We start from the raw sequence: 111,953 nt of genomic DNA, 5'->3' as shown, positions 1-111,953 counted from the left end.
CGAGCAGGCGCTGCCGGGCGAAGCGCCGGGCGCACTGGCCAGCCGCCTGGCTGCCGAAAAGGCCGCCGCAGTGGCCGCGCAGGCGCCCGAGGCCTGGGTCATCGGCTCGGACCAGGTTGCCGACCTGGACGGCCGGGCCCTGGGCAAACCGGGAACCCTGGACCAGGCGCGCGCGCAGCTGAGCGCCATGTCCGGGCGCGCGGTGCGCTTCCACACCGCCGTCAGCCTGGTCGGCCCCGACCGCCACCTGCATGCGCTGGATGTGACCGAGGTGCAGCTGCGCCCGCTGACACGGCTAGAAATCGAACGCTACCTGGCCGCCGAACCCGCGCTGGATTGCGCCGGCAGCTTCAAGTGCGAGGGTCTGGGCATCGGCTTGTTCGATGCGATCCGCTCGGAAGATCCGACCGCCCTGGTCGGCCTGCCGCTGATCGCGCTGGCGCGGCTGTTGCGGCAGGCCGGGTTTGCGATTCCGTAAGACCAACTCGACGGCCACAGAGCCGCTCAAGCGAATCTTGTCGCCAGTCGCCATGACGTTGCAGGCCCACCGTCACGACGGCGCGGCTTACAGCCAGTGAGGCATGGCGCCACCGCTCACCGTTGCACGAGCACTGGCCGGTTGCGCTACTCCGGCCGAGCGAGTTCGCAGAATTGATATGGGTACTGGGCTTGTCCGACATGCGAGGACAAGGTGCGGCAACGTGACGGATCCAGGGTCAGCCCATACGCAGCCAGACGCTGCTGCGCAGACTCGCGCACCGCACGATCTGCAGCGGCGATATCCAGCGCCTTGCCCTTGGGCACCTGCAGCACACAGCGCCCTGGGGTCACTGCTTCAAGCTCCGCACGCAGGCCGCGGGCGATCAGCCAGCGCAACCGCGTGCACCGAGGCTGCGTGTCCCAGCCAAACTGCTGCGCCCAGCCATTCATGCGATCGATCCGCAATTGCTGCTTGTCGCGCGTGGCGCCCAACATCGCGTACAGCTGCGCCCGCTCGGCGATCAAGGCCCTGACCCGCTCGCGGTACCGATCGGTCTCGGAAAGATTGGTCGCCACGCCGATGTAACGCGCCTGCTGCGGCAACAGCGGCACTCGCCAGGACTGCGGCTCGTCGCCGACCAGCAGCACCGTGGATGCAGCAGGATCGGCAAGCGCCGGTTGCTCGACCTGGAAACTGTCGCGCGCCCATGCCTCATGCCCCCAGTCCTTCCATCCAACCAACGCAACCAGCGCGCACACACCGATCAACCACGCAGCCTTGCGATCCGCATTGACCGCAAAGGCATGCCGGCACACGACCCACAGCACCAATGGCGCAAGCAGCTCCAGTACCAGCAGATAGCGGTGGATACTGAAGACCGCTTGCCACAGCGCGTAGGCAATGCCGAAGAACACCAGCAGGACCACCGCTGCGCGATCGCGACTTGTCGAAGGCACGCGACGGCGCAGCACGATGCGTCCCGCTGCCATCAGCGCGACCGCATACAACACCGCCCATCCCGCCTGCACCAGACCAAGATCGCCGACGCGTTGCGGCTTGAACGTAAACAGCAGCGGCCAGATCAGGTGTTCGCCGATGTTGCGCGGCAACCAGCGGATATCGGCAATCGACACCGGCTGAGCCAGCGGCGACTTGAACACGCCGTTGAATTGCGGAAACAGCGGGTTGCCAAAGTGTTGCCAGACCTGCCAATACCAGTGCCCTGCCAGCAACAGCAACACCAGCACCGCGACACCGGCAAGAACGCTCAACCCCAGAATCCGCGACCGCATGCGCCCACCGTCGCACAACACCGCCGGCGCCAGCGCCAGCGCGTACAGCGCATTGGTCAGCTTGAGCGCGATCGCCAGACCGATCAGTGCGCCGGCGATGGCCCACCCCCACGCAACGCCTCGTCCTTGCCGCGCGTTGGCCTGCGCCAGCAGCACGATCGCCAGCGACGCCAGTACCGGGATCGCGCTGGCGGTATCGCCCATGGTGTTGCCCAGTTCGGACAGGAACACCGCACTGCACATACCGGCCACCGCGAACAGCGGGGTCCACTGCGCACGTCGCGATTCGTTGGACAGGACACACCACGCCACGACGGCCACCGGCATGAACACCACTGCATGCAGCGCACCCAATAACGCCCCGACCAATGGCCCGGGCAGATGCAGCATCAACCAGGCATGCAGGACATCGAGCAGGGGACTGAAGTAACTCTGCATCTGCGCCGGCGCCAGGTCCACGCCCAGACGATCGTCGGCCCACGCGCCACCGATGTAGAGATGGTAATTGCGTAAATCCCAATTGGCGTCCTGCCCCAGACCGAGCGAGAGCAGCGCGCCGAGCAGCAGCACGGCCATCGCCGCAGCGATGACCTGGCGCGACGAATGAAAGCCGAAACGGCCATCCGCCCAGCGCGACAAACGCTGCAGGCGCGTCGCCGATGTCGCCTTGGTCACCGATGCCATCACTGCGCTCCCTTGTCGTGCGAGGCGGCCACACGGTTGCCTACGCCCGGCTCGGCCAGATACGCCAGATGCTTGGCCTCGACGCGTCCACGCGTGACCGTGTCCAGAATCAGTCCGCAGGCAAGCAACAGAAAACCGAGCAGCATCAGCGCAACGCACAGGATCGCGGTCGGAAAGCGCGGTACCAGGCCGGTTTGCAGGTAAGTCTCGAACAACGGGATCGCCAGCACGATCGACAACGCGGCGCTGAGCGCAAAACCGATCGAGAAGAACAACAGCGGCCGCTCGGCCTTGAACAGTTTTGCAATCGTGGTGAGGATGCGCCAGCCGTCGCGCCAGGTGTTCAACTTGCTTTGCGAACCTTCCGGACGCACGCCATATGCGGTCTCGACCTCGGCTACCGGCATGCGCAGCTGCAAGGCATGCACGGCCAGCTCGGTTTCGGTCTCGAATCCATGCGCATGCGCCGCGAAGGATTTGACGTAGCGCCGCGAAAACACCCGGTACCCGGACAACATGTCGTCGAAACTGCGCCCGAACAGCAGCCCCGCGCAGCGCGTCAGCAGGACATTGCCGAGGCGGTGCCCTGGCCGGTAGGCGGCCTGTTGTTGATCGCGACGTGCGCCGACCACCATGTCCAGCCGTTCGTCGATGAGCTTGCGCACCAACGCCGGTGCGGCGGCTGCGTCGTACGTCGCATCGCCATCCACCAGCACGTAGATGTCGGCTTCGACATCGGCAAATCCACGCCGCACCACATTGCCCTTGCCCTGCAGCGCAACGCGGCGCACCTGCGCGCCAGCCGCCACGGCGTTGGACGCGGTGGCGTCGCTGGAGTTGTTGTCCAGCACATGGATCACCGCACCGGGCAATGCCGCAGCGAAATCGCCGACCACGGCGGCGACTGTCGCCGCCTCGTTATGGCATGGCACCAGCACGGCGATTCGAAACCCGGACAGATATGCGGGATGGGCAACGGGCAAGGCGTCAGTCATTGCGTGATCTAAGGTGCGGAAACGGTGACAGGCTGCTCCCACCAGTCCTCGACGCTGCCGTCGCGGCCGTGCAGGCGCAGGCCCAACCAATGCGTGCCGGATGGCAGCGCGCGCGTATCGAGCGTGGCGGAGAAGCCGACGCGGGGATGCTGCGGGTCGGTGGAGATCTTCCAGTACGGACGGACATCCATCGGGCTGCCATAGTCGGCTCGCGCGACCGCACGGCCATCGAGGAGCAGCTCCACATCGGCCAGGCCGATACCGTCCTTGAACGCCCAACCACGCACCTGGATCTGGCCGGACACGCGCACATCCGGCAGCGGCGTGTCGATCCAGGCCATCGCCGGGGCGATGCACGGCCCGGGAGCGCGTTGCGCCGGCAGTGCGAACAGCAGAAAACGTTGATATCCGTGATCGGCGGACACCACCGTGGGCGGTGGCAACGGGCCGACCATGTCGCAGATGGCGTGATAGCGCTTGAGCAGGTCGCGGTAACGCTGATCGCTGGGCGACAGCACCAGCAGGCGCGGGCCATCGCGGCGTCCGTCGCTGAGCAGGCCCCATTGCAGCAACTGCGCGCTGCGCCCGTGCTTGTCGTTCAAGTCCGCACGCAATACCTCGATCTGCGCATCGTGCAACTGAAAACCAAGCTCGGCGCCCACCTTGAAGTTCTCTGCCAGCACCCGCGTGCCCGGCGGCATCTGCGCCAGCTGACGTTTGACCGCGCGCGCCAGATCGTTCCAGCCGGCAAAGTTGCGCGGGTAGTATTTTTCGCCGGCCGCATGCGCGCGGATCGACGGCACCGACACCGCCAGGTAGTAGCCGTAAGCCCCCAGCGTGCCGAGCAGCGCAAGCAGCCATGCGGCACGGCGCACCGGAAGCGGCCAACGCAACAGGATCACCGGCACCGCCACCAGCAACGCCAGATAGCCAGGCAGCGGCCAGTGGAAACTGATCCGCTCGGCATCGCTGAAGAAGCCGAGCACGAAAATCGCCACGGTCGAGATGCCGCCCAGCAATCCGAAATACCGCCATTGCGCGCGCGACCCGCCGCCGGAACGCGTGCCGGCCTGGGCCACCTTGAGCATGGCCCAGGCCAACAACGGCGTCACCGCCACCGCCTGGATCAGCAGGAACCACAGTCCGCCGATCTGGAACCGCCACGGATGCCGGTCGACCAGTTGAAAGCGCAGCCCTGCCTCGTCGTGGTCGGTATTCCAAAACAGCAGCGGCAGCCAGCTCACCGCTCCGACCGTCAGCGCCAGCCAGATGCGCGGGTCGCGCAGCACCGCACGCCCCTGCGGGATGCACAGCAGCGCGATGCAGCCCACGCCGATCACGCCGACGAAGCGGTAATGGCTGAGCGCGCCGATCACCAGACCGATCGCCAGCTCCAGTGCGCTGGTGGCATCGACCTCGCGCAGCAGGCGTGCGCCAGCGTCCATGCACAGCACCGCTGCCAGGGCCATCGGCACGTCGGGCACGGCCAGGATGCCCAGCGTGGCCGACAGCGGCATCAGCAGCGTCAGGCTGCCGGCCTGCCAGCCCAGGGTGGAGCCGAACCAGCGCGTGGCGATGTGCGCAACCAGCCACGGCAGCAGCGCGGCGATGGCCAGAAACGGCAGGCGCATTGCCATCAGGTGGTGGCCGCCGGCCTCCACACCCAGCCGCGCCAGCCAGGCGGTCATACCCGGCAGATCCGAATACGCCGCAGCCAGGTGCTGGCCTTCCTGCCAGTAAAACGCCTCGTCGACGAACAGCGGCAACCGCGCGGCGATCAACAGCTTGACGGCCGTCGCCAGTGTCCACAGGATCACGAAGGTGCGATGTGCGCGTTGGTCCCCCTGCATTGCCCTGTGCACTCTTCTTTCACCTACGGAATTGTGATGTCGACACCGCTGCGTTCCACGGAAATGCTAACCGATGCGCTGCGTCAATCGCTGCGGCGCGCGCAAGACCAGGTCAATTCGCTGCTGCTGGGCAAGGCGCAGGAGGTGCGGCTGGCGTTCGTGGCGCTGCTGTCCGGCGGACATCTGCTGATCGAAGACCTGCCCGGCCTGGGCAAGACCACCCTCGCCCACGCGATGGCCTCCAGCCTGGGCTTGGGCTTCCAGCGCGTACAGTTCACCTCGGACCTGTTGCCGGCCGATGTGCTGGGCGTGTCGGTCTACGATGCCGCCTCGCGCCAGTTCCAGTTCCATCCCGGCCCGGTGTTCACCAACGTGCTGCTGGCCGACGAAATCAATCGCGCCCCGCCGCGCACGCAGAGTTCGCTGCTGGAGGCGATGGCCGAACAGCAGGTCACCCTGGATGGTGTGACCCACGCCTTGCCGGAACCGTTCTTCGTGATTGCCACGCAGAATCCGGTCGACCTGTCGGGCACGTTTCCGTTGCCGGACTCGCAACTGGATCGCTTCCTGCTGCGGCTGAGCCTGGGCTACCCCAGCGCCGATGCCGAGCGCGCGTTGCTCTCCGGGGTGGACCGCCGCGAGCTGATCGCCCAGGCCGCACCGCAGCTCAGCGATACCGACGTGGTCGCGCTGCGTGCGGTGGTCAACCAGATCCATACCAGCGACGCCTTGATCGGCTATGTACAGGCGCTGCTGTTGCGCAGCCGCCAGCATGCCGGGGTGCGCGTGGGCCTGTCACCGCGTGCCGGCATCGCGCTGCTGCGTGCCGCCAAGGCGTATGCGCTGCTGCTCGGGCGCGAGCACGTGCTGCCGGAAGACGTGCAGGCGCTGTTCGTGGCCGTGGCCGGTCATCGGCTGGTGCCGGAGGCAGAATCGTCCTCCGGGCCGGCGCTGGCAAAGGCGCTCCTGCACAGCGTGCCGGTGGACTGACACAGGTGCGTGCACCCTTGCGCGGCATCGGCCGCCGGCTCAGCCTGCTGGCCCGTCCGCGGGGAGCGGAAGCGTTGCCGATCGTGCTGGATCGGCGGCGCATCTATGTGTTGCCGACCCGCTTCGGGTTGTTCGTCACCGCCCTGCTGCTGGCGATGCTGCTGGGCGCGTTGAACTACAACAACAACCCGGCATTGCTGCTGGCCCTGCTGCTGGCCACCGCGGGAATCGCCAGCAGCATCATGGCGCACCTGCAGTTGTCGGCGCTGCGCATAGAAGCGGTCTCGGCCGAACCTGTGGTGGCCGGCGAGCCGCTGCGGATGCGGGTGTCGTTGGCACGTCGCGATACCCGCGTGCGACGCGGGCTGCGACTGGACCATCTGCAAAGCAGCGGTTTCTGCTCGCTGGTCGAGCACGATATGGCCGAGATCGACCTGCTGGTACCCACCGAGCGGCGCGGCTGGCAGGACATCGAACGCATCCGGTTGTCGAGCACCCAGCCGCTGGGCCTGGTACGGGCCTGGTCGTGGGTGTGGCCGGAAACGCCACTGCTGTCCTATCCCAAGCCCGAAGAACAGGGCCCGGCATTGCCTGAGGGCGCCGGTTCGCCCAACCAGACCCGCCTGCATGCGCAAGGCGAAGAACTGCATCAGCTGCGTCCGTACCGCGCCGGCGATGCGCCACGCACGATTTCCTGGAAGCACTCGGCGCGCCGCGACAGCCTGCTGGTGCGCGAATACGAACAGCCGCTGGGCATCGAAGTCACGCTGGACTGGCGTGCGCTGCACGCACTGCCGTACGAACGCCGCATCGCGCGGCTTGCCCGCTGGGTGAATCTGGCCGAACGCGACGGGCGGCGTTACCGCCTGCTGCTGCCGGGCCAGCCGCCACTGGGGCCTGCACAAGGTCCGTCCCACCACCACCTGTGCCTGCGCGCCCTGGCGCTGCTTCCCCATGACTGAGCCGCCCCTTCCGATCAATCAGGCCAGCCGCCGCTGGGCGCTGGCCACCAGCTGGCTGGCCCTGGCGCCGCTGCTGTTGCAGTTGCCTGGCCTGCTTGCCACCACCATCGCGGTGGCCGCGGTCCTGGTCGGCGTGCTGAGCTGGCGCGGCACCGTGATGGCGCCGCTGCGGGTGTTGCTGGTGATCGCGATGCTGGCGGCGGTGTACTGGCAGATCGGCATGCGCTTCGGCCGCGATACCGGCTGCGCGGTGCTTGCTGCGATGCTGGCGATCAAGGCCTCCGAACTGCGCAGTCTGCGCGATGCGCGCAGCCTGCTCGGCTTTGCGTTGTTCGCCCCGTTTGCAGCATTCCTGCTCGACCAGGGGCCGGCAACGATGGGGCTGGCGTTGCTGGCGGTGGTCAGCGCCCTGCTCAGCATGCAGCGGCTGGCCGACGAAGAACATCGCACCAGCACGCCTGGGCTGCGCCTGCAGTTGCGCGGGATCGGCAAGCTGGTGGCCATCGGCGTGCCGCTGGCCATGGCCACGTTCTGGTTGCTGCCGCGCCTGAGTTCGCCGTTGTGGGGCGTGCCCGAGCGCGCGCTGTCGCGGCCCGGCCTGTCGGACAACATGTCGCCCGGCGAATGGATCGACCTGATGGCCGACGAAAGCCCGGCGCTGCGCGTGCAATTCACCGGCAAGGCACCACCACCACAGCAGCGCTACTGGCGTGGGCCGGTGATGTGGGATTTCGACGGCCGCACCTGGCAGCGCGCACGCTGGACCGGTCGCGGACAACCCGCATCGGTCACACCCGGCCCGCAGACCTATCGGTACCGACTGGATTACGAGCCCACCGACCGTCGCCAGCTGGTGTCGCTGGACCTGCCGACCCAGGGTGTCGCCAGCGCCGAGCTGTCGCCCGATTACGAACTGTTCGCGCAGCGGCCATTGAGCGCACTGACCCGCTGGGAGCTGCAATCGGCGCCACCGGCACGTTTCGATACCGACCTGCCCGAGCAGTTGCGCAAGCGCGCACTCGCCCTGCCACCGGGCTTCAATCCGCGCACCGTCGCGCTCGCCAGGCAATGGCGGGCCGACGCCGGCAACAACGACGATGCCGTCGTGCAGCGCGCACTGGGGTGGATCACCCGCGAATTCGCCTACACCCTGGATACGCCACTGCTTGGCCGCAACAGCGTGGATGAGTTCCTGTTCCAGCAGAAGGCCGGGTTTTGCGAGCACTTCAGCTCCTCGTTCGTGGTGCTGATGCGCGCCGCCGGCATCCCCGCACGCGTGGTCACCGGCTATGCCGGCGGCACCTACAACGGGCTGGGCAACTACTGGGTGGTGCGCCGCATGGATGCGCATGCATGGACCGAGGTGTGGCTGGCCGGTCGCGGCTGGGTACGGGTGGACCCGACTGCCGCCGTGGCGCCCGAACGCATCTACGACACGCTGGAAGATCGCCTGCAGACCAATGGCAACAACTTCGCCCAGCTCGGCACCTGGGCCGGCCTGAGCCAGGTCGGCGACTGGCTGCGCCGCGGCTGGAACGATCTGGTGCTGTCCTTCAATGCCGACCGCCAACAACGGCTGCTGCAGCCGCTGGGCATCGAGCGCCTGGAGCCCACCCAGCTGGCCGCCATCTTCGGGGTGTTCGCAGTCGGTGCACTGGCGTGGATGAGCTGGTTGCTGGCGCGCGGCGAACGCGAGCGTGATCCGCTGCTGCGTGCCTGGCATCGTCTGGGCCGGCGTTACGGCAAGCTGGGCCTTGCCCGCGAACCGCACGAACCGGCCATTGCCTGGGCGCAACGCGTCGCCCGCACCCACCCCGACACCACACTGTTGGCACTCAGCCAACGTTTCGCTGCCGCGCGCTACGCTGGCGCCGATTCGGACAGCGCCTCACTCCTTAAAGATCTGCAGCAGCATCGCCCGCGAACCGGAGTTTCCTCATGAGCACCCGCTTTCTTTTTCCCATTGTCGCTGTGCTCGGGCTCGCAGCCTGCGCCACCGCGCCCAAGCCGCTGCAGGGCCAGTTCCCCACGGTCAGCCCGAGCGACTCCACTGCCAGCGCGCAGCTTGGCACCTCTGTGCGCTGGGGCGGCAAGATCATCCAGACCAAGCCCGGGCAGGGCCAGACCTGCTTCGAGCTGATCTCGCGTCCGCTCAATGCCAGCGGCCGCCCGGACCGCAATGCGGTGGACGCCAGCGATGGCCGCTTCCTGGCGTGCCGTGCAGGCTTCTACGACCCGGCCGTGTTCGAACCCGGCCGCGAAGTCACTTTCATCGGCAAGATCGAGGGCTACGAGACCACCAAGATCGGCGAGTACGACTACAAGCTGCCCAAGGTGGCGGCAGACGTGGTCTATCTGTGGCCGGAAGTGCGCGACGTGGACGTGATTCCGGCCTACCCGTACGGCCCATGGGGCGACCCCTGGGGTCCGCGCTGGGGCGGCGGCTGGGGCTGGGGCCGCGGCTGGTGGTAAGCAATCGCTGAGTCAGCTGTGATGCAAAACGCCGCTCCTGAAGGAGCGGCGTTTTTGTTTCTGTGGCTAGGCCGTCGACATCAACGCGCTCGTGCTGAATCTGTACCCGCCGGTCCCGCGCTGCGCGCAACACGCTCTGCTGTGACCGCGGCTGCGCTGGCGAGAGTGCTTGCGGATGCGCATCGTCGTGTGGCGCAGCGGATGGGCGATCGAGCATGCTCGACCCCGGCCTATCCTTGCCACTCAACGACCGGTCCGCTCACATCGATGGCAATGCCCAGCGATGCCGTCAGGGCGTGCCGAAGCGGCCCAGCGGGGCACCGGCCAGCAGATGCAGATGGATATGGAACACCGTCTGCCCGGCATGCTCGCGGCAATTCATCACGATGCGGTAGCCGTCCTGCGCCAGGCCCTGCTCACGCGCGTATGCAGCAGCGGCGAGCGCCAACTTGCCGACCAGCAACGCCTGCTCCGGCGGCACATCGTCCAGGGTGGGAATGGCGTGCTGCTTGGGAATGAAGAGCACGTGCACCGGCGCCTGCGGCGCGATGTCTTCAAAGCCCAGAACCTCGTCGTCTTCATAGACGATGGTGGCCGGGATTTCGCGACGGATGATCTTGCTGAAGATGGTGTCGGTCATGGCGGAAATCGGGAATCGGGATTGGGGAATCGCAAGAGCTTACAGCCCTTGCTTCTGACGTTGCTTCTCCGATTCACCATTCCCGACTCCCGATTCCCAGCCCTCAAAGCACCTCACCGCGGGTGCCGAAGGCGTGCGACAGGGTGCCGCGATCCACGTATTCCAGCTCGCCGCCCAGCGGCATGCCTTGCGCGAGCCGGCTGGGGCGCACGCCATGCTGGCGCGCCAGCTGCGCCAGGTAATGCGCGGTGGCCTCGCCCTCCACGGTGGCGTTGGTGGCGATGATCATTTCGGTGATTTCGCCGGCAGCCAGGCGTTCGCCGAGTTGATCCAGCCCCAGCTCGCGCGGGCCGATGCCATCCAGCGGCGACAGGCGCCCCTGCAGGATGAAGTACACGCCGCGGTAGCCGGTGGCGTGCTCGATCGCCAGGCGATCGGCCGGCGATTCCACCACGCACAATTGCTGACGGTCGCGACTGCTGTTGGCACAGATCGCGCAGATCTCGGACTCGGTGAAGTCGCGGCACTGCACGCAATGCCCGACCTTTTCCACCGCATTGCCCAGCGCTGCGGCCAAACGACGCCCACCCTCGCGCTCGCGCTCGAGCACGTGGTAGGCCATGCGCTGCGCCGATTTCTGGCCCACACCCGGCAATACCCGGAAGGCCTCGATCAGTTGTTCGAGAAGAGAGGACATTGAGTGGCCGGGATTGGGCATTGGAGATTCGGGATTCGCAAATGCAGAAGCAAACCCCGCTTCTGGCGAATCCCTAATCCCGACTCCCGAATCCCCTCGTTCAGAACGGCAACTTCATGCCCGGCGGCAGCTGCATGCCGGCAGTAGCCGAACCCATGCGGTCCTTGGACTCGGCGTCGATCTTGTTGGAGGCGTCGTTGAAGGCGGCGGCGATCAGGTCCTCGGCCATTTCCTGGTCGGAGAGGATGCTGGGATCGATGCGCACCTTGCGGCACTCCTTGGCCCCGGTCAGCGTCACGCTGACCATGCCGCCGCCGGCGGTGCCGGTGACTTCCAGCTTGGCCAGTTCTTCCTGGGCGCGCTGCAGGTTTTCCTGCATCTTCTGTGCCTGCTGCATCAATTGGGCAATGTTTCCACGCATGGGTCGTTACTCGTCGTAAGGGCGGATGGAATCGGGAACCACCCGCGCGCCCTGCTGCTGGATCAGCTGCTGCACATTCGGGTCGTTCATGAAGGCGGTTTCGGCTGCGCTCTGGCGCTCGCCTTTCTGCCGGTTGGCACGCTCGTGCAAGGTCTCGGCATCGGCGCTGCCGGTTTCGATCACGATGCGCGGCGTGTTTCCGAGAACCGGCGCAAGTGCCTGCGCAAGGTTGGCGATGGAGCGCTCGGAGTTGAGATATTCGAAGCCTGGCGCCAACGCCAGCCGCAGCACGCCATCGCGATGGCCGATGAAGGCGGCATTGGCCGCGAGCTGGCGCGACGGGCCGTTCAATCCGCTACGGGTGACCAGCTCTAGCCATTGTTCTGCGTCGGCAATGCGGCCGTCGTCGATCAGCGTCCCAGACTCGTTGCCGGGTGCAGACACGGATGACGGTGCTGAAGCTGGCGACGCCTCGGCGGGCGCAGCCACAGAGGGCGCATCTGCAGCCATCTCTGCCGGTACGGGAGCAGCGGCGCCTGCAATCGTAGGCACGAGTTCGGGTATCGCCGTGATCGGCACCGCGGCAGCGGCTTCCGGCGGCGGCGCCATTGCAGACTCGGGCGCAAGCACGACTGCCGTGTCGGCCACCGGCGCAGCATGCGTACGCACCGGCGCATCGTCCACTGCCCACGGCGGCGCATCGTCGGTGCGCGCAGCGGCGGACGAGCGACCATCAGCCAACGCATCCGGCGCGGGAAGCACCACAACCGGTGCCGGTGCCGCGGCGACTGCTGCTGCCGTTGGTGTTGGTGCGGATGTTGGGATTGGTGCCGATGTCGAAGCGGACGTTGCCGTAGCCACCGGTGCCGCAGCAGTCCCTGCACCCGGTAATGCTTCAACCACTTCGACCGGCTTGGCAGGCACTGCCGCCGCAGCCGTCGCCGGTGCCGCCGCCTGCACGCCCGCAGCGGCCGTGCGTGCGCCGCCGCCTGCGCTGGCGCCGCGTCCATCGTCGTTGCTTCCTGCCGGCACTGCCGCAGCGGGGCGGAACGCCAGCATGCGCAGCACTGCCATCTCGAAACCGGCGCGCGGGCTCGGTGCCAGATACAGATCGCGGCGCCCGTTGAGTGCCATCTGGTACCACAGCTGCACCACTTCAGGTCGCAGCTGTGCCGCGAACGGCGTCGGGTCGATACCGTCGCCGACGAACGCCACCGACGGCACCAATTGCTGCACCTGCACGCGGTGCAGGGCCTCGGCAAGGGCTTCCAGCACCCCGCTCCAGTCGGGCGAAAATTCCGCTAGTGCTGCAACCACGTGCAGCAGGCGCGCGCCATCGCCGTCGGCCAGCGACTGCAGCATCGCCCCGACCTGGGTGCGATCCACCGTACCCAGCATCGTGCGCACGACATCCTCGCGCAGCGCACCGCCGGCATAGGCGATCGCCTGATCCAGCAGCGACAAGCCGTCGCGCAGGGAGCCATCGGCCGCCTTGGACAGCTGCACGATCGCCGACGGGTCCGACTCGATTTCCTCGGCGGTCAGGATGCGGGTCATCTGGCCCTGGATCTGGTCCTCGTCCAGGCGCTTGAGGTTGAACTGCAGGCAGCGCGACAACACCGTCACCGGCAGCTTTTGCGGGTCGGTGGTGGCGAGCAGGAACTTCACATGTTCCGGCGGCTCTTCCAGGGTTTTGAGCAGCGCGTTGAACGCCGCCTTGGAGAGCATGTGCACTTCGTCGATCAGGTAGACCTTGAACTTGCCGCGCGAGGGCATGTATTGCGCGTTCTCGATCACCTCGCGCACATCGTCTACGCCGGTGTTGGACGCGGCGTCGATTTCCAGCAGATCGATATAGCGGCCGGCATCGATGTCCAGGCAGGCCGGACAGATGCCGCACGGGTCGGCGCTGGTACCGGTCTCGCAGTTCAGCGACTTGGCGAAAATGCGCGCGATGGTGGTCTTGCCCACGCCGCGGGTGCCGGTGAACAAGAACGCGTGGTGCACGCGCCCGCTGTCGAGCGCGTTGGTGAGCGCGCGGACCACGTGTTCCTGGCCCACGAGTTCGGCAAAACGCTTCGGGCGCCACTTGCGGGCGAGAACGAGATAAGACATCGGGCAACCAGCTTGTTCTGAGCCGATATTGTGCCACGGTGCGTCTCACCGGCCGCGCCGGGAAGATTCAGCTTGTGGTACGGGCCGGCGACCGCTAGAATCTGCGGCCCTGTTAGACCCCGGTCGTGCAGGTACGGAGAGGTGTCCGAGTGGTTGAAGGAGCACGCCTGGAAAGTGTGTAAGCGTCTAAACCGCGCTTCGGGGGTTCGAATCCCCCTCTCTCCGCCAGTTTCATGATTTGCGCAATGACACCAATGCCGCAAATCGCAGGGCCACGCCAGTGGCCCACGTCTTATGGTGGCCCCGTCGGTCCCTCGCGACGCTAGATCGAAAATCCCGCCAGGGCCGGAAGGCAGCAACGGTATCGATTGATGCGGGCGCCGAGGTCAACCGGCGGGGACACCACCCTACTTGGCTGTGCACGCGCTGGATCGACCCGGTCGATGCTCCAGCCACGTGTCGCTGCCTGCAGCGGCAGCATCACGGATGCGCCTGCGCCATGCCCAAGATCTTCGTCCGTTATGGCTGACAGCCTTAAATGGATCAGCCATTTCCACGGTGGACGATGGTTCGCCCGGCGGGTGTCGATCGATGCAGCGCCGATGTCAACCGATGGGGTACTCCCACCCTTCAAGCAGATCTCGGCTCGCAGACCATCTGCCATCCGCGTTTCAATGTAGCTGCGGAAACTTCATGAATCACGCAGACCGGCTTTGACGCGGCGGGGTCGAAGACGCGGCGCGATCGAACGCGATGGCGCCGGTCAAACCTGCAGCGCAGCGCGCCAGTGCAGACACGTTGTTGCACACGTCATTGCGACCGAGAACCTCACTACGCCTCGGGATGCAGCCAACCCGCGTCGCCCTCCAGGTAGTGCTCGTGCTTCCAGATCGGCACGCGCGCCTTGACCTCGTCGATGATGTAGCGGCACGCGTCGAACGCAGCGCCACGATGCGCTGCACTGACGCCCACCCAGACCGCCATGTCGCCGATCTGCAGCTCGCCCACCCGATGCACGCAGTGCGCATGCACGATGGCGAACCGGCGCGTCGCTTCGTCGAGCACGCGCTGGCCTTCGGCCTGCGCCAGCGCGGCATAGGCTTCATAGCGCAACCCGGCCACGCCACGGCCTTCGTTGTGATTGCGCACCCAGCCTTCGAAACTGGCGAACGCACCGGCCTGCGGATGCGCTGCGCCGGAGCGCAACTGCTCCACCGGCAATGGCACATCGCAAAGCGCAAAGAGGGCTACGACATCATCGCTCACGCTCAACCTCCCGACACTGGCGGAATAAACACCACTTCGCTGCCATCGCGCAGTGCATCGTCCCAGCGCGCGAATGCGCCATCGACGGCAACACGCAACTGCGCAGGCGTCCAGCGCAGACCGTGCCGCGCATCGAGTTCGGCATACAGGCCACGCAGGTCAGGCGCGCCGGATTGCACGCGCTCGTCGGCGATCCCGGCTGCTTCGCGCAGACTGGCGAAATACAACACCGTTACCGTTGCCGTCATTGCGCCGCTCCGATATCGCGCTTACCGCCCCGCTTGGACAGCAATTTTGTCGGCCCGATCGTCATGGCATGCGATAACGCCTTGCACATGTCGTAGACCGTCAGCGCTGCCACGCTGGCACCGGTCAGCGCTTCCATCTCCACGCCAGTGCGATGCACGCAGCGCACGGTGCAGTGAATCTCCAGCACCTGCTCGCCTGCCCAGTCGATCTCGAAACGGCAGGCATCGATCGGCAATGGATGGCAGAACGGAATCAGCTCATGCGTGCGCTTGACGGCCATGGTGCCGGCGATCACCGCCGTCTCGACGATGCCACCCTTGGCGCTGCGCAAGCCATTGGTGCGCAATTGCGCCGCCACCGCGGCAGGAAACCGCACCCGGCTGCTTGCCGTGGCGCTACGTGCGGTGACCTGCTTGCCCGAGACGTCCACCATGGTGGGCAGCCCGGCATCATCCAGGTGGGTGAGGCGTGCGGAAGTGGTCTTTGCTGGCATGGGAGGCGGCACGAAAACAGGATGTCAGGATGCGGGATTGTCGGTGAACGGGGTGGCTTGATGGAACAGCATCCGCCAGCACGCGCCGTCCAGGCGCCATAACGAACTGCGCAAGGCACACCGCACGACGCCGTCGGCGTGCGCACGGCTGCGATAGTGCAGCTGCGCCAGCTGCGGGGCCAGCAGCACGCAGACGAAGCCGTCGGCCACGTAATCGGCAGCCGCCGCACTGGTGGTCAATGCAGCGATGACCTCTTCACGTGCATAGCGCCGGCCCGAGGCACCAAACTCGATGAACGCCGGCTCCAGCAGTGCCTCCAGCTCCGGCACCGAGCGACGCACCTGTGCGGATCGAGCAGACGCAGCTCCAAGCCACGCAACTGCGTCAGCAGCGCACAGGCGCTCACCCGCCGATCAGAAACATCTCGACCGGCTTGCCACGCCGCGGTGCGGCGGATGCACGCACCTCGCTGTAGCGGTCGCCGCGCATGCTCCAGCGTTGACGCAAGTGCGTGGACAGGCCTTGCTCACCGCTGGCCAAGGCCGGCTTGAGATCGTGGCCCTGGCTGGCGAACAGGCAGGTGTACAGATGCCCGTCGGCCGACACGCGGGCGCGCTGGCAATCGCCGCAGAACGGCACGCTGACCGAACTGACGAAACCCACCTCGCCCGCGCCGTCGACAAACGCATGGCGTTGCGCAACTTCGCCGGTGTAATTGGCATCCAGCGCCATCAGCGGCCAGCGCGCGTGGATGCGCGCGTGCAACTGCGCCGAGCTCACGACCGCATCCGGGGTCCAGCCGTTGCAGCTGCCCACGTCCATGAATTCGATGAAGCGCAACACATGCCCGGTGCCACGGAAGTGCTCCACCAGTGGCAACACCTGATCCTCATTGACGCCACGCTGCACCACGCAATTGATCTTCAGCCGCGTGAAGCCGGCCTGCTCGGCGGCAGCGATGCCTGCCAGGACCTGCGCGATGTCGCCGCGATCGCCGCTCATGCGCTTGAACAGCGCCGGCTCCAATGCATCCATGCTCACCGTGATGCGCCGCAGCCCGGCCTGGCGCAGCGCCTCGGCCTGGCGCGCGAGCAAGGCGCCATTGGTGGTAAGCGCCAGGTCCTCGATCCCTTCGATGGCGGTGAGCCGCGCAATCAAGGTCGGCAGATCGCGACGCAGCAGCGGCTCGCCGCCGGTCAGGCGCACCTTGGTGACGCCCACCGACACGAACGCCCGCACCAGCGTTTCCAACTGATCGAAGCTCAGGCGCTGTTGCGCATCGAAGCCATAATCGTCGGGCACGCGGTCGGCCGGCATGCAATAGCCACAGCGGAAATTGCAGGCTTCGATCACCGACAGGCGCAGATCGCGCAGCGGGCGGCCGTAACGGTCCTGCATCGGGGCGCCGGTCAGGGCAGGCAGCGACAAGGCGCCCATCAGTGCACCGTGTCGGCGGTCGGGTCCGCCAGCGCCAGGTGTTGCCCGGGCACGGCGACGCGATGGCCGCGTGCGCGCAGCACGTCGCCGTCGGCGTCGCTGGCGTAGTGGTACAGCAGCATGCGGCTCAACAGGTCCTGCGGATATTCCCGCTCCAGATCATCCACGCCAGTATGCGACGGGTTGCCGTGAACGCCGCAGTCATGCGCGATCAGCTCGTTGTCGTCGGCGTAACGCTTCAGCATTTCCGGAATCGGCCGGGTGTCGCCGGTCCACACCAGCGCGCCTTTCAGACGCAGCCCGTAGGCGGTCTCCGGCCAGTGGTGGCGCACCGGGAACACCTCCAGCCGAATCCCGTCGTGCCAGAACGCATCGCCGACCGGCACCAGCTGGAACGCATCCCAGAAGTTCGCCCCGCCCTCGGCCAGCACATTCGGGTAGTCGGCAATACGCCGCTGCAGCAGCGGCACCACCGGCGCCGGCACGTACAGGCGCGTGCGCCCGCGCCGCTCGGAGAAATAGCTGTCGACGAACACCCGCTCCAGCCCGCCGACATGATCCAGATGCACATGGGTGATGAAGATGGCCTGCGGCAGCTGGCCGTAGTGCGCCTGATAGGCGGTGAGCCCTTCGCTGCCGCAGTCGATGGTCAGCCACGGCGCGCCAGCGCGCTCGAGCGTGGCCATCGGCGAACCAAGCGCCACTGCCGACGCATTGCCGACTCCCTGCACGCGCAACGCCCACTGCATCAGTAGCCCCGGCCCCAGGCCAGCTCGTAGGCGCGGTGCAGCCGCTCGTAATCCTTGTCGACCTCTTCGCGGCTGCGATTGCCGCGCAGCTTCAACAGCGACCGATGCAGCCGCTTGAGATTGCGCTCGCGCCAGCGCGTGGCCGGAATGCGCAGCACACCCCGGTCGAAATCGATCAGCCAGCCATGCCCGCCGGCATCGAACAGGATGTTGTGCGCATTGAGATCGGCGTGATCCAGGCCGGCGCGATGGAAACGCGCGATCAACTGCCCGGTGGCTTCCCATGGCGCACCGCGGCCGGCCACCTGCGCGTGGTCGGCCAGCGAGCGCACGTCTTCCAACCGTTCCATCAACAACGCCGCGCGATAGCCCAGGCCTTCGCGCAGATAGCAGGCCGCCAACGGACGCGGCACCGGCAATTTGCGCTTGATCAGTTCGCGCATCAAACGGAATTCGGCAAAACTGCGCGTGCGACCGGCACCTTTCCACAGATACCGGTCGCGGCTGACGCGTGCGGCCATGCCGCCGCGCAGGTACTGCCGCAACACGCTGCGGCCGAACGGCGCATCCACGAACCACGCACCGCCCCGCCCGCCTTCGTCGACCGGCCGCGCCCTGTCGCCCCAGCGTTGCGGCGAAAACAGCCCGGCATCGGCTTGCCGCAGCCGTTCGCGGTCGAACAGAATGGCGCCATAGCCGCGAGCTTCGCGGTACGGCGTCAGCGCTTCGGTGGCGTCGAAAGAAACCATCTATCGAGTCTAACAACACCATGGCTTCTACGCCCGCTTCGGTATGCCTGCTGCGCCTGTCCGCCCTGGGTGACGTCACCCACGTGGTGCCGCTGGTGCGCACCTTGCAGGCGGGATTTCCGGCAAGCCAGCTGCATTGGATCATCGACAAGGCCGGGCTGAAATTGCTCGACGGTCTGCCGGGCGTGCAGTTCCATGCGTACGACAAGCGCACCGGCGTGGCCGGCATGCGCGCACTACGCCGGTCGCTGGCGCCCCTGGGTCGCTTCGATGCCCTGCTGCAGATGCAGGTGGCATTGCGCGCGAATGTGCTGTCGGCCTTCGTGCCGACGCGCCGCCGCATCGGCTACGACCGCAGCCGCTCCAAGGACCTGCATGGCCTGTTCGTCAAAGAGCGCATTGCCGACCGCCCCGGCATCCATGTCCTCGACGCCATCGGCAGCTTCGCCGAGCCGCTGGGCCTGCGCCAGACCCAGGTGCGCTGGGACCTGCCGGTCCCCGACCAGGCGCATGCCTGGGCGCGCGCGCAGTGGGACGACGATGGCCGCCCGGTCCTGATGATTTCGCCCTGCTCCAGCCACGTGCGGCGCAACTGGTACCCCGACCGCCACGCCGCCCTTGCCGACCATGCAGCGGCCCAGGGCTGGCGCGTGGTGCTGTGCGGCGGACGTAGCGAACTGGAGCGCAGCACGGCTGACGCCATCGTGGCGACCACGCGCGCGCCGCTGCTGGACCTGGTCGGCAAGGACACGCTCAAGCAGCTTCCCGCGCTGCTCGCCCGCGCCGATCTGGTGGTCACCCCGGATTCGGGCCCGATGCATATCGCCAATGCGATGGGCAGCAAGGTGCTGGGGTTGCATGCGGCCAGCAATCCGCGACGCAGCGGCCCGTATTCGGACGTGCGCTATTGCGTGGACCGTTACGACGCGGCAGCGCGCAAGTTTCTGCGCACGCCGGCCGATCAGCTCAGCTGGGGCACCAAGATCGAGTTCGACGATGTGATGTCGCTGATTACCGTCGACGACGCAGTTGCTGCGTTCGAGCGCTATCGGGCCGATCATCCCCGCTAACTGCTGGCCAACGCCGGCGTCCACCTGATCGTCAGATCGGTTCGGCCCACGACGCGCGGCTTTTCGTTTGCACCAGGACTCAAGTCGCCTGGCATCGAGCCTTCAAGCCGATGTCACCGGCATCGCACCAGCCGTCTATCGCGATGACAGGCGGCTCGGCGCATCAGTGCGCAGGCTGGTGCCGGCACACTCGGCGCATCAATCCGCTCAGGCGCCGGTCGCGCGATAGTCCTGGTAGGACTTCTCTTCCACGTACGAAGAACCCAGCGCCAGGTTGATTTCCTTCTTGATCCGCGCGCGCTCGTCGTTTTCGATATAGACGCTGCGCGCCAGCTGCACGAAGCCGTCGTCGAAGCTCTGCGCCTGCTCCTTGAGCCGGATGTCGTCCTCGATCACCCATAGCCGCTCGTTGACGGCCTTGAGCGCGGCACGCAGACGCACGATGTCGTGGCCGGCGGCCGGATGCGCCATCCAGCTGGTCTCCAGCGCGGACAGCTCGCTGCGCACATTGGCCAGCTTGGCGGGGTCGCTCATGCGCTCGGACTTGATCTGCAGGATCGCGATCTTGTCGAGCAGCTCGCCAAAGGACACAGGTACCAGGATCTCGGACATGACAGGCCTCCAACGGATATCGAGCGGATTGTAGCCATCGCAGCAACGGGCGGTGGCGGCACATAAACAAAAGCCCCCTTGCGGGGGCTGATGCGAATCTGACGTCAGAAGGGGATTCGCCCGGCACTGTGTGCCTTTGCCCTGCGGGCGGCTTCGCCGTGCAGACAGCGATGCTGCCTGTCGAACCTGGGGCTTCTCACCCTCCCAATGACGCCGGCAACACTCACGCGCCACTGGCGCAACTGCTTGCCTCAATCTGGCGGAGAGGGGGGGATTCGAACCCCCGAGGCGCTATAAACGCCTGCCTGATTTCGAGTCAGGTACATTCAACCGCTCTGCCACCTCTCCAGATGGTCCCCAGTGTCCTGGGGCCGTGCATCATACGGGCACACGCGCCAGGCCACAAGCGGCCCGGGCCAGCGCTCCACCGCCCGGGTGTCGGCGCGGCGTGAACCGGCACTGCGACTGGCGCGAGCGCTCTGTTGCCGCTGGCCGGCCGGGCCGCGATGATGGGCACGCATCCTCTCCCTGGCGACCCGCCCTCATGCTCGAATTCGGACACCTTACCCATGTCGGCCTGCGCCGTGACCTCAATGAGGACACGTACTACGGCGACAGCGAGCTGGGGCTGTGGCTGGTGGCCGATGGCATGGGCGGACATGCCTGCGGCGAAGTCGCCAGCGCGCTGGCACGCGAAACCATCGTGCGCGAAGTCCGCGCCGGCACCCCGCTCGCGCAGGCCGTGCGCATCGCCGACGAAGAGATCATCAAGACCTCGCGCCGCTGCAACGACACCTTGCCGATGGGCACCACCGTGGTTGCCGCACGCGTGTTGGGCCAGCGTTTCGAGGTGGCCTGGGTCGGCGACAGCCGTGCGTACCTGTGGCGCGACGGGCGCCTGGCACAGCTGAGTCAGGACCATAGTTACGTGCAGGAACTCATCGCCCAAGGCACGCTCACCAGCGAGCAGGCGCGTGCGCATCCGCATCGCAACGTGGTGACCCAGGCACTGGGCGTCACCGATCCGGTCCATCTCAACGTTGCCACCATGCAGGGCGAGCTCAAATCCGGCATGCAACTGTTGCTCTGCAGCGATGGGCTGACCGAAGAAGTGGACGATGCGGCGATTGCGGCAACCCTGTCGCAAGCGGACTGCAGCGCACAGGAGTGCGTGGAATGCCTGGTCGCCGCGGCACTGGATGGCGGCGGTTCGGACAACATCACCGCGATCCTGGTGCGTAGCTACTGAGCACGGCAAGACAGCGTCGAGGCCGGCCCTCGAACGCGCGACAGAACCTCACGACGTCCTGATCATGCGCTGCACCCGTTGCCGGCGCGGCAAGGGTGCAGCGCCACTTCAGCCGGCGACAGCGCTCTCTTCGACAGGCGCGTCCCACAGCGCGCGTCCGGCCTTCTTGCGCAGCTGCGCCAACCGCGCCTCGTGCGCCTGCGATTCCGACGCAGTCACCATCACGCGCGGGCGCGGCAGCAGCAACGCAGGGTCGAACGCGATCATGCCGTTGTTCTCATTACTGTTCTGGCCGGCATCGGCGCTGGCAAAGCCGATCTCCTCCTGGCCCGAGGTCAGCGCGATGTACACATCGGCCAGGATCTGCGCATCGAGCAAGGCGCCGTGCAGCTGGCGATGCGCGTTGTCCACGCCCAGGCGTTTGCACAAGGCATCGAGCGAATTGCGCTGCCCCGGGTAACGCTCGCGCGCCATCATCAAGGTGTCGACCACGGTGGCGCGGTCCACGATGCGGCCGTAACCATTGCCCAGCAGCGACAACTCGTTATCCAGAAAGCCCAGATCGAACGCAGCGTTGTGGATGATCAGTTCCGCGCCGTCGATATAGGCGAGGAATTCCTCCACCACATCGCCGAACAAGGGTTTGTCGGCCAGGAATTCCAGGGTCAATCCGGTGACTTCCTGCGCGCCCGGCTCGAAGTCGCAATCGGGCTTCAGATAGCGATGAAAATTGTTGCCGCTCGGGCGCCGCTCCAGCAGCTCCACTGCACCGATTTCGACGACCCGGTTGCCCTTGCGCCATTCCAGGCCGGTGGTTTCTGTATCGAGAATGATCTGACGCATGAATCCTCTTACGCAGTTGCAGCGCCGCCGCGCTGGGCGATGGCCTGATTGCGGGCAAGCACGTCGACGCGCTCGTTGTCCGGGTCGCCATTGTGACCCTTCACCCAGCGCCAATCGATGCTGTGGCGCTGGGTGGCCGCATGCAGCCGCTCCCACAGTTCGCGGTTCTTGACCGGATCGCCGCCGGCGGTTTTCCAGCCACGCCGCACCCAACCGGACATCCACTCGGTGATGCCCTGGCGCACGTACTGCGAGTCGGTATGCAGCACGATCTGGCACGGCTCGGTCAGCGTCTCCAGCGCCATGATCGCGGCCATCAATTCCATGCGGTTGTTGGTGGATACCGCTTCACCGCCGGCCAGTTCCTTCTCGCGGCCGTTGTAACGCAGCAGGGCCGCCCAACCGCCCGGCCCCGGATTGCCGAGGCAGGAGCCGTCGGTATGCACTTCAATTGATTTCATCAGCTTCCAGAGTTGTCGCGTACTAAGGTCAGATCGTGGCCACCGGTTGCGGCCAGCGCGTGGGCCGCGCGATCGGCGTCGGCGCGATCGGTGCGGAGGCGCGTTTTTCCACTTCGAGTAAATACACCGCGCGCCATGGAGCGCGGCCAGGATCGGACGAACCGCGCCCGGTCCGCCAGATGGGCCCGAGGAAGCGCTCCGTTTCCACGCACTGCAGACCGGCCTGCTGTGCCAGCGATCGCCAGCGATCCGGGCGCAATGCCACCGGGCCTCGACGCGCCCAATGAAAGCGGTACGGGCTCAGCGGATTGAGCGTGAACAGCCACAGCCGGCCTCCCGGCATCAGCAGCCGCTCGCATTCGGCCAGAAATTCCGCCGCGCCGCCAACGACCGCATGCTGCACCACGATGGCCTGCAGGCTTTCGGTGGGCAACGGAAACGGCATCGCGCAGCGCGCATCGCCCGCGAAGCGTCCGGCGCTACGAAACAGGCGCAGGCCGCGGCCATCGAGCATCTCGCGCGGCGGCAATTCCTTGGTTGGGGCCACCCACAACCAGGGCTGGGATGGCCGCCGCTGCAGGGACTCCAGCGCCAGGCGACGCTCGGATTGGAGCAGGCTTCGCCCCGCCTCCGTATCAAACCAGGATGAGACGCCAGCTTGACGGGAGAATGGGACGGCAGGCATGGTCCCAATTCTATGCGACTCACCGCCCTGCCCGCATTCGACGACAACTACATCTGGGCGCTGGTCGCCGCAGATGGCCGCGCCGTCGTTGTCGACCCCGGCCAGGCCGAGCCGGTCATCGCCGCCGCGGAGCGCGATGGCTGGGCCCCCAGCGCGGTATTGCTCACCCATCACCATGACGACCACATCGGCGGCGTAGCCGCGCTGCAGCAGCGCTGGCCGGAACTCGAACTGTTCGGTCCCGATGACCAACGCATCCCTGCAGATGCCCGGCGCGTTGCCCAGGGCGAGCGCTTGCAGCTGCTGGAAACCAGCTTCGAGGTGATCGAGGTCCCCGGCCACACCCGCAGCCACATCGCCTTTGTGACAGATCGCCATCTGTTCAGTGGTGATACCCTGTTCAGCCTAGGCTGTGGGCGGATGTTCGAAGGTACCGCTCCTCAAATGTTCGACTCGTTGCAGCGCCTGGCATCTCTGCCCGGCGAAACGCTTGTGTGTTGCGGCCATGAATACACCCTGGCCAACGCAGCCTTCGCGCTGCACGTCGATCCAACCAACGCTGCCTTGCAGCGCCGTCAACAGGAAGCCCAGGCCATGCGTCAAGCAGCCCGTCCTACCCTGCCGATTTCGCTCAAGAGTGAACTGGCCACCAATCCGTTCTTACGTACCAGCCGTCCTGAAATCCGCGCCGCCGTGGCACCACGCGCAGCCGGCGCACTTTTCTCCGAAGTAGACGTTTTCGCCGAACTTAGGCGCTGGAAAGACGAATTTCGCGCATGAGGCGGGTAATCTTGGCAGCGTTGGCCGCGGTTGCGGCCATCGCGCCGGCAGCGGCCTGGTCCAACGACGCAAGTCGCTCCGTCGCCACCGCTGCTGCCGGGTCCGCTGCGCCCGATACGCGCAATGGCCGCGAGATCTTCTCGTCATTCCTGGAAGGCCGTGCCGATCCGGGTTGCGACAGCGAGCATAGCGATACCCGCTGGGAACAGCATTTCTCGCGGGCCCCCGCTCGCCTGGCCGACGACGGTCAGGACGTCCTGCCGTTGTTTGGTTACGTGGTCGACGAACTGCGAGCCGCGGACATGCCGACCGAATTTGCGCTGATTCCGTTCGTCGAGAGCGGATACCGCCCCGGCGCACGCAACGGCAGCGGCCCGGCAGGGCTGTGGCAGTTCATCGCCACCACCGCGCGCAATCACCATGTGCCGGTCGGCGCGCAGTACGACGGCCGTCTGTCGGCCGTGGATTCCACCACCGCCGCGGTGCGCTACCTCAAGACCCTGTACGGCATGTTCGGCGGCGACTGGCGCCTGGCACTGATGGCCTACAACGCCGGCGAGTACCGTGTCCTGCAGGCCATGCGCAGTGCCGGCATGAATGCGCAGAACGCGCGCCCGTCCGAGCTGCCCGGCATGTCCAAGGTCACCTACGACTATGTCGAAAAGCTGCATGCACTGGCCTGCGTGCTCGATCATGCGCAGCAGCAGGGCACCTTGCTGACCTCACTGGATCGCCAGGTGCCGGTACTGACCGAGCACGCACTGCCGGCCGGCACCAGCCTCAATACCTGGGCCGGGCAGCGCGCGATCGAGCCGCAGCTGTTGGCGCGCCTGAACCCTGCAGTGGCAAGCGCCCGTGCGGCACCCAAAGGCGTCCATGTACTGGCCCCTGCTGCGGCAGCGCAGCCCGGTTCCAGCGGTGCGGTGGTCGCATCCAGCCCTGCGGGCATGGATGCTGACACTGCAGGCCCCGCGACAGCGGTCGCCAGCACCACGACGGCCAGGACGTCCCGCCCTTCACCCGCCCGCACCCATACCGTGCGCAACGGCGAATCCGCGTGGGCCATCGCCCGTCGCTACGGCATTACCGTCGCCACCCTGCTCGCCAGCAATGGCCTGGACAAGCGGGCCGTCTTGAAGCCGGGCATGGTGTTGTCGTTCAACGACACGCCCTGAGCAGGCCGCCTGATCGGCCGCGCGCGACTGGCTGCCGCGTGCCTGGCTCTCCTGTCGCTGTCGCTCAAGAAGACCCCAGGCCTCCAAGCGCCCTGACTGACTGCTGCGCATGTATCGAGTGACATCGCGCATGTCTTGATCGCTTGCCGGCATCGGTCGACGCGGCAACGCGCCACCGGCGTTCCAGTCATCGGCCCTGCGCGCTTCCCGCCCGGATTTCAGCTGTCCGAATCAGAGGAAGATGTGCGGCGCGCTCCAAGAACGGTTGGCGCAGCGCTGGCCAGGCATCCGCGCTGCCAACATCCAAGCCGCACGCCCATGACGAGAGCAATGCGTCGCCGCACCGCTAGAAGCGACTGGACGTAGCGAGCGCGTCCTCAGCCGGGTATGGACGGCGCGCTCCGCATCCGAGTGCACGAGCGGCACATCCCGATTCCGAGCACCGGCTGCACCCGCCCGCAGCCACACGATTGCTCATCGGCGGCACCTACCGCGCAGCCCACGTGCACTCGCCAATCGCGTGAGCGATGACTTCGTCCCAGTTCGTATCAGCGGCTGCAACACATGCGCACCGTACCGACACCCAACGCCACCAGCGCACAAAGAAAAAGCCCGGTCGCCCTGGCCCTTTCCTTGTATCCATTGACACCCAGCCGTTACAGCTGCGCCTCTTCGATCTGGATCTTGTAGCGCTTGCGCATTTCCTTGACGTAGGCCTGCGCGGCATTGTTGCCATCGATCTGGCTCAGCTGCTCGCGCAGCATCGTCTGCTGCTCGGCCGGCATCTGCTTCAGGTCGCCCGGCGTCGCCTTGCTGATCACGAACACCGCAAAGCGGCCGCCATCCAGTTCCACCTTGCCCACCGAGGGCTTACCCTCAGTCGGACGGGGCGCACTGAAGATTGCGCGATTTGCTGCCGGCGTCGGAATCGGCGCCGTGCGCGGCAGCCCTGGGATCGGCTGCACCTGCAGCTTCTCGGTTGCCGCCAGCGCCTGCAGGGTTTCACCCTTCTGCACGCGTGCCAGCAGTGCATCGGCGGCGGCGGCGGCGGCTTTCTCGGTACGGTCGGCATGCACCGCGGCAATCACCTTGTCGCGCACCTTGTCCAACGGCAATGCCTGCTCGGCAGTGTGATTGGTCACGCGCAGCATCACGCTGTGGTTAGGGGCGATGGTGATCGGGTCGCTCACCGTGCCGTCCTGCACCAACGTTTCGGAGAACGCCGAACGCAGCACCGCCGGGTTGGCCGCAATGCCGCTGGCGTCGGTACGCGAGAACGGGCCCAGGGTCTGCACCGGCAAACCGACCTGCTTGGCCGCCGGCTCCAGGGCAGTCGGATTCTTGTAGACCTGATCCACCAACTTGCCGCTGACATCGGCGTACGCCTTGTCGGCGTCGGCCTTGAGCTGCTCGGCAGCAAGCTGGTCGCGCACCTGCTCGAACGACTTGCCCTGCCCGCCCTTGACCTCGCGCAACTGGATCACGTGATAGCCGAACTCGGTCTTGATCGGCCCGACCACGTCGCCGGCCTTCATCGAAAACAGCGCGTCTTCGAACGGCTTGACCATGGTGCCCTTCTCGACCCAACCCAGGTCGCCACCGGCATCCTTGGAGCCCGGATCCTGCGAATTGGCCTTGGCCAGCGCGGCGAAATCGGCACCCGGCTGCTTGGCTTCCGCAGCGAGCTTGGCCGCCTTGGCTTCGGCCGCCTTCTGCGCAGCGGCATCGCCACCTGCACTGATCAGGATGTGCGACGCCAAACGCTGGTCCGGCTCGACAAAGCGCGCCTTTTCCTCTTCGTAACGCTTGCGCAACGTCGCCTCGTCGGCAGCAGTCGCCGGCGGCATCGTGGCGGCATTGAGCTCGACGTACTCGATGCTCACGGTCTCCGGCTGGCGGAATTCCTGTGCATGGGTGTCGTACCACTGCTTGATCTGCGCATCGCTGACCGGTGCGGTATCGGCAGCCGGAGCCGGCAACATCGCCAACTCCACATCGCGCGTTTCACCCATCAGCTTGAGCAGGCGCTCGAATTCGGTCTTGGTCGCAAACCCCGATTCGGCAACGGCCTGCGGGATCACCGACTGCTGCAAGCTGTCGCGCACCAGCGCATCGAACTGCGCCGGCGTGCGCGGTGGCGTGCCCTGCGCCAATGCGGCGCGGTACTGGTCCGGGCTGAACTTTCCATCGACCTGGAACGCCTGAATATTGACGATGTAATCGCGTACCGTGGCATCGCCGATCATGATGCCGGCGTCTTCGGCGCCAAGCCGTACGACTTGCTCGTCCACCAGCTGGTCGAGCACCTGCAGCTTGTTTTCGCGGGATTCGAAGGTGCGCGGGTCGAAGTTCTCACCCTGCCGCTGGCGCTCCTGCATGCGCGCCTGTTCGAAGCGCGCACGGAAATCCTGCGTGCTGATCTCATGGTGCTGCCACAGCAGCGAGACCGGCCACCACGTGGGTGCCGATTTCCACCAGGTCGGTGGCGCCTGCACCTTGGCGACATTATTGGCGCCAATGCCGCCCAGGTAGCTGGAGTCGATGACGAACAGGAACGGAATCATCAGCAACCCCAGGATGGCGGTAGCGATCCAGCCTGATGTCTTGTCGCGAAGTTTCTGCAGCATTGGCAAATCACGGCCTGTGGGCGAGCCGCGCAGTGTAACCCGCCTGACGCCAAGCACCCAGCCCAACACCCGCCAGCCCCGGGTCAAGATGCAGCAAAGGTGAGGCACTGCATCGGCACAGACGGCAAGCGCACCGCGATGAGGTCGCCATGGGATCGGGTTACCGCCGCGCCCGACCCGAGCTCCCACCACCAAAGGCCAATGCGCCATCCACTCGCCGGACGACTTCAAACAGCCAACAAAAAAGCCCCCGGCACAAGGCCGAGGGCTTGGGTGTAACTGGCGGAGCGGACGGGACTCGAACCCGCGACCTCCGGCGTGACAGGCCAGCATTCTAACCAGCTGAACTACCGCTCCGCTTTAAACTTGGACATCTACCCCACTGCAGTCGCATCGCGAATGTCGTGGAGAAAACGAAGCCCCCAATTGCTCAGGGGCTTCGGTGTAACTGGCGGAGCGGACGGGACTCGAACCCGCGACCTCCGGCGTGACAGGCCAGCATTCTAACCAGCTGAACTACCGCTCCGCGCTTAAAACTTTGCTTGGTGCTTAGTGGTGGGTGCTGAGGGTTTCGAACCCCCGACCCTCTCCGTGTAAGGGAGACGCTCTACCGCTGAGCTAAGCACCCTAGCGAGTCGATTAGTTTACTGCATCCTTCAGGGCTTTGCCAGCCTTGAATGCAGGATTCTTCGAAGCAGCGATCTTGATGCTGTCGCCGGTCTTCGGATTGCGGCCGGTACGCTCAGCGCGCTCGCGGACCTGGAAGGTGCCGAAGCCAACGAGGGTGACAGCGTCGCCCTTCTTCAGCGCCTTGGTGATTTCGCTCACAACCGCGTCGACAGCACGGCCAGCTTCAGCCTTGGAGATGTCAGCGGCAGCGGCAACGCCATCGATCAATTCGGTTTTATTCATTCTTGAAACTCCCTTTGCGGCAGATGCCGCGGAATCGACAATCGGCGCTCTTGCCGTTAGCGAAGAACCCGACACAAGTGGTATCGCGTGACGCATCACATTTTGCCGCGCCCACGAGTCGTGCATTTATACCAGCGCCCCCAACAGCACGCAAGCCAAAACCCAATAACGACGCGGGTTTTGGCTTGTTTCGGGACGTCTTAGACAGCACACGTTAGTGCTTGACGCGGGTACCCGGGGTAGTGCGCGACTTGCCACGCACAGCAACGCGCGACGCAGTCTTGCGGGCTTTTTCCTTGCCCACCTTCTTGGGTGCCAGCGGACGCTCCAGGGCGAGATCCAGCACTTCGTCGATCCACTTGACCGGCACGATCTTCAAGTCGCGCGTGACGTTGGCCGGGATGTCCGCCAGGTCCTTGCGGTTCTCGTCGGGGATCAACACGGTGCGGATGCCACCACGCAGTGCCGCCAGCAATTTCTCCTTCAAGCCACCGATCGCCGACACGCGACCGCGCAACGTGATCTCGCCGGTCATCGCCACATCGGCGCGGATCGGCACCCGGGTCAACACCGACACCAGCGAGGTCACCATCGCAATACCTGCACTCGGGCCATCCTTCGGCGTCGCGCCATCAGGCACGTGCACGTGCACGTCCTGCTTCTGCAGGAAATCCACATCAATGCCAAGACGCTCGGCGCGCGAACGCACCACCGACAAGGCCGCCGATGCCGACTCCTTCATGACGTTGCCGAGCTGACCGGTGAGGATCAGATTGCCCTTGCCCGGCACCAGTGTGGATTCGACCTGCAACAGCTCGCCGCCGACTTCGGTCCAGGCCAGGCCGGTGACCAGACCGATTTCGTTTTCCTCTTCGGCGCGACCGAAGTCGAAGCGACGCACGCCCAGGTACTTGTCGAGATTCTTCGCGTTGACCGTCACCAGTGCCTTTGGCTTGCCCTTCTTGGCGACCGCCTTCTTGGCAACCGGTTGCGGACCGGCAAGCGCGATTTCCTTGACCACCTTGCGGCAGATCTTGGCCACTTCGCGCTCGAGATTACGCACGCCCGATTCGCGCGTGTAGTAACGCACGATGTCCTGGATCGCATCGCTGCCGATCTCGATCTCTTCTGGCTTCAGGCCATTGGCCTTGATCTGCTTGGGCACCAGGTAACGCATGGCGATGTTGAGTTTCTCATCCTCGGTGTAGCCGGGGATGCGGATCACTTCCATGCGGTCCAGCAACGGACCGGGAATATTGAGCGAGTTGGAGGTGGCGACGAACATCACCTCCGACAGGTCCAGATCCACTTCCAGGTAATGGTCGTTGAAGGAATTGTTCTGCTCCGGATCGAGCACCTCCAGCAACGCCGACGACGGGTCGCCGCGGAAGTCCATCGACATCTTGTCGATCTCGTCCAGCAGGAACAGCGGATTCTTGCTGCCGACCTTGTTGAGGTTCTGCACCAGGCGGCCCGGCATCGAGCCGACATAGGTCCGGCGATGGCCACGAATCTCGGCCTCGTCGCGGATACCGCCAAGGCTCATGCGCACGAACTTGCGGTTGGTCGCCTTGGCGATCGACTGCCCGAGCGAGGTCTTGCCCACGCCCGGCGGGCCGACCAGGCACAGGATCGGGCCTTTCATCTGCTTCACCCGCGACTGCACGGCGAGGTACTCGAGGATGCGCTCCTTGACCTTGTCCAGGCCGTAGTGATCGGCGTCCAGCGTGTCTTCGGCAACCTTGAGATCCTTGCGGACCTTGGTGCGCTTCTTCCACGGCACGCCCAGCAACCAATCCAGATAGTTGCGCACCACGGCAGCTTCCGCAGACATCGGCGACATCTGCTTGAGCTTGTTGAGCTCAGCCTTGGCCTTGGTCTCGACCGGCTTGGGCATGCCGGACTCGGCGATCTTGCGCGCCAGCTCTTCCAGCTCGCCCGGCGCGTCGTCCAGATCGCCCAGCTCCTTCTGGATCGCCTTCATCTGTTCGTTGAGGTAGTACTCGCGCTGGCTCTTTTCCATCTGCGACTTCACGCGGCCGCGGATGCGCTTTTCCAGCTGCTGCACGTCGATTTCGCCATCTACCAGCCCGACCAGCAGCTCCAGCCGCTCGCCGATCTCGGTGATCTCCAGCAGGCGCTGCTTGTCGGCCAGGCGCACGCCGATGTGCGCGGCGATGGTGTCGGCCAGGCGGCCCGGCTCGTCGATGCCGGCCAGGGTCTGCAACAGCTCCGGCGGCAACTTGCGATTGGTCTTGACGTACTGCTCGAACAGCGACATCAACGAGCGGGCGATCGCTTCCACTTCCCGCGCCTCACGGCCATCGCTGGCCTCGACTTCGATGCCCTGCCCCTGCAATGCGCCGTCCAGCTCGACGACCTTGTCGACGGTGACCCGCGACAGGCCTTCGACCAGCACTTTGATTGTGCCGTCTGGCAGCTTGAGCAGTTGCAGCACCTGGGCCAGGGTGCCGACGGTGTACAGATCGCCGGCAGCCGGGTCGTCGGTCTCGGCCGACTTCTGCGCCACCAGCAGGATGCGCTTGTCCGCCTCCATGGCCTTTTCCAGCGCGCGCATCGACTTGTCACGACCGACGAACAGCGGAATCACCATGTGCGGAAACACCACCACGTCGCGCAGCGGCAACACCGGCAGATCGAGAACTTCTGGTTGGGACTGGGCCATGGGGCGCTCCGCAGGAATGGGGATTTGAGGCGTAAAAAAAGCCGATGGCCCCGTTATGGGGCCATCGGCGAGGTGTTGCAAGTAGCGCTTGGATCCCCTTTAACCGCGAGCCGGGGCTGGGCCTGGCTCCACGGTCACAGGACTCAGTCGCCCGACGCGGCCTTGGCCGGAGCCGGTTGCGCCTGGTAGATCAGATACGGCTCGGATTTGTGCTCGATGACCGACTCGTCCACCACCACCTTGCTCACGTTTTCCTGCGATGGCAGCTCGTACATCGTGTCCAGCAGCACCGATTCGACGATGGTGCGCAGGCCACGCGCGCCGGTCTTGCGCTTGAGCGCCTTCTTGGCGATCGCAGACAGGGCGTCCGGGCGGAACTCCAGTTCCACGCCTTCCATGTCGAACAGCTTCTTGAACTGCTTGGTGATGGCGTTCTTCGGCTCGGTCAGGATCTTGATCAGGGCTGGCTCGTCCAGTTCCTCGAGCGTTGCGACCACCGGCAGGCGGCCGACGAACTCGGGGATCAGGCCGAACTTGATCAGATCTTCCGGCTCGACCTCGGCCAGGATCTTGCCGACTTCCTGCTTGCGCTCGCTGCTCTTGACCTTGGCACCGAAGCCGATGCCGCCGGCATCGTTGGAACGCGCCTGGATCACCTTGTCCAGGCCAGCGAAGGCGCCGCCGCAGATGAACAGGATGTTCTTGGTGTCCACTTGCAGGAACTCCTGCTGCGGATGCTTGCGCCCGCCCTGCGGCGGCACCGAGGCGACCGTGCCTTCGATCAGCTTCAGCAGCGCCTGCTGCACGCCTTCGCCGGACACGTCGCGGGTGATCGACGGGTTCTCGCTCTTGCGCGAGATCTTGTCGATTTCATCGATATAGACGATGCCCTGCTGCGCCTTCTCGACGTCGTAGTCGCACTTCTGCAGCAGCTTCTGGATGATGTTTTCCACGTCCTCGCCGACATAGCCGGCTTCAGTCAGCGTGGTCGCATCGGCGATCGTGAACGGCACATTGAGCAGGCGCGCCAGCGTTTCGGCCAGCAGCGTCTTGCCCGAGCCGGTCGGACCGACCAGCAGGATGTTGGATTTGGCGAGTTCGACGTCGTCGTTCTTGCTGCGGCTCTCGATCCGCTTGTAGTGGTTGTACACCGCCACTGCAAGCGTGCGCTTGGCACGCAACTGCCCGATCACGTACTGATCCAGCACTTCGAGGATCTCGCGCGGCTTGGGCAGGCTGGAACGGGCCGACTGCGCCTTCTCTTCGAGCTCTTCGCGAATAATGTCGTTGCACAGCTCAACGCACTCATCGCAGATGAATACGCTGGGACCGGCAATCAGCTTGCGGACTTCATGCTGACTCTTACCGCAGAACGAGCAGTAGAGAATCTTGTTGCTGTCGCCGGAACGACCTTGGCGGTCTTCGCTCATGCTTCTGTTACCCAGTTACCCCACCCGATGCACGGGGGTTCGATTTCGAGAATAGCACAGGGTCGGGAGGACATTCGCCCAGCCCGACCCTGCCGGTTTTTCCTGCAATTTCAGCAATCTGGCGATCAAGACGGCTGGATCGACTCTTCCGGACGACGTTCCAGCACCTGATCCACCAGGCCATAGGCCTGTGCGTCGACCGCGCTCTTGAAGTTGTCGCGCTCGGTGTCGCGCGCGATGGTTTCCAGCGACTGGCCGGTATGCTTGGCCAGGATCTCGTTCAGGCGCGAACGCAGGGTCAGGATCTCGCGCGCATGGATGTCGATATCGGTCGCCTGGCCCTGGAAGCCACCGAGCGGCTGATGGATCATCACGCGCGAATTCGGCAGCGCATAGCGCTTGCCGGCGGCACCGGAGGCCAGCAGCAGTGCGCCCATCGAGGCAGCCTGGCCGACGCAGATCGTGCTTACGTCCGGCTTGATGTACTGCATGGTGTCGTAGATCGCCATGCCGGCCGTGACCACGCCGCCGGGCGAGTTGATGTAGATGCTGATGTCCTTTTCCGGGTTATCCGCTTCCAGGAACAGCAGCTGGGCCACGATGACGTTGGCCATATGGTCGTCGATGGGACCGACCAGGAAGATCAGACGCTCCTTCAGCAGACGCGAGTAGATGTCGTACGCACGCTCGCCACGGCTGGTCTGTTCGACCACCATGGGCACCAGGTTCAGGGCTTTGGTCACAATGCTCATCAGTCTTCCCGTTGTGGCAGCGGCCTGTGCCGCTGCCCGTGTTCGACATCCACGCCCCCGATCCTGCAGGGCGCAGTCCTTCTCTTGCTACCGCATCAGACGCGAATGGCGTCCTGGAACGACAGCGGCTGCTCGGTATGCTGGGCGCGCTCGGCGATCCAGTCGATCACCTGCTCTTCCATCACACGGCTCTGCAGCCCACCCATCAGTTGGGGGTCGTTACGGTACATCTCAATGACCTGTTCCGGCTCTTCGTAGGTGGAAGCGATCAGACGCAGCGTTTCGCTGACGCGCTTGGATTCCAGGCGCAGCTCGTTGCGACGGGCCACTTCGCCGACCAGCAGGCCGACCAGCACGCGCTTGCCGGCGGCATCCATGAAGCCCTGGTAGGCATCGTCCGGCACCTGGCCCGGATCGCGCCCGCTGCGACGCACCTGCTCGACCTGCTGGGCCAGCATGGAACGGGCCTCGTTCTCGACCAGACGCGGCGGCATTTCGACGTGCGCGTAAGCGGCGATCAGCTGCTCGCCCACTTCGCGACGCAGGCGGTTCATCAGCGCGCCCTTGAGCTCGCGCTCCAGGTTGGTGCGGATATCGGCGCGGAACTGCTCGGCATCGCCACTCTTGACGCCGAAGCTCTTGATGAACTCCTTGTCCACCACCGGCAGCACCGGCTCGGACACTTCGACCGCCTTGACGTGCACCTGCACGGTCTTGCCGGCCAGCTGCGGCACGCGCCATTCGGCCGGGAAATCGACAGTCAGGGTCTTGTCTTCGCCCTTGGCCAGACCTTCCAGGCCCTTTTCAATCTGGTCGAACATCACGCCCGAGCCCAGCACGCTGCTACCGGTCTCCACGCCTTCGGCTGGCAGACGCTCGTCGCCGGCCTGCGACCAGGTCTCCAGCGCCACCAGGTCGCCGACCTGCGCGCCGCGCTCGACCGGGTTCCAGGTCCGGCGCTGCAGGCGCAGGTTTTCGATCATCTGGTCGATGTCGGCATCGGTCACTTCGGCGGTGTGACGCACCACCGACAGCGTGGCGACATCGATATCGCCGAAGTCGGGCACCACTTCGAAGGTGGCGACGAAGTCGAAGTCGCTTTCGCCCTGGTCGATGCGCGGGTTACCGGCCAGACGCAGCGAGTGCTCGCGCACGGCCGAGTCGAAGGTTTCGCGCAACAGACCTTCCATCGCCTCGGCACGCACCTGCTGACCGAAGCGCTGCTCGATGACCTTGGTCGGCACCTTGCCGGGACGGAAGCCCTTGATGCGCGTGGTCCGCGCCAGCTCGCGCAGGCGACCGCCGACGTGGGTCTCCAGACGCTCCTGCGGCAGGGTGAAGGTCAGGCGGCGTTCCAGATTGCCGGTGGATTCGATCGATGCTTGCATGTTGACTCCTGCCACCGACTGCACAAGCGTCGGCACGAGATGGAAGATGCGGGTTGACGGATGGCGAGAAAGCCGCCGAGCCTTGTAGTTTCGCCGATAACGGCGGCGGCTACCAGCGGGACGCGCGCAATGGCGCCTGCAGCCTGAAGCCGGTTTGCGGGAGCTGCAGCGGCCGGAGCACTCACGGCCGCACTGCATTGGTGCGAAAGGGGGGACTCGAACCCCCACGCCTTGCGGCGTCAGAACCTAAATCTGGTGCGTCTACCAATTCCGCCACTTTCGCGATGTCGCAGGTGCCTGCGCATTGTTGCAGGGATGCCGGCAAAGAAAAAGCGCTGCGAACGGGCCGGCAAGGCGGTGCGACTGGTCTGTGGCAGGCCGGCACGCGACCGCCTGCCCTTGCTTTCTGGAGACCAGTGCGAACCGGACTCGACTGAACGGTTTACGCTGCCAGCCTGATTCCAGCCCAAACCCGGTGATGTCGCGTGCGCATGACTGCGTCAATATTTGCGAAAATTCCGTTAAACCCAAGCCCAGAGAGCGCGCTGTCGCAATGAGAGACCGATACCGTCAGATCGTGGCACTGTCGCGAGACTGCATCAAAGAGATCGACCTCGACGGGCGGATCACAGCGGTCAATGTCAATGGATTGACCGCCCTGGGCGCCAGTGGTCCGGAGCAGATGCTTTCTCGCCCCTGGCGGGAGTTCTGGCCGGCCGAGGCCGTCGCGTTGGTCGATACGGCGCTGGCGGCATCGCTGGCGGGCTCGATCCATGAATTCGAGGCCAGCTGCGTCAACTTCGCAGGCGTACGCCAGACCTGGCAGGTGGTCACCAGCCCACTGTTCGACGAGGCCGGCAACGTCGAGGCAATCCTGGCGGTCAGCAAGAACATCTCCGACCGCCGTGCGCTGGAAGCGGCTTTCCACACGCTGGATCGCACCCTGAAGGCAGAGCGCGAATTCTCCATGGACGCGCTGATGCTGGCGCGCACGCGCGCGGACACCCTGTCGACCGAGCTGCATAACCTGCGCGATCTGCGCGAACGCATCGAAGACGATCTGGACATTGCGCGCGCCGCGCAAGGCGCTGCCGAAAAGATCTCCGAGCAGGCACAAAAGGGCGAGGCGGTCGGGCAACTGCTGGCCGGCGTCGTGCACGATCTGAACAATGTGCTGCAGGCCGCTACCTCGGCGATCGACCTGGTGGTCCAGCGCGGGAAGATCGATGCGCAGGACACCAAGTTGCTCGGGGTTGCCGACGCAGCATTGCAGCACGGCTCGGTGATGGCGCAACGCCTGGTGGGCTTCTCGCGCCAGTATCCCTACAGCCCCGACGTGGTCGACCTGGGCGCATTGGCAGCACAGCTCACCCCGCTGCTGGAGCAGGTCATCGGCGCGGACTTGCGCCTGCAGGTCCGCAACGACGCAGGCGCATGTTGCGCCATGGTTGACCAGCACACCCTCGAGCGCGCAGTACTCAACCTGGTCATCAATGCGCGCGATGCATGCAACAGCGGCAATACCATCCGCGTGGAGACCGGCCATACAAGCGTGACAGACGCCGAAGCCAGCCTGACAAAACCCGCTGGGGAGTACGTCACCATCGCAGTCGCCGACGATGGACATGGCATGAATAGCGATGTGCAATCGCGGTTATTCGAGGCTTATTTCACCACCAAAAGCGCGGACAAGGGCGCGGGTCTGGGCCTGGCGCAGGTGTACAGCGCAGTCCGGCAGGCCGGCGGATTTGTCGATGTGACGTCGGCACCGGGTCTGGGCGCGCGTTTTACGCTTGCCTTCCCACGACTGCAACCTGCCGACGCCTGATTGGCGCTTGCGGATGCGCGCACGAGCAACGCGTAGACCGTGCTGACTGCATGATGGCCGGCAGCTCGGCTGCGGTGAGTCTTACTGTTCCGGCAACGGCAACAGGCGGACACGGGTGGCGTCGGCGATGAGCGATGGATCGAGGACAAGTGCGCCTGCCTGCAAATCGCCATGCGAGACTTGATGGTGCCGAAGCGTGCAATCCATCGGTTACAGCGCTGTCTTATCGATCTGCGCGTGCCTGATGACCGACTATTCCGACAGCTCTGCCTGATGACCGTCGCTGCTGCATAGGTACGCGACGCATCCTCTGCATGCAGCGCTCGCTTCGGAACACCGCCTGCAAGGCGCTATTCCAGATCGAATCGCTGATACGCGCCGATGCAACGTCGTCGCTGGCGTCGCTCGCATGCCCATATGCACTTATACGCAGCGCATCTGCATGGGTCGGCTATCGACCCCACATTTCCTGGCGTAGCCGTTACCCGATAAACACATCCCGGCGATGGGGTGACCCGAGCATCTCGCGTTCGCGCCGGGAGTGCGCGCTTCGCGGATGCGGAATCCTTGCCCGATCCACAAGCCCATAGTCTGGCGACCCGAACGTCCCGGCATTTCTGGCTACCACCACATCGACTGCATCGCCGTCGAACATTCACGACCAACGCGTGGCAATGGCTCGTCGCCGACTGCGGTCGCGAACAGTGCACACGTATGGCAGTCGAGAAACATCGTGTCTTGCTATCGACCGACATCACCGTCAAGCGCCTTGCCAATCCCCAACACCCCGGTCACGGGGCAACCTCGCTGAGGAAATGCATCATGGTTCAGACACACCTTCGCAAGTCGTCCGGCCTGTTTACCGCCATTGCAACTGCCCTGGCGCTGTTACCCGCGATGGCGTTGGCATCGCCCGCACGAGGTACCTTGCTCAACAGCAATTTCCTCACCAGCTATACCCGCAGCGCGCTTGCCGCGTTGCTGCCCGACGAGAAGGCCGCCGAGCAGCCCAGATGCGATGTCCGCGTTGCCGAATTCACCTATGCAACGATCGGCGTGCACGGAGAGCCAGCCACCGCGTCGGCCGTGTTGCTGGTGCCGGGCGGCGCAACCTGCAACGGACCCTATCCCCTGCTTGGCTGGGACCAGGGCACCGAACCACTACGTACTGCAGAACAGGCGAAGGAAATTCGCGACGCGAAGGGCGATGACCCGTTGGTCACCCGGCTCGCCGGCCAGGGCTATGTGGTGGTGAGCACCGATTACCTGGGACTGGGCAAATCCAACTATGCCTTCCATCCGTATCTACATGCCGCCAGCGAGGCCAGTGCAAGTATCGACGCGATGCGCGCCGCACGGCAGGTGCTGACACGCTTGAACACGCCGCTGTCGGGCAAGGTCATGCTGGCGGGGTATTCGCAAGGCGGACACGCCGCGATGGCAACCCAGCGCGAAATCGAGGCGCATTTCTCCAAGGAGTTCAACCTGGTTGCCAGCGCACCGATCTCCGGGCCTTACGCGCTCAGCCAGAGCTTCCTGGACAGCTGGAGCGGGCATAACGCGGTAGGCGAAAGCAGCTTCGGACTGGTGCTGGCAACCTACGCACTGGTCGGTATGCAGCACGCCTACCAGAACCTCTATCTGGCGCCGTCGCAGGTCTTCCAGGACCCGTGGGCCGGAAAGGTCGAAGCGCTCTTCCCCGGCACGCATGACCTGACCGACCTGGCGCTCGGCGATTCGCTGCCAACCATCGACAAGGTGCGCAGCTACTTCCAGCCGAGTTTCTACAACGACTTTGCGCGCAACCCGAACAACGCCTTCCGCAAGGATCTTGCCCGCAACGATCTGCTGGACTGGACACCGCGCACCCGCACGCTGCTCTGCGGCTCTTCCAATGACGCCACGGTGCCGTTGAAGAACGCCACCACTGCCATCGCTGCATTCAAACAACGCGGCAGCACGCAGGTGTCGGTGGTGGATCTGGGCAGCGGCAATCGCGCAGACAACAGTGCACTCGAGCACTTGTTGACCAAGGAGAGCTGCATCATCGCGGTGCGCCAGCAACTGCTCGACAAGCAGCGCTAGCGGCAGGCGCACGGCGCCACGGACGCAGGATGAGACCACGGCGGACGGCGCGCAGGACACTGCCGCCGCTCGTCAGTCGGTCCGTTGCAACGTCCAGGCAGCTACTGCCTGGGACCTGTCGACCGCGCGCGACAGCGTGGCGCATGTCATGCGATCGATGCAGAGACAAGAACGCGCGTCCATGCCGACACCACGGTTGCAGCGCCGCTTGCACCAGCGCTTGCCACAAAGAAAAACAGCCACTCAACTTTCGCTGAGTGGCTGCCTGTCTGGTGGGCCGTCAAGGATTCGAACCTTGGACCTATTGATTAAGAGTCAACTGCTCTACCAACTGAGCTAACGGCCCTGAAACTGAGTCGCGCATGATATGCGCTTTTTTGCTTCGTTGCAACACCCCGCGACGCATCGGGTCAAACTTTCTTGCTATCAGTGGGGTGGCTGAGGGGACTCGAACCCCCGACATCTGGAATCACAATCCAGTACTCTAACCAGCTGAGCTACAGCCACCACTGAAAACCTGCTTCCTACCGTACCGCCGATGGCGCGCCCGACAGGACTCGAACCTGTAACCGCCGGCTTAGAAGGCCGGTGCTCTATCCGGTTGAGCTACGGGCGCCCGGACCGAACTTCGCATTCCCACGCCGTCAAGAGCTCGGAATGGTCGGGGTAGAGGGATTCGAACCCCCGACATCCTGCTCCCAAAGCAGGCGCGCTACCAGACTGCGCTATACCCCGGCGGGACCCTTCCATCCCGAAGGCTGGAAAGGTCGGCTATTTTGGGAACGATTGGCCTCGCTGTCAATCATTTCCGTGTAAATCGGGCGATCCGGTATCCTCACTGCAACGCTCACCCATACGGCGAGCACCACCTTCATGGAGAACACCTATGCGTAGCGGTAACCCGGCCCTTCGGGAATCCACGTTCCTCGACCTCGGCTCCGGCTCGGTGGTCACCCGCGATGGTCAGGCGATGACCCTCAACGGCACCGTCAACAAGACCGGCCTGCTGTTGCTGATGGCGGTACTCACTGCCGCCTTCGCCTGGTCGCAATCGATCGGCGCCGACGGCATGCCGCTACCGGCAGCACGCCTGTACATGATCGCCGGTGCGATCGGCGGACTGGTGTTCGCACTGGCGACCAGCTTCAAGCCGACCTGGGCACCGGTCACCGCACCGCTGTACGCGCTGGTGGAAGGCTTCTTCCTGGGCTCGATCTCGGCGGTCTACGAGGCGCGTTTCAACGGCATCGTGTTCCAGGCGGTGCTGCTGACCTTCGGCACCATGTTCGCGCTGCTGTTCGCCTACCGCAGCGGCATGATCAAGGCCACGGAGAACTTCAAACTGGGCGTGGTGGCCGCCACCGGCGGCATTGCGCTGGTGTATCTGGCGACCATCGTGCTGGGCTTTTTTGGCGTGCGCATTCCCTTCATCCACGACTCGGGTCTGATCGGGATCGGCTTCAGCCTGTTCGTGGTCGTGGTGGCCGCGCTGAACCTGGTGCTGGACTTCGACTTCATCGAAAGCGGCGTCGAGCACGGCGCACCCAAGCACATGGAGTGGTACGGCGCGTTCGGCCTGATGGTGACGCTGGTGTGGCTGTACATCGAGTTCCTGCGCTTGCTGTCGAAGCTGCAGTCGCGCAACTGAGCCGGGATTCGGGATTCGGGAATCGCAACAGCGGTTCCTCGAGCATCCGGGTTTCGAGCAAAAAGAAAGGGCGCCTGGGCGCCCTTTCTTTTTGTCTTTTTGCTGTAGCGATGTCGCTCAGAGGCGGCTGGCGATGGCCTTGGCGAAGCCCATGGTGTTGCCGGTGCCGCCCAGGTCGGGGGTCAGCGCGTCCTTGGCTTCCAGGGTGGCGACGATCGCTTCGCGCAGGCGCTCGGCGTTCTGCGGCTGGCCGATGTGGTCCAGCATCTGCGCGGCGCCCAGCAGCAGCGCGCACGGGTTGGCCTTGCCCTGCCCTGCGATGTCCGGCGCTGAGCCGTGCACGGCTTCGAAGATCGCCGCATCGACACCGATGTTGGCGCCCGGGGCCAGGCCCAGGCCGCCAACCAGACCCGCACACAGGTCGGAGATGATGTCGCCGAACAGGTTGGTGGTCACGATGATGTCGAACTGCTCCGGACGCATCACCAGCTGCATGCAGGTGTTGTCGACGATCATTTCCTGGAACTCGATTTCCGGGTACTGCATGGCGACATCGCGAGCGACTTTCAGGAACAGGCCCGAGGTCGACTTGATGATGTTGGCCTTGTGCACCGCGGTGACCTTCTTGCGGCCGGTGGCGCGCGCCAGGTCGAAGGCGTAGCGCACGATGCGCTCGGAGCCCTTGCGGGTGACGCGGGCGCCGGAAACGGCCACTTCGCCATCGGCCGAGACTTCCTGGCCTTCGCTCAGGTAAGCGCCTTCGGTGTTCTCACGCACCGTGATCAGGTCAACGCCATCGGCGAAACGCGACTTGGTATTGGGGAACGACTTGGCCGGACGCACATTGGCGTACAGGTCGAACTTGCGACGCATGGCCACGTTGATCGAGCTGAAGCCCTCGCCGACCGGCGTGGTCAGCGGGCTTTTCAGCGCCACCTTGTTCTTGGTGATCGACGCCAGAGTGGACTCAGGCAGCAGATCGCCGTGCTTTTCCAGCGCGACCAGGCCAGCGTCGGCGTACTCGTAGGTCAGGCCAGCCTGCAGCGCGTCGAGCACGAACAGCGTGGCATCCATGATCTCCGGGCCGATACCGTCGCCGCGGATGACCGTGATTGTCTGCGTCATAACGTTGGGTTTCCGAACTTGAAGGGGGGAGCGCCAGCCGTTAACCCGGCAAAGCGGCGCAAGGAGGTTTCACCGGCAATTATGCCCGATGCCGGTGACGGCGCCCAAACCGACCTTGGTCTAAGGCATCGCGGCTCGCCGGCAAGGGCGAGCGCGTTGCTGCTGCAGCAGGCGATTCAGCAGCGCGACGGCGGTCGTGCGCTCCAGGCCGCCCGGCCAAACGCTGCCGGCAAGACGCCGCGGAGCGAGGGACCTAGGCGGCCAGATCCGCCAACGCCCATCCGGATGCGATCGCACCTATCGGACGGCTATCGCCATCGCAACGGCAGTCAGGCGCCCTCATCGACAGGCCGCCAGGTCCGCAAGCGGCCAGGAGACAACCCAGCCCCTCTCGGCTGGCAACCCGAGCGCATTGCCAAAACGGGACGCGCCGCCTCAACGGCGGCGCGTGACCTGCTTTTACGAATCCCCACTCCCCATCCCGAATCCTGACCAGCACTGGCCAATCAGCCGCCTACGGGTGTCCATCAGGCATGCGCATGCTGCTCGGGAGGCTGTGCGCCGCCTTCGAGCTGATCGAGGAAATCCACCGCGCGGCGCAGATGCGGGATCACGATGGAGCCGCCGACCACCAGACCGACCGAGAAGGTTTCGAAGAACTCTTCACGGGTGACGCCTGCTTCCTTGCACTGCGCCACGTGGTAGCTGATGCAGTCGTCGCAGCGCAGTACCATCGAGGCGACCAGGCCGAGCAACTCCTTGGTCTTCACGTCCAGTGCGCCGGCCTGGTAGGTCTGGGTGTCCAGCGCGAAAAAACGCCGTACGACCTGATTGGGCTCGGCCAGGATGCGCTGGTTCATGCGCTGGCGGAATTGCGTGAACTCGCGCAGGCGATCGGCGCTACCGTCGTCGGAAGCACTCATGCCTGACCGCCTGCGGCGGCGAACAGCGGTTCGAGTTTGCCGGCGCGATGCATGGCCATCATGTCGTCGTAGCCGCCCACATGGACGTCGCCGACGAAGATCTGCGGCACGCTGGTGCGCCGGGCCAGGGCGACCATCTTGTCGCGCTCGGCCGGGTCGAGGTCGATCCGCACCTCGGTCCAGGTCTGGCCCTTGCTCTTTAGGAAATTCTTGGCCGCCACGCAATACGGGCAGATGGCGGTGGAATACAGGGTGATCTGCGGGCCGGTGGCCGCATCCTGCACGTTGGTGTCTTGGCTCACGGGAAACTCCGTGGTGGGTTTGAGGTCTGACACATGGTAGCGGGCGACTGGAATTTCCATGTCGTCACCGCAACACTGTGGATTAATTGCCGATTCACGCCGCTGCGCTGCGCTGCGCGCATGCTCCGCGCACCACCTGGGAGTTCCACTTGCGCCTGCTTCCGCTCGCTACCGCCCTCACCCTGGCCCTCGCCATGGGCGTGGCACCTGCGCAGGAAAGTCGCCTGCCCGATATCGGCTCGTCGGCTGGCGAGCTGCTGACTCCGGCCCGTCAGGCCGAGTACGGCAAGATGATGTTGGCCGAGTTGCGCAACTACGACTACGTGCTGGACGACCCGCTGATCGGCGACTGGCTGCAGACCATGGGTACCCGGCTCGGCGCCAACAGCGACCAGCCGCAGCAGCCCTTTACCTTCTTCATGCTGCGCGACCGCCAGATCAATGCGTTCGCCACGCTGGGCGGCTATATCGCGGTCAATGCCGGGCTGGTGCTGACCGCCGAGCGCGAGGACGAAGTGGCCGCGGTGCTGTCGCACGAAATCGCCCACGTCACCCAGCAGCACGTGCTGCGCGGGGTGGAACGCGCCCAGCGCGACCAGATCCCGATCCTGCTCGGCATGCTGGCGGCAGTGGTGGCGGCGCAGCAGGCCGGTGGCAATTCCAAGGGCGATGCCACCATGGCGACCATCACCAGTGCGATGGGGCTGATGCAGCAACGCCAGATCGACTACACCCGCTCCAACGAATCGGAGGCCGACCGGCTGGGCATCCGCACGCTGGTCCGCAGCGGCTACGACGTGGACGCGATGGCCGGCTTCTTCGAGCGCATGTCGGTTGCGATGCGCGCCAACGAGGGCGGCTACAGCGCACCGGACTTCCTGCAGACCCACCCGGTGACCACCACCCGCATCAGCGAGGCCAAGGCGCGCGCCGAGCAGATGAAGAAGAACACCGTGGTGCTGACCACCTCGGTGCCGGGCGGAACGCGCCAGGAGCGCGTGGACCCGGCCGATCCATCGTTGTCGGAGCCGTTGAGCCGCAACGGTAACGCGCTGCTGCCGTATGCGCTGCGATTGCCGGTGGATGCGCTGAGCCGTGGCGGCGACCAACAGGGTTTCGACTGGGCCAAGGAGCGCCTGCGCGTGCTCAGTGCGAGCACGCCCGATGCGGCCATTCGCGAATACGAAAACCTGCGCCGTAGCGCCAAGCAGGGCCTGACCGATGCACAGCGTTACGGGCTGGCGCTGGCGCAACTGCGCAACAGCGGGAGCCGGCCGAGCGAACCGGTGGCCGAGCTGGCCGGCCTGCTGGAAGCGCATCCGGACAACCTGTGGCTGGCGCTGGGCCTGAGCGAGGCGCAGGCACGCGTGGGCCAGCGCGAGGCAGCCAACGCCCGCTTCGATGCGCTGCTCAAGCGGCTGCCGAACAACCGTGCGGTGGCGCTGACCTATGCCGGCGCGCTCAACGAACAAGCCAGCAAGGAATCCGGTCAGCGCGCGCGTCAGGTGCTGGAGCCCCTGCTCTACCGCAGCGGCGAGGATCCGTTGCTGCAACAGACCTACGCCCGCGCCTGCGAGCTCGCCGGCGATCATCTGCGGGCCAGCGAGGCCTATGCCGAATCGGCGTCCCTGAACGGGCGCCCGGAGCAGGCCCTGATCCAGTTGGAGGCGCTGAAAAAGAAGGACCTGGACTATGTGACACGGGCGCGTGTGGATGCGCGGATTGCCGCAATCACGCCGACCGTACTGGAACTGCGTCGTCAAGGTATCCGTGACCCGGATCTGTCCACGCAGTGACATCGGTGCGCGAATACGCATCGCGCGGCATGCTGCACCTGGCTTCACTGCGCCGCAGTGGTTCAGTCCGCTTCACAGAATGACAGCTTGGCAGGAGGCAACGCCCGCCATGTCACATTAAAGTCACAAAACCGTAGTCTACTGGCGATCACCAAAGCCAGACGGTAAGCCCCGCGTGCAGAAACGCATTCTGATCGTCGATGACGAACCCGCGATCCGCGACATGGTGGCGTTCGCGCTGCGCAAAGGCGAGTTCGAACCCATCCATGCTGGCGACGCGCGCGAGGCGCAGACCGCCATCGCCGACCGCGTGCCCGACCTGATCCTGCTGGACTGGATGCTGCCGGGCACCAGCGGGCTGGATCTGGCACGGCGCTGGCGCAAGGAACAGCTGACCCGGGAGATCCCGATCATCATGCTCACCGCGCGTGGCGAAGAGAACGACCGTGTCGGCGGGCTGGAAGCGGGCGTGGACGACTACGTGGTCAAGCCCTTCTCGGCACGCGAGCTGCTGGCGCGTATCCGGGCGGTGATGCGCCGCACCCGCGAGGACGACGAGGACGGCAGCGTGGCCGTGGGCCGCCTGCGCATCGATGGCGCCGCGCACCGGGTGTTTGCCGGCGATGCGCCGGTGCCGATCGGCCCGACCGAATACCGGCTGCTGCACTTCTTCATGACCCATCCCGAGCGCGTGTACACGCGCACCCAACTGCTGGACCATGTCTGGGGCGGCAGCGTGTACGTGGAAGAGCGCACCATCGACGTGCACATCCGCCGCCTGCGCAAGACGCTGGAACCGTTCGGCCTGGAAAACATGGTGCAGACCGTGCGCGGCTCGGGCTATCGTTTTTCGTCGGCAACCTAGTACATGCCGCACCGCGACCCGGCCGCCGATCGGCCGGGTCGCCTGCCTACCTGACGCTTCGTGGTAACGCCTTCCATGCCTCAACATATCCGTTCCGCCTGGCTCAAGACGCTCGGCACCCTTGCGCTGTTGTTGGGCGCTGCCGTCGTGGTGGGCGTGCTGATCGGGCATGTGTGGATGGCGCTGACGCTCACCGCGCTGGGGGTGCTGAGCTGGCATTACTGGCGGCTGCGGCAAGTGCTGCGCCGGCTCACCGCGCGCCAGCGTGCCGAGCCTGCCGCCGGTGTCGGCGCCTGGAACGAACTGGATCGGCTGCTGTATCGCAGCCAGGCCGAAATGCGCGGACGCAAGCGGCGCTTGATCGACATGTTGCGCACCTATCGCGCCGCGGCGCAGGCGCTACCGGATGCGGTGGTGGTGGTGGACCGCAACAGCCAGCGCGTGCAGTGGTTCAACAAGGCGGCCGGCGGCCTGCTCGGGCTGCATCATCCTGGCGATATGGGCGTGTCGGTGGTGGAACGCCTGCAGCCATTGCCGCTTGCCCACTGGCTGGCGGCCGGTCGCAATGCCGAGCCGATGCTGGATGCGGCCTCGCCGGTGGACCCGGACCTGCGCCTGAATCTGCGCCTGATCCCCTACTCCGACGACTACTGGCTGCTGGTGGCGCGCGATGTCAGCAAGCTGTTGCGCCTGGAACAGGTGCGTCGCGATTTCGTGGCCAACGTGTCGCACGAGCTGCGCACGCCGTTGACGGTGGTGCATGGATACCTGGACATGCTCGACCCGGAGGACTTTCCGGACTCTGGCCCGATGCTGGCGGAGATGCGCAAGCAGTCGCAGCGCATGGCGCAGCTGGTCGAGGACCTGCTGACCCTGTCGCGGCTGGAATCGCAGGAAGAGCTCGGCGAAGAAAACGTGGCGATGGCGCCGATGCTTTCGACCTTGCGCCGCGAGGCCGAGGCGCACAGCCAGGGCCGCCACACGGTGGAAGTGATCGATGAAGCCGGCGTGGATCTGCTCGGTTCCAACAAGGAATTGCACAGCGCGTTTTCCAACCTGGTGACCAATGCGGTGCGCTATACGCCCGGGGGCGGCACGGTGACGATCCGCTTCCTGCGCGAGGGCGACGGCGCGGCGCTGGCGGTCCGCGACACCGGCTACGGCATTCCCGCCTCGCATCTGCCGCGCATTACCGAGCGCTTCTACCGCGTGTCCAGCAGCCGCTCGCGCGAGAGCGGCGGCACCGGGCTGGGGCTGTCGATCGTCAAGCATATCCTGGGCCTGCACCAGGCACGGCTGGAGATCGAAAGCGAAGTGGGACGCGGCAGCGAATTCTCGTGTCATTTTGTGGCCGCACGCGTCGTGCAGCGCGAACAGTCCCTGCCACTGTCACGCTTGGCGTGATATGTAGGCAGTGCGCGTCGACGCACGTTGCGCAGGTACCTGCGCAACGTGCGTTGCACCGCGGCGCGCACGCGGCAACACCGCACACCAATCCGTCTTGATGACCGACTCCATGGGCCACGCCAAACAACTGCACGACGTCACACCTTCCGAGGACATCGCCACCGATCCCTTGCGGGATCCGGCGCTGTACATCAACCGGGAACTGTCGCAACTGGACTTCAATTTCCGGGTGCTGGCGCAGGCGCTGGACGAACAGGTGCCGCTGCTGGAACGGCTGCGGTTCCTGTGCATCTCGTGCACCAACCTGGACGAGTTCTTCGAAATTCGCGCCGCCACCGTGCGGCACGCACAGGAGTTCGGCCTGCCGCCGGCACCGGACGGCCTGAGCCCCACGGCCATCCTCAACGCCGTGCATGACCGCGCGGCCAAGCTGGTCGAGCAGCAGTACCACGCGTGGAATGACGTGCTGCGCCCGGCGATGGAAGAGGCCGGCGTTGCCGTGCTTGGCCGCGCGACCTGGACCTCGCGCCAGAAGCGCTGGCTGCGCGCCTACTTCCGCAACGAGATCATGCCGGTGCTGTCGCCGCTGGGCCTGGACCCGGCGCACCCGTTTCCGAAGATCCTCAATAAGACCCTGAACATCGTGGTGGTGCTGGAAGGTCAGGACGCGTTCGGGCGCGCCGGCCATCTGGCCATCGTGCGTGCGCCGCGCTCGTTGCCGCGCATCATCCAGTTGCCGGCCAGCCTGTCGCCGGAGGGCGCGCAAAGCTTCGTGTTCCTGTCCTCGGTGCTGTCGGAGTTCGTGGACGAATTGTTCCCGGGCATGCAGGTCAAAGGCTCCTACCAGTTCCGCGTCACCCGCAATTCCGAGCTGGTGGTGGACGAAGAGGAAGTCGAAAACCTGGCACTGGCATTGCGCGACGAACTGGTCACGCGCGGCTACCGGCCGGCGGTGCGGCTGGAGATCGCGCACGATTGCCCGGCGCCGATCATGCGCACCCTGCTGCAGAACTTCGGCTTGAACGAGAACGCGGTGTATCGCATCGTCGGGCCGGTCAATCTGAGCCGCGTCACCCAGGTCTACGATCTGGTGCAGCGCCCGGAGCTCAAGTACCCCTCGTTCAACCCGCGCACCCTGCGCGACAGCGAGGGCATCTTCCAGATCGTCAGCAAGGGCGATGTGCTGCTGCACCACCCCTTCGATGCGTTCACCGCGGTGCTGGACGTCATCCGCCAGGCGGCTGTCGACCCGAACGTGCTGGCGATCAAGCAGACGCTGTACCGCACCGGCAAGGATTCGCTGATCGTCGATGCGCTGATCCTTGCCGCGCGCAACGGCAAGGACGTCACCGTGGTGGTGGAGCTGCGCGCGCGCTTCGACGAAGAGGCCAACCTGGGCCTGGCCGACAAGCTGCAGGAAGCCGGCGTGCAGGTGGTCTATGGCGTGGTCGGCTTCAAGACGCACGCCAAGATGCTGCTGATCGTGCGGCGCGAGGGGCGCAAGCTCAAACGCTATGTGCACCTGGGCACCGGCAACTACCACAGCGGCACCGCGCGGCTGTATACCGACATCAGCCTGATCACGGCGGATGTGGAAATCGGCAACGATGTGCACATGCTGTTCCAGCAATTGTCCGGGCTGGCCCCGCGCATGAAGCTGGAGCAGTTGCTGCAATCGCCGTTCACCCTGCACGCCGGCGTGTTGAAGCGGATCGAGCGCGAAACGCGGCTGGCCCGCAACGGCCGCCCGGGCCGCATCATCGCCAAGATGAATGCCCTCAACGAGCCGCAAGTCGTGCGTGCGCTGTACACCGCTTCGCAAGCCGGTGTGCAGATCGACCTGATCGTGCGCGGCGCCTGCACGCTGCGGCCCGGGGTGCCCGGCGTGTCCGACAATATCCGCGTACGCTCGATCGTGGGGCGATTCCTGGAACATAGCCGCGTGTACTGGTTCGGCAACGACGGCGCGGCCGAGTTGTACTGCGCCAGCGCCGATTGGCTGGAACGCAATCTGTTGCGCCGCGTGGAAACCTGCTTCCCGATCCTGGAACCGGATCTGGCCAGGCGCGTCTATCGCGAAGTGCTGCAGAACTACCTGGACGACAACGTCAGTGCCTGGGAACTGGATGCCGAAGGCGTGTACCACAAGCGCACCCCCGGCCCTGGCGAGCCGGCCCATTCGGCGCAGATGACCTTGCTCGATCGGATCTGAGAACGCGAGGGCCGTGGGCTCTCACGTGGCCAACCGCCCATCGGCTACCATGCGGCCATGCCAATGCCCTCCCCTACGATTCCGCCCCTGCGCGATGGCGATTTTCTTGCCGCCATCGACTTAGGGTCCAACAGTTTCCACATGGTCATTGCGCGCTACCTGATGGGTCAGTTGCGCGTCGTCGATCGCCTGCGCGAAACCGTGCGCATGGCCGACGGCCTGGATGGCAAGGGCGGTCTGTCCAACGAAGCGCGCCAGCGTGCGCTCGAATGCCTGGCACGCTTCGGCCAACGCATCCGTGAAGTTCCCTCGCTGCGCGTGCGAGCACTGGCGACCAATACAGTGCGTCAGCTGCGCTCGCCGCAAGCTTTCTTGATGCCGGCGGAAACTGCACTGGGGCATGCGATCGAAGTGGTCAGCGGGCGCGAGGAAGCGCGGCTGATCTATCTGGGTGTGACCCATGCGCAACCGCCCAAGCCCGATCAACGCCGGCTGGTGATCGACATCGGCGGTGGCTCGACCGAATTCATCATCGGCCAGGGCTTCCAGACCCTGGAACGCGAAAGCCTGCAGGCCGGTTGCATTGCCAGCACGCGGCGATTTTTCCCGGGCGGCAAGTTGTCGAAGAAAAAATGGAAGGATGCACTGACCGAGATCGGCGCCGAATTCCAGCAGTTCGCCGGCCAATACAAGGCGCTGGGCTGGCATGAAGCGATCGGTTCGTCCGGCACGCATAAGGCGATCGGCGAAATCTGCGCGGCGATGAAGCTCACCAAGGGGGCGATCACCGCGCAGGCGCTGCCGGCGCTGCGCGATGAGCTGCTCAAGGCCAAGCGCATCGAAGACATCCAGCTGCCCGGCCTGGCGGCCGAGCGGCGGCCGATCATCGCCGGTGGAATCCTGGTGCTCGAAGCGGCCTTCCAGGCGCTGGGGCTGGAGAAGCTGATGGTCAGCAAGGCCGCGATGCGCGAAGGCATCCTGTACGACATGCTCGGCCGCGGCGGCCAAAACGACCCGCGCGACAGCTCGGTGGCCTCGCTGGTGCAGCGCTACGGCATCGATGAGGTGCAGGCGCAGCGCGTGGAAGCCACGGCCTGCCGCCTGTTCGATCAGGTCTGCGAATCCTGGCATCTGGATGGCGACGATGCGCAGGTACTGCGGCGTGCCGCACGCCTGCACGAGTTGGGGCTGATCATCGCGCACAGCCAGTATCACGTGCATGGCAGCTACATCCTGGAACATTCGGATATCGCCGGTTTTTCGCGCCAGGAACAGCAGGTCCTGGCAGCGCTGGTACGCACGCACCGGCGCAACGTCCCCAAGACCGCCTTCGATGCGCTGCCGGACCGGTTGCTGCTGCCCACCCGCCGCAAGGCCGCGCTGCTGCGGCTGGCAGTGCTGCTGCACCGTGCGCACGAATCGGACCCGATCCCGACACTGGAACTCACCGCCGACGACACGCGGCTGTCGTTGATCCTGTCGCAAAGCTGGATCGATTCGCGCCCGCTACTGCGCGCCGACCTGATCGGCGAAGTCGAAAGCATGGCCGGCCTGGGCATCGCGTTCAAACCGTTTGTGGCCTGAGGCCTGCGGCCTCAGGCGGGATTTGGGATTCGGGATTCGTTGACCGCGGCACGTGATGTATTGCGTGTTCGCCCAGATGCGCGAAGGCCGCTTTTGCGAATCTCCAATCCCGAATTCCTAATCCCGTCGCACTTGTCACCGCCGCGACTTATGGGCGCAACATCGATGCCATCGCCCTGCCGGAAGCTAGCGAAAACCGGAGAACGGGCATGCGCTACGCGATCGTTACCGAAACCTATCCCCCCGAGGTCAACGGTGTTGCGCTGACGGTCCACGGCCTGGAAACCGGCCTGCGCGCGCGTGGGCATCAGGTGGATGTGGTGCGTCCACGCCAGGGCTGCGACACCGCCCCATCCGATGCATTGCTGGTGCGTGGCGCGTCGCTGCCGCGCTACCCGGGGCTGAAATTCGGGTTGCCGGCGACCCAGCGGCTGATCCGTCATTGGCGAACGACGCAACCGGATGCGATCTACGTGGCCACGGAAGGCCCGTTGGGCTGGTCGGCGATGCGTGCGGCACGCCGGCTGGGCATTCCGGTCGCCTCCGGCTTCCACACGCGTTTCGACGAATACCTGCCGGACTACGGCGCCGCCTGGCTGCAGGGCACCGCGCTGCGCTGGATGCGGCGCTTTCATAATCAGGCCGACGCCACCCTGGTGCCGACGCGCGAACTGCAACAGTTGCTGCGCGAGGACGGGTTCGAGCGTGTGCAATTGCTGGCGCGCGCTGTGGACAGCCAGCAGTTCGATCCTGGCCGCCGCGATCATGCCTTGCGCGCCGAATGGGGTATCGAAGGCGAAGGCTTCGCAGCGATCTATGTCGGACGGATCGCCAACGAAAAAAATCTGCCCTTGGCGGTGCAGGCATTTCGCAGGCTGCAGCAGGTCCGCCCGAAGGCGCGCTTTGTGTGGGTCGGCGATGGCCCGGCGCGCGAAAAGATCGCACACGACAATCCCGACTTCATCTTCTGCGGCGTCCAGCGCGGCGAGGCCCTGGCGCGCCACTTCGCCAGCGGCGACCTGTTCCTGTTCCCCAGCCGCAGCGAAACCTTCGGCAACGTCACCCTGGAAGCGATGGCCAGCGGTGTGGCGACGGTCGCCTTCGACTACGGTGCCGCGCGCGAATACCTGCGCAATGACCAGACCGGCGCGGCGGTGGACACCGACGCGGCTTTCATCCAGGCCGCCGTCGCACTCACCCAGGACGACGCGCTACGCCAACGCTTGGGTGCGGCGGCGGCGCAGGCGATGAAAAAACTGCATCCGGACAATGTGGTATCCGACTTCGATGCCTTGTTGCTGGGCATCACTGCGGCACGGGGGCGTTATGTCGTCAACGCGGCTTGAGGTCTTGCGCGGTCATGAAGCGCGCTGGTGCCGACGCGCCAACCATTGGTGCCGCCGACACACGGTGCGCCGCACATTCGCCACCATCAGCCGCCTGGGCGATGGTGTGTTCTGGTACTGCCTGATGGGCCTGCTGGTGCTGCTCGACGGCATGGGTGGCGTTCGCGCCTCGGCGCACATGGCCGCCACCGGCGTGCTCGCCTTGACGCTGTACAAGGCACTCAAGCGCTGGACCCGCCGCCCGCGTCCCTACGCCGCCGACGTGCGCATCCGCGCCTGGGTGGCGCCGCTGGACGAGTTCAGTTTTCCCTCCGGCCACACCTTGCATGCGGTGTCCTTCAGCATCGTGGCGCTGGCCTACTACCCGTGGCTCGCCCCGCTGCTGGTGCCATTTTCGGCATGCGTGGCGCTATCGCGCGTCGTGCTTGGATTGCATTACCCCAGCGACGTGCTGGCCGCCACGGCGATCGGCGTCGCGCTGGCGAGTCTGTCGTTGTGGGGGCTGCCGGCACTGATCGGGTAGAGGTTTGCGGCAGCACCGCGCCGCGCAAGCTCGCGTGTGCCTGGCCCTGTTTCCTCATCGTTATTGCGCGACAGACCGGGACTCAGGCCGGGTGCCTGCGCAGGTGCATACCGCTGCGATGCGTTGCCTGCCCGCTCACGCAATCGCAGCTACCGCGCCTCGCCATCCGGCGGTCCGGACGTACAATGGCGCGATGACGACACTGTTCATTTCCGACCTGCATCTGGATCCGGCCCGGCCGGCGATCACCGCGCTGTTTCTGGATTTCCTGCGCACGCAGGTGCCCGGGAGCGATGCGCTGTACATCCTTGGGGACCTGTTCGAAGCCTGGATCGGCGATGACACCCCGTCCACCGCTGCAGATGAGGTCGCGGTGGCATTGCATGCGGTGGCCGATGCCGGCGTCCCAGTCTTCTTCATGCCGGGCAACCGCGACTTCCTGGTGGGCGATGCCTACGCGCAGCGCGCCGGCTTGCGCATTCTGCCCGACCCCACCGTGATCGATCTCTACGGCCATACGACGCTGCTGCTGCACGGCGACCTGCTGTGCACCGACGACACCGCCTATCAGGCATTCCGTGCGCAGACCCGCGACCCGGTGTTTCAGGCGCAGTTTCTGGCACAGCCGCTGGCCGCCCGCGTGGCCTTCGCGCAGCAGGCGCGTGCGGCAAGTCAGGCCCGCTACGCCGAACTCAAGCAGGGCGACCAGGCGCAGCTCGAAACCGTCACCGACGTGTCGCAGGCCGAGGTGGAAGCGACCTTCGTGCGTTACGGCCTGGATCGCATGATCCACGGCCATACCCATCGCCCCGCAATCCATACCCTGCAAGCCGGTGGCAACACCTGCACGCGCATCGTGCTGGGCGACTGGTACGAGCAAGGCTCGGTGCTGCGGGTGGATGCCGATGGCGTTGCGTTGGAGCAGTTGCCGCTCTAGATCCGGCAGCCGCAGCCGCCCCCGCATGCGGGGATTGCGCTGCGGTGAGTCCGTTGCCGCCGGTTGCGCGAATGTGGCGGCGCGCTTCGCATCGCAGGCCAGGTGCGGCCACTGCTTCGCACGCACGACGGCGCGCCGCTGAAGACAGCGAACACCTCGTCCAGTCCAGCCCGTGCGCTCAACACGGCGCAGCGCGCGCGTTGCACTCTCGATTCGGGTGCCGCACCCAATCCGTCCGGCATCGGATACATCGATCAATCGCGCTGCTGAAAGTCCCGAAAGTGCAACCTTCATCGGCAACGGATGCCGCTACCAACATCGCGTCCGGATGCGCCAATACCCAGTGGCAGCGCTCGCCGGCAACCAGACGCCTGCGCGCAGTCCCGGCTGGCCAAGTCGCTACAGCGTGTCATTGAACGCTGCGCGCACGCTCGGCGTAGTCGACAAAATCCGCATTGACCACGTCGTACCAGAACAGCGTGCCATCTGCCTGGACGCGGAAGCGATCGCGCACCGGGCTGGTCTGCGGGTCGCCTGGGCAGCCGTCGCCATGGCGTTCGCGCACGGCAAACTCAAACGCGTCCGGGGTTGGCGGATCGTCCTGTTCGGCCATGATGGTGATGCAGTTGTCCGGGTAGACCTTGTCGGTTTGCAGCCGTGTTTCGAGCAACTGCAGCGCGCGCGCCTGGGCAGCGTTTTCGGTGGCGGGCGCCGGCACGGCAACCGCGGGCTTGGGTGGGGTGGCGGCGGGCTCGGCAGGTTGCTGTTTGCATCCGGCAACTGCCAGCGCGACCAGGCACAGCAGCGCATAACGCGGGAACGTGGACATGAGTGCTCCGCTCGACAGGACGTGGCCGGCAGGCGCCGGCGGTGCGTCTAGTCTGCGCGATCATCGCGCCCGGGTGTAGCGCACTCGCGCAATGGCCCGACACCGCTCGGTGCCGGGCCATCGCAATCGCACACCGATCAGCGGAAGCCGGCGATGGTGGCCTTGGTGTTGACCAGCACGCGCTGATTGTCGGCGGTGCTGGCATTGCCCATGGGCACGCCGTTGTAGCTGATGTTGGGGTTGGACCAGTAATTCAGCCGCGGGCAGCCGCTGGTGCAATCGTAGGCCATGATGGTGCGCCAGCTGTTGCCGTAGCGATAGCCGTGACCATAGGCGTACGGCGAGGTGCTCGGGTCGTTGGTGGCATCGTGGCGGGCGCTTTGCAGATGGCCGATTTCATGCGCAAAGCTGTAGTAGCCGGTCGCGCAGTCCCAGTACACCGACGCGAAGGCGCTCGCGGCCGTGGAGCCGATGCCCGAGGCCAGCCCGCAGTAGCTGCTGTTGTCCAGCACGATCACGCCCACGTCTGCGGTGTAGGTGTTGCGGCTGGTGTGGATGCTGTCCATGTAACCGTCGTTGGTTACGCGGAAGCGCTGCAGGTCGGTGGTGAAGTTGCCGGTTTCGGTGTAGCTGGTGGTCTCGTAGCGCGCCAACTGCAGGGTGATGCCGACATTGCTGTTGATGTAGCCCTGGTTGGCTTCGGCCACCGCCAGCTGCACCAGCGACTGCATGTTGCCGCCGTACGCGGTTACCGCCTTGTTGGTGGCCACGACCAGCACGCGGATGGTGGCCGGGCTGCCGGATGAGGCGGCCGCTGCGGTCACGCGCCCGTCGCCGGGCATGTCGAACCTGGGCAGCAGGCTGTATTCGGCCGGATGTTCCTGCGGCATGCGTTGCTCGTCGACCTGCACCAGCACATGGCGGCCATCAGCCAACGGACGCAGGCGATACAGCTTGCCGGCGTAGCGGATGGTGCCGGTGACGGTCTCGCCGCTGCGCACCAGAATGGCCGAGTTCAACGGGTCCACGCCGGACAAGGTGCGCGCGCGGGTACCGGCGCGCGGGCCGAGGTTGCCGTACCACACGCTGTCGCCGCCCTCCAACGCATCCACCTTGGCCTGCGTGGCGGTGATGGTCTGGCCATCCAGCTGCAATTCCAGCAGTTTTTCGCCAGCGGTCACCGCGCCGGCATCGAGCTGCACCACCTGTGCGTTGGTGGTGGACGGGGCGCTCAACAGGCGTTGCAGCGAGGGTTCTGCGGTGGCGGTTGCCGCGGCGCTGCGGCTGAGCGCCGGGCCGGTTTGGTACAGGGGCTTGCCGGCAGCAGCGGCCGACCCGGCCAGGCACATGGCGATCAGACCGACCGTGGTGCACATCGACTTCGACTTCATCGTCTCTCTCTCCTAAGACATGGAAGCAATGGGTGCGAAACACCGGGCCCCTGTCCCCGGGACGCCATTAGGGCGCGCCGGAATGTACCGAATGCAAGTTGTTACAAAAGAAAATTACGTTTTTGTGATGCTTGCCGAAGACTGGATGCGATTCCGGCCGCATGCGCGACGACGTAGCGCACAGTTCCGGTCGAAAGGGGTGGCGGCGAGACGCGCGCGTCGCGCTGCATCGCCGATGTTGCAGCGGCGCACGTCAGACCAAGTCCGCAGGTCTACCGACAGACCGAAAAACCGCGCGCCAACCAACGCGCGTCGATCAGGCGGGCATCGCTGTCATTGGCTGCGCCTGTATCGGATGGACAGGTCGGATGCCAGCCGGGGGGCGCGGCCGGCAGCAACCTGCGCGTTGTTTCCGGCTTTCTGTCAGGCGCTCTGACGAGAAGGTTCTTGGCGTCTTGGGAGGCTTAGCTGCGCTGCATTCAGCGCTTGCAAAGCGCTTGATCCGTGCGTTAGCTGCAGGGCCCTTACCTGCCCTCCATCGCGGGACGCGCGGTGAATCCGTCCATGCAGACTCTTATGCATCCACGCCGCATCAGGGCCCGCGACGGTGGGCGGGCAAGGACCGGTCGTGATGGTCGGTGTGCCTGGTTTTCAATCGAACAATCGACCAAGTCCTTGGTGTGGCATCCCACCGCTTGCAGGACGCGGTGACCGCAGGGATGGATGCGCTGCGTAGCTGCCGATTGGTGAGGGCACTGCAGCCTCGACCAGCGCCGCTTGCGAAGCGCCGATCGCGTCAAGCGCACCTAAATCACTCTGCGCCCCGTGCCCGACAGCGCATGCGTATACCGTTGCATGACAGCGGCAACGAACCACGCCCTCAGCCGGCCTGCTCCACCAGATCGGCGAGTTCGTCTTCGTCGAAACCGGCAAGCAGCCGCGCCTGCAGATTGAACGGGCCATGCAGATAACCGCCGGCGTACTCGCGCAACAACGCCTTGAAGCGCGCCCTTGGTTCGATACCGGCCTGTGCGCAATACCAGCGGTACCAGCGCGAGCCGGCGGCCACGTGCGCCACTTCCTCGCGCAGGATCGTCTCCAGCACCTCGGCCGTGGCGGCATCGCCGAGCGAACGCAGTTTGACGATCATCGCCGGTGTCACATCCAGGCCGCGCGCTTCCAGCACCCGCGGCACCAACGCCATGCGCGCCAGACCGTCATGCGCGGTTTTCTCGCACATTTCCCACAAGCCGTTGTGCGCGGCAAAGTCGCCGTAGTCGCGATCGTGTGCCTGCAGGCGTGCGCGCAGCAGCATGAAGTGACGCGATTCGTCGTCGGCCACCGCCACCCAATCGGCGTAGAAGCCATCAGGCAGGCCGCGAAAGCGATACACCGCGTCCCAGGCCAGATCGATCGCATTGAGTTCGATATGCGCAATCGCATGGATGAAGGCAGCGCGCCCTTCCGGCGTGCCCAGCCCGCGCCGCGGCAGCTCGCGCGGGTGCACCAGCACCGGCGTGGCTGGCCGACCCGGCATGCGGATCGGCCCAGGTGCAGGAGCGGCCGCGTCCAACAGCAGCCGGCCCTCGCGAAACGCGGCTGCGCACTGTTGCGTCAACGCGACCTTTCGCAGCGGGTCGGCAGCGTCCAGGCACGCGCGTGCGGCATCGAACAGATCCATGCTCACCGGGCCTGCCGCAGCGGTTGCCGGCCCAGTGCTGCCAGCGATGCTGCACGCACCCGCTCGCACGGGTTTGCCTTGATCCGCAACTGGCAAGCGGTGCGTTTGGCACAGGCCAGCGCGAACAGCCGCGTACGATCGGCCTGTGCAGGCGCGGACACCGCTGATGGCAATGCGCCAGGTTCACCCGCACCAATGCCGACTCCGGCGCCGAGCAAGCGCGCCTGGTCGCTGCGGCAATCCACCGCGTACGTCCATTCGGCCAGGCCCGCTGGCGGTGCGCCTGCAGCTGCCGCCTCGCGCAGCCGCATCACCACAATCGCCTCGCCCACGCGCGTGGCGCCGGCAAGATCCAGCCGCTGCGCGCCTGCGGGCGTGGCGAATGCGGGGTCCAGTGCGGCCTGTTGCTGCCAGTCCAATTGCATGTCCAAGGTGGTGCTTAGCGCAACAGGCACCTGGCCGTTGCGCAGGCGTGCATCGTCCACGGTGCGGACTGGCGCAGCGTCATCGACGACGCAGCCCGACAGCAGCAGGGCTACCACGGCGGCGACCACGGCAAGGTGGCCGCAGCGCCGTGACAATTCAGGCGCGGCGACGCTTCTTGGCATCGTCCGAGCGCAGTTGCTGGATGCGTTCGAAATAGCCCGGTTCGATGCCGGTGATGTACTCGCCGTTGAAGCAGGAAGAATCGAACTGCTGGATGTCCGGATTGCCTTCGCGCACCGCCACTTCCAGATCTTCCAGGTCCTGGTAGATCAGCCAGTCGCAGCCCAGGAATTCCTGGATTTCCAGCTCGCTGCGGCCATGCGCGATCAGCTCTTCGGCGGCCGGCATGTCGATGCCGTAGATATTGGGGTAACGCACCGGCGGCGCGGCCGAGGCCAAGTACACCTTGCGCGCACCGGCATCGCGCGCCATCTGCACGATCTGCCGGCTGGTGGTGCCGCGTACGATGGAATCGTCCACCAGCAGCACCACACGGTTGCGGAATTCCAGGTGGATCGGGTTGAGCTTGCGGCGCACCGACTTCTGCCGCTCGCCCTGCCCCGGCATGATGAAGGTGCGGCCCACGTAACGGTTCTTGACGAAACCCTCGCGGTATTTCACCCCGAGCACGTTGGACATTTCCAGCGCCACGTCGCGCGAGGTGTCCGGGATCGGAATGATGGTGTCGATATCGTGATCCGGGCGCAGGCGCAGGATCTTCTCGCCCAGCTTCAGGCCCATGCGCATACGCGCCTTGTGCACCGAAATATTGTCGATCATCGAATCGGGGCGCGCGAAGTACACGTACTCGAAGATGCACGGCGCGTTGACGGTCGGCGCCGCGCAGACTTCCGAAAACAGCTCGCCGCGCGCGGTGATCACCATCGCCTCGCCGGGACGCACGTCGCGCACGCGCTGGTAGCCGAGGATGTCCAGCGCGGCCGATTCGGAGGAGACGATGTATTCGGTGCCTTCGGCGTGCTCGCGCTTGCCCAGCACCAGCGGACGGATGCCGTGCGGGTCGCGGAAGGCCACCAGACCCAGGCCCAGCACCACGCTGACCACCGCATAGCCCCCCTTGCAACGGCGGTGCACGCCGGCCACCGCGCGGATCGCCGCCTCGGGGGTGAGCATGCGCTGCGCATCCAGCTCGTAGGCGAACACGTTCAGCAGCACTTCGCTGTCCGAATCGGTGTTGATGTTGCGGCGGTCGGCTTCGAACACCTGCTGGCGCAAGGCCTCGGTGTTGATCAGGTTGCCGTTGTGCGCCAGCGCGATGCCGTAGGGCGAATTGACGTAGAACGGCTGCGCCTCGTCCATGCCTTCCGAGCCTGCGGTCGGGTAGCGGCAATGCGCGATGCCGACGCGGCCTTCCAGCACCGCCATCTTTTTCTCGTCGAAGACATCGCGTACCAGGCCATTGGCTTTTTGCACGCGCAACCGCGTGCCGTCTGCGGTGGCGATGCCTGCGGCGTCCTGCCCACGATGCTGCAGGACGGTCAGGCCGTCATAAAGTTGCCCGGCGACGTTTTGGTTGCCGACAATACCGACGATGCCACACATGGTGCGCGTTCTCCGCTGCGGCTTGCGCCGTTACTGTGAAGGTGGCCGTGCCTGGCCTTGGGATTCGACCCGAGCCGGGTCGCTTTCTCCGCCGCGAACCTGCGCCGGATCGATATTGGCCGGCATCGCCTGCGCCGGATTGCGTCCGTCGCTGGCGGCGTTGCCGGGTTTGCCGAGCGCCCGCGACACGGTGTCGCTCAGTCCGGACCCGGACAGCATTTTGCCCAGGTCCGCATTATCGCCTGTCGAAGGCAACTTCCCCAACTCCGTGGGCAGGTTGCCCAGTTCCATGGATGGCATGTCCATCGACGGCATGCGCCAGGCCGGCAGTTGCGCTCGCATCCAGCCGGCACCGGGCTGCAGGATCGGCAGCAGCACCGATTGTCGCCACGCCGCCTCGCGCGGCAATGGCGTGAAGCCCATCAGCAGCACCAGCACGCTGGCCAGAAACCCGCCGCGCACCACGCCCAGACCGAACCCGAGCATGCGGTCGGTCCCGCCGAGCTTGACCGCATCCACGCCGGCGCGAATGACCATGCCGATCACCGCCACACTGATCAGCACGCCGACAAACACCATGGCGTAGCCGCCGAACGACTCGGTGGCCGACGGATGCTTGCCATCGGCCAGCCAGCGCGCGGCCGAGCCGCCAAACAGGAACGTAGCCCAGCCCGCCAGCAACCACGACAAGGTGCCGACCACGATCGCGACGAAGCCGCGCAGCAGGCCCAACAGCGCCGACACCAGAATGATGACGCCCAACACCATGTCGATCATTGGCGAGGTCTCCGCGCGGCGCGTACGCCGGTCCAACGTGGCTTGCTGATCATTGCCTTCCCCTCCGTGGGCGTGAAGCTGTCGAAACTGCGGGTGTGTCCGAAAGACGCCAGCGCTGATCATCCGCCTCTTCGGCGCCTGCAACACGTGGACCGGACGCGTGGCTCACGCCGATTCGCACCGCTACCGCAGACGCCAGGCGGCGCGGCAGGTCGAGAGCATCTCTAAGGATGCGGACGCACCATGCCGGAAATACCGACCTTGGCCGCCACCTGCGCGCGCAACTGCTCGGCATCGCCACGATTGGCGACCGGGCCGACGCGCACGCGGTTGAGTGCGCCCTTGTCGGTGCGGACCTGTTCGACGAAGGCGCTGAAGCCGGCAGCGCGCACGCGGTCGCGCAGGGCATTGGCATCTTCGGCGCGGCCGAACGCGCCCAGCTGCACCGCAAACCCGACACCGCTTGCGGCAGGAGCCGCCGGCACGGTGGGTGCGGCCGCAACCGGTTTTGCCGGCTCTGGCTTGGCCGGTTCCAGCTTGGCAACGTCAGGCTTGGCCGGCGCCGGTTTGGGCGCTTCGGCCGGCTTGGGAGCGGCGACCGGCTTGGCCGGTTCCGGTGGCAGGCTCTCGGTCTTGGGCGCGGCAGGCGCGCTGGCGGCGGCCACGCTGCTGCCAGGCTTTGCGGCCGGCGCAGGCGTCAGCGTCGGCGTGGCAACCGGCGCCGGTGCGGAAGCGTTGGCGTCCAGCGTCACCACCTGCGCGTTGACGTCGCTGCGCACCTTCACTGCCTGCAGCCGCGCCGATTCGGCCTGGGCCTGGTCGGCATACGGCCCCACGCGCACGCGCCAGGCGGGGCGACCATTGATCTGGGTCTTCTCGCTGAAGCCGGGCAGCTGCGCCTGCTTAAGCCGCGCGATCACCGCATCGGCATCGGTGCTGGTGGCATACGCGCCAAAATTCACCGCGTAGTTGCCGGCCGCCACTTCCGGCGCGGACGGGGCGCTGGAGGGGTTGGCCAGATCGGCGGCGTCCGGGTTGTCCTGCACCGCGGCCGGCGCGCTGGGGGCACCGGCCATGCCCAGCGCGCCACCCGCAGGCGCATTGCCCGGGGTGACCAGCGGCAATTCGCGGGTTTCGAACTCGCCATTGCCGGGCGCGGCAGGCGCCTCCAGTGGCACATCGGCCACACCGCTAGACGGCGCGGGGCCCTTGACCAGCATCGGCAGGAAGATCACGGCAAGCGCCACCAGAACGATGGCGCCAATCAGTCGCTGTTTCAGAGCAGTGTCCACAGTAAAGAGCGCTACAGGCGTGGCGGGGTGCCGCGGCGATTATAAGGCCGGCGCCACCTCGCCGACCCTAGTGGGCTGAACGAAGTGCGTTCAGCGCGTCGGCAACGGTATGAAACGAGCCGAACACCAGCACGCGGTCCCCGGGCTTTGCTGCTGCCAGTACCGTGCGCAGTGCGCTTGCGACGTCGCGCTGGCGCGGCGCCTGCGCCGCAGCGCTGCCCTGCAGGCGCTGCTGCAAGGCCTCGGCCGACTGCCCACGTACGCCTTCCAGCCCGGCCAGCGTCCAGTGGTCGATCTGCGCGGCCACCGCCTCCACTACGCCCAGCACGTCCTTGTCTCCCAATGCGGCGTAGATCGCATGCGTGCTGCCGGCATGCGCCTGCGCGCCGAGTGCATCGGCCAGCGCGCGCGCGGCCTGCGGGTTGTGGCCGACATCCAGCAACACCTGCACGCCATCGACGTCGATGCGCTGCAGGCGCCCGGCCACCTGGGCGTTGGTGATGCCCTGCGCCCAGGCAGCAGCGGGCAGTTGCACCGGCAATGCCTGCAGCGCGGCGATCGCTGCGGCCGCATTGGCCAGCTGCACCGGCGCGTGCAAAGCCGGCATCGGAAGCTCCAGGGTCACCGCGACATCGCGCCAGCGCCAGTGCTGCGCGTTGGGGTGCGGTGTGTCGATCGGCTCGAAGAAATAATCGCTACCGGCGCGGATCGCGTTGGCGCCCAATTGATAAGCAAGCCGCAACACGCTCGACGGCGGGTCGATCTCGCCCAGCACCACCGGTTTCCAGGCACGAATGATGCCGGCCTTCTCTGTGCCGATCGCCTCGCGGTCTTCGCCCAGCCAATCGGTGTGATCGATATCCACGGTGGTGATCACCGCCACATCCGAATCGATGATGTTCACCGCATCCAGGCGACCGCCCAGGCCGATCTCCAGCACCGCCAGATCCAGACCGGAGCGCTGCAACAGCCACAACGCGGCCAGTGTGCCGTACTCGAAATAGGTCAGTGCGGTCTGGCCGCGCGCCACTTCGACGGCTGCGAATGCATCCACCAGTTGCGCGTCGCTGGCCTCGCTGCCATCGATACGCACGCGCTCGTTGTAGCGCAGCAGATGCGGCGAGGTGTAGCTGCCCACCTTCCAGCCGGCCGCCCGCCCGATCGCCTCGATAAAGGCCACGGTGGAGCCTTTGCCGTTGGTCCCGCCTACGACGACGACATGTTTGGCCGGCGCTTCAATCTGCAACCGCGCAGCGACCTCGCGCACGCGCTCCAACCCCATCGCGATGCTGCTGGGGTGTTGTTGCTCGATGTAGACGAGCCAGTCGGAGAGAGAGTTCGTTGCGTTCATGGGGAGGGCTGCGCAGAGTAGGGGCACATTATCGCCATGTGCGCGTGCGCATCGCACGCCACGTTGGCGCTTTATGCCTCGCGAATGCTTGGTCAGACCGATGCACGGCAGGGCGCGTCATCAATTCGCACAGGCGATATGCGTCGCGTGACATTGACGGCTGTTTGGACTTACCGGCGACAATCCATGTTGGAGACACCAATTGCCAGAAAAACCAGGCATTCGACCACTCATTGCGGCCCGTAGATCTCAGTGACCCGCGCACCCAAGACCGAGCGTTGCCCTTTCAAGGTTACCGCGATCTGCTGCTCTGGGTAGCGGAGGTACAGCTCCTCCTTGATGCAAAGATGATCTGGAAACGCATGATCAATCGGACCACCGCGCAATTGATATTCGCAAAAATCGCTTTTCGACTGATGGTAGGTCTGCATGAGATATGCCTCCTCGAACGTCGTCCCCACCAGCAATGTCACCCCCCAAGGGATGGCTTTTGCCAGAAACAACCAGGAGAGAAAGCCCATCATTACCGGCATCCCGAGGAACATAAAGACTTTAAGGACGTGCCCGCCACCATCCATGTCTGTTGGTCGACCTAAGCGACGGTTACGCCTACGCAGCAGCACCGTTAGCGCGATACCCATCACCAAGGCCGGCCACTTCCAATAGCGCCCCTGAAGGAACTCGACGGGGATAAATGTGGCGAACAAGCTCGGCGGAATAAGCCCAAGCATCACGAAGATAGAGGCAACCTTCATCAAAGCGAACAGCTTTGTTTTCACCGAACTGATCCCTCAGACGTATGCGCATGCTGCGCAGCGGCCAACAAACGCTGAAGACCGAGACCAGACACCCCTCTTCAAACGTGCAAATTTAAAGAGGACGCCTGGATTGCAAGCAGCAATGCATGGAAACCCATCTCGAGCACCTGAATGTTGGCAGCGTGAAAGCTATAAGAGTTATTCCTGAGCGCAACACGCCACCACCAAGGCTACAGCGCCCGATGCTTGGCTTCACCGAAAAACGGGGTGTGATGCGCGCAGTCGTTGAGGCGCACCACTTCCAGGTGATCGACATCGTCGCCTTCGAGCAGGTTGAGCGTGGTCGGGGCCTGGCGGAAGCTCCACAGCTTGGACAGCGGCAGGCCGAGGATCTTGCACAGGATCACGCGGTTGACTGCATCGTGCGCGACCACCAGCAAGGTGTCGTCGGCGCCCAGGCCGTCGGCGGCGCGCGCCAGGCCGCGCCAGCTGCGGTCCAGCACCTGCCGCAGCGATTCGCCGCCAGGCATCAGCACGGTATCGGGCTCTTCGCGCCAGGCGCGCAGACGCGCCGGATCCTTGTCGTTGATCTCGCTGGCCAGCAGGCCTTCCCACTCGCCATGGGCGATTTCCTGCAGGTCCGGATCGGTCTGCAGCAAGCTTTCGCGCGATGCGCCCAACGCAGCCTTGGCTGTGGCCTGCGCGCGCGACAGCGGCGAGGCGACCGCACGGGTGATCTGCAACGCCTGCAGCCGCTCGCCCAACGCGCGTGCCTGGCCTTCGCCCACCGGCGACAGCGGAATATCGATCTGGCCCTGGTAACGGCCTTCGGCGTTCCACGGCGTCTCGCCGTGACGAGCAAGCAGGATGCGCATGCGCTGAGAGTTCCTTGGGGGGAGGGGCCGGCACGCCGCGGCGAAACCGGACCGCATCATAACCGCTCCCACTCGTTCCCTCTGCGCTTGCGCGCACGCCCTGCTCTTCCGACGGCGCTGCGTGCCTGCGATGCCCTGCTGCGCCCCGCCCCCGGCTGGCCTCCGGCGCTGACGCACCGCACTGCCGATCGCGGGAACTTGGCGACGTGTCGAGGCCGGCATGCTGCCGGCATGTTCAACATGGAGCTCGGCATCCGGGGTGATCGCCGCGCGCAGCGAACCGCACTGCCGCGCGCACCGCGCAATTCTTGTGCGCTGTGCGCGACGCGATACGGTCGCAACACCGCGCCGACCCAGCCGTCGCCCAGTGAATCAGGCGTGCTCAGGCGCGACCGAGCGCCGGGTCGCTGCGGCTGGGGCTGCCGGTCTCCAGGTGACCGGCCAGACGCCGCCGGAACGCGCCGCCCGGTTGCTCCACGACCACGTCGTACCAGTGGTCGCTGGCGGCCAGCGGCAGATGCAGCACCTGGCGCTGACCTGCGGAAAGCTGCAGCGCGCGCGGGACAGGATCTGCGTGGTCCAGCGCACGCAGGTGCAAGGTGCAGGGCCGTTGCCCGGCGTTACCGATCTCCAGCACCAGCGTGCCGCCATCCTGACGCGCTTCGACCCACGGCGCTGCCGCTGCTTGCGGCGTGGTCGCCAGCTCGCCGGCAAATTCGCGCAGGAATCCGTTCGGCCCGTGCACGCGCAACCCATACGCGCCGTCGTGCGCGGCACCCACCGGAACGTCATCGAGCCGGGTACCAGGTAATACCGTGTAGTACCACGGCCCGCCAGTGGGAGCACTGGTGTAGACGTTGAATGCAGCCGCAGCCGTGCCGGTGTTGACGAACTGCAACTGCAGCGCGCCATCGCCTTGCGCGCGCGCGTGCACCTGCAAGGCATACGGCAACGCACGCGCCGGACGTTGGCCGGGCTCCTGTCGCGGCATGACGGCCTTGGTCGGCGGCACGGGCAATGGTTTGTCGCGTGCCGCCGCCGTGCGTGTGCGGTAGTCGTCGATGGACGGCAGTGCGCTCAGCGCCGAATCGTCGGGCTTGCGGAAATCGAACACGCTAGTGAGATCGCCACTGACCGCGCGACGCCACGGGCTGATATTCGGTTCGGCCACACCGAAGCGACGTTCCAGCAGGCGCAGCACCGAGGTGTGATCGAACACCTGCGAATTGACCCAGCCGCCGCGCGTCCATGGCGAAATCACCAGCATCGGCACGCGGATGCCCAGGCCCACCGGCACGCCGTTGTAGGCCTCGCCGCGCACATCGACATTGCTGCGGCCCATGCGCGCGTCCAGCGCCGGCAGCGGCGCCGGCACATGATCGAAAAAGCCGTCGTTCTCGTCGTAGTTGATGATCAAGGCCGTCTTCGCCCAGACGTCCGGATTGGAGGTCAGCGCATCGATCAACCGCGACACCAGCGACTCGCCGTAGGCCGGCGGCGCTTCGGGGTGTTCGCAATAGGCAGTCGGCGGAATGACCCACGACACCTGCGGCAGGCGATTGCCCTGCACGTCGGCAGCGATTGCGGCGATCAGGTGATCGGCCTGCGTGCTGGCGGCGTTGTCCGCGGTGGATCCGGGGACACAGGCACGCGCGCGGCGATAACGTTCGTCAGCTGTGTCCAGCCCGCGGTAGTGCGCAAAATACGCCAACGAGTTGCAGCCGAAGTTGTCGTATTCCTGATACACCCGCCAATCGATGCCGGCCGCCTGCAGACGCTGTGCGTAGGTGGTCCAGCCCATCGCCGCATAGCCGGGTTTGTCGCGCGCCATGTCGGCGGTCCAGTTGCCGTCATCGGCGTTGCTGGCCACCTGCGCACGGGTGTCGCCCACGCTCAGACCGCTGGTGCCGGTGAACAGATACATGCGATTGGGATTGGTCGGCCCGTGCATCGAGCAGAAGTAGCCGTCGCAGATGGTGAACGCATCGGCGAGCGCGTGGTAGTACGGAATGTCCTGACGTTGGAAGTACCCCATCGTCAGCTCGCCCTTGTACGGCACCCACGCGTCGTATTCGGCCCAGCGCGCCGGATCCTGCCCGTGGCCGGCTTTCCACGAATGATCCAGGCTTTTGATCAATGGTGCGCTCGTGGTTTGCGTATCGAACGCAAACGGCAGCAGCCGTCGTCCATCGGCCGCCGGCTGACTCCACACCGGCTGGCCGTCGCGCAACTGCAGCGCATGCGGATCGCCGAACCCGCGCACACCACGCAACGCGCCGAAGTAATGGTCGAACGAACGGTTTTCCTGCATCAGGATCACCACGTGTTCCATATCGCGCAGCGTGCCGGTACGCGCATTGGCCGGCAATGCCAGCGCGCGACCGATCGACGACGGCAATGCCCCGGCAGCGGTGAGCGCAGCGACGCGCTTGAGGAAGTCGCGGCGCGAAGAAGATGACGTCATGACGAAAGATCCTGCAAAGGTCGGTGACGTGCAGCGCGCACGGCGGCCGCACACGTTACGTATAGCGGGCCTGCGCGACAGTTTTGCGACAGCCACCGTCATCAATGTTTCATGAGCCCTTGACACCCTGCGTCGCGAAACGCCGGTCTTGCACCGTGCGTCCGCCCTCAGCCGTGCTCGAACAGGACTCCCCCATGACTTCCGCCCGTCGTTTCCATGTCACGCCACTGGCACTCGCCCTCGCCGCGCTGCTCCCCGTCATCTCGCACGCCGCAGAACCCGTCGCCAGCGCAGCCGATGCACCGGTGACGCCTGCCGATGCCGCGGGCAACGCGACCCAGCTGGATGCGATCAACGTCGTCTCGCAAGGCAGCACACGGCAGGTGCAGCGGATCAGCCGGCAGGACATCGAACAGCTGACGCCGGGCAGCAGTGCCTTCAAGGCGGTGGAAAAACTGCCCGGCGTGCAATTCCAGTCCGCCGATCCGTTCGGCACCTACGAGTGGTCCACGCAGGTCACCTTGCATGGCTTCGACCAGAGCCGCCTGGGCTACACGCTCGATGGCATTCCCTTGGGCAACATGAGCTACGGCGTCACCAACGGCCTGCACATCACCCGCGCCATCATTTCCGAAAACCTCGGCTCGGTGGAGATCGCACAAGGCGCCGGCGCGCTCGGCACCGCATCCAACACCAACCTCGGCGGCACCATGCAGTTCTACTCCGCCGATCCGCAGACCACGCCCGGCGCGCGGCTGGTGCAGACGGTGGGCAGCGATGCCACGCGACGCACCTTCGTGCGCGCCGATACCGGCGATCGCAATGGCTTGTCGGCCTATCTGTCCTACGCCAATGCCACCACCGACAAGTGGAAAGGCTTCGGCGATCAGCAATCCGAACAGGCCAACCTCAAGACCGTCTACCAATGGGGCGAGGGCAATCGCCTGAGCCTGTTCCTGGATACCTCGCGGCGCAAGGAATACGACTATATGGACCTGTCGTTGACCAGCCAGCGCGCACTGGGTTGGGACTACGACTACCTGCAACCGGATTGGGCCACCGCCGTACAGATGGCGCGCGCCTACCAGACCACCGGCGCGACCAGCGGTGTGGCCAACGGCTACCCGCAATCGCTGGCCGTGCTGCCCAGCGATTACAGCTGGCTCGATGCCAGTTATTACGCCGGCGGCGGCCTGCGCCGCGACAATCTTGCAGGCCTGTCGGGCACGTTCGTGTTCGGCGGTGCAACCCTGGATGCCGCAGGCTATTACCACGCCAATCGCGGCGAAGGACAATGGGTGACGCCGTATGTCGTCACCTCGGCGCAGATCCCGGTGTCGATGCGCACCACCGACTATGGCCTGGACCGTTTCGGCGGCACCAGCGCACTGAAGTGGTCGTGGGGCAATCACGATCTGGAAGCCGGCGTGTGGGCCGAGAATGCACGCACCACGCAAGGGCGCAATTACTTCGCGCTGGGCAATGAGGGCTACACCTCGCTGTACAACGTGTACGAAGCGCAGACGCCGTTTCGCCGCGATTTCCTGCAGCGTTACACCACCCAGACCCGCATGCTCTACGTGCAGGACACCGTGCGCCTGCTCGATGACCGGCTGACGTTGAACTACGGCGCAAAGGCGCTCAACACCACCACGCGCGCGCAGTCGCTGGTGCCCACCACGTCGCTGGCGCAAGGCCGCATCCGCGCCGAAGACGGCTTCCTGCCGCAAGTGGGCGTGAACTACAAACTCGACGAACGCCAGGACGTCTATGCGTCCTACAGCAAGAACATCGCCGCCTTCGGGTTCACCCCGTTCGCCACCTCGCAGGCCGCGTTCGATCGCAGCCGCTCCACGCTGGAGCCGGAAGAGTCGCAAACCGTGCAAATGGGGTACCGCATGCAGGACGAGCAATTCCAGCTCTCGGCCGATGCCTACTTCACCAAGTTCTCCAACCGCCTGCTGACCACCTCGCCGTGCACCGCGGTGCAGACCTGCGCCTCGATCCTGAGCAATGTCGGCGCAGTGCATAGCGCCGGCGCGGATCTGGCGCTGATGTGGCGCCCGACCGAAGGCCTGAGCTGGTTGAACTCGCTGTCGTGGAACCGCTCGCGTTATCAGGACGATTACCTCAACAACGGCGTGGTCGCGACCTCGGGCAAGGACGTGGTGGGCATTCCCGCGTTGATGTTCTCTTCCAGCGCCAGCTACCAGTTGGGCAACCTGCGCCTGGACCTGGACGGCAAGTACGTGGACAAGCGCTACATCACCTTCCTCAACGATTCGCAGGTGCCTTCGTACTGGCTGTTCAACGCCGGGGCGCGCTACGACTTCGGTCGCGTGGGCGGCGTGGCAGATATTGCCCTGGCCCTGAACATCACCAACCTCACCGACAAGCGCTACTTTGCCAGCACCGGCACCAACGGTTACGTTGCCTCCGATCCGGACGGCTACAACCAGACCATGGTGGTGGGTGCGCCACGCCAGTACTTCATGAGTCTGGACGTGAAGTTTTAAGCGCTCTGCACCAGCGGAAGGCGCCCTCATCCGGCGCTAAGCGCCACCTTCTCCCGCGCGCGGGAGAAGGCATGCCGACGGTGCCCCGGCGCCGTGAGCCGGCCTGCGGCACCCTTTCCCGAGACTGTACGTTCGCTCGGCTCGGCTCGGCTCGGTTCAACTCAACTCAACTCGACTCGGCTTGCTCGGCTTGTCCGGCTTGTCCGGCTTGTCCGGCTTGTTCGGCTTGTTCGGCTTGTTCGGCTCGTTCGGCGTAGCCGCCTTCAGGTTTCATCCGCTTTCTGTCCGCCCTGCCGTTTCTTCTGCCTTCCCTGCGTGGCGGCTTCCCTGCGTGCTGGCCTGCCTGTTTCTCGAAGTCCCTGCCCTTCCCCGCCTGCGCGGGACTGCCCGAAGGGCGGATGGGGCACCCGCCTGGCATCAGACGCAGGCTTTCTGCCAACAACCCAGCGCCACCGTCACTCCCCACCCGGGCTGCACGCACCAACGCAGATCGTTGTTCTTGCACCGCCACATGGCACCGGCCTCACCCCGCATATAATCGCCGGCTTATCTTTCACTCAGCAGGCCCCGCCAGATGGCGCAGACGATGAAGGCGCTGGTCAAGCGCGAAGCAAACAAAGGCATCTGGCTGGAGCAGGTTCCCGTGCCCACGCCCGGCCCCAACGAGGTGCTGATCAAGCTGGAAAAGACCGCCATCTGCGGCACCGACCTGCACATCTACCTGTGGGACGAGTGGAGCCAGCGCACCATCACCCCCGGCCTGACCATCGGTCATGAGTTCGTCGGCCGCGTGGCCGAGCTCGGTTCGGCGGTGACCGGCTACCAGGTCGGCCAACGCGTCTCGGCCGAGGGCCATATCGTCTGCGGCCATTGCCGCAACTGCCGTGGCGGCCGCCCGCACCTGTGCCCCAACACGGTCGGCATCGGCGTCAACGTCAACGGCGCCTTCGCCGAATACATGGTGATGCCGGCCTCCAACCTGTGGCCGATCCCGGACCAGATTCCTTCGGAGCTGGCGGCATTCTTCGACCCCTACGGCAACGCCGCGCACTGCGCGCTGGAGTTCGATGTCATCGGCGAAGACGTGCTGATCACCGGCGCCGGCCCGATCGGCATCATTGCCGCCGGCATCTGCAAGCACATCGGTGCGCGCAACGTGGTGGTCACCGACGTCAACGACTTCCGCCTCAAGCTGGCCGCCGACATGGGCGCCACGCGCGTGGTCAACGTATCCAATACTTCGTTGAAGGACGTGATGAAGGACCTGCACATGGAAGGCTTCGACGTGGGCCTGGAGATGAGCGGCAACCCGCGCGCGTTCAACGACATGCTCGACTGCATGTACCACGGCGGCAAGATCGCCATGCTCGGCATCATGCCGCGCGGCGCCGGCTGCGACTGGGACAAGATCATCTTCAAGGGCCTCACCGTGCAAGGCATCTACGGCCGCAAGATGTACGAGACCTGGTACAAGATGACCCAGCTGGTGCTGTCCGGTTTCCCGCTGCAAAAAGTGCTGACGCATCAACTGCCGATCGACGACTACCAGAAAGGCTTCGACCTGATGGAAGAAGGCAAGGCCGGCAAGGTCGTGTTGAGCTGGAACTGATCGGCCGGCGGTGAGAAACGCAAAAGGCGCCCCAGGGCGCCTTTTGCATGTCGCGTGTTCGATGTCATACAGCTGCGTCATGCATGGCAGCCGTCGCCCGCCACGCATGCGCCAGCCACGCGCCTAGCGCATCGCACTCACGGCCAGGTGACGGTTGCGGTGGCCACCAGATGGTTCTGCGAATTCTGCCGCCCGAAGCCGAACTCGGCCGCTTCGCTGGTGTCGTAGTAGCCCACGGTCAGACCCAACGGGCCGAAAGTCTTGCCCACATTCACGCCGAAGTCGTTGTAGTCGTGGTCCACCTGGCTCAGCGCCGAGGTGTAGATGCTGTGCCCGGCGTGCGCGCCAACGGTGAAGTCATGCGGCAACGCCCAGTTGGCGTCCAGCGCGTAGTAGTACCCGTCGGTCTCGGTGCCGTACAGATCATTGGTGTAGGCAAGGGTCAGGCTGTAGGTCTTCAGGAACGTGGTCTTGGTGATCAGCTCGGCGTAGTTGGAGGCACCGGCGCCCAGGTACTGGTAGCGGTTCACCATCACATCGAGATTGAAGTTGGCGCTCAGGTCGGTGTTGTAGCCGACAAAGCCGTCCACTTCCCAATCCGGATCGCCGGCGCCGTAATCGACATTGGAGGTCCAGGTACCGACGTAGAAGCCATACGGCAACTTGTAGGTCAGCCCGGCCTGGAACGCGGGTTCTTCGTTGGTCTGCGAGATACCGCGGAACAGGTAATCGCTGGTCACCGCAAAGGTACCGCTGAGTGCCGAGGCGGGCTGTTCGTCCTGTGCCTGTGCAAGCGGCACCACACCCAATAGCAACAACGACAGACAACTAGCGAGCGGGGAAAGCTTCATGGGCATCTCCTGAGACGATGGGCGGTCGGTTGGCGAGCGAGGACTGCACAGACTTCTTAGTCCAACTGTGATTGCAGCGCAACATAAATGCCGCGCTCGCTTGATCGAGCGCACATCCGCAAGGCCGATGCGCTGGTCAGATCTTCGTCTCATCGACCGCCTGGGCCGAATCTTGATGGCGGGGATCGGGGATTGGGGATCCGCAACAGCCACAGCAGGACGCTACCACTGGCGAATCTTCACTACCGATCGCCTATCCAGATGCAGGGCGTGCCCGCCCATCCGGCTGCATCAGGCCGGGAAGACGCCGTAGTGGCGTGCTGCCAGGCGCAGCTGCTGGCCGGTCTCGAAGCTTCCTGCCGAGGCCGGCAGTTCCACCTCCACCTCGTTGCCGGCCGGCTGCAGCGTGGCGCGCAGGCGCAGGCGCGCCCCGCTGCGTTGCGACCAGGCCACCGTGGCCGGCCAGCCGGTGTCGTCGGGCACCAGATCCTCCGGACGCACGTAGACCTCGACCGGGCCGGCGGCCAGTGCGGCGTTGGCTGCCGGCAACGCGTGGCCTGCCACCTGGATCTGCCCCTGCTCCAGAACGCCCGGGATGCGGTTCACCGCCCCCACGAACGAATATACGAACGGCGAGGCCGGTTTGTCGTAGATCATTGCAGGGGTATCGAGTTGCTCGATGCGGCCGCGGTTGAGGATGGCGACGCGGTCGGCCAATTCCAGCGCTTCTTCCTGGTCATGGGTCACGAACACCGTGGTCAACCCGGTCTGCTCGTGCAGCGCGCGCAACCAGCGGCGCAGATCGCGGCGCACCTGCGCATCCAGTGCGCCGAACGGCTCGTCCAGCAGCAGCACGCGCGGCTCGATCGCCAACGCACGCGCCAGCGCCACACGCTGCCGCTGTCCACCCGATAGCTGGGTGGGATAGCGTTGCTCCAGACCCTGCAATTGCACCAACACCAGCAGCTCTTCCACCCGCGCGCGGATGCGCGCTTCGGCCCAACGCTCGTTGCCGCGCCGCACCCGCAACCCGAAGGCGATGTTCTCGAACACGTCCATATGCTTGAACAACGCGTAGTGCTGGAACACGAAACCGACCCGGCGCGACTGCACGCTCATGCGGGTGGCATCTTCTTCACCGAACAGCACCTGCCCGCCATCGGCATGCTCCAGCCCGGCCATGATCCGCAGCAGCGTGGTCTTGCCCGAACCGGACGGCCCCAGCAAGGCCAGCAACTCGCCCTGACGCACGTCCAGGGTGATGTCGTCCAGCGCGGTGAACGTGTCGAACTGCTTGCGCAGGCGGTGGATGCGGATGCCCATGGTCACCTCAATGGCGGTGGTTGGCGGCCAGCGAATCGCCGTGCCGCCATTCCAGATACGTCTTCAGCGCCAGCGTCAGCAGCGCGGTCAATGCCAGCAGCGAGGCGCACGCGAACGCGGCGCTGTAGGCGTATTCGTTGTAGAGAATTTCCACATGCAGCGGCAACGTATTGGTGCGCCCGCGGATATGCCCGGACACCACCGACACCGCGCCGAACTCGCCCATCGCGCGGGCCGCGCACAGCAGCACGCCATACAGCAGGCCCCAGCGGATATTGGGCAAGGTCACGCGCCAGAACATCTGCCAGCCGTTCGCACCCAGGCTCAGCGCGGCCAGCTCTTCGTCGCTGCCCTGCTGCTCCATCAGCGGCATCAACTCGCGCGCAATGAACGGGAAGGTGACGAAGGTCGTCGCCAGCACGATGCCCGGCAGCGCGAACACGATCCGCGGCAGCTGGATCACCATCTCGCCCAGCGCCGGCAACTGCACCCGCCACCCCTCGTCGATCAACGGCCAGGCCCAGCCGCTGCGGCCGAAGATCAGCACGAAGATCAAGCCCGCCACCACCGGCGAGACCGAGAAGGGGAGGTCGATCAGGCTGACCAGCAGGCGTTTGCCCCAGAACCGGTGTTTGCTGATGGCCCACGCAGCGGCAACGCCGAAGATCAGATTCAACGGCAACACGATCGCCGTTACCAGCAACGTCAGCTTGATAGCCGACAAGGCGTCCGGGTCGACCACTGCACGCAGAAACGTCTCCCAACCGCCGCGCAGCGCTTCGGCAAACACCAGCACCAGCGGCAGCAGCAGGAACGCCAGCAGAAAGACCAGCGCCCCCAGAATCATCAGCCACTGCACCCAGCGCGGCTCGTTGGTGGCCGAATCGGTGATGCGGCGCGCCTGCTCGGTCATCGTGCGGGTCTGCAACATGGAAGGCAGCGATGAAACAGCATCGCTCATGCGGGCCTCCGTTGATAGCGCAATAGGCGTGCCTGCAGCGTATTGACCAGCAACAGGATCACGAACGACAGCAACAGCATTGCCGCTGCAATGGCGGTGGCACCGGCGTAGTCGAACTCTTCCAGCCGGATGGTGATCAGCAGCGGTGCGATCTCGGTGGAATTGGGCAGGTTGCCGGCGATGAAGATCACCGAGCCGTACTCGCCCACGCCACGCGCGAAGGCCAGCGCAAAGCCGGTCAGCACCGCCGGCCACAGCCCCGGCAGCACCACCCGCCATACCGTCTGCCAGCGCGAGGCGCCCAGCGTGGCAGCGGCGGCTTCCAGCTCACGCTCGCTCTCGGCCAGCACCGGCTGCACCACCCGCACCACGAACGGCAGGCCGACGAACACCAGCGCCAGCACGATGCCCAGCTGGGTGTAGGCCACCTTGATGCCGATCGCCTCCAGCCAGCGCCCGACCCAGCCGTTGCCGCCGTACAGCGCGGTCAGCGCGATGCCGGCCACTGCGGTCGGCAGCGCGAACGGCAGATCGATCACCGCATCGAACAGGCGCTTGCCCGGAAAGCTGTAACGCACAAACACCCACGCCACCCAGGTGCCCATCACTGCATTGAAGGCGCCGGCCGCAAACGCGGTGCCGAAGCTCACCCGCAGCGCCGACAGCACGCGCGGCTCGCTCCAGACCTTCCACAAGCCCTCCCAGCCCAGGCCGCTGGTCTTGATGAAAATCCCCAGCAGCGGGATCAGCACGATCAATCCCAGCCAGGCCAGGGTGATACCCAGACTCAGGCCCAACCCCGGCATCACGCGTCGGCGCGATGGCGACGCTGGGCGTGCAACCGACGTCTGCATGCCTACTTCTTGGCCTGGATCTGGTCGAACAGGCCGCCGTCGGCAAAGTGTTCCTGCTGCGCCTTGTCCCAGGAGCCGAACGCCTGCTGGATGGTCACCAGCTTGATGTCCGGGAAGCGGGCCAGGTCCGCCGGGTCGGCGAATTCCGGGTGCCGCGGACGATAGAAATGCTTGGCCGCCAGCTTCTGCCCTTCCGGCGCGTACAGATAGCGCAGATAGGCCTCGGCCACATCGCGCGTGCCGTGCTTGTCGACATTCTTGTCGACCAGCGCCACCGACGGCTCGGCCAGGATCGACAGCTTGGGCACCACGATCTCGAACTTGTCCTTGCCCAGCTCCTCGCGCGCCAGCAGCGCCTCGTTTTCCCAGGCCAGCAGCACATCGCCGATCCCGCGCTGCACGAAGGTCGTGGTGGCGCCGCGCGCACCGGTATCCAGCACCGGCACATTGCGGAACAACGCCTGCATGTAGCGCACGATGCGCTCGCGATCGCCCTTGAAGATGTGGTCGGCGTAGGCCCAGGCGGCCAGGTAGTTCCAGCGCGCGCCACCGGACGTCTTGGGATTGGGGGTCACCACCGACACCCCCGAGCGCAGCAGGTCCGGCCAATCGTGGATGTTCTTCGGGTTGCCCTTGCGCACCAGGAACACGATCGTGGAGGTATACGGCGCGCTGTTGTCAGGCAGGCGCTTCTCCCAATCGGTATCGATCAGCTTGGCCTTCTGCGCGATGGCATCCACGTCGTAGGCCAGCGCCAGCGTCACCACGTCCGCTTCGATCCCGTCGATCACCGCGCGCGCCTGCTTGCCGGAGCCGCCATGCGACGTCTCCACGCTGACCGTGTCTTGCGGGTGCTGCTGCTTCCACTGCGCCGCAAAGGCGGTGTTGTAGTCGCGGTAGAACTCGCGGGTGGGGTCGTAGCTCACGTTGAGCAGCCCGATGTCGCGCGCACCTGCCGGGCCGGCCAGGGCCAGCAGGGTGCAAAGCAGGGAAGCAAGACGGATAAGGGGGTATGTCACAACGATCTCCTGGCCGGTGGGCGCAGCTGAACAGCAAGCATGCCATGCTGCGCAGCGGCACGCGGGCGGTGAAATGACATCAGCGCCGCCGCTTATGCCGATTTTGCATGACGTAGTGGTATGCCATTGTGATCGTTAACATTGCGCTTCTTTCTTTGCCACAGCGACCGCCATGACCCGTCCGCCTGCCGCGCTCACCGCCCACTACGCCGCCGAACTGGAAACCATCCAGTCCCAGGGCCTGTTCAAGTCCGAGCGCATCATCACTGGCCCGCAGTCGGCGCAGATCACCCTGGCCGATGGCCGTAGCGTGCTCAACTTCTGCGCCAACAACTATCTGGGCCTGGCCGACCACCCGGACATCATCCAGGCTGCCAAGGACGCGCTGGACACGCACGGCTTCGGCATGGCCTCGGTACGTTTCATCTGTGGCACCCAGGACCTGCACAAGCAGCTCGAACGCACCATCGCCGATTTCTTCGGCACCGAGGACACCATCCTCTACGCCGCCTGTTTCGATGCCAACGGCGGCCTGTTCGAACCGCTGCTCGGCGAGCACGACGCCATCATTTCCGACGCGCTCAACCATGCCTCCATCATCGACGGCGTGCGCCTGTGCAAGGCCAAGCGCTTTCGCTACGCCAACTGCGACATGGCCGACCTCGAAGCGCAGCTGCAGGCGGCAGACGCGGCCGGGTGCAAGACCAAGCTGATCACCAGCGATGGCGTGTTCTCGATGGACGGCTTCATCGCCCCGCTGGACGAAATCACTACCCTCGCCCGCAAATACAACGCGCTGGTGCATATCGACGAATGTCATGCCACAGGCTTTCTGGGCGCCACCGGCCGCGGCTCGGCCGAGGTCAAGGGCGTGCTGGACCAGATCGACATCTTTACCGGCACGCTGGGCAAGGCCATGGGCGGCGCGCTGGGCGGCTTCACCACCGCCAGGCGCGAGGTGATCGAACTGCTGCGCCAGCGCTCGCGCCCCTATCTGTTCTCCAATTCGCTGCCGCCGCACGTGGTGGCTGCAGGCATCAAGGCATTCGACATGCTGGAAGCGGCCGGCGAGCTGCGCACGCAACTGGTCGACAACACCCGCTATTTCCGCGAACGCATGACCGCCGCCGGCTTCGAGCTCAAGCCCGGCGTGCATCCGATCAGCCCGGTGATGCTCTACGACGCCCCGCTGGCGCAAAAGTTCGCCGAGCGCCTGCTGGAAGAAGGCATCTACGCCATCGGCTTCTTCTTCCCGGTGGTGCCCAAGGGACAGGCGCGCATCCGCACCCAGATCAGCGCCGCGCATACCCGCGAGCATCTGGACCAGGCCATCGACGCCTTCATCAAGATCGGCCGCGAACTGGACGTCATCAAGGCCTGAGCATGCGGACGGTGCTGCGCCAACGGCTCCTGCTCGCGGCGCACACCGATGCCCAGGCGCAGTTGCTCGCCGGCAGCTGGCAGACCCGCTGCCTGCATTGCCGTCGCCGCCTGCACATCGGCATCGACGGCGAACCGCTGGGGCACACCACGCTCGAACACGTGGTCCCGCAGGCCTGGTTCGGGCGCCGCGCAGCAGCAGCGCTATGCGCGCGGGTCGGCGACGACCCCAACGATGCACGCAATCTGGCGCTGGCCTGTGCCGGCTGCAATCACGCCAAAGGTCGGCGCCACGATGCCAATGGCGCCAGCGATGCGCGCGCCGGCGAAGTCGTCGCTGCGCTGCTCAGCGCGCGTCTGGCGCGCTGGCGGGAGCCGACGTCAGCGCCTGGACTTCCTCCGCGCTGAGCGCTCGCCACACGCCTTTACCCAGCTCGCCCATCGCCAGCGGCCCGATCGCCACGCGCACCAGCCGCAACACCCCGATCTCCACGGCCGCCAGCAGTCGACGGATCTGCCGATTGCGGCCTTCGTCCAGCACGATTTCCAGCCATGCATTGCGCTCACCCTCGCGCAGCAAGCGCACCCGCTTGGCACGCAGCAGCGCGCCATCACCCTCGGGGTCGGGATCGATCACACCGGTCTGCAACTGCGCCAGCTGCCCGGCGTCGGGGCGGCAGTCGATCTGCACGTGATAGGTCTTGTCCGGGCCAGTGGCCGGATCGGTCACCGCCGCTGCCCATTGCGGGTCGTTGCTGAATAGCAGCAGGCCCTCGCTGGCCTTGTCCAGCCGCCCCACCGGTGCAATCCACGGCAGGCCGGCGCCGTCGAAACAGCGATACACCGTGTCCCTGCCCTGCTCGTCGCGCACCGTGGTGACCACGCCACGCGGCTTGTTGAGCATCAGATAGACCCGCTCAGGCCCGGCCAGCGGCTGGCCGTCCACCGCGATCGCCTGATGCTGGTCGGCACGGATCGGAAATTCGGGGTCGCGAACCACCCGCGTATCCACGCTGACGCGCCCATCGACGATCCAGCGTGCCGCCTCGGTGCGCGAACACACACCCAGCTTGGACAACACCCGCGCCAGCCCATGACGTGGCGCGGTGATGCCTGGTCCTGCCGCCGAGGCACGCGTCGGGCGCATCGGCACCGACGAACCACGGCTGCGATGCCGGGACGTCGCCGGCGGGGGCCGCCGGGTCATGCCGTCCCGACCGCGCGGCTTACTTGTTTTCGACCGGCTTGGCGTCGGCCGCCGGTGCAGGTGCCGCTGCCGCCGGCGCTGCGCCGGCAACCGGGCGCGCCTTGACCACACGCACGCCGCGCGACTTCATCCAGGCATCGAATTCTTCGGCGGTCATGCGCTTGCCGTTCTGGCTCATGTCGAAGCGCCACGGCGTGTTGTCGAATGCGGTGGTGGCCTTGTAGGCAGCCGGGTCGTTCGGGTTGACCGTGCCGCCCGGCGGAATCACCTTGGCCACGTCCTGGCAGCCTTCCACGCGCAGACGCAGCAGCACGCGGTCCACCGACTGCTCGCTGGTATAGGGCTGGGCCAACACGCCGGTGGGCATGCCCAGCTGGACGCTACGGGTATAGAACTCGGCGGCCGCCGGTGCAATGACGGTGGCGGGCAACGGCAGCGGCTGGGACACCGTGCTGCCGGCGCAGTTCGGAGCGGCGTAGGCGGCGGGAATCAAGGCGAGACAGAGCAATCCTGCCGAAGCGGTACGCAGCATCGTTGGTTCTTCCAAGTAAGAGTGTGTGATATCGACGCGGCGAGTGTAGGCAGCGATGAACGCTGTTTCAACCAGAACCGTGCCGGGATGGCAACACAGACAGCATTGCAGCCTGTGCGCAGAAGAATTGGGGACTTTCGGAGCGCACATAGACAAAACCCGGCACAAGGCCGGGTTTTGTATGGAACAAGCTAGCGGTCCGATTAGTTCTGGACGTTCAGCTCGGTACGACGGTTCTTCGCACGGCCTTCCGGATTGTCCGAACCATCCGGGTTGGCGTTCGGAGCAATCGGACGGCTCTCGCCGTAGCCGATCGGACCAACCAGACGCGACGCATCGACGCCGTTCTTGGTCAGGTAGTCGTACACGGTGGTCGCACGACGCTCGGACAGCTTCTGGTTGTACGCGTCGGTACCCTTCGAGTCGGTGTGACCGGCAACCTCGACCTTCAGGTCGGGGTAACGCTTCAGGATCTCGGTCGCTTCGCTCAGGATCGACTGTGCGTCCGGACGCAGGGTCGACTTGTTGAAGTCGAAGTTCACGCCCTTCAGGTCGATCGACACAGGAACCGGGCAACCGTCCGGACCGATGGTCTGGCCGGGCTGCGAAGCCGGGCACTTGTCGTCGCAGTTGTTGACGCCGTCACCGTCGTCATCCAGGTCTGCGCAGCTCGGGGCAACCGGAGCCGGAGCCGGCGGCGGAGCGGTCGACGGAGCCGGTCCCAGCGGGATCACGACGCCGACCGAAGCCAGCACGTCGCCGAACCAGTCTTCCTGCGGAGCAGCAACGCTCTGGTCGTTGAAGTCGGCGCGGTAGGCCAGTTCAGCACGCACGGCGACGCGCTTGTCGAAGGTGGTCTGCAGACCGACACCAGCCTTGGCGGCAAAGTTGCCGTCCTTCTGCTGGCCCGGCGAAACCGGGTTCGGAGTTGCGTCGAACTCTTCTTCCGAACGCTGGTAGCCCAGACCGAACAGCAGGTAGGGGTTCCAGCCGCGGCCTTCCTGGATGAAGTGGCGACGCAGGTCGAACGAGATGCCGTACTGGCTCCAGTTCTGATCCTGGTTGGCATCGAAGTTCGGGTTCTGATAGTTCAGTTCACCGTCGATCGACCAGTTCGGGCTGACAAACTTGCCCAGGCCCAGGGTGACGAACGGAGCATCATTGGTCAGACGATCGCTGTCCTGGAAGTTGAAGCCAGCGCTACCGGTCAGGTACCAACGGTCATCGAACTCCTGCGCGGACGCAGCCTGGGCAACTGCCAGACCGCCGAGCAACGCGGCAGTGAGAATTTTCTTGTTCATTTATACAGCTCCTTCTTTGGGAGATAAACCGATAGAGGCGTTGTTCTTGGTAAAGATGCTCGTCACATCCAGAGCCATCGGGGCGCAGATTAAGCCGGCCTCAGTGAAGATCGCGTTAACGGTCATATAACATGTGAAAGCAATCACCATGGCGGCGGAGCCCATCCAATACTACGTATACAGTTTCATGAAGGAAAGGACCGGGCACCCACTTTCGCCAGTCAATGCATCTGAACGGCAGCCCACTTGAGCCTGTTGAATACGGTTCCAGACAGGGCGTTTTGCGGGGGCTTGGTGAGCGCAAAAAACCACATTGGTGAACGCAATGCCCCGGCCGAGCTGAATTGCGGAGTCGGTTATTGCAGCCGCCTCACTCCACAACGCACCCTGAACTCCCCACCAGGAGCGTCCCGATGAAAGCCGTCGCCCTCACCCGTTATCTGCCGATCGATGATCCGGCATCGCTGCTTGACATCGACGTCCCCGCCCCCGCCGCGCCTTCGGGGTATGACTTATTGGTACGGGTGGAAGCGATCTCGGTCAATCCGGTCGATACCAAGGTGCGTGCGCCCAAGCCGCAGCCACTGACCGAGCCAAAAATCCTGGGATACGACGCTGCGGGCGTGATCGAGGCGGTGGGCCCGGACGTCACTGCGTTTGCCGTGGGCGACGAGGTGTACTACGCCGGGGATATCGGCCGGCCGGGGAGCAACGCGCAGTATCAGCTGGTGGATGCGCGCATCGCCGGCTGCAAGCCCACTTCGCTGAGCTTTGCGCAGGCGGCTGCCTTGCCATTGACCACGCTCACCGCCTGGGAGCTGCTGTTCCAGCGCATGCCGTTCGCATTCGATGGCGCACGTAACCGCGGCCGCCATCTATTGATCATTGGCGGTGCCGGCGGGGTGGGATCGATTGCGATCCAGCTGGCGCGACATGCCGGCTTCACCGTGATCGCCACGGCCTCCCGCCCGGAGAGCGTCGAATGGGTGCGGCAGATGGGTGCGCAGCACGTCGTCGACCACCACCAACCGCTGCACGCGCAGTTGCGGGCACTGGGCCTGCAACAGGTGGATGCGGCGCTGAATCTGGCCGATACCGACCGCTACTGGCAGCAGTTGGGCGAGATCCTGGCGCCGCAGGGGCATGTCGGCCTGATCGTCGAGCCACGCAGCCCCCTGATGATTGGCGACCCGTACAAGTCAAAGTGCATCGGCATCCATTGGGAGCTGATGTTCGCGCGGTCGCGCTACGCCACCGACGATATGGTGGAACAGCATCGCATCCTCAACCGTGCCGCGAGCCTGATCGACGCCGGCGAGCTGCGCACGACACACACCGAAACGCTGTCGCCGATCAACGCCGACAACCTGCGGGAAGCGCATCGGCGGCTGGAGAGCGGCAGCACCATCGGCAAGCTGGCGTTGGCCGGGTGGTAGCCACAGCGGGTAGCGCCGCCTGTTTGCGCGGAAACACTGCAGACAGACTGGGACTACGCCCGCCATCGGCTGCGCGGCGATGGCCAGGCATGCCCGCTACATGATGGTCAGGCGCCGCCCATGGCGGGCCCGCGCATAACCGATGCGGTGAAGTCAGCCAGGCAAGGTCTGCATCGCGGCCGGCAGCTTGGGACTTGCCGCCACGCCCGTTTGCCTGCATCGTGCGCACTCCGTACGCCAGCGTATCCATATCATGTCGCCCGCCACCGGCCCGTCCGCCTCGTCCTTCCCGCACCTGTTCACGCCACTCGATCTAGGTTTCACCCAATTGCGCAACCGCGTCCTGATGGGCTCGATGCACACCGGGCTGGAAGATCGGGCGCGCGATTTCCCCAGGTTGGCCGCCTATTTCGCCGAACGGGCCGCAGGCGGTGTCGGCCTGATCGTCACCGGCGGCTTCTCGCCGAACGTGGTGGGTTGGCTCAAGCCGTTTGGCGGCAAACTGTCCTGGCCCTGGGAAGTCCGCCCGCACCGCCAGGTCACCCGCGCGGTGCACGAGCACGGCGCCAAGATCTGCATGCAGCTGCTGCACGCCGGGCGCTATGCCTACCACCCGTTGTCGGTGGCGCCGTCCAGGCTGCAGGCGCCGATCAATCCGTTCACTCCGCGCGCATTGTCGGCAGCGGCGGTGGACCGGCAGATCGCCGCGTACGCGCGCGCCGCGCGGCTGGCGCGCGAGGCCGGCTACGACGGTGTCGAGGTGATGGGCTCGGAAGGCTACCTGATCAACGAGTTCACCGCCGCGCGTACCAACCAGCGCAACGATGCCTGGGGTGGCGACGCGACCAAGCGCATGCGGTTTGCGGTGGAAATCGTGCGCCGCATCCGTGAAGCCTGCGGGCCCGACTTCATCATCATCTACCGGCTGTCGCTGGTGGACCTGGTCGAAGACGGCAACCAGTGGCAGGAGATCCTGGCGCAGGCGCAGGCCATCGAAGCCGCCGGCGCGACCATCATCAACTCCGGCATCGGCTGGCATGAAGCGCGCGTGCCGACCATCGCCACCTCGGTGCCACGCGCCGCATTCGCCGGCGTCACCGCCAAGCTCAAACCGCATCTGCGCATTCCGGTGGTGGCGAGCAACCGCATCAACATGCCGGAAGTGGCAGAACGCATCCTGTCCGACGGCGCAGCAGACATGGTGTCGCTGGCGCGCCCGCTGCTGGCCGACCCGCAGTGGACCAACAAGGCCCGCGCCGGGCAGTCGCACACCATCAATACGTGTATCGCCTGCAACCAGGCCTGCCTGGATCACGTGTTCGAAAACAAGCTCGCCACCTGCCTGGTCAACCCGCGCGCCGTACACGAAACCGAGCTGATCTATACACCTACCGCAACGCCCAAGCGCATTGCCGTGGTCGGCGCCGGACCTGCGGGCCTGGCCTGCGCGACGGTGGCGGCCGAGCGCGGGCATCACGTCACCTTGTTCGATGCGGGCAGCGAGATCGGCGGGCAGTTCAATGTGGCCCGGCGCATCCCGGGCAAGGAAGAATTCAACGAAACACTGCGCTATTTCCGTCACCGGATCGAAGCCACTGGCGTCCAGCTGCGTCTGAACGCGCCTGTGCAGGCAGCAGACCTGAAGGACTTCGACGAGGTCGTGCTGGCGACCGGCATCGAACCGCGCAAGGTCGACTTTCCCGGTGCCGATCACCCGATGGTGGTGAGCTACCTGGACGTGGTGCTGGGCCGGCATGTGGCTGCTCCCAAGGTGGCGATCATCGGCGCAGGTGGCATCGGTTTCGATGTCGGCGAATTTCTGGTGCACGCCGGGGAGTCGCCGGCGCTGGATCCGCAGCGATGGATGGCCGAATGGGGCGTGGACCCGACCTTCGAAGCGCGCGGCGCGCTGGCCAAGCCGCAACCCGAGCGCCCTGCCCGTCAAGTCTGGCTGCTGCAGCGCAGCCCCGGGCGGCCAGGTGCCCGCCTGGGCAAGACCACCGGCTGGATACACCGCGCAACGCTCAAGGCCAAGGGCGTCAAGATGCTCGGCGGCGTGGAATATCTGGGCGTGGACGACGCCGGACTGCGCATTCGCGTGGAGGGCAACGAGCAATTGCTCGACGTCGGCACCGTGGTGATCTGCGCCGGTCAGGAACCGCGACGCGAGCTGCTGGCCGCGCTGCAGGCCAACGGCCAGCAACCGCACCTGATCGGCGGCGCGGACGTGGCCGCCGAGCTGGACGCCAAACGCGCGATCAACCAGGCCAGCCGACTCGCTGCGCTGCTGTGATCGGTGCGCGCACCCGCTGAGGCGGTGCCGCGCCGTCCGGGACAGATGTCCACCCAGGTGCAAGCCCTTCTCCGCTTGGGAGGGGCTTTGAAGCTGCGCCATCATGGCCGCCGCTCTCGTCCGTACTAGCGCCATCCCGCGTCGACGCGTGCGCGGTTCTTCGTAGTGTCTTGGCGCTGCGCTATAAGCGGCGGATGCCGCCTGCTTCGAAGACGTGCCTGATCCCTACCCTGTCAATGGAAACGTTGCTGGCGTACACGGCTGCGCATTTCGGCAAGAGTCTGCTCTGGTACACCGGCGAGCTGCTGCTGATCTTCGCCCTGACCGAATACGTGGGACTGAGTGCAACAGCTGCCGGCGTGTCGGTCGCTGCCGGGCTGCTGGTCAGTGCCGCAATGGGGCTACTGGCTGCGCGCCGCTGGCAAGCGGGCATCAGCCTGGCATGGGCGGGGCGCACGCAATGGCGAGGCATGGCGCTGGCGGCGGCGGCGATGTCATTGCTGTTTTTGGTGCCGCTATTGCCGCCGCCTGCACGCCTGCCCTGCGTGCTGTTGCTCAGCCTGCCGTTTCGCGCGGCCTACGCCATCGGCGATGTCGCGCAGAACACGTTACTTGGGCTCTGCCGTTGGCCTTGGCGCGGAGCGCAAGGCGTAAGCGCACTGCGCTTGATCGGCAGCGGTCTGGCTGCATTATCGATGAGTGCAGCGATCGGGCTGCTGCTCTCCAGGCCGCATGCGGGTGCTGCCATGGCGATGACGGTGGTTTGCATTGCGAGCTGCATTGCAGTGACCGCGTCGTGGTGGCTGCGTCTGACGCTGCAACCGCAGACGCAGCACGTCAACAGCGTACCAACGGATCGATCGTTCACATCCTTGCGCCACCATCCACTGTTGCCGCTGATGGTGATCGCGCTGCTGTCGCTGACCTTGCCTACGTTTACCAAACTGGCGCCGTATCTGGCGCAGACACTGATTATTTCGCAACGTTGGGGCAGCGCGCTGCTGATCAGCTATGCCATTGGCTCGGTGGTCGTACAACCGCTGGCAGCGCGTCTGCATACCGGCGCGTTCCAGCGCCTGGGATACAGCGGCGCCGCGCTGGCAGGCTGTGGGCTGCTGTTTGCGCTGCAGACAACCCGCAGCACCTGCCTGGATGCGGCGCTGGCACTTTGCATGGGCATGGCCGCGGGCAGCGCCGGACAATGGGTCTGGGCGCGCCATGCCGAACTTTCCATGCAGTACGGCCCCATCCAACAAGCTCGCCGCTCTGCCGTGCTGACAGCGGTGGCACAGGTTGCGCTTGCGCTAGGCAGCACGGTGGTCGGCCTGCTGTTGCAGCTTTACAACGACCACGGCGCAGCTCAAGCGCAACTGGCATGGTCGATGGCAATCGGGCCTGTCGCCTGCGGCGCGGCCTGTCTGCTGCTGGCCTGGAACAACCGTGTATCGCGACTTGAGCGACGACTGGCCGCAGAAGCGACACCACAATCGAGACCATTACACACTTGACTGCCTGTATCCGGATGCACCCAAAGCCGATCCTTGACCAGACCGGCGCGAAGATAGTTTGTTGAATCTGCACCGAACCATTTAGCGGCTGATAAAACGTAGCGAACAGTGGCCAAATGAGCGTGGACGGCGCACGGGAACAGCAGTCTACGAACGGAAAACGCCGACTGCGGGCAACGGCCGCGCAAGCCTGGTGGCTGGGCAGTTCTTTAGTCGCCCTCAGGCGTCACTTGTAGTGACCAACATAGCCGACGCTCGAAAAAGATCCTTCCGTTTTCGCTGCCGAAGCCACGCGCATATTCGATATGCATCGTCACCCGACGACTTGCTTGCTTTGAAGCTGCGGTTGCCGGCGTGCGTATGATCATAGATTGGGCTCCAGCATCCACTCGCGATGCGCATGACCGTCGCGATGAGCATCATGACAGCCACCTAGCTTGGCGATCTCGAATATACGCCTCGCGAGCGAAGCCTGAGCGCATCACGATTGAGCACCCATGAGTGCGACAACCCGGCCATCAGAATCGTTGCGATAGCGATGCGATAACGCAACGTCCGACATCGCATGCGAGTTCATGCTGCGCATCGTCAACGGCTTGCTCGACGATACCGACAGATGCGCAGTGCCCACGCATGCAATCGCGTGCGACGGACCATCATCGTCGACTCGATGACGCGCAGGTTCGCCGCGTGTCTTTTCGTAGCCCAGAAGAAACGTGCAGCCGGCGTGAACGCAGAATCAGCCAAACGTCTTGCTGCACAGTGCACGCGATATCGGAACCAGGCACTGCACGCACCCGTGTCGCCTGGGCGAATGCGACGCGCGTTACAGCTGCCTTGCGTGCTGTGCCTTGGGCATAACGCAGACACCGCCGAAGTCGCGCCGCGTCAACCCCGCCCATTCAGCCAAGATTATGTGATCGCCGCCTACCTTGCGCCAACTTTTTGACCCACCTCACTTGGTGGGCACCTTCGGTAGATCCCTCTTTCACCGAAGACCGGGCGGCCCGTGACAGGTCGCCTCCCCATGACGCCAAGCCTTTCGTATTGGTGCATCCACCTTGGATGCTCTGCGGACCGGCCCATACGGAGCAAGGAGTTGTATGAAGATGATTTGGATATTCTGGCTGGCGCAATTGATGCCGCAGCCAGCTGCAGATTCACTGTGCTTGAGTACGACCGTTTATCTGGAAGCGCGCGACCAGACCTTGCGCGGCCAACAGGCTGTCGCTGAAGTTGCGTTGCGTCGACTGGACAGCGGCTTGTGGGGCGACTCGATGTGTGAGGTGGTCACTGCACGCAAGCAGTTTGCACCGACGATCGTCGCGCCAGGCACGCAGTTGAAGAACGACGACGCCTGGAACAAGGCATTGGGTGTTGCCCTCGCCGCCGAACGCAACTGGGCGTTGCCGGTGGGCCAGCGCAAGGAGATCGTGCCTGGCGCGAGCCACTTTGCTGCCAGCGCGATTGCCAGCCCGAGTTGGCGGAATGCGTATCAGGTTGCCACCATCGGCGATCACACTTTCTACCGCGTGCAGAAGCTGCGCCCGCGGACTGCGTCGTAGCGACAGCGTGCGCCGATAGCGCGTTGCAACGTGTCCGAACCGTTGCGATGACGCGGCCGGCCAACAGCGACAGGTTGTCGCACACGCCAGTCGATGCGCGACTGCGCAGCATGCCCCCCGATGCAGCCGAGCGCCCGGTGCGTGCAGCCCGCAGATCGCTACGCGTGACGATGCCGATGGGCGGCAGCGCCCAGGCCACCGCCGATGGGCAGGCGGCACAGCTTGCCGCACAACCCGGCTAAGCTTGCATCCCCTCTTCACCATTGGATGCACATGAAGCTCTACACCAAGCCCGGCGCCTGTTCGCTTGCAGACCACATTGTGTTGCGCTGGTCCGGGCTTCCGTTCGACCTGGTCGTGGTCGATGCAGCAACCATGAAGTCGCCCGAGTATCTGCAGCTCAATCCCGCTGGCGCAGTGCCGTTACTGATGGTCGATGATTGGGCCCTAACCCAGAACGCGGCCATCCTGAATTACATCGCCGATGTTGCGCCGCTCACCAGCCTTGGCGGTGATGGCAGCGCGCGCAGCCGCGCCGAAATCAATCGCTGGATCGCCTTTTCCAATGCCGATGTACATCCGACCTTCAAGCCGATCTTCGGCAGCACGGCGTATCTGCAGGATCAGGCATTGATCGCGCGCAGTCACGACGATGCACGCAGCAAGTTGCGCGCTCTCTACACACGCGTCGATACGCATCTGCAGGGCCGGCAGTGGTTGGCCGGCGACAGCCATACCGGCGCCGATGCCTATCTGTTCGTGACCTTGCGGTGGGCCAACAAAGCCGGCGTCGACCTCACCGGCCTGACCGCGCTGGATGCGTTCTTCAAGCGCATGCATGCCGATGCCGATGTGCAGGCCGCCCTGAAGGCCGAAGGCCTGTCGTAATCGGCACTGCGGCCTGACAGCTGGCGTAACGTCACACGGCAAGCCGCCCCTCGCAGCGCCTGCGGGTCGTCACCACGCATTGCCCGCAAACGATCGCAACATATCGAGCTCCGCATGCAGGTCCAGCGCCTGCACGTGGACACAAAAAAACGCCGGGCAGTGCCCGGCGTTCTTGTAGCAACGCGCTGCGAATCAACCCAGCAGATGCGACACGCCGCTGCGCTCTTCTTCCAGCTCGGCCAGGGTCTTGTCGATGTACTTCTGGCTGAAGTCGTCGATCGGCAGATCCTTGACGATGGTGTACTTGCCGTTTTCGGTGGTGACCGGGAAGCCGAACATCACCCCTTCCGGAATGCCGTAGGAACCGTCCGACGGCACGCCCATGGTGACCCACTTGCCGTTGCTGCCCAGCACCCAGTCACGCACGTGATCGATGGCGGCATTGGCAGCCGATGCGGCCGAGGACAGACCGCGCGCCTCGATGATCGCCGCGCCGCGCTTGCCCACGGTCGGGATGAAGGTAGACGCGTTCCATTCCTGGTCGTTGATCGCATCGCCTACCGAAGCGCCATCGGAGGTGGCGAAACGGTAATCCGGGTACATGGTCGGGCTGTGGTTGCCCCACACCGCCAGCTTCTCGATGCCGGCCACCGGCTTGCCGAGCTTGACCGAGAGCTGGCTCAGCGCACGGTTGTGGTCCAGGCGCAGCATCGCGGTGAAATTCTTGGGGTCCAGGTCCGGCGCCGACTTCATGGCGATATAGGCATTGGTGTTGGCCGGGTTGCCGACCACCAGCACCTTCACGTCGCGCTTGGCGACCTTGTTCAGGGCCGCGCCCTGCGCGGTGAAGATCTCCGCATTGGCCAGCAGCAGATCCTTGCGCTCCATGCCCGGGCCGCGCGGACGCGAACCGACCAGCAGGGCGACATCGACGTCCTTGAAGGCCACTTCGGCGTCGTCGGTACCGACCATGCCCGCCAGCAGCGGGAATGCGCAGTCTTCCAGTTCCATCATCACGCCCTTGAGGGCGGCCTGGGCTTTCTCGATCGGCAGTTCAAGCAACTGCAGAATGACCGGCTGGTCCTTGCCCAGCATTTCTCCGGAGGCGATGCGGAACAGCAGGGCATAGCCGATCTGGCCGGCAGCGCCGGTCACAGCAACACGAACAGGTGCTTTCATGGGGTGTTTCCTCTGCTAAAAAGCGTTGGGGGTCGCGCGCTGGCGGGGGCCGCAAGGCCTGGCGGCGCGCATTGACAAGCAAACGGCCGCGCAAGGCGGCCGTTCGACGGGGGGCTGCGATCAGGCGGCGAGGATCTTGTTCCACTCCGCAACGCGGTCGGCCTTGGCGGCCAGCACGGCGTCGGTGTCGCCTTCGATGGTGAGCGTGTTGATGGTGTCGCCCTGGGCAACGCTGTCCACCACGTCCAGGCCCTGGGTGACCTTGCCGAACACGGTGTGCTTGCCGTCCAGCCACGGGGTGGCGGTGTGGGTGATGAAGAACTGGCTGCCATTGGTGTTCGGGCCGGCATTGGCCATGGACAGCACGCCGCGCTCGTGGCCGACGCCGTTATTGGTCTCGTCTTCGAAACGGTAGCCCGGGCCGCCGCGGCCGGAACCTTCCGGGCAACCGCCCTGGATCATGAAGTCGGCGATGACGCGGTGGAAGCTCAGGCCGTTGTAGAAGCCGCGCTTGGCCAGATTCACGAAGTTGGCGACGGTCAGCGGCGCCTTCTCCGGATACAGCTCAACAACGATCGGGCCGCGGGAGGTGTCGAAAGTGGCGATCAGGGACATGGAAATCCTTGCAGGTTCTGGGGTGATCAACAGCCCATTAGGATACACCCGGGCGCGTGGACGACCGCGCAGTTACGACCATGGTCCAACGACGTGGCCGGGCCCGGATCCTGAGCGCCGTCACGCTGGCTGAATGGGCGATCTGAACCGACGTCGGTCAATCCGCAACGGCAACGCAACGAAACCGCTATAATGTCGGGCTTACCTCATCTCAAGACTGGCGCCAGACAGGGGCCCTTTCCGCATGTCCATTGAAAAACTCCGCAATATCGCCATCGTCGCGCACGTCGACCATGGCAAGACCACCCTCGTCGACTGCCTGCTGAAGCAGTCCGGCACCCTGTCCGAACGCACCGTCTTGGCTGAGCGTGTGATGGACAGCAACGATCAGGAAAAGGAACGTGGCATCACGATCCTGGCCAAGAACACGGCCATCACCTGGAACGGCAACCGCATCAACATCGTCGACACCCCGGGACACGCCGACTTCGGTGGCGAAGTCGAGCGCGTGCTGTCGATGGTGGACTCGGTGCTGATCCTGGTCGACGCGATGGACGGCCCGATGCCGCAGACCCGCTTCGTGACCCAGAAGGCGTTTGCGATGGGCTTCAAGCCGATCGTGGTGGTCAACAAGATCGACCGTCCCGGCGCACGCCCGGACTGGGTGATCGACCAGGTGTTCGACCTGTTCGACAAGCTCGGCGCTACCGACGAGCAGCTGGACTTCCCGATCGTCTACACCTCCGCACTGAACGGCTACGCCAGCCTGGATTCGGACGTGCGCGACGGCGACATGACCCCGCTGTACGAAGCGATCATGCAGCATGTGTCGGCACCGGACGTGGATCCGGACGGCCCGTTCCAGATGCGCATCAGCCAGCTGGACTACAACAACTTCGTCGGCGTGATCGGCATCGGCCGCATCCAGCGCGGCGTGCTGAAGAAGAACATGCCGGTCAGCGTGATCGACCGCGAAGGCAAGAAGCGTCAGGGCAAGGTGCTGCAGGTGCTGGGCTTCCTGGGCCTGGAACGCATCGAGCAGGACACCGCCGAGGCCGGCGACATCGTCGCCATCTCCGGCGTGGCCGAGCTGACCATTTCCGACACCGTGTGTGCGCTTGAGCACCCGGAAGCGCTGCCGGCGCTGACTGTGGACGAGCCGACCATCTCGATGACCTTCCAGGTCAACAACTCGCCGTTCGCCGGCAACAAGGACCTGTCCGGTGGCAAGTTCCTGACCAGCCGCCAGCTGCGCGACCGTCTGGACCGCGAGAAGGTGCACAACGTGGCACTGAAGGTCGAAGAAGGCTCGGACGCCGACAAGTTCCTGGTCTCCGGCCGTGGCGAACTGCACTTGTCGGTGCTGATCGAGAACATGCGTCGCGAAGGCTACGAGCTGGCCGTGTCGCGTCCGGAAGTCATCATCAAGGAAATCGACGGCAAGCAGATGGAGCCGATCGAACAGCTGGTGGTGGATATCGAAGAACAGCACCAGGGCGGCGTGATGGAAAAGCTGGGCACCCGCAAGGGCCAGCTGAAGAACATGGAGCCGGACGGCAAGGGCCGCGTGCGCCTGGATTACATGATCCCGGCGCGTGGCCTGATCGGCTTCCAGAACGAGTTCCGCACCCTGACCCAGGGCTCGGGCCTGCTGTTCCACGTGTTCGACCATTACGGCCCGAAGGAACAGGGCGCCATCGCCAAGCGCCAGAACGGCGTGATGATCGCCAACGCACCGGGCGCAACTCCGGCCTATGCGCTGGGGCCGCTGGAAGAGCGTGGCCGCCTGTTCGCTGCCGAAGGCGACAACGTGTACGAAGGCCAGCTGATCGGCATCCACTCCAAGGATAACGACCTGACCGTCAACGCGATCAAGACCAAGCCGCTGACCAACATGCGCGCTTCGGGCAAGGACGACGCGATCAAGCTGACCCCGGCGATCAAGTACACGCTGGAACAGGCCCTGGACTTCATCGAGGACGACGAGCTGGTGGAAGTCACCCCGAAGGAAATCCGCCTGCGCAAGAAGTTCCTGACCGAAAGCGACCGCAAGCGCGCTGGCCGTTCCGGCTAAGCACTGACGTCCAGTCGTGAGCAAGACGCCCTATAGCCCGGATCCGCGTGCGCATCCGGGTCTCCACGCGATCGCCTTGCTGGAGGCGGTCAAGGGCGGGCTTGCGCTGTTGGCGGCGACGGGCCTGGAAATTCTGGGCCCGCTCCCGCTGCAGAACGCGGTCAGCACGCTGATCCGCCGCTTCAATCTGGATCCGGACCACGGCGCACTGCCGTCGTTGCTCAAGACCATCAGCCCCGATGCGGTGCATCTGGCGGCCGCTGCCATGCTGGCCTATGGCCTGCTGCATGTGGTGGAAGCCTGGGGGTTGTGGCGTGCCAAGGCCTGGGCCTCGCTACTGGGCTGCCTGTCGGCGGCCATCTATCTACCCTTCGATATCTACGCCATCGTCCGCCATCCTGGCTGGACCGCCTGGGCCGTGCTGGCGATCAACCTGATCGTGGTCGGCGTGCTGGCACGCGATCTGGTCAAGCGCCGACGTCGCTGACCCTGCCGCCCGTCCACGGGCACCCCGGCACGTTGTTACTCCGACGCAGCGACGTTAGCCTGCGGCAAGTCCCCCAGCGGAAAACCGCCAATGCGCTCCACCTCCTTGTGCTTTGCGCTGCTGCTGGCGCTATGCGGCTGCGCGCATGCGGACCACCCGCAGCGCCCGGCAACCGGCACCGCGCCGGCAACCAAACCGCTCGACCTGATCGATGCCGATATCGCCGGCCTGCAAGCCCGCATGGCCCGCGGCGACACCACCAGCCTGGACCTGACGCGCGCCTATCTGCAGCGGATCGCCACCATCGACCGCGCCGGCCCCACGCTCAATGCCGTGATCGAGCGCAATGCGCAAGCCGAAGCCGATGCGCGCACCCTGGACGCGGAACGCGCCGCCGGCCGCATCCGCGGACCGCTGCACGGCATCCCGGTGCTGCTCAAGGACAACATCGACGCCGTGCCCATGGTCAACAGTGCCGGCTCATTGGCGCTGGCCGGGTTTCGCCCCGCCCGCGACGCCTTCCTGGTGCAGCGGCTGCGCGCGGCCGGCGCAGTGATCCTGGGCAAGACCAACCTGAGCGAATGGGCCAACTTCCGCTCCACCCAGTCCAGCTCCGGCTGGAGCGGCCGCGGCGGGTTGACCCGCAACCCGTACGCGCTGGATCGCAACCCCTGCGGCTCCAGCGCCGGCACCGGCGCGGCGATTGCCGCCAGCCTGGCCACGGTGGGCATCGGCACCGAAACCGATGGCAGCATCACCTGCCCGGCTGCGGTCAATGGCCTGGTCGGGCTCAAGCCCACCGTCGGGCTGGTCAGCCGCGACGGCATCATTCCGATCTCGGCCAGCCAGGACACCGCCGGCCCGATGACGCGCAGCGTCGCCGACGCGGCCGCGCTGCTGCAGGCCATCGCCGCGCCCGATCCACAGGACCCGGCGGCACGCAGTGCGCCGTCGTCCACACCGAACTATCTCGCCCAGCTCAACCCCGATGGCCTGCGCGGCGCGCGTCTGGGCCTGCTGCGCAATCCACTACGCGAAGATCCGGCGATTGCCGCAGCATTGGATCGCGCCGTGCAGATCTTGCGCGCGGCCGGTGCCACGGTGGTTGAGACTGCCCTGGTCACGGATGGCAAGTGGGATGCTGCTGAGCAGATGGTCTTACTGGTCGAATTCAAGGCCGGCTTGAATGCCTATCTGCGCAGCCACGCCGCACCGGTCAAAGACCTCGATGCGCTGATTGCCTTCAATCGCGCCAATGCGCAGCGCGAAATGCCCTACTTCGGCCAGGAATTGTTCGAGCAGGCGCAGGCTGCGCCGGGCCTGGGGGATCCTGGCTATCTGAGCTCACGCGCCAGCGCCCGGCGGCTCGCCGGCGAACAAGGCATCGACGCAGCTCTGAAGGCCGATCGCCTGGATGCGCTGATCGTGCCGACCACCGGCCCCGCCTGGGTCACCACGCTCGGCAAGGGCGACAGCTTTCCCGGCGCCGGATACGGCGCCGCCGCAGTGGCCGGGTATCCCAGCCTGAGCGTGCCGATGGGGCAGACCCGGGGCCTGCCGCTCGGACTGCTGTTCATGGGCACCGCGTGGAGCGAGCCGCGCCTGATCGCCCTAGCCTATGCCTATGAGCAGCGCAGTCACGCGCGATTTGCGCCCGGCTACGCGCCGAGCGTACCGCCGGCGACACCAGCCACCGCATCGCAAACGGACACGCCGGACTGACCGAGTGCGCAACGCAGCAGGCAGGCGGTGCAGACATCGACAGCATGCGCACACCATCGCGGGCCGGGCGCGTCGGCAGGCACCGCTAGATCGATGCCGCCGGCTCGCCGTCTTCCGCACCCGGCGAGCGGACGCCTTCCGGCGAGATCGGTGCTGCAGCACGCGACACCGGCTGTTCCTGCGCTGCAATTTCGGCGCGGATCCTGGGCAGCGCGTACGCGTGCTCGCGGGTCAGAAAGTCGATCATGCGCTCGCGCACCAGGCAGCGCAGATCGAACGCATCGCCAGAATTGCGCGCGCTCACCAACAAGCGGACCTGGATGGTGTTGTCGCTGGTGTCGGTGATCTGGGTAACGCACACACGCCCATCCCAGAGCGGCTCGCTCTGGCAGATGCGCTCAAGTTCCGCGCGCACTGCCGCGATCGGCGTGCGGTAATCCAGCCACAAGAACGCGGTACCGAGCAGATCCGCACTGGCCCGCGTCCAGTTCTGGAACGGGTTCTCGATAAACCAGGTCAGCGGCACCACCATGCGTCGCTCGTCCCAGATGCGCACCACCACATACGAGCTGCCGATCTCTTCGATGCGGCCCCACTCGCCTTCCACGATCACCACATCGTCCAGACGGATCGGCTGGGTCAAGGCGATCTGCAGCCCGGCGATCAGGTTGCCGAAGACCGGCTTGGCCGCGATACCGGCCACCAGCCCGATGATGCCGGCCGATGCCAGCAATGTCTTGCCGATCTGGCGCACCTGCTCGAAGCCAAGCAACACCACCGAGATGCCGAGCAGGATCACCGCGCCCATCACCACCCGGCTCAGCACCCGTGTCTGGGTCTGGATACGCCGCGCGGTGAGATTGTCCGATACCTCGATCGGATTGCTGCGCAGGATTGCCGCCTCGCCGGCTGCCACTGCGCGTACCAGCAGCCAGGTGACGCAGCCGACGATGCCGACATGCAACAGGTGCTGCACCGCTGCCAGCGCCTTGCCGGACAGCGGCGTCGCTTCGGTGGCGACCCCCAGAAACAGCAGCGGCAGGATGAAGGCCGCCGGCAGCGTGACCACGCGAAGGATGCGTGCGCGGCGGTAGTCGCGGCCCTGCATGCGGCGGAACAGCCACAGCATCAGCGACCAGGTGACGATGCCCGCCAGCAGCGCGGCGCCTAGCGGGATTGCGTATTCGCGGATGACGTTCCAATCGGCAGTCAAACCGTTCCTCCTGTGGGGGGAAAGAGGGATGGCTGCAGCATCATGCCGCACGCGGCATGAGCATCACGTCATGCGTACAGTGCGGTCACGCGCCCAGCGGCTGCGAGCTCACCTGTTGTTGCTTGCGCACGATCGCCATCGCAATTTCCAGCGACTGCTCATAGTTCAAGCGCGGGTCCACGCTGGAGCGATAGGCACGCTCCAGATCGCGCTCGGTGAGCTCGCGCGCACCGCCGGTGCATTCGGTGACGTCTTCGCCGGTCAGTTCCAGATGCACGCCGCCCAGCCGTGTGCCGGCCGCCGCATGCAGGTCGAACGACAACTCCACTTCGCTGCGGATATTGTCGAAACGCCGGGTTTTATAGCCGTTTCCGGTGCTTTCGGTATTGCCGTGCATCGCATCGCAGACCCACAACACGCGTCGGCCATCGCGCTTGACCGCATCCAGCAGCGGCGGCAATTTTTCGGCAATCTGGGTCGCACCCATGCGATGGATGAAGCTCAAGCGCCCGGGTTCGTCCTCGGGGTTGAGCACATCGATCAGGCGCAGCAGCTGATCCGGCTGCACCGATGGCCCCACCTTGATCGCAATCGGATTGCGCACCCCACGCAGATATTCCACATGCGCGCCATCCAGCGCTGCGGTGCGCATGCCGATCCACGGGTAATGCGTGCTGAGGTTGAACCAGCCCCACTGACGCGGCACCTGACGGGTCAGGCCCTCTTCGTAGGGCAGCAACAGCGCTTCGTGCGAGGTGTAGAAGTCGATGCGATTGAGGTTGTACACCTCCGACCCGGACAGGGTTTCCATGAAGCGCACCGCGTCGCCGATCGACGCCACCATCTTCTGGTAGTCCGCCGCCAGCGGCGAATAACCCACCCAGTCCAGATTCCAGTATTCGGGGTGGTGCAGGTCGGCGAAACCGCCATCGATCAACGCACGCACGAAGTTCATCGTCATCGCCGACCGCGAGTGCGCGGTGATCATGCGGCGCGGGTCGGGCACGCGCGCGGCCTCGGTGAAGGCCGGCGCATTGATCACATCGCCGCGGTAACTGGGCAAGGTCACGCCATCGCGCGTTTCGGTATCGGCCGATCGCGGCTTGGCGTACTGCCCGGCAAAGCGCCCTACCCGCACCACCGGCAGGCGCAGGCCATGCACCAGCACCAGGCTCATTTGCAGCAGCACTTTCAGCCGATTGGAGATCGTACCCGATTCGCAATCGCTGAAATTCTCCGCACAATCGCCGCCCTGCAGCAGGAAGCGCTTGCCTTCCTGCGCCTCTGCCAGCTGGCGCTTGAGCGCGAAGATCTCCCACGAGGTCACCAGAGGCGGCAACTGCCCCAACTCGCTCATGGCGGCCTGCAGCGCATCCTGGTCCGGATACACCGGCAGCTGCAGGGCGGGTTTGCCACGCCAGCTACCCGGCGCCCACGACGAGGCGGCGGAATCGGAAACGGGAGAAGGGGCGGAAGGATTCATGGCAGTGACACTCCTGGACAGCCTGCGATGGTGGCAGAGCCTGATCGCTACGCAAAGCACCCTGGCTGCGGAGCACACCGCTGCCAGTCACCTATCTCCACTGAGGGCAGCGACCAAAGCGACGGACACGGCTGAACGGCGCGGGATTCACTGTGCAATTTCGATGTTTTTTGTGCAAACGACAGAGACCTGCCATCGGTCCATCAGTGGTGATGCACCGAACTACGCCGCGCCTTGAAGCCGGCATATAACGCCCACAATGCAAGCGCCACGAACCACACCATGCTCCACATCGGCATGCTCAGGCCCAGGAAGCGCCAATCGATGTTGCCGCAATCCCCGGTACCGGTCAGCACCGTGCGAAACACTTCGAACGGCCCCATCGTCTCGCTCAGAAAGCTCAGTGGCGGCCCGCACGACGACATCATGTCCTTGGGCCGGATCTGCACCCAGACATGCCGCGCCGCGATCCCCATGCCCACGCCCGCTGCGATGAAACCCAACACGCCATAGACCTTGCGCCCACCGGCAGCACGCGGCCCATGCAGCGCACCCAGCAGGAACACTACCGCCAGCGCCGCGAATGCGATCCGCTGAAAGATACACAACGGGCATGGCTCGAGTCCCAGGTGCAGTTGCACATAGATCGCGTAGGCCAGCAGTCCTGCGCAAGCAACAAACCCCAACAGAAACTGTGCCCGGAAACCCCAACGGAATGGATTCATCGTGACCGCTTGCCTAGGACCAAGGCCTCGATTATCAGCCATGACCGCCGACATGACCACGCGTGCATGCGTCTGCCGAAGCGCCTGCTACGAAGCGCTACAGCATCTGCGCGGTGCTGTCGGCGATATCGGTGAGCTGCAGAGCACTCAAGCGCCCTCGAGGAGGGCGGAGGCATCCAAAGCGCCTGGTGCGGATGGATCCGGCTCGGGCACGAACGGCCGATGCGCCGTGATCGCGTCGCCACCACATGTGTGCCGCGGACAAGATGAAAGCATTGCCATGCCCAATCCACCGCGCACCTGCCCCCTGTCTCCACAGCACCTCTGGCAGCCCCAGGCTTCCGGGGAACCGGCCACCGAGCCAAGCGCCGTCCCACGCCATGGTGGCTGCTTGGTCGAGATGCGGTGCGTCACTCAAACGCCAACCTCGCCCTCCGTCCAACTCACGACCCACTTTACGCACTCCGGATCCTCTTCACTCCCAAGCCAGCGCGTCAGGACATTCGCGGATTCTTCAACCCACGTTGGCCGTACCGCAGCATCCGGTGATCGCGCCGCGCCGGCGATTTGCACCTTGCTGCGTCCCTCGACGACACCCCTAATGCCCCAATAAAAAAGCCCGGCGCGAACCGGGCTTTTCTAAGCATCTTTACGAAGCGCTCCGATTACTCGGCCACTTCTTCCGCCACGACCGGGCGGTCGACCAGCTCGACATACGCCATCGGCGCATTGTCACCGGCACGGAAGCCGGCCTTCAGGATGCGCAGGTAGCCGCCGGGACGGGTCGCGTAACGCGGGCCCAGCTCGACGAACAGCTTGCCCACGGCTTCCTTGTCGCGCAGGCGAGCGAAGGCCAGACGACGATTGGCAACGCCATCGACCTTGCCGATGGTGATCAGCGGCTCGGCGACGCGACGCAGTTCCTTGGCCTTCGGCAACGTGGTCTTGATCAGCTCGTGCTTGAACAGCGAAGCGGCCATATTGCGGAACATGGCTTCGCGGTGCGCGCTGGTGCGGTTGAACTTACGACCGGATTTCTGGTGACGCATGAGTGTGATTTCCTAAGGAATGTTGAGACTGCTTGAGAGACGTTGTCGCCATCCTGGCGCTGTTGAATGGACTGCGGTTGGTCCGAACCGGCCGTCCCTTGACCGGATGTCACCGCGGGCTTTGGCCCGTCGATGTAAAAAACAAACATGGGCGCCCGAAGACGCCCATGCGGGTGATGCATTAACCAAGCATGCCGTGCTGGGCGACACCAGCCGGCGGCCAGTTCTCCAGCTTCATGCCCAGCGCAAGGCCGCGCTGTGCCAGCACTTCCTTGATTTCGGTCAGCGACTTCTTGCCAAGGTTCGGGGTCTTGAGCAGTTCCACCTCGGTCTTCTGGATCAGATCGCCGATGTAGTAGATGCTCTCGGCCTTCAGGCAGTTGGCCGAACGCACGGTCAGCTCGAGGTCGTCGATCGGGCGCAGCAGCACCGGATCCACGCCGCTGGCAGCCGGCTTGGCCGCACCGCGATCGCGGTGGGTGAAATCGCCGAACACCGACAGCTGATCGCTGAGGATGTCGGCGGCGGTGCGCACGGCTTCCTCGGCATCGATCGTGCCGTTGGTTTCGATATCGATCACCAGCTTGTCGAGGTCGGTGCGCTGTTCGACGCGCGCAGCTTCCACGGCATAGGCAACGCGACGCACCGGCGAGAACGACGCGTCCAGCATCAGACGACCGATGGTACGGGTCTCTTCATCCGGACGACGACGCGCAGCAGCCGGCTGGTAGCCGAACCCACGCTCGATCTTCAGACGCATGTTTAGTGCGGTGTCTTTGGTCAGGTGGCAGATCACGTGGTCGCCGTTGATGATCTCAACGTTGTGATCGGTCCTGATGTCGGCCGCAGTGACCGTGCCCGGACCCTGCTTGGACAACGACAGCGTGGCGCTGTCGCCACTGTGCATGCGAATCGCCACGTCTTTCAGGTTGAGTAGGACGTCAAGCACGTCTTCCTGCAAACCCTCGACCGTGGTGTACTCGTGCAGCACGCCGTCGATCTCGACCTCGGTGATCGCAAAACCGGGGATCGACGACAACAGCACACGACGCAGGGCATTGCCCAGCGTGTGCCCGTAACCGCGCTCCAAGGGCTCGATCACGACCTTGGCACGGTTGTCGGTAAGACGTTCGATCTGCGGACCACGGGGGCGCAGAACCTGGTTGGCGGTAACCGTCATGTTGCGGGGTCTCCTGCGAACCTCCGGCAGTGCCGGAGGTTCTCCAATGTGAATTACTTCGAATACAACTCGACGATCAGCGCTTCGTTGATATCCGAAGGCAGGTCAGCGCGATCCGGCACGGCCTTGAATACGCCGCTGAACTTCTTCGAATCGACTTCGACCCACGACGGCGTCATGTCGTGCTGCTCAGCCACGGTCAGGGCTTCCTGCACGCGGAGCTGCTTCTGTGCTTTTTCCGACAGCGTGATCGCATCGCCGGCCTTGATCTGGTACGAAGCCAGATTCACCGACTTGCCATTGACCAGCACGCCACGGTGCGACACCAGCTGGCGCGCGGCCGGACGGGTGACGGCAAAGCCCATGCGGTAGCAGACGTTGTCCAGACGGGTTTCCAGCAACTGCAGCAGGTTCTCGCCGGTGTTGCCCTTCTTGGTCGAGGCCTTCTTGTAGTAGTTGCGGAACTGACGTTCCAGCAGACCGTAGATACGCTTGACCTTCTGCTTTTCACGCAGCTGGGTAGCGTAGTCAGAGAGCTTGCCTTTGCGAGCCGCGCCGTGTTGGCCGGGCTTCTGCTCAAGCTTGCACTTGGAGTCCAGCGCACGCGCCGGGCTCTTGAGGGAAAGATCGGCGCCTTCGCGGCGGGCGAGCTTACAGGTAGGACCGATATAACGAGCCATTTCTTATCGCTCCCTTTAGACGCGACGCTTCTTCGGCGGACGGCACCCGTTGTGCGGGATTGGCGTCACGTCGATGATGTTGGTGATCTTGTAGCCCACGTTGTTCAACGAACGCACGGCCGACTCACGGCCCGGACCCGGACCCTTGATACGTACTTCCAGCGACTTCACGCCGTAGTCGAGCGCAGCGCGGCCAGCCTTTTCGGCGGCAACCTGAGCAGCGAACGGGGTCGACTTACGCGAACCACGGAAACCGGCGCCGCCGGACGTAGCCCACGACAAGGCGTTGCCCTGGCGATCGGTGATGGTGACGATGGTGTTGTTGAACGAAGCGTGGACGTGAGCGACGCCGTCAGTGATGACGCGCTTGATCTTCTTCTTCGTTTTCTTTTCTGCTGGCTTTGCCATGATCTATCCCTTACTTCCTGATCGCCTTGCGCGGACCCTTGCGGGTGCGGGCGTTGGTACGGGTGCGCTGACCACGCAGCGGGAGACCACGGCGATGACGCAGACCGCGATAGCAGCCCAGGTCCATCAGTCGCTTGATCGCGATACCGATTTCGCGGCGCAGGTCGCCTTCGACGACATACTTGCCGACTTCGGCGCGCAGGCGCTCGATTTCGGGTTCGGACAGATCACGAATCTTCGTGGTCGAGGTAACGCCTGCGGATTCGCAGAGCTTCTTAGAACGGGTACGGCCGATGCCGTAGATGCTTTGCAACCCGACCCAGACGTGCTTCTGGGCTGGCAGGTTGACGCCTGCAATACGCGCCATGACGCGATTCTCCAACTGAGTGATGGCCCGACAGCGCCCAGGCGCCATCCGGCAGGATGGATCAAAAGTGAACTCGGAATTATAGCAAGGCCTCGGATTGCTTTGAAGCCCGTGGAACCAGAGGTTCCATGGACCTGGCGTGGGGAGTGTGCCCTCGCTCCGGCGCCGGACGGTGTTGATCCAGAAAACTTCTCCGAACCGCCTGTGCTACTCCCGCACAGGACCACCCCGTCACACCCGCGCGCGAGACGTCGCGCGAGCCGCCCTTCTGATCGGAAGATCGTGGCCCGGGAACCAGGCCGTCTTCACGTAATGAAGATCTAGTGTACCACTTAACCGCGCGCCAAGCCGCCGCGCGAGCCGCCCTTCAGGTTGGCCTTCTTCAGCAAGCTCTCATACTGGTGCGACATCAGATGCGCCTGGATCTGCGCAATGAAGTCCATCACCACCACCACCGCGATCAGCAACGACGTACCACCGAAATGGAACGAGGTCCCGAGCTGAGTGCGCATGATTTCCGGCAGCAGGCAGACGATGACCAGGTACAGCGAACCAGCCGCGGTCAGCCGCGTCAGCACGCCGTCGACGTAATCCGCCGTGGCCTTGCCGGGGCGGATGCCCGGAATCAATGCGCCCGACTTCTTGAGGTTGTCGGCAGTCTCTTGCGAGTTGAACACCAGTGCGGTGTAGAAGAACGCGAAACCGATGATCAGCGCGGCAAATACCAGCATATGCACCGGCTCGCCCGGTCCAAGCGCGTTGGCGATCTTCTGCAACCACGAACCCACGCCACTACCTGATGCCGCCTGACCCGACCACATCGACAGCGTCGCCGGGAAGGCCAGGATGCTGGAGGCGAAGATCGGCGGAATCACGCCCGCCATGTTGAGCTTCAGCGGCAGGAACGAGGTCTGGTTCATATACGCATTGCGACCGCCCTGGCGGCGCGCGTAATTGACCGTAATCCGCCGTTGCCCACGCTCGACGAACACCACAAACAGCGTAAACGCCAGGATGGTGATGACGATCAGCAACAGCGAAATGAAGCTCAGATTGCCTTCGCGGAATGCCTCGACAGTCTGGATGGCCGCCGACGGCAGTCCGGCCACGATGCCGGCAAAGATGATCAGCGACACACCGTTGCCGATGCCGCGCTCGGTGACCTGCTCGCCAACCCACATCAGGAAGATGGTACCTGCCGTCAGCGCGATCACTGCTGTGAGCACAAAGCCCATGCCCGGCGCGTACACCACCGGAGCGCCGCCCGGTGCGGTCTGGTTCTGCAGCGCGAGCGCGATACTGCCGCCCTGCACCACCGCCAGAAGCACCGCGCCAATGCGGGAATACTGGGTGATCTTGCGTCGGCCCGACTCGCCTTCCTTCTGCATCGCCTTGAGGGCGGGAAAGATATGCGTGGCCAACTGGATCACGATCGATGCCGAGATGTACGGCATCACGTTCAACGCAAAAATACTGAAACGGTGCAGGGCGCCGCCCGAGAACATGTTGAACATGTCCACGATGCCGCCGCCCTGCGCCTGCATCAACGAAAGCATGGCATCGGGGTTGACGCCCGGCACCGGCACATAGCAACCGATGCGATAGACGATCAATGCCCCGAGGACGAACAGTAGCCGCTGGCGAAGTTCCGTGAACTTGCCGAGCCCGCCACCGAGGTTACCAATGCCAGCCTGCGCCATCTGCCGATTACTCCTCTACGCTGCCGCCGGCAGCTTCGATTGCTGCCTTGGCGCCTGCGGTAGCCGCAACGCCCTTCAGCACGAACTTCTTGCTCAGCTCGCCCTTCAGCACGATCTTCGCCTTCTTGGCGCGGCTCGGGACCAGATTGGCCGCACGCAGCGCTGCAAAGTCGACATCACCGGCATCCAGCTTGTCCAGCTGGTAGGACAACACTTCAGCGGTATCGCGCGCCATCTTGGAGCGGAAACCGATCTTGGGCAGACGGCGCTGCATCGGGGTCTGGCCGCCTTCGAAGCCGGCCTTGATCTTGCCGCCGCCCTTGCGAGCGAACGAACCCTTGTGACCGCGACCAGCGGTCTTGCCGAGGCCCGAACCGATACCACGACCGACGCGGGTGCGTTCGGTACGGGCGCCGTCGGCCGGCTTGAGGTCATTAAGACGCAGAGTCATTGGATTACTCCTCAACCTTGACGAGGTAGTGAACCGTATTGATCAGGCCACGCACCTGCGGGCTGTCCTTCAGTTCACGCACATCGTTGAGCTTATTCAGGCCCAACGCACGCACCGACAGGCGGTGACGCGACTGGGTTCCACGCAGGCCACGCACCAGGCGCACCTTGACGGTCTTGTTGGTGTCCTTAGCCATGGTTGAGCTCCTCCACCTTCTTGCCGCGCTTGGCCGCGACACGGGCCGGCGACTGCACTTCCGACAGACCCTTCAGGGTTGCGCGGACCAGGTTGATCGGATTACGCGAACCGACCGCCTTGGCCAGCACGTTCTTCACGCCAACCGCTTCGAGCACGGCGCGCATCGCACCGCCGGCAATGACGCCGGTACCTTCGGAAGCCGGCTGCATGTACACGCGTGCGGCGCCATGGCCGGACTTGACCGCGTGCCACAAGGTGCCGTTGTTCAGATCAACAGTAGCCAGGTTCTTGCGCGCCTGTTCCATCGACTTCTGAATGGCGACCGGCACTTCGCGCGCCTTGCCATAACCAAAACCGACCTTGCCCAGACCATCGCCGACCACGGTCAGCGCGGTGAAGGTGAACTGGCGACCGCCCTTGACCGTCTTGCTGACGCGGTTGACCGCGACCAGCTTCTCGATCATGCCGTCGTCGACTTTCTCTTCGCGGTTACGGTCGCGATCACGACCCCGCGGTGCACGTTCTTCTGCCATCTTGATTCCTTGATTGATTGAGTATGTACGGCTCGAAGCCGCTTATGGTTGTGGAGTGGAACGGTGGTCCCGTGGCCGCTGCAAAAGAACGGGACGGTCCGGCATCTCCCTGCCGGCGGAAACGCGGATGCGGCTGATGGCCACATCCGCAGCAGTGCTTAGAACTGCAGGCCGCCTTCGCGAGCCGCATCGGCCAGCGCCTTGATGCGACCATGGTAGCGGTAGCCCGAGCGGTCGAATGCGACCTTCTCAATACCGGCAGCCTTGGCGCGCTCGGCGATCAGCTTGCCGACCTTGACGGCGGCATCGCTGTTCTTGCCGTTCTTCAAGCCATCCTTGACGTCGGCCTGCAGGGTGTTCGCCGCAGCAATCACCTTGGAACCGTCGGCAGTGAAGACCTGGGCATACAGGTGCTGACCGGTGCGCAGCACCGACAGACGCGCGACGCCCAGCTCGCGGATGTGTGCACGGGTCGACTTGGCGCGACGCAGGCGGGCGATGTTCTTGTTGATGCTCATGATATTTATCCTACGAAAGCTGAAGGAAAACAGGCTTTTGCAATAAGAAGTCCGGCCATGGATGGCCGGGCTCCTCGCAGAGGGACCTGCCTTACGCCTTCTTGGCTTCCTTGCGAATGATGACTTCACCGGCGTACTTCACACCCTTGCCCTTGTAGGGCTCCGGCGGACGGAAACCGCGAATCTTGGCGGCGACTTCGCCGACGCGCTGCTTGTCGGCGCCCTGGACCACGATTTCGGTCTGGGTCGGGGTCGACAGCGTGATGCCTTCCGGCGCCACGAACACCAGCGGGTGCGAAAAACCGAGCGCCAGGCTCAGATCCTTGCCCTGCATGGCAGCGCGGTAACCAACGCCGACCAGCTCGAGCTTGCGCTCGAAGCCTTCGGACACGCCCTTGACCATATTGGCCAGGATGGCGCGCACGGTGCCGGTGATGGCCAGCTGCGACGGATCGTTTGCCGACAGGGTTGCGACATCGCCGTCGATGGCGATTTCCACGCCCACCGGCTTGGGCAGGGTCAACGTACCCTTCGGGCCCTTGACGCTGACCAGCTCAGGCTGGACGTTGAGCTCAACACCCTTCGGAAGGGAGACAGGCTTCTTGGCTACACGGGACATGTTCGATTCCTTCCCTTAGGCCACGAAGCACAGGACTTCACCACCAACGCCGGCTTCGCGAGCCTGCGCATCGGTCATGATGCCCTTCGACGTGGAGATGATGGCGATACCCAGGCCACCGAGGACCTTGGGCAGCTCGGTCTTGCCGCGGTACTGACGCAGACCCGAGCGCGAGAAACGCTTCAGGGTCTCGATGACCGGACGGCCTTCGAAATACTTAAGCACGATTTCCAGCTCCGACTTGTTGTTTTCGGTGGCCGTAACGCGCAGGTCGGTGATGTAACCCTCGTCCTTCAGGACCTGGGCGATCGCAACCTTGATTTTGGACGACGGCAATTTCACCGTCTGCTTACCAACCGCGGCCGCATTCTTGATGCGAACCAGCAGGTCGGCGATGGGATCAGTCATGCTCATATGAGTACCTTTGAGTGCACCGATATCCGCTTTCGCGAAAATCTTGTGTTTTCCTGGGGACGGGCCAGGACCCTTGACGCCATGCCAAGCCGCTACGGGCAAGACAGAAGCGGAAGTATACGACAAAAGAGCCCGACTTGCGTCGGACTCCCTTGTTGAACAGAACCATCCTGTTCAAACCGGCCGCGAACGGCCGGGATGCTGTTACCAGCTTGCCTTACGCAGACCCGGAACGTCGCCGTTCATCGTGGCCTTGCGCAGCATGTTGCGACCCAGACCGAACTTGCGGTAGACACCGCGCGGACGGCCGGACAGCTCGCAACGGTTGCGGTGGCGGCTCGGCGACGAATCGCGCGGCAGCTTCTGCAACTTGGTCGACGCATCGATCTTCTCTTCGTAGGACGCATCCTGACTGGAGAGGATCTTCTTCAGCGCATCACGCTTGCCGGCAAATTTCTTCGCCAGCTTTGCACGCTTGATGTCGCGGTGGATCATGGAGGTCTTTGCCATTTCGGATGTCCTCGACGGTCAGTTACGGAACGGGAACTTGAACGCTGCCAGCAGCGCCTTCGCTTCCGCATCCGTCTTGGCGGTGGTGGTGATGGCGATATCCATACCGCGAATCGCATCGACGGCGTCGAAATCGATTTCCGGGAAGATGATCTGTTCCTTCACACCCATGTTGAAGTTGCCACGACCGTCGAAGGAACGACCGGAGACACCACGGAAGTCGCGCACGCGCGGCAACGAGATGTTGATCAGGCGATCCAGGAACTCGTACATCTTGGCGCGACGCAAGGTGGTCTTGCAGCCGATCGGCCAACCATCGCGAATCTTGAACGATGCGACCGAGACGCGCGACTTGGTGACCACCGGCTTTTGACCGGAGATCTTGGACATGTCGGCGACCGCATTCTCAAGAATCTTCTTGTTGGTAGCCGCCTCGCCCACGCCCATGTTGAGCGTGACCTTGACCAGCTTCGGCACTTCCATCGGATTGGTGTAGCCGAATTCCTTCATCAGGGCCGGCACCACGTTTTCCTTGTAAAACTTTTCGAGACGCGTATTCATGATCTCATTCCTCAGGCGTCGAGCGCCTCACCGCTGGAGCGGAACACACGCAATTTGCGTCCATCCTCCAGCACCTTGAAGCCAACGCGCTCGCCCTTGCCCGTTGCCGGGTTGACGATATTGACGTTGGAGATATGGATCGACGCTTCACGCTCGACCACGCCGCCGGCGACACCCGCCTGCGGGTTCGGCTTGGTGTGGCGCTTGATGACGTTGGCGTTGGAAACGATCACGCGATCGCCGTCCACACGCACAACTTCACCCTGCTTACCCTTGTCCTTGCCGGTGTTGATGACGACCTGGTCGCCCTTCTTGATACGGTTAGCCATGTGTATGTCCTCCGCTCACAGCACTTCGGGAGCGAGCGAGACGATCTTCATGAACTTCTCGGAACGCAGCTCGCGCGTCACCGGCCCGAAGATGCGGGTCCCGATCGGCTCCTGCTTGTTGTTCAACAGCACAGCGGCATTGCCATCGAAGCGGATCAGCGAACCGTCGGGACGGCGCACACCCTTGCGGGTACGCACCACGACGGCGTCGTAGACTTCGCCCTTCTTGACCTTGCCACGCGGAATGGCGTCCTTGACGGTCACCTTGATGATGTCGCCAATGTGTGCGTAGCGGCGCTTGGAGCCGCCCAGCACCTTGATGCACATCACTTCCTTGGCACCCGAATTGTCGGCCACATCGAGGTAGCTCTGCATCTGGATCATGATTCAGATCTCCCTTAGCCGGCCGAACGGGTGACGATTTCGACCACCCGCCAGTTCTTGGTCTTGGACATTGGAGCAATCTCGGTCACGCGCACGACATCGCCTTCATTGCAGGCATTGTCGGCATCGTGTGCGTGGAGCTTGGACGAGCGCTTGATGTACTTACCGTACAACGGGTGCTTGACCTGGCGCTCCACCAACACGGTGACCGTCTTGTCCATCTTGTTGCTGACGACACGGCCTTCGACCGTGCGCAGCGTTTGCTTTTCGTTGTTGTCGCTCATCGCGGCCGTCCTTACTTGGTGCTGCCGAGCAGGTGCTTGACGCGAGCAATCTCGCGGCGCACCCGGCGGGTTTCGTGGGTCTTCGGCAGCTGGCCGGTGACCTGCTGCATGCGGAGCGAGAACTGCTCCTTACGCAGATCGGTCAGGTGGGCCTTCAGTTCGTCAGCCGACTTCTCGCGGAGTTGTTTGATATCCATCAGCGCACCGTCCGGGTCACGAAAGTGGTCGTCACCGAGAGCTTGGCAGCGGCAAGGCGGAACGCCTCACGTGCGGTCTCTTCGGGAATCCCCTCGATTTCATAGATCATGCGGCCCGGCTGAATCTGCGCGACCCAGTACTCCACGTTGCCCTTACCGGAGCCCATGCGGACTTCGATCGGCTTCTTGGTGATCGGCTTGTCGGGGAACACACGGATCCACATCTTGCCGCCCTTTTTGACGTGGCGGCTGATCGTGCGGCGTGCTGCTTCAATCTGGCGTGCGGTCAGCTGACCGTGCGCCGTGGCCTTGAGGCCGTATTCGCCGAAGCTGACGGCGTTTCCGCTCCATGCCAGACCGTCATTGCGGCCCTTGTGCATCTTGCGATATTTGGTTCGCTTGGGTTGCAACATTGCCGTTACCTCGCTTCACGAGCCGGGCGCGACGGGCGGTCACCACGGTCGCCACGATCGTTACGATCGTTGCGCGGGCTGTCGTCCTGCTTTTCCTGGCCAACCTGAGAGAAGTCGAAGACTTCGCCCTTATAGATCCAGACCTTGATGCCGATGATGCCGTACGTCGTGGACGCCTCGGCAAAACCGTAATCAATGTCGGCACGTAGCGTGTGCAGCGGCACGCGGCCTTCGCGGTACCACTCCGAACGGGCGATTTCTGCACCGTTGAGGCGGCCAGCCACATTGACCTTGATGCCCAGGGCACCCAAGCGCATCGCGTTACCGACCGAGCGCTTCATTGCGCGGCGGAACATGATGCGACGCTCAAGCTGCTGCGCGATCGACTCGGCGACCAGCTGCGCATCCAGCTCCGGCTTGCGCACTTCGGTGACGTTGATGTGCGCCGGAACGCCCATCAGCTCGCTCACTTCCTTACGCAGCTTTTCGATATCCTCGCCACGCTTGCCGATCACCACGCCCGGACGGGCAGTGTGGATGGTCACGCGGGCGGTTTTGGCAGGGCGCTCGATCAAGATCTTGCTGACACCTGCCTGCGCGAGCTTCTTGCGCAGCATTTCACGCACTTTCAGGTCGGCTGCCAGATAGGCAGCGAAATCGCCCTTGTTTGCGTACCACTTGGAGTTCCAGTCTTTGGAGATACCAAGACGGATTCCAGTCGGATGAACTTTATGACCCATGGTCTTTTCCTTTCCGCTTACTTGGCGGCGCCGACAATCACAGTGATGTGACTGGTGCGCTTGAGGATGCGGGTACCGCGGCCTTTCGCCCGCGCCATGAAACGCTTCAGGGACGGACCTTCATCAACCATGATGGTCTTGACCTTCAGCTCGTCGACATCCGCGCCCTGATTGTTCTCGGCATTGGCAATAGCCGACTCCACAACCTTTTTGATCAGGTGTGCAGCCTTCTTGTCCGAGAACTTCAGCAGATTGACCGCACGCTCGGCGGACAAACCACGCACCTGGTCAGCGACCAGGCGGGCCTTCTGCGGGGAGATGCGCGCGGTGCGCAGGATTGCTTTCGCTTCCATCGTCATCTCTCCTTACCTGCTCGACTTCTTGTCGCCACCGTGACCCTTGAAGGTCCGGGTGACGGCAAATTCGCCGAGCTTGTGGCCGACCATATTCTCGTTGACGAGCACCGGAATGTGGTTCTTGCCGTTATGCACGGCGATGGTGATGCCTACCATTTCCGGCAGGATCATCGAACGGCGCGACCAGGTCTTGATCGGCTTCTTGCTACCCGCAGCGGACTCCACCTTCTTTGCAAGGTGGTGATCGACGAACGGGCCCTTCTTGAGTGAACGTGCCATGGTCGATTAGCCCCTACGATCGCGGACGATGAATTGCTGGGTGCGCTTGTTCTTGCGCGTCTTGTAACCCTTGGTCGGAACACCCCACGGGGTGACCGGATGCGGATTACCCTGACCAGCCTTCGCTTCACCACCACCATGCGGGTGATCGACCGGGTTCATGGCCGCACCGCGAACGGTCGGGCGAACACCGCGCCAACGCTTGGCGCCGGCCTTGCCCAGCTTCTCGAGGTTGTGCTCGTCGTTGCCGACTTCGCCGATGGTGGCGCGGCACTCGACCGGCACCTTGCGCATTTCGCCCGAGCGCAGACGCAGCGTGGCATAGATGCCTTCGCGAGCGACCAGCTGGACGGCTGCACCGGCAGCACGTGCGATCTGAGCGCCCTTACCCGGCTTCAGCTCGATACCGTGGACCGTCGTACCGACCGGGATGTTGCGCAGCGGCAGCGTGTTGCCGGTCTTGATCGGTGCATTGGCACCGGCAATGACCTGGTCGCCAGCCTTCAGGCCCTTGGGGGCGATGATGTAGCGACGCTCGCCGTCGACATAGCACAGCAGGGCGATATGAGCGGTACGGTTCGGATCGTATTCGATCCGCTCCACACGCGCCGGAATGCCTTCCTTGTTGCGCTTGAAGTCGATGATGCGGTAGTGCTGCTTGTGGCCACCACCGACGTGACGCACGGTGATGCGGCCATGGTGGTTACGACCACCGGACTTGCTCTGCGAGTCGAGCAGCGCCGCGTGCGGTGCGCCCTTGTGCAGATCGGGAGTAACCACGCGCACGGCGGAACGACGGCCGGGAGAGGTGGGTTTGAACTTCATCAATGGCATGGGATGGACCTCAGGCCTTGGCCGTTACGTCGATGGACTGACCATCAACCAGGCGGACGTACGCCTTGCGCCAATTGCCACGGCTGCCAGCACGGTTACGGAAGGACTTGCTCTTGCCCTTGACGTTGACCACGTTGACTGCCTTGACCTTGACGTCGAACAACTGCTCAACCGCGGCCTTTACATCGGCCTTGGTGGCTTCGTTCGAAACTTCGAAGACATACTGGTTGGAGATTTCCTGCAGGCGCGCGGTCTTTTCAGAGACTCGCGGAGCACGCAGCACGCTGAAGATTTTTTCGTTGCTGCTCATGCCAGCCACTCCTCGACCTTCTTGACCGCATCGGCGGTGATCACGACCGTATCGGCCCCGACCAGAGCGACCGGATCCAGACCCTGCACATCACGCACCTGCACATACGGCAGATTGCGGGCGGACAGATACAGGTGCTCGGAAGCTTCTTCGGTGACGATCAGCGGGCGCTTGCCCACGTCCAGTCCCTTCAGCTTTTCGATCAGACCCTGGGTCTTGGTGGTTTCGACGTCGAACGCATCGACGATCATCAGGCGACCCTGGCGGTTAAGCTCAGAGAAGATCGCGCAGATGGCCGCACGGTACATCTTGCGGTTGACTTTCTGCTCGAAGCTGCGCGGCTTGGCCGCGAAGGTCACGCCGCCGCCGACGAAGATCGGAGCCGTCAGCGCGCCATGACGCGCACCGCCGCCCTTCTGCTTCTTCGACTTCTTGGTCGTGCCCGCAACTTCCGAACGCGTCTTCTGTGCCTTGGTACCAGCGCGACCGGCATTGCGATAAGCGACGACGACCTGGTGAACCAGATCTTCGCTGAATTCGCGACCGAACACGGCATCGGAGACCGAGACCTTGTTGTTGCTACCCGTGATAACGAGTTCCATCGTCATCTCTCCTTATGCCTTGCTCGCCGGACGGA

Annotated in this window: 108 protein-coding genes, 10 tRNA genes, 2 other RNA genes and 2 pseudogenes (2 of these 122 cut by a window edge); 35 read left to right on the top strand and 87 right to left on the bottom strand. The window is 64.9% G+C overall.

Annotated features, from left to right (window positions below):
* On the top strand, positions 1–478 hold the 3' portion of the coding sequence (locus VZ068_RS06185; RefSeq protein WP_259166253.1) for a Maf family nucleotide pyrophosphatase. The gene continues 98 nt to the left of window position 1, outside the view; the window shows 478 of its 576 coding nt (coding positions 99–576); the start codon falls outside the window, past its left edge; it ends in the stop codon at positions 476–478.
* 146 nt (positions 479–624) lie between these two features.
* Here the strand turns inward: VZ068_RS06185 and VZ068_RS06180 are convergent, their stop codons facing one another.
* From VZ068_RS06180 to VZ068_RS06170, 3 genes are read right to left on the bottom strand one after another with little or no spacing between them, the layout of a single operon-like run.
* A complete protein-coding gene (locus tag VZ068_RS06180; protein ID WP_349657162.1) occupies positions 625–2,457 on the bottom strand; it encodes a hypothetical protein in 1,833 nt (610 codons plus the stop codon).
* On the bottom strand, positions 2,457–3,452 hold the full coding sequence (locus tag VZ068_RS06175) for a glycosyltransferase family 2 protein (protein WP_349657161.1): 996 nt from the start codon (positions 3,450–3,452) through the stop codon (positions 2,457–2,459). Before VZ068_RS06175 ends, VZ068_RS06180 begins: the two co-directional genes overlap by 1 nt.
* A gap of 8 nt (positions 3,453–3,460) precedes the next feature.
* On the bottom strand, positions 3,461–5,302 hold the full coding sequence (locus tag VZ068_RS06170) for a glycosyltransferase family 39 protein (RefSeq protein ID WP_349657160.1): 1,842 nt from the start codon (positions 5,300–5,302) through the stop codon (positions 3,461–3,463).
* Positions 5,303–5,338: 36 nt separating this feature from the next.
* On the opposite strand from VZ068_RS06170, the gene VZ068_RS06165 reads away from it, so the two are divergent.
* The 4 genes from VZ068_RS06165 to VZ068_RS06150 are packed head-to-tail and all read left to right on the top strand — an operon-like array spanning position 5,339 to position 9,726.
* Positions 5,339–6,292: a MoxR family ATPase gene (locus VZ068_RS06165; RefSeq protein ID WP_101363571.1), complete on the top strand. Its 954-nt coding sequence runs from the start codon at positions 5,339–5,341 to the stop codon at positions 6,290–6,292.
* Between the two features lie 5 nt (positions 6,293–6,297).
* Positions 6,298–7,254 carry a DUF58 domain-containing protein gene (locus VZ068_RS06160; protein WP_349657159.1) on the top strand — a complete coding sequence of 319 codons (957 nt, stop codon included), beginning with the start codon at positions 6,298–6,300 and terminating at the stop codon, positions 7,252–7,254.
* Entirely contained in the window at positions 7,247–9,196 is a 1,950-nt protein-coding gene (locus VZ068_RS06155) for a DUF3488 and transglutaminase-like domain-containing protein (protein WP_349657158.1), read from the top strand. The genes VZ068_RS06160 and VZ068_RS06155 overlap by 8 nt, the downstream gene beginning before the upstream one ends.
* Positions 9,193–9,726 carry a Slp family lipoprotein gene (locus VZ068_RS06150; RefSeq protein ID WP_259153067.1) on the top strand — a complete coding sequence of 178 codons (534 nt, stop codon included), beginning with the start codon at positions 9,193–9,195 and terminating at the stop codon, positions 9,724–9,726. Before VZ068_RS06155 ends, VZ068_RS06150 begins: the two co-directional genes overlap by 4 nt.
* 289 nt (positions 9,727–10,015) lie before the next feature.
* Here VZ068_RS06150 and VZ068_RS06145 read toward each other — a convergent pair whose 3' ends face one another.
* From VZ068_RS06145 to dnaX, 4 genes are all read right to left on the bottom strand, one after another.
* Complete coding sequence (locus VZ068_RS06145; RefSeq protein WP_058562265.1) at positions 10,016–10,366, bottom strand: histidine triad nucleotide-binding protein; 351 nt, start codon at positions 10,364–10,366, stop codon at positions 10,016–10,018.
* Positions 10,367–10,469: 103 nt separating this feature from the next.
* Positions 10,470–11,063 (bottom strand): recombination mediator RecR, encoded by a 594-nt coding sequence (gene recR / locus VZ068_RS06140; protein ID WP_259153064.1) that lies wholly within the window; start codon positions 11,061–11,063, stop codon positions 10,470–10,472.
* A gap of 100 nt (positions 11,064–11,163) precedes the next feature.
* Positions 11,164–11,484: a YbaB/EbfC family nucleoid-associated protein gene (locus tag VZ068_RS06135; protein WP_005913896.1), complete on the bottom strand. Its 321-nt coding sequence runs from the start codon at positions 11,482–11,484 to the stop codon at positions 11,164–11,166.
* Positions 11,485–11,490: 6 nt separating this feature from the next.
* Entirely contained in the window at positions 11,491–13,599 is a 2,109-nt protein-coding gene (dnaX, locus tag VZ068_RS06130; RefSeq protein WP_349657157.1) for a DNA polymerase III subunit gamma/tau, read from the bottom strand.
* Between the two features lie 135 nt (positions 13,600–13,734).
* Between dnaX and VZ068_RS06125 the strand changes: the two genes are divergently transcribed.
* Together VZ068_RS06125 and ffs are read left to right on the top strand one after the other, a co-directional pair.
* Positions 13,735–13,827, top strand: a tRNA-Ser gene (locus VZ068_RS06125).
* Positions 13,828–13,902: 75 nt separating this feature from the next.
* An RNA gene (ffs, locus tag VZ068_RS06120) (signal recognition particle sRNA small type) lies at positions 13,903–13,999 on the top strand.
* Positions 14,000–14,430: 431 nt separating this feature from the next.
* On the opposite strand, the gene VZ068_RS06115 is transcribed toward ffs, so the two are convergent.
* The 7 genes and pseudogenes from VZ068_RS06115 to VZ068_RS06085 form a co-directional block, all read right to left on the bottom strand.
* A complete protein-coding gene (locus VZ068_RS06115; protein WP_349657156.1) occupies positions 14,431–14,871 on the bottom strand; it encodes a molybdenum cofactor biosynthesis protein MoaE in 441 nt (146 codons plus the stop codon).
* Positions 14,868–15,113, bottom strand: a complete 246-nt coding sequence (locus VZ068_RS06110; protein ID WP_046963186.1) for a MoaD/ThiS family protein — start codon at positions 15,111–15,113, stop codon at positions 14,868–14,870. Before VZ068_RS06110 ends, VZ068_RS06115 begins: the two co-directional genes overlap by 4 nt.
* Entirely contained in the window at positions 15,110–15,607 is a 498-nt protein-coding gene (moaC, locus tag VZ068_RS06105; protein ID WP_349657155.1) for a cyclic pyranopterin monophosphate synthase MoaC, read from the bottom strand. The genes VZ068_RS06110 and moaC overlap by 4 nt, the downstream gene beginning before the upstream one ends.
* A gap of 24 nt (positions 15,608–15,631) precedes the next feature.
* A pseudogene (locus tag VZ068_RS06100) lies at positions 15,632–16,014 on the bottom strand (nuclear transport factor 2 family protein).
* A complete protein-coding gene (moaA, locus tag VZ068_RS06095; RefSeq protein ID WP_349657154.1) occupies positions 16,011–17,045 on the bottom strand; it encodes a GTP 3',8-cyclase MoaA in 1,035 nt (344 codons plus the stop codon). The pseudogene VZ068_RS06100 and the gene moaA overlap by 4 nt, the downstream one beginning before the upstream one ends.
* Positions 17,045–17,794, bottom strand: a complete 750-nt coding sequence (locus VZ068_RS06090; protein WP_349657153.1) for an MBL fold metallo-hydrolase — start codon at positions 17,792–17,794, stop codon at positions 17,045–17,047. Before VZ068_RS06090 ends, moaA begins: the two co-directional genes overlap by 1 nt.
* Positions 17,794–18,543 (bottom strand): 3-deoxy-D-manno-octulosonic acid kinase, encoded by a 750-nt coding sequence (locus tag VZ068_RS06085; protein WP_349657152.1) that lies wholly within the window; start codon positions 18,541–18,543, stop codon positions 17,794–17,796. Before VZ068_RS06085 ends, VZ068_RS06090 begins: the two co-directional genes overlap by 1 nt.
* Before the next feature lie 20 nt (positions 18,544–18,563).
* Here VZ068_RS06085 and VZ068_RS06080 point away from each other — a divergent pair, with 20 nt between their 5' ends.
* The gene (locus VZ068_RS06080) at positions 18,564–19,613 is read left to right on the top strand and encodes a glycosyltransferase family 9 protein (protein WP_349657151.1); all 1,050 of its coding nucleotides are present in this window, start codon (positions 18,564–18,566) and stop codon (positions 19,611–19,613) included.
* 207 nt (positions 19,614–19,820) lie between these two features.
* Here VZ068_RS06080 and VZ068_RS06075 read toward each other — a convergent pair whose 3' ends face one another.
* Positions 19,821–20,225 carry a DUF6165 family protein gene (locus VZ068_RS06075; protein WP_349657150.1) on the bottom strand — a complete coding sequence of 135 codons (405 nt, stop codon included), beginning with the start codon at positions 20,223–20,225 and terminating at the stop codon, positions 19,821–19,823.
* A gap of 257 nt (positions 20,226–20,482) precedes the next feature.
* A tRNA-Ser gene (locus VZ068_RS06070) sits at positions 20,483–20,573 on the bottom strand.
* Positions 20,574–20,769: 196 nt separating this feature from the next.
* On the opposite strand from VZ068_RS06070, the gene VZ068_RS06065 reads away from it, so the two are divergent.
* Complete coding sequence (locus VZ068_RS06065; RefSeq protein ID WP_024938430.1) at positions 20,770–21,474, top strand: PP2C family serine/threonine-protein phosphatase; 705 nt, start codon at positions 20,770–20,772, stop codon at positions 21,472–21,474.
* A 108-nt stretch (positions 21,475–21,582) separates the two neighbouring features.
* Here VZ068_RS06065 and dnaQ read toward each other — a convergent pair whose 3' ends face one another.
* From dnaQ to VZ068_RS06050, 3 genes are read right to left on the bottom strand one after another with little or no spacing between them, the layout of a single operon-like run.
* Positions 21,583–22,317 (bottom strand): DNA polymerase III subunit epsilon, encoded by a 735-nt coding sequence (dnaQ, locus tag VZ068_RS06060; RefSeq protein ID WP_259166279.1) that lies wholly within the window; start codon positions 22,315–22,317, stop codon positions 21,583–21,585.
* A gap of 8 nt (positions 22,318–22,325) precedes the next feature.
* Positions 22,326–22,778 (bottom strand): ribonuclease HI, encoded by a 453-nt coding sequence (gene rnhA / locus VZ068_RS06055; RefSeq protein WP_039424918.1) that lies wholly within the window; start codon positions 22,776–22,778, stop codon positions 22,326–22,328.
* A 28-nt stretch (positions 22,779–22,806) separates the two neighbouring features.
* Positions 22,807–23,463 carry a hypothetical protein gene (locus VZ068_RS06050; protein ID WP_259153030.1) on the bottom strand — a complete coding sequence of 219 codons (657 nt, stop codon included), beginning with the start codon at positions 23,461–23,463 and terminating at the stop codon, positions 22,807–22,809.
* A gap of 12 nt (positions 23,464–23,475) precedes the next feature.
* Here VZ068_RS06050 and gloB point away from each other — a divergent pair, with 12 nt between their 5' ends.
* Both gloB and VZ068_RS06040 read left to right on the top strand, forming a co-directional pair.
* Complete coding sequence (gene gloB, locus VZ068_RS06045) at positions 23,476–24,243, top strand: hydroxyacylglutathione hydrolase (protein ID WP_259166280.1); 768 nt, start codon at positions 23,476–23,478, stop codon at positions 24,241–24,243.
* Positions 24,240–25,418, top strand: coding sequence for a transglycosylase SLT domain-containing protein (locus tag VZ068_RS06040; RefSeq protein WP_349657149.1), 1,179 nt, complete (start codon positions 24,240–24,242; stop codon positions 25,416–25,418). The genes gloB and VZ068_RS06040 overlap by 4 nt, the downstream gene beginning before the upstream one ends.
* A gap of 656 nt (positions 25,419–26,074) precedes the next feature.
* Here the strand turns inward: VZ068_RS06040 and VZ068_RS06035 are convergent.
* From VZ068_RS06035 to VZ068_RS05990, 10 genes are all read right to left on the bottom strand, one after another.
* Positions 26,075–28,045, bottom strand: a complete 1,971-nt coding sequence (locus VZ068_RS06035; RefSeq protein ID WP_349657148.1) for a peptidylprolyl isomerase — start codon at positions 28,043–28,045, stop codon at positions 26,075–26,077.
* Positions 28,046–28,325: 280 nt separating this feature from the next.
* A tRNA-Asp gene (locus VZ068_RS06030) sits at positions 28,326–28,402 on the bottom strand.
* Between the two features lie 92 nt (positions 28,403–28,494).
* Positions 28,495–28,571 (bottom strand) — tRNA-Asp (locus VZ068_RS06025).
* Between the two features lie 27 nt (positions 28,572–28,598).
* Positions 28,599–28,673: transfer RNA gene (locus VZ068_RS06020), tRNA-Val, on the bottom strand.
* Between the two features lie 11 nt (positions 28,674–28,684).
* The gene (locus tag VZ068_RS06015; RefSeq protein ID WP_002806049.1) at positions 28,685–28,957 is read right to left on the bottom strand and encodes an HU family DNA-binding protein; all 273 of its coding nucleotides are present in this window, start codon (positions 28,955–28,957) and stop codon (positions 28,685–28,687) included.
* Between the two features lie 214 nt (positions 28,958–29,171).
* Positions 29,172–31,643 carry an endopeptidase La gene (gene lon, locus VZ068_RS06010; protein ID WP_259153021.1) on the bottom strand — a complete coding sequence of 824 codons (2,472 nt, stop codon included), beginning with the start codon at positions 31,641–31,643 and terminating at the stop codon, positions 29,172–29,174.
* 143 nt (positions 31,644–31,786) lie between these two features.
* A complete protein-coding gene (gene clpX / locus VZ068_RS06005; RefSeq protein WP_046963201.1) occupies positions 31,787–33,073 on the bottom strand; it encodes an ATP-dependent Clp protease ATP-binding subunit ClpX in 1,287 nt (428 codons plus the stop codon).
* A gap of 125 nt (positions 33,074–33,198) precedes the next feature.
* Positions 33,199–33,825: an ATP-dependent Clp endopeptidase proteolytic subunit ClpP gene (gene clpP / locus VZ068_RS06000; protein ID WP_002806026.1), complete on the bottom strand. Its 627-nt coding sequence runs from the start codon at positions 33,823–33,825 to the stop codon at positions 33,199–33,201.
* A gap of 95 nt (positions 33,826–33,920) precedes the next feature.
* Positions 33,921–35,213 carry a trigger factor gene (tig, locus tag VZ068_RS05995; protein WP_259166282.1) on the bottom strand — a complete coding sequence of 431 codons (1,293 nt, stop codon included), beginning with the start codon at positions 35,211–35,213 and terminating at the stop codon, positions 33,921–33,923.
* A 198-nt stretch (positions 35,214–35,411) separates the two neighbouring features.
* Positions 35,412–35,496, bottom strand: a tRNA-Leu gene (locus VZ068_RS05990).
* A 270-nt stretch (positions 35,497–35,766) separates the two neighbouring features.
* Between VZ068_RS05990 and VZ068_RS05985 the strand changes: the two genes are divergently transcribed.
* Both VZ068_RS05985 and VZ068_RS05980 read left to right on the top strand, forming a co-directional pair.
* Positions 35,767–37,041, top strand: a complete 1,275-nt coding sequence (locus tag VZ068_RS05985) for an ATP-binding protein (protein ID WP_349657659.1) — start codon at positions 35,767–35,769, stop codon at positions 37,039–37,041.
* Between the two features lie 822 nt (positions 37,042–37,863).
* Complete coding sequence (locus VZ068_RS05980; protein WP_349657147.1) at positions 37,864–39,126, top strand: lipase family protein; 1,263 nt, start codon at positions 37,864–37,866, stop codon at positions 39,124–39,126.
* Between the two features lie 270 nt (positions 39,127–39,396).
* Here VZ068_RS05980 and VZ068_RS05975 read toward each other — a convergent pair.
* The 4 genes from VZ068_RS05975 to VZ068_RS05960 all read right to left on the bottom strand — a co-directional run bounded on the left by VZ068_RS05975 (position 39,397) and on the right by VZ068_RS05960 (position 39,861).
* Positions 39,397–39,472, bottom strand: a tRNA-Lys gene (locus VZ068_RS05975).
* Between the two features lie 84 nt (positions 39,473–39,556).
* Positions 39,557–39,633 (bottom strand) — tRNA-His (locus VZ068_RS05970).
* Between the two features lie 32 nt (positions 39,634–39,665).
* Positions 39,666–39,742 (bottom strand) — tRNA-Arg (locus VZ068_RS05965).
* A 42-nt stretch (positions 39,743–39,784) separates the two neighbouring features.
* Positions 39,785–39,861: transfer RNA gene (locus VZ068_RS05960), tRNA-Pro, on the bottom strand.
* A 151-nt stretch (positions 39,862–40,012) separates the two neighbouring features.
* Between VZ068_RS05960 and VZ068_RS05955 the strand changes: the two genes are divergently transcribed.
* Positions 40,013–40,774, top strand: coding sequence for a Bax inhibitor-1/YccA family protein (locus VZ068_RS05955; protein ID WP_259166284.1), 762 nt, complete (start codon positions 40,013–40,015; stop codon positions 40,772–40,774).
* A gap of 117 nt (positions 40,775–40,891) precedes the next feature.
* Here VZ068_RS05955 and VZ068_RS05950 read toward each other — a convergent pair whose 3' ends face one another.
* From VZ068_RS05950 to grxC, 3 genes are all read right to left on the bottom strand, one after another.
* Positions 40,892–41,899, bottom strand: coding sequence for an isocitrate dehydrogenase (locus VZ068_RS05950; protein ID WP_349657146.1), 1,008 nt, complete (start codon positions 41,897–41,899; stop codon positions 40,892–40,894).
* Positions 41,900–42,426: 527 nt separating this feature from the next.
* Positions 42,427–42,822, bottom strand: a complete 396-nt coding sequence (locus VZ068_RS05945) for a carboxymuconolactone decarboxylase family protein (RefSeq protein ID WP_259166286.1) — start codon at positions 42,820–42,822, stop codon at positions 42,427–42,429.
* Positions 42,819–43,124 (bottom strand): glutaredoxin 3, encoded by a 306-nt coding sequence (gene grxC / locus VZ068_RS05940; RefSeq protein WP_259152870.1) that lies wholly within the window; start codon positions 43,122–43,124, stop codon positions 42,819–42,821. Before grxC ends, VZ068_RS05945 begins: the two co-directional genes overlap by 4 nt.
* Before the next feature lie 149 nt (positions 43,125–43,273).
* On the opposite strand from grxC, the gene VZ068_RS05935 reads away from it, so the two are divergent.
* The 8 genes from VZ068_RS05935 (at position 43,274) to lpxH (ending at position 53,794) form a co-directional block, all read left to right on the top strand.
* On the top strand, positions 43,274–44,920 hold the full coding sequence (locus tag VZ068_RS05935) for a M48 family metalloprotease (RefSeq protein WP_259152869.1): 1,647 nt from the start codon (positions 43,274–43,276) through the stop codon (positions 44,918–44,920).
* 175 nt (positions 44,921–45,095) lie between these two features.
* Entirely contained in the window at positions 45,096–45,785 is a 690-nt protein-coding gene (gene phoB / locus VZ068_RS05930) for a phosphate regulon transcriptional regulator PhoB (protein WP_002806631.1), read from the top strand.
* A gap of 75 nt (positions 45,786–45,860) precedes the next feature.
* Positions 45,861–47,189 (top strand): phosphate regulon sensor histidine kinase PhoR, encoded by a 1,329-nt coding sequence (gene phoR / locus VZ068_RS05925; RefSeq protein WP_259152858.1) that lies wholly within the window; start codon positions 45,861–45,863, stop codon positions 47,187–47,189.
* 112 nt (positions 47,190–47,301) lie between these two features.
* Positions 47,302–49,404 (top strand): polyphosphate kinase 1, encoded by a 2,103-nt coding sequence (gene ppk1 / locus VZ068_RS05920; protein WP_259153948.1) that lies wholly within the window; start codon positions 47,302–47,304, stop codon positions 49,402–49,404.
* 63 nt (positions 49,405–49,467) lie between these two features.
* Complete coding sequence (ppx, locus tag VZ068_RS05915) at positions 49,468–50,988, top strand: exopolyphosphatase (protein ID WP_259153943.1); 1,521 nt, start codon at positions 49,468–49,470, stop codon at positions 50,986–50,988.
* A gap of 209 nt (positions 50,989–51,197) precedes the next feature.
* Positions 51,198–52,334 (top strand): glycosyltransferase family 1 protein, encoded by a 1,137-nt coding sequence (locus VZ068_RS05910; protein WP_349657145.1) that lies wholly within the window; start codon positions 51,198–51,200, stop codon positions 52,332–52,334.
* The gene (locus VZ068_RS05905; RefSeq protein ID WP_349657144.1) at positions 52,315–52,857 is read left to right on the top strand and encodes a phosphatase PAP2 family protein; all 543 of its coding nucleotides are present in this window, start codon (positions 52,315–52,317) and stop codon (positions 52,855–52,857) included. The genes VZ068_RS05910 and VZ068_RS05905 overlap by 20 nt, the downstream gene beginning before the upstream one ends.
* Positions 52,858–53,050: 193 nt before the next feature.
* The gene (lpxH, locus tag VZ068_RS05900; RefSeq protein WP_259152853.1) at positions 53,051–53,794 is read left to right on the top strand and encodes a UDP-2,3-diacylglucosamine diphosphatase; all 744 of its coding nucleotides are present in this window, start codon (positions 53,051–53,053) and stop codon (positions 53,792–53,794) included.
* Between the two features lie 409 nt (positions 53,795–54,203).
* On the opposite strand, the gene VZ068_RS05895 is transcribed toward lpxH, so the two are convergent.
* The 11 genes from VZ068_RS05895 to VZ068_RS05845 form a co-directional block, all read right to left on the bottom strand.
* Positions 54,204–54,623 carry a hypothetical protein gene (locus VZ068_RS05895; RefSeq protein WP_349657143.1) on the bottom strand — a complete coding sequence of 140 codons (420 nt, stop codon included), beginning with the start codon at positions 54,621–54,623 and terminating at the stop codon, positions 54,204–54,206.
* A 137-nt stretch (positions 54,624–54,760) separates the two neighbouring features.
* On the bottom strand, positions 54,761–56,014 hold the full coding sequence (locus VZ068_RS05890; RefSeq protein WP_259152850.1) for a zinc-dependent metalloprotease: 1,254 nt from the start codon (positions 56,012–56,014) through the stop codon (positions 54,761–54,763).
* A gap of 880 nt (positions 56,015–56,894) precedes the next feature.
* Entirely contained in the window at positions 56,895–57,695 is an 801-nt protein-coding gene (locus tag VZ068_RS05885; RefSeq protein ID WP_349657142.1) for a ferritin-like domain-containing protein, read from the bottom strand.
* Between the two features lie 2 nt (positions 57,696–57,697).
* Positions 57,698–58,237 carry a hypothetical protein gene (locus VZ068_RS05880; protein ID WP_349657141.1) on the bottom strand — a complete coding sequence of 180 codons (540 nt, stop codon included), beginning with the start codon at positions 58,235–58,237 and terminating at the stop codon, positions 57,698–57,700.
* A 40-nt stretch (positions 58,238–58,277) separates the two neighbouring features.
* Positions 58,278–59,744 (bottom strand): amidophosphoribosyltransferase, encoded by a 1,467-nt coding sequence (gene purF, locus VZ068_RS05875; protein WP_016902228.1) that lies wholly within the window; start codon positions 59,742–59,744, stop codon positions 58,278–58,280.
* A gap of 30 nt (positions 59,745–59,774) precedes the next feature.
* On the bottom strand, positions 59,775–60,521 hold the full coding sequence (locus VZ068_RS05870; RefSeq protein WP_259166297.1) for a CvpA family protein: 747 nt from the start codon (positions 60,519–60,521) through the stop codon (positions 59,775–59,777).
* A gap of 224 nt (positions 60,522–60,745) precedes the next feature.
* Positions 60,746–61,813, bottom strand: coding sequence for an SPOR domain-containing protein (locus VZ068_RS05865; protein WP_349657140.1), 1,068 nt, complete (start codon positions 61,811–61,813; stop codon positions 60,746–60,748).
* Between the two features lie 67 nt (positions 61,814–61,880).
* On the bottom strand, positions 61,881–63,164 hold the full coding sequence (folC, locus tag VZ068_RS05860) for a bifunctional tetrahydrofolate synthase/dihydrofolate synthase (RefSeq protein ID WP_349657139.1): 1,284 nt from the start codon (positions 63,162–63,164) through the stop codon (positions 61,881–61,883).
* Positions 63,165–63,394: 230 nt separating this feature from the next.
* The gene (locus tag VZ068_RS05855; RefSeq protein ID WP_259152839.1) at positions 63,395–63,943 is read right to left on the bottom strand and encodes a hypothetical protein; all 549 of its coding nucleotides are present in this window, start codon (positions 63,941–63,943) and stop codon (positions 63,395–63,397) included.
* 209 nt (positions 63,944–64,152) lie between these two features.
* The gene (locus tag VZ068_RS05850) at positions 64,153–64,797 is read right to left on the bottom strand and encodes a histidine phosphatase family protein (RefSeq protein WP_005993981.1); all 645 of its coding nucleotides are present in this window, start codon (positions 64,795–64,797) and stop codon (positions 64,153–64,155) included.
* A 382-nt stretch (positions 64,798–65,179) separates the two neighbouring features.
* On the bottom strand, positions 65,180–67,261 hold the full coding sequence (locus VZ068_RS05845) for a phospholipase C, phosphocholine-specific (protein WP_349657138.1): 2,082 nt from the start codon (positions 67,259–67,261) through the stop codon (positions 65,180–65,182).
* 104 nt (positions 67,262–67,365) lie between these two features.
* Here VZ068_RS05845 and VZ068_RS05840 point away from each other — a divergent pair, with 104 nt between their 5' ends.
* The gene (locus tag VZ068_RS05840) at positions 67,366–69,777 is read left to right on the top strand and encodes a TonB-dependent receptor (protein ID WP_349657137.1); all 2,412 of its coding nucleotides are present in this window, start codon (positions 67,366–67,368) and stop codon (positions 69,775–69,777) included.
* A 574-nt stretch (positions 69,778–70,351) separates the two neighbouring features.
* Complete coding sequence (tdh, locus tag VZ068_RS05835) at positions 70,352–71,386, top strand: L-threonine 3-dehydrogenase (protein ID WP_349657136.1); 1,035 nt, start codon at positions 70,352–70,354, stop codon at positions 71,384–71,386.
* Positions 71,387–71,523: 137 nt separating this feature from the next.
* Here the strand turns inward: tdh and VZ068_RS05830 are convergent, their stop codons facing one another.
* The 5 genes and pseudogenes from VZ068_RS05830 to VZ068_RS05810 form a co-directional block, all read right to left on the bottom strand.
* The gene (locus VZ068_RS05830) at positions 71,524–72,237 is read right to left on the bottom strand and encodes a TorF family putative porin (protein ID WP_259152832.1); all 714 of its coding nucleotides are present in this window, start codon (positions 72,235–72,237) and stop codon (positions 71,524–71,526) included.
* A gap of 291 nt (positions 72,238–72,528) precedes the next feature.
* Positions 72,529–73,560, bottom strand: coding sequence for a sulfate/molybdate ABC transporter ATP-binding protein (locus tag VZ068_RS05825; RefSeq protein WP_349657135.1), 1,032 nt, complete (start codon positions 73,558–73,560; stop codon positions 72,529–72,531).
* A 7-nt stretch (positions 73,561–73,567) separates the two neighbouring features.
* Positions 73,568–74,521: a sulfate ABC transporter permease subunit CysW gene (cysW, locus tag VZ068_RS05820; RefSeq protein ID WP_259152830.1), complete on the bottom strand. Its 954-nt coding sequence runs from the start codon at positions 74,519–74,521 to the stop codon at positions 73,568–73,570.
* Positions 74,518–75,375, bottom strand: a complete 858-nt coding sequence (cysT, locus tag VZ068_RS05815; protein ID WP_259152829.1) for a sulfate ABC transporter permease subunit CysT — start codon at positions 75,373–75,375, stop codon at positions 74,518–74,520. Before cysT ends, cysW begins: the two co-directional genes overlap by 4 nt.
* Positions 75,376–75,377: 2 nt before the next feature.
* A pseudogene (locus tag VZ068_RS05810) lies at positions 75,378–76,474 on the bottom strand (sulfate ABC transporter substrate-binding protein).
* Between the two features lie 92 nt (positions 76,475–76,566).
* Here VZ068_RS05810 and kbl point away from each other — a divergent pair.
* Both kbl and VZ068_RS05800 read left to right on the top strand, forming a co-directional pair.
* Complete coding sequence (gene kbl / locus VZ068_RS05805) at positions 76,567–77,775, top strand: glycine C-acetyltransferase (RefSeq protein ID WP_259152828.1); 1,209 nt, start codon at positions 76,567–76,569, stop codon at positions 77,773–77,775.
* Between the two features lie 2 nt (positions 77,776–77,777).
* Entirely contained in the window at positions 77,778–78,182 is a 405-nt protein-coding gene (locus VZ068_RS05800; RefSeq protein WP_349657134.1) for an HNH endonuclease, read from the top strand.
* On the opposite strand, the gene VZ068_RS05795 is transcribed toward VZ068_RS05800, so the two are convergent.
* The 3 genes from VZ068_RS05795 to VZ068_RS05785 form a co-directional block, all read right to left on the bottom strand.
* Complete coding sequence (locus VZ068_RS05795) at positions 78,121–78,981, bottom strand: pseudouridine synthase (RefSeq protein ID WP_349657133.1); 861 nt, start codon at positions 78,979–78,981, stop codon at positions 78,121–78,123. The two genes, VZ068_RS05800 and VZ068_RS05795, sit on opposite strands and share 62 nt — an antisense overlap.
* A 19-nt stretch (positions 78,982–79,000) precedes the next feature.
* Complete coding sequence (locus VZ068_RS05790; protein WP_349657132.1) at positions 79,001–79,513, bottom strand: hypothetical protein; 513 nt, start codon at positions 79,511–79,513, stop codon at positions 79,001–79,003.
* A 203-nt stretch (positions 79,514–79,716) separates the two neighbouring features.
* Positions 79,717–80,814, bottom strand: coding sequence for an OmpA family protein (locus VZ068_RS05785; protein WP_005998405.1), 1,098 nt, complete (start codon positions 80,812–80,814; stop codon positions 79,717–79,719).
* 413 nt (positions 80,815–81,227) lie between these two features.
* Here VZ068_RS05785 and VZ068_RS05780 point away from each other — a divergent pair, with 413 nt between their 5' ends.
* The 3 genes from VZ068_RS05780 (at position 81,228) to VZ068_RS05770 (ending at position 86,051) form a co-directional block, all read left to right on the top strand.
* Positions 81,228–82,250 carry a zinc-binding alcohol dehydrogenase family protein gene (locus VZ068_RS05780; protein WP_349657131.1) on the top strand — a complete coding sequence of 341 codons (1,023 nt, stop codon included), beginning with the start codon at positions 81,228–81,230 and terminating at the stop codon, positions 82,248–82,250.
* A 253-nt stretch (positions 82,251–82,503) separates the two neighbouring features.
* Complete coding sequence (locus tag VZ068_RS05775) at positions 82,504–84,543, top strand: NADPH-dependent 2,4-dienoyl-CoA reductase (protein ID WP_349657130.1); 2,040 nt, start codon at positions 82,504–82,506, stop codon at positions 84,541–84,543.
* Between the two features lie 236 nt (positions 84,544–84,779).
* Positions 84,780–86,051, top strand: coding sequence for an MFS transporter (locus tag VZ068_RS05770; protein WP_349657129.1), 1,272 nt, complete (start codon positions 84,780–84,782; stop codon positions 86,049–86,051).
* A gap of 86 nt (positions 86,052–86,137) precedes the next feature.
* Here VZ068_RS05770 and VZ068_RS05765 read toward each other — a convergent pair.
* Positions 86,138–86,213: non-coding RNA, sX9 sRNA (locus VZ068_RS05765), on the bottom strand.
* 941 nt (positions 86,214–87,154) lie between these two features.
* On the opposite strand from VZ068_RS05765, the gene VZ068_RS05760 reads away from it, so the two are divergent.
* The 3 genes from VZ068_RS05760 to VZ068_RS05750 all read left to right on the top strand — a co-directional run bounded on the left by VZ068_RS05760 (position 87,155) and on the right by VZ068_RS05750 (position 88,504).
* A complete protein-coding gene (locus VZ068_RS05760) occupies positions 87,155–87,616 on the top strand; it encodes a cell wall hydrolase (RefSeq protein WP_055846073.1) in 462 nt (153 codons plus the stop codon).
* A gap of 110 nt (positions 87,617–87,726) precedes the next feature.
* Complete coding sequence (locus tag VZ068_RS05755) at positions 87,727–87,858, top strand: hypothetical protein (RefSeq protein ID WP_259166322.1); 132 nt, start codon at positions 87,727–87,729, stop codon at positions 87,856–87,858.
* A 31-nt stretch (positions 87,859–87,889) separates the two neighbouring features.
* On the top strand, positions 87,890–88,504 hold the full coding sequence (locus VZ068_RS05750; protein WP_349657128.1) for a glutathione binding-like protein: 615 nt from the start codon (positions 87,890–87,892) through the stop codon (positions 88,502–88,504).
* Positions 88,505–88,696: 192 nt separating this feature from the next.
* Here VZ068_RS05750 and VZ068_RS05745 read toward each other — a convergent pair whose 3' ends face one another.
* Positions 88,697–89,683 carry a malate dehydrogenase gene (locus tag VZ068_RS05745; protein ID WP_259152815.1) on the bottom strand — a complete coding sequence of 329 codons (987 nt, stop codon included), beginning with the start codon at positions 89,681–89,683 and terminating at the stop codon, positions 88,697–88,699.
* Positions 89,684–89,803: 120 nt separating this feature from the next.
* On the bottom strand, positions 89,804–90,298 hold the full coding sequence (locus tag VZ068_RS05740; RefSeq protein ID WP_039413197.1) for a peptidylprolyl isomerase: 495 nt from the start codon (positions 90,296–90,298) through the stop codon (positions 89,804–89,806).
* Positions 90,299–90,542: 244 nt separating this feature from the next.
* Here VZ068_RS05740 and typA point away from each other — a divergent pair, with 244 nt between their 5' ends.
* The 3 genes from typA to VZ068_RS05725 all read left to right on the top strand — a co-directional run bounded on the left by typA (position 90,543) and on the right by VZ068_RS05725 (position 94,581).
* Positions 90,543–92,372: a translational GTPase TypA gene (gene typA / locus VZ068_RS05735; RefSeq protein WP_259152811.1), complete on the top strand. Its 1,830-nt coding sequence runs from the start codon at positions 90,543–90,545 to the stop codon at positions 92,370–92,372.
* Between the two features lie 16 nt (positions 92,373–92,388).
* Positions 92,389–92,859, top strand: coding sequence for a DUF2127 domain-containing protein (locus VZ068_RS05730; RefSeq protein ID WP_259152810.1), 471 nt, complete (start codon positions 92,389–92,391; stop codon positions 92,857–92,859).
* 105 nt (positions 92,860–92,964) lie between these two features.
* Entirely contained in the window at positions 92,965–94,581 is a 1,617-nt protein-coding gene (locus tag VZ068_RS05725; RefSeq protein ID WP_349657658.1) for an amidase, read from the top strand.
* Between the two features lie 85 nt (positions 94,582–94,666).
* Here the strand turns inward: VZ068_RS05725 and VZ068_RS05720 are convergent, their stop codons facing one another.
* From VZ068_RS05720 to rplC, 29 genes are all read right to left on the bottom strand, one after another.
* Entirely contained in the window at positions 94,667–95,794 is a 1,128-nt protein-coding gene (locus VZ068_RS05720) for a mechanosensitive ion channel family protein (protein ID WP_259166326.1), read from the bottom strand.
* 85 nt (positions 95,795–95,879) lie between these two features.
* Positions 95,880–97,277 carry a 3-deoxy-7-phosphoheptulonate synthase class II gene (locus tag VZ068_RS05715; protein ID WP_349657127.1) on the bottom strand — a complete coding sequence of 466 codons (1,398 nt, stop codon included), beginning with the start codon at positions 97,275–97,277 and terminating at the stop codon, positions 95,880–95,882.
* A gap of 203 nt (positions 97,278–97,480) precedes the next feature.
* Entirely contained in the window at positions 97,481–98,002 is a 522-nt protein-coding gene (locus VZ068_RS05710) for a disulfide bond formation protein B (protein WP_259152805.1), read from the bottom strand.
* 665 nt (positions 98,003–98,667) lie between these two features.
* On the bottom strand, positions 98,668–99,051 hold the full coding sequence (rplQ, locus tag VZ068_RS05705) for a 50S ribosomal protein L17 (protein ID WP_003486665.1): 384 nt from the start codon (positions 99,049–99,051) through the stop codon (positions 98,668–98,670).
* 181 nt (positions 99,052–99,232) lie between these two features.
* Positions 99,233–100,231: a DNA-directed RNA polymerase subunit alpha gene (gene rpoA, locus VZ068_RS05700; protein WP_002811635.1), complete on the bottom strand. Its 999-nt coding sequence runs from the start codon at positions 100,229–100,231 to the stop codon at positions 99,233–99,235.
* A 53-nt stretch (positions 100,232–100,284) separates the two neighbouring features.
* Positions 100,285–100,911 carry a 30S ribosomal protein S4 gene (gene rpsD / locus VZ068_RS05695; RefSeq protein WP_002811641.1) on the bottom strand — a complete coding sequence of 209 codons (627 nt, stop codon included), beginning with the start codon at positions 100,909–100,911 and terminating at the stop codon, positions 100,285–100,287.
* Positions 100,912–100,926: 15 nt separating this feature from the next.
* Positions 100,927–101,319 (bottom strand): 30S ribosomal protein S11, encoded by a 393-nt coding sequence (gene rpsK, locus VZ068_RS05690; protein WP_003486671.1) that lies wholly within the window; start codon positions 101,317–101,319, stop codon positions 100,927–100,929.
* A gap of 10 nt (positions 101,320–101,329) precedes the next feature.
* Complete coding sequence (rpsM, locus tag VZ068_RS05685; protein ID WP_003486672.1) at positions 101,330–101,686, bottom strand: 30S ribosomal protein S13; 357 nt, start codon at positions 101,684–101,686, stop codon at positions 101,330–101,332.
* 332 nt (positions 101,687–102,018) lie between these two features.
* Positions 102,019–103,386 carry a preprotein translocase subunit SecY gene (secY, locus tag VZ068_RS05680; protein ID WP_039412801.1) on the bottom strand — a complete coding sequence of 456 codons (1,368 nt, stop codon included), beginning with the start codon at positions 103,384–103,386 and terminating at the stop codon, positions 102,019–102,021.
* A 7-nt stretch (positions 103,387–103,393) separates the two neighbouring features.
* Positions 103,394–103,837, bottom strand: coding sequence for a 50S ribosomal protein L15 (gene rplO / locus VZ068_RS05675; protein WP_003486676.1), 444 nt, complete (start codon positions 103,835–103,837; stop codon positions 103,394–103,396).
* Between the two features lie 4 nt (positions 103,838–103,841).
* Positions 103,842–104,033, bottom strand: coding sequence for a 50S ribosomal protein L30 (gene rpmD, locus VZ068_RS05670; RefSeq protein ID WP_003486678.1), 192 nt, complete (start codon positions 104,031–104,033; stop codon positions 103,842–103,844).
* Entirely contained in the window at positions 104,026–104,568 is a 543-nt protein-coding gene (rpsE, locus tag VZ068_RS05665) for a 30S ribosomal protein S5 (RefSeq protein ID WP_003486682.1), read from the bottom strand. Before rpsE ends, rpmD begins: the two co-directional genes overlap by 8 nt.
* A 158-nt stretch (positions 104,569–104,726) precedes the next feature.
* On the bottom strand, positions 104,727–105,086 hold the full coding sequence (gene rplR / locus VZ068_RS05660; protein ID WP_005993383.1) for a 50S ribosomal protein L18: 360 nt from the start codon (positions 105,084–105,086) through the stop codon (positions 104,727–104,729).
* Between the two features lie 91 nt (positions 105,087–105,177).
* Positions 105,178–105,705, bottom strand: coding sequence for a 50S ribosomal protein L6 (gene rplF, locus VZ068_RS05655; RefSeq protein WP_064634201.1), 528 nt, complete (start codon positions 105,703–105,705; stop codon positions 105,178–105,180).
* Positions 105,706–105,720: 15 nt separating this feature from the next.
* A complete protein-coding gene (gene rpsH, locus VZ068_RS05650; RefSeq protein ID WP_010371096.1) occupies positions 105,721–106,119 on the bottom strand; it encodes a 30S ribosomal protein S8 in 399 nt (132 codons plus the stop codon).
* 204 nt (positions 106,120–106,323) lie between these two features.
* Complete coding sequence (rpsN, locus tag VZ068_RS05645; protein ID WP_005917137.1) at positions 106,324–106,629, bottom strand: 30S ribosomal protein S14; 306 nt, start codon at positions 106,627–106,629, stop codon at positions 106,324–106,326.
* 18 nt (positions 106,630–106,647) lie between these two features.
* A complete protein-coding gene (rplE, locus tag VZ068_RS05640; protein WP_010371090.1) occupies positions 106,648–107,190 on the bottom strand; it encodes a 50S ribosomal protein L5 in 543 nt (180 codons plus the stop codon).
* Between the two features lie 11 nt (positions 107,191–107,201).
* On the bottom strand, positions 107,202–107,519 hold the full coding sequence (gene rplX, locus VZ068_RS05635; protein WP_003486696.1) for a 50S ribosomal protein L24: 318 nt from the start codon (positions 107,517–107,519) through the stop codon (positions 107,202–107,204).
* 15 nt (positions 107,520–107,534) lie between these two features.
* A complete protein-coding gene (gene rplN / locus VZ068_RS05630) occupies positions 107,535–107,903 on the bottom strand; it encodes a 50S ribosomal protein L14 (protein WP_003486699.1) in 369 nt (122 codons plus the stop codon).
* A 14-nt stretch (positions 107,904–107,917) separates the two neighbouring features.
* Positions 107,918–108,187 carry a 30S ribosomal protein S17 gene (gene rpsQ / locus VZ068_RS05625; protein ID WP_104611275.1) on the bottom strand — a complete coding sequence of 90 codons (270 nt, stop codon included), beginning with the start codon at positions 108,185–108,187 and terminating at the stop codon, positions 107,918–107,920.
* 11 nt (positions 108,188–108,198) lie between these two features.
* Complete coding sequence (gene rpmC, locus VZ068_RS05620; protein ID WP_003486703.1) at positions 108,199–108,384, bottom strand: 50S ribosomal protein L29; 186 nt, start codon at positions 108,382–108,384, stop codon at positions 108,199–108,201.
* Entirely contained in the window at positions 108,384–108,797 is a 414-nt protein-coding gene (gene rplP / locus VZ068_RS05615; RefSeq protein ID WP_003486706.1) for a 50S ribosomal protein L16, read from the bottom strand. The genes rpmC and rplP overlap by 1 nt, the downstream gene beginning before the upstream one ends.
* 5 nt (positions 108,798–108,802) lie before the next feature.
* Positions 108,803–109,537, bottom strand: coding sequence for a 30S ribosomal protein S3 (rpsC, locus tag VZ068_RS05610; RefSeq protein WP_005993372.1), 735 nt, complete (start codon positions 109,535–109,537; stop codon positions 108,803–108,805).
* Between the two features lie 17 nt (positions 109,538–109,554).
* Positions 109,555–109,890, bottom strand: a complete 336-nt coding sequence (rplV, locus tag VZ068_RS05605; protein WP_002811686.1) for a 50S ribosomal protein L22 — start codon at positions 109,888–109,890, stop codon at positions 109,555–109,557.
* 12 nt (positions 109,891–109,902) lie between these two features.
* On the bottom strand, positions 109,903–110,172 hold the full coding sequence (gene rpsS, locus VZ068_RS05600) for a 30S ribosomal protein S19 (protein ID WP_005993369.1): 270 nt from the start codon (positions 110,170–110,172) through the stop codon (positions 109,903–109,905).
* Between the two features lie 6 nt (positions 110,173–110,178).
* Complete coding sequence (gene rplB / locus VZ068_RS05595; protein ID WP_003486715.1) at positions 110,179–111,006, bottom strand: 50S ribosomal protein L2; 828 nt, start codon at positions 111,004–111,006, stop codon at positions 110,179–110,181.
* Positions 111,007–111,016: 10 nt separating this feature from the next.
* Positions 111,017–111,316, bottom strand: a complete 300-nt coding sequence (rplW, locus tag VZ068_RS05590; protein WP_002811694.1) for a 50S ribosomal protein L23 — start codon at positions 111,314–111,316, stop codon at positions 111,017–111,019.
* Entirely contained in the window at positions 111,313–111,918 is a 606-nt protein-coding gene (rplD, locus tag VZ068_RS05585) for a 50S ribosomal protein L4 (RefSeq protein WP_016900669.1), read from the bottom strand. The genes rplW and rplD overlap by 4 nt, the downstream gene beginning before the upstream one ends.
* A gap of 12 nt (positions 111,919–111,930) precedes the next feature.
* Positions 111,931–111,953, bottom strand: partial view of a 50S ribosomal protein L3 gene (gene rplC, locus VZ068_RS05580; protein ID WP_005993363.1) — the 3' end only. Its footprint extends 628 nt past the window's final position; only the last 23 of its 651 coding nucleotides appear in the window; the start codon falls outside the window, past its right edge — the gene reads right to left on this strand; its stop codon occupies positions 111,931–111,933.

Origin of the sequence: Xanthomonas sp. 10-10 (assembly GCF_040182365.1) — a bacterium.
Taxonomy (GTDB): domain Bacteria; phylum Pseudomonadota; class Gammaproteobacteria; order Xanthomonadales; family Xanthomonadaceae; genus Xanthomonas; species Xanthomonas arboricola_F.
The sequence above is the reverse complement of the archived record's forward strand: the minus strand, read 5'-3'. Positions and strand labels throughout refer to the sequence as shown.

Coding starts and splice junctions, on each gene's coding strand:
- VZ068_RS06180 (WP_349657162.1), bottom strand. CDS start 2,457: ATGGCATCGGTGACCAAGGCGACATCGGCGACGCGCCTGCAGCGTTTG.
- VZ068_RS06175 (WP_349657161.1), bottom strand. CDS start 3,452: ATGACTGACGCCTTGCCCGTTGCCCATCCCGCATATCTGTCCGGGTTT.
- VZ068_RS06170 (WP_349657160.1), bottom strand. CDS start 5,302: ATGCAGGGGGACCAACGCGCACATCGCACCTTCGTGATCCTGTGGACA.
- VZ068_RS06165 (WP_101363571.1), top strand. CDS start 5,339: ATGTCGACACCGCTGCGTTCCACGGAAATGCTAACCGATGCGCTGCGT.
- VZ068_RS06155 (WP_349657158.1), top strand. CDS start 7,247: ATGACTGAGCCGCCCCTTCCGATCAATCAGGCCAGCCGCCGCTGGGCG.
- VZ068_RS06150 (WP_259153067.1), top strand. CDS start 9,193: ATGAGCACCCGCTTTCTTTTTCCCATTGTCGCTGTGCTCGGGCTCGCA.
- VZ068_RS06145 (WP_058562265.1), bottom strand. CDS start 10,366: ATGACCGACACCATCTTCAGCAAGATCATCCGTCGCGAAATCCCGGCC.
- recR (WP_259153064.1), bottom strand. CDS start 11,063: ATGTCCTCTCTTCTCGAACAACTGATCGAGGCCTTCCGGGTATTGCCG.
- VZ068_RS06135 (WP_005913896.1), bottom strand. CDS start 11,484: ATGCGTGGAAACATTGCCCAATTGATGCAGCAGGCACAGAAGATGCAG.
- dnaX (WP_349657157.1), bottom strand. CDS start 13,599: ATGTCTTATCTCGTTCTCGCCCGCAAGTGGCGCCCGAAGCGTTTTGCC.
- VZ068_RS06110 (WP_046963186.1), bottom strand. CDS start 15,113: ATGACGGCAACGGTAACGGTGTTGTATTTCGCCAGTCTGCGCGAAGCA.
- moaC (WP_349657155.1), bottom strand. CDS start 15,607: ATGCCAGCAAAGACCACTTCCGCACGCCTCACCCACCTGGATGATGCC.
- moaA (WP_349657154.1), bottom strand. CDS start 17,045: ATGGGCGCCTTGTCGCTGCCTGCCCTGACCGGCGCCCCGATGCAGGAC.
- VZ068_RS06090 (WP_349657153.1), bottom strand. CDS start 17,794: ATGCAGTGGGCGTTGCGCGTGCAGGGAGTCGGCAATGCGTCGGCAGTG.
- VZ068_RS06085 (WP_349657152.1), bottom strand. CDS start 18,543: ATGGTTTCTTTCGACGCCACCGAAGCGCTGACGCCGTACCGCGAAGCT.
- VZ068_RS06080 (WP_349657151.1), top strand. CDS start 18,564: ATGGCTTCTACGCCCGCTTCGGTATGCCTGCTGCGCCTGTCCGCCCTG.
- VZ068_RS06075 (WP_349657150.1), bottom strand. CDS start 20,225: ATGTCCGAGATCCTGGTACCTGTGTCCTTTGGCGAGCTGCTCGACAAG.
- VZ068_RS06065 (WP_024938430.1), top strand. CDS start 20,770: ATGCTCGAATTCGGACACCTTACCCATGTCGGCCTGCGCCGTGACCTC.
- dnaQ (WP_259166279.1), bottom strand. CDS start 22,317: ATGCGTCAGATCATTCTCGATACAGAAACCACCGGCCTGGAATGGCGC.
- rnhA (WP_039424918.1), bottom strand. CDS start 22,778: ATGAAATCAATTGAAGTGCATACCGACGGCTCCTGCCTCGGCAATCCG.
- VZ068_RS06050 (WP_259153030.1), bottom strand. CDS start 23,463: ATGCCTGCCGTCCCATTCTCCCGTCAAGCTGGCGTCTCATCCTGGTTT.
- gloB (WP_259166280.1), top strand. CDS start 23,476: ATGCGACTCACCGCCCTGCCCGCATTCGACGACAACTACATCTGGGCG.
- VZ068_RS06040 (WP_349657149.1), top strand. CDS start 24,240: ATGAGGCGGGTAATCTTGGCAGCGTTGGCCGCGGTTGCGGCCATCGCG.
- VZ068_RS06035 (WP_349657148.1), bottom strand. CDS start 28,045: ATGCTGCAGAAACTTCGCGACAAGACATCAGGCTGGATCGCTACCGCC.
- VZ068_RS06015 (WP_002806049.1), bottom strand. CDS start 28,957: ATGAATAAAACCGAATTGATCGATGGCGTTGCCGCTGCCGCTGACATC.
- lon (WP_259153021.1), bottom strand. CDS start 31,643: ATGGCCCAGTCCCAACCAGAAGTTCTCGATCTGCCGGTGTTGCCGCTG.
- clpX (WP_046963201.1), bottom strand. CDS start 33,073: ATGAGCGAAGACCGCCAAGGTCGTTCCGGCGACAGCAACAAGATTCTC.
- clpP (WP_002806026.1), bottom strand. CDS start 33,825: ATGAGCATTGTGACCAAAGCCCTGAACCTGGTGCCCATGGTGGTCGAA.
- tig (WP_259166282.1), bottom strand. CDS start 35,213: ATGCAAGCATCGATCGAATCCACCGGCAATCTGGAACGCCGCCTGACC.
- VZ068_RS05985 (WP_349657659.1), top strand. CDS start 35,767: ATGAGAGACCGATACCGTCAGATCGTGGCACTGTCGCGAGACTGCATC.
- VZ068_RS05980 (WP_349657147.1), top strand. CDS start 37,864: ATGGTTCAGACACACCTTCGCAAGTCGTCCGGCCTGTTTACCGCCATT.
- VZ068_RS05955 (WP_259166284.1), top strand. CDS start 40,013: ATGCGTAGCGGTAACCCGGCCCTTCGGGAATCCACGTTCCTCGACCTC.
- VZ068_RS05950 (WP_349657146.1), bottom strand. CDS start 41,899: ATGACGCAGACAATCACGGTCATCCGCGGCGACGGTATCGGCCCGGAG.
- VZ068_RS05945 (WP_259166286.1), bottom strand. CDS start 42,822: ATGAGTGCTTCCGACGACGGTAGCGCCGATCGCCTGCGCGAGTTCACG.
- phoR (WP_259152858.1), top strand. CDS start 45,861: ATGCCTCAACATATCCGTTCCGCCTGGCTCAAGACGCTCGGCACCCTT.
- ppk1 (WP_259153948.1), top strand. CDS start 47,302: ATGGGCCACGCCAAACAACTGCACGACGTCACACCTTCCGAGGACATC.
- ppx (WP_259153943.1), top strand. CDS start 49,468: ATGCCCTCCCCTACGATTCCGCCCCTGCGCGATGGCGATTTTCTTGCC.
- VZ068_RS05910 (WP_349657145.1), top strand. CDS start 51,198: ATGCGCTACGCGATCGTTACCGAAACCTATCCCCCCGAGGTCAACGGT.
- VZ068_RS05905 (WP_349657144.1), top strand. CDS start 52,315: ATGTCGTCAACGCGGCTTGAGGTCTTGCGCGGTCATGAAGCGCGCTGG.
- lpxH (WP_259152853.1), top strand. CDS start 53,051: ATGACGACACTGTTCATTTCCGACCTGCATCTGGATCCGGCCCGGCCG.
- VZ068_RS05895 (WP_349657143.1), bottom strand. CDS start 54,623: ATGTCCACGTTCCCGCGTTATGCGCTGCTGTGCCTGGTCGCGCTGGCA.
- VZ068_RS05890 (WP_259152850.1), bottom strand. CDS start 56,014: ATGAAGTCGAAGTCGATGTGCACCACGGTCGGTCTGATCGCCATGTGC.
- VZ068_RS05885 (WP_349657142.1), bottom strand. CDS start 57,695: ATGGATCTGTTCGATGCCGCACGCGCGTGCCTGGACGCTGCCGACCCG.
- purF (WP_016902228.1), bottom strand. CDS start 59,744: ATGTGTGGCATCGTCGGTATTGTCGGCAACCAAAACGTCGCCGGGCAA.
- VZ068_RS05870 (WP_259166297.1), bottom strand. CDS start 60,521: ATGATCGACATGGTGTTGGGCGTCATCATTCTGGTGTCGGCGCTGTTG.
- folC (WP_349657139.1), bottom strand. CDS start 63,164: ATGAACGCAACGAACTCTCTCTCCGACTGGCTCGTCTACATCGAGCAA.
- VZ068_RS05850 (WP_005993981.1), bottom strand. CDS start 64,797: ATGCGCATCCTGCTTGCTCGTCACGGCGAGACGCCGTGGAACGCCGAA.
- VZ068_RS05845 (WP_349657138.1), bottom strand. CDS start 67,261: ATGACGTCATCTTCTTCGCGCCGCGACTTCCTCAAGCGCGTCGCTGCG.
- VZ068_RS05840 (WP_349657137.1), top strand. CDS start 67,366: ATGTTTCATGAGCCCTTGACACCCTGCGTCGCGAAACGCCGGTCTTGC.
- tdh (WP_349657136.1), top strand. CDS start 70,352: ATGGCGCAGACGATGAAGGCGCTGGTCAAGCGCGAAGCAAACAAAGGC.
- VZ068_RS05830 (WP_259152832.1), bottom strand. CDS start 72,237: ATGAAGCTTTCCCCGCTCGCTAGTTGTCTGTCGTTGTTGCTATTGGGT.
- VZ068_RS05825 (WP_349657135.1), bottom strand. CDS start 73,560: ATGGGCATCCGCATCCACCGCCTGCGCAAGCAGTTCGACACGTTCACC.
- cysW (WP_259152830.1), bottom strand. CDS start 74,521: ATGAGCGATGCTGTTTCATCGCTGCCTTCCATGTTGCAGACCCGCACG.
- cysT (WP_259152829.1), bottom strand. CDS start 75,375: ATGCAGACGTCGGTTGCACGCCCAGCGTCGCCATCGCGCCGACGCGTG.
- kbl (WP_259152828.1), top strand. CDS start 76,567: ATGACCCGTCCGCCTGCCGCGCTCACCGCCCACTACGCCGCCGAACTG.
- VZ068_RS05800 (WP_349657134.1), top strand. CDS start 77,778: ATGCGGACGGTGCTGCGCCAACGGCTCCTGCTCGCGGCGCACACCGAT.
- VZ068_RS05795 (WP_349657133.1), bottom strand. CDS start 78,981: ATGACCCGGCGGCCCCCGCCGGCGACGTCCCGGCATCGCAGCCGTGGT.
- VZ068_RS05790 (WP_349657132.1), bottom strand. CDS start 79,513: ATGCTGCGTACCGCTTCGGCAGGATTGCTCTGTCTCGCCTTGATTCCC.
- VZ068_RS05785 (WP_005998405.1), bottom strand. CDS start 80,814: ATGAACAAGAAAATTCTCACTGCCGCGTTGCTCGGCGGTCTGGCAGTT.
- VZ068_RS05780 (WP_349657131.1), top strand. CDS start 81,228: ATGAAAGCCGTCGCCCTCACCCGTTATCTGCCGATCGATGATCCGGCA.
- VZ068_RS05775 (WP_349657130.1), top strand. CDS start 82,504: ATGTCGCCCGCCACCGGCCCGTCCGCCTCGTCCTTCCCGCACCTGTTC.
- VZ068_RS05770 (WP_349657129.1), top strand. CDS start 84,780: ATGGAAACGTTGCTGGCGTACACGGCTGCGCATTTCGGCAAGAGTCTG.
- VZ068_RS05760 (WP_055846073.1), top strand. CDS start 87,155: ATGAAGATGATTTGGATATTCTGGCTGGCGCAATTGATGCCGCAGCCA.
- VZ068_RS05755 (WP_259166322.1), top strand. CDS start 87,727: ATGCCCCCCGATGCAGCCGAGCGCCCGGTGCGTGCAGCCCGCAGATCG.
- VZ068_RS05750 (WP_349657128.1), top strand. CDS start 87,890: ATGAAGCTCTACACCAAGCCCGGCGCCTGTTCGCTTGCAGACCACATT.
- VZ068_RS05745 (WP_259152815.1), bottom strand. CDS start 89,683: ATGAAAGCACCTGTTCGTGTTGCTGTGACCGGCGCTGCCGGCCAGATC.
- VZ068_RS05740 (WP_039413197.1), bottom strand. CDS start 90,298: ATGTCCCTGATCGCCACTTTCGACACCTCCCGCGGCCCGATCGTTGTT.
- typA (WP_259152811.1), top strand. CDS start 90,543: ATGTCCATTGAAAAACTCCGCAATATCGCCATCGTCGCGCACGTCGAC.
- VZ068_RS05715 (WP_349657127.1), bottom strand. CDS start 97,277: ATGAATCCTTCCGCCCCTTCTCCCGTTTCCGATTCCGCCGCCTCGTCG.
- VZ068_RS05710 (WP_259152805.1), bottom strand. CDS start 98,002: ATGAATCCATTCCGTTGGGGTTTCCGGGCACAGTTTCTGTTGGGGTTT.
- rplQ (WP_003486665.1), bottom strand. CDS start 99,051: ATGCGTCACCAGAAATCCGGTCGTAAGTTCAACCGCACCAGCGCGCAC.
- rpoA (WP_002811635.1), bottom strand. CDS start 100,231: ATGACGGTTACCGCCAACCAGGTTCTGCGCCCCCGTGGTCCGCAGATC.
- rpsD (WP_002811641.1), bottom strand. CDS start 100,911: ATGGCTCGTTATATCGGTCCTACCTGTAAGCTCGCCCGCCGCGAAGGC.
- rpsK (WP_003486671.1), bottom strand. CDS start 101,319: ATGGCAAAGCCAGCAGAAAAGAAAACGAAGAAGAAGATCAAGCGCGTC.
- rpsM (WP_003486672.1), bottom strand. CDS start 101,686: ATGGCGCGTATTGCAGGCGTCAACCTGCCAGCCCAGAAGCACGTCTGG.
- secY (WP_039412801.1), bottom strand. CDS start 103,386: ATGGCGCAGGCTGGCATTGGTAACCTCGGTGGCGGGCTCGGCAAGTTC.
- rplO (WP_003486676.1), bottom strand. CDS start 103,837: ATGACTCTGCGTCTTAATGACCTCAAGCCGGCCGACGGCGCCCGTACC.
- rpmD (WP_003486678.1), bottom strand. CDS start 104,033: ATGGCTAAGGACACCAACAAGACCGTCAAGGTGCGCCTGGTGCGTGGC.
- rpsE (WP_003486682.1), bottom strand. CDS start 104,568: ATGGCAGAAGAACGTGCACCGCGGGGTCGTGATCGCGACCGTAACCGC.
- rplR (WP_005993383.1), bottom strand. CDS start 105,086: ATGAGCATCAACAAGAACATCGCCCGCCTGCGTCGCGCCAAGTCGACC.
- rplF (WP_064634201.1), bottom strand. CDS start 105,705: ATGTCCCGTGTAGCCAAGAAGCCTGTCTCCCTTCCGAAGGGTGTTGAG.
- rpsH (WP_010371096.1), bottom strand. CDS start 106,119: ATGAGCATGACTGATCCCATCGCCGACCTGCTGGTTCGCATCAAGAAT.
- rpsN (WP_005917137.1), bottom strand. CDS start 106,629: ATGGCAAAGACCTCCATGATCCACCGCGACATCAAGCGTGCAAAGCTG.
- rplE (WP_010371090.1), bottom strand. CDS start 107,190: ATGAATACGCGTCTCGAAAAGTTTTACAAGGAAAACGTGGTGCCGGCC.
- rplX (WP_003486696.1), bottom strand. CDS start 107,519: ATGGCTAACCGTATCAAGAAGGGCGACCAGGTCGTCATCAACACCGGC.
- rplN (WP_003486699.1), bottom strand. CDS start 107,903: ATGATCCAGATGCAGAGCTACCTCGATGTGGCCGACAATTCGGGTGCC.
- rpsQ (WP_104611275.1), bottom strand. CDS start 108,187: ATGAGCGACAACAACGAAAAGCAAACGCTGCGCACGGTCGAAGGCCGT.
- rpmC (WP_003486703.1), bottom strand. CDS start 108,384: ATGGATATCAAACAACTCCGCGAGAAGTCGGCTGACGAACTGAAGGCC.
- rplP (WP_003486706.1), bottom strand. CDS start 108,797: ATGTTGCAACCCAAGCGAACCAAATATCGCAAGATGCACAAGGGCCGC.
- rpsC (WP_005993372.1), bottom strand. CDS start 109,537: ATGGGTCATAAAGTTCATCCGACTGGAATCCGTCTTGGTATCTCCAAA.
- rplV (WP_002811686.1), bottom strand. CDS start 109,890: ATGGAAGCGAAAGCAATCCTGCGCACCGCGCGCATCTCCCCGCAGAAG.
- rpsS (WP_005993369.1), bottom strand. CDS start 110,172: ATGGCACGTTCACTCAAGAAGGGCCCGTTCGTCGATCACCACCTTGCA.
- rplB (WP_003486715.1), bottom strand. CDS start 111,006: ATGCCATTGATGAAGTTCAAACCCACCTCTCCCGGCCGTCGTTCCGCC.
- rplW (WP_002811694.1), bottom strand. CDS start 111,316: ATGAGCAGCAACGAAAAAATCTTCAGCGTGCTGCGTGCTCCGCGAGTC.
- rplD (WP_016900669.1), bottom strand. CDS start 111,918: ATGGAACTCGTTATCACGGGTAGCAACAACAAGGTCTCGGTCTCCGAT.